Here is a 115,343-nt window from a genome sequence, read left to right on the forward strand (position 1 = left end):
TGACTGGCTAACTTGGGATATTTCGTGGCGATGCGGAGTCGGCTGATTTTTTCCGGTTCAAAGTCCTCGCAGGCTGCTAAAACGAACTCTGCCTTCCCGGTTTGCAAATCCAACACGTCATAGTGATTTTGTTCCTGTTCGGCAATCGTGTCGGATCCGACAATGCCGACATCACCAATTCCCTGGTCCAAGTACTTCACCACATCGTTGGCCTTTACTAGGATAAAACGGTAACGGTTGTCGGCCGTGTCGAAGACTAATTTACGCGCCGGATTGTCCAATTGACTCGTATCAACACCGGCCTTTTTCAGTAATGGGCGCACATCCTGTTCAACCCGTCCCTTGGCTAAAACCACAACAATCGGGTCTTGGGCCGATAAGGAAGACAAATCACGTTGCCGATCAGCTAAGACCGTTTCGACTTTTAAAGCCATGCCCATGGCCGGAACTGTTTCTTGGTCGGCTTTTGAAAGTAGTCGATCGTAGCGCCCCCCAGAGAAGAGATAGTCACCTAGACTTGGGACAAAGCCACGAATAATGGTGCCGGTGTAGTATGGTTGCGGTGAAACGGCGGCCAGGTCGACCGTCACTGCCACATCGGGATAGTGGCGGTGCGTGTAGTCTGCTAAACGCACCCAATCATCCATAATTTCCTTCACTGCCGGAATTCGTCGGAGCTTTTCCATGGCCGACTCCCCATTCTCGCCAAATGCAAGGGGCCAATCAGCTAATTCAGCTGGGAAATCAGGAATTTGCGTCTTCAGCTGTTCGAAGCGGGAAATATTTTTCTCCTCAATTGCCTGCTTCATTTCGCTGCGAATCTGGTCGTCCAAATCAAATTGCTCCAAAATCAAGTCAATTAACCGGGCATCACTCAGGACCACCTGAACATCGACAATGCCAAAGCGCTGGGCAAAGGCTAACATCGTTTCTAAGGCTTCAATTTCTGCCTCGAAGCTTTGTTCGCCAATAATTTCAATTCCGGCCTGCGTTTCCTGGTTGTAGTCACCCGATAGATTCACGATTTGGTGGAAGACATCGCCAAGGTAGTACAAGCGGGTCACGGTTGACGTTGTTTGGTTCGCCGCAAGAAAGCGGGCAATTGGTAAGGTCAAATCAGGCCGTAAAACTAATTTTTCACCCATGTGGTCAAACAAATGGAAAACTTTCTTTTCCTGGTATTGGTCAAAGACACTCTCCTGCTCGATCAGCGGTGTGCTGACGGGGATGTAGCCTTGATTGTTCAAAACATTAATAATGGTTTGCTCAATTTCCTGCTTCTCTTTCAGCGTTTCACCATATTGATCACGCGATCCCGCAGCTAACATCTTTTTGTTCATTGTTTGTACCCTTTCTGATTGGTTCAACCAACTAAAAAAACGCCCAAACAAACTCGAATCGAGTTTGTAAGGACGTTTTCACGTGTTCCCACCTACATTCCACTTTTTGCTTACGCAAAAAATGCTCAGTAACCTTCTAACAAAGGTCTGTTTGATATCGGAAACAACCGGGTTAGTTTTTGGACTAATCTGCTCGTTAGTGTGTTTTCATCTTGGTGCTGGCGCTCATCTCAATGCGTTAGCTTGAGCACTCCCTGTACAGTTGACCAATAATTACTTGTCTAACTTCTGCGTATTACTATTAAGTTATTTTCATTCTATAACTTTATTTTCCTTTGTCAACACCTTTTATCATTATTTTTTAATCTTATTCATCAAAATTCTCATGATTTTAGGTGAACGCTTGCCGCCAGTTCATCATAGGACAGGCCTAAATCAGCGACCGTATGAGCATCTGAGCCATAGATCATGGGTACTTGTAAAGCGACTGCCTGACGCAAAATTTTTGCGTCCGGATAACTTTCACCGCAAAATTCTTTACGCAAACCCGCGGCATTGACGTCTAATTCATAACCCTTTTCTAGAATACTCGTCAAAATGGCCGTAATCTTCTGTTGGTTTTCCAGGTCAAAATCAGGAAAGTCAAAATACTTTTGGAACTTACGAATCAGCGTAATGTGACCAATCCGCACCGGTGTTGACAAACCCGTGTCGAAATCAATACTCTGCTGAACCATGGTTAAGTACTTGTTAAATAAGGCCTGCGGGTCCTGTAATTCCATTGGAAAAAACCGTTTTAGCTGGTCGGGATCGTAATCAATCGGGCCAATCAAACCGCTATCATTTTCCAAGAAATGGACCGACAAGACAATTTCATCAATCCAGTCAGCATTTTCTTGCAAAAAGGCCTTCGTTTCAGCCTCGTATCCCGGTAAATAATCAACCTCAAATCCCTGATGGATGCGAATTTGATCTCCATATTTTGCTTTCACTCGAGCAACCTCTGCTTTGTAGGCTTGTAATTCACTAGCCAGCATAGCCGAGTCATCATCCTGACTTCTAGGCCCGGTATAAGTAGCTAAAAAGGCCTCTGGTAAGGGCGCATGCTCCGTTACCACATAATCGGTAAATCCAAGTTCGATTGCTCGTTCAAGATATAAATCAAGGGGTTCCTGACTCCCGTGGTGGGAAAAGCGCGTATGCGTGTGACCGTCTTTCTTCATCGTTACAAGAACTCCTTCTCATCTTTTCTTCATCAAGACTAATAAAACACCATTATGCTATCATATTTAGCGATAAATTGATACTTTCACTCAAAAACGCCCTTCAAGAAAATTACCACATCCAAACTACTTTCTGAGCACTAAAAAACCCCGAAAGTGTAGGCCTTTCGGGGCACAGTCCATACGACTGCAAGATTTTAACTTGTTGTTGTAGGATGAATTTTTTGTGACTTCGCTTCTATCCTATCCGGGACTGACCGAATTGGCCTCACGTTTCATAAAGAACGATGCCTGCAAGGATTTGGCGTTGTTTGCCAAGGAATTGTTTACGATTGCTGAGTTTTTGCCCAACATCATCTTCGTGTTCAGAGAAAACTTGTTCTTCATAGACAGTACCTCCAAGAACTTAATCCTTTTAGGAAACGGCCGGCCATTTCCCTAATTGAATTATACAACGCTTTGTCAAAATAGCAACATTAATTTTTAATTATTTTTTGACAGCTGTAATCTCCCTTTCATCGTTCCTTCATAAAATCAGTGATTGGTTCCCTACCTTCCTTCCACCTATTCAAAGGGTCAAGTTCATCACCCACCAGCCATTTTCCTCTTATCTAGCTCATTACAATTGTTATTTTATTGACTTTGCATTTCGTTGAGCAACCGTGTTAAAATCGTACCTGGATTCAAGAGAAGTACAAATTAAGGAGAAGATTACTTGTTTAAAAATCGAAAGAAAAACCCAGCATTCTTACTGGTATTGGCTCCCGTAACCTTGAATGAAGCATTAGCTAATTTTTCTGGGCACCTCAGCCCATTAGAGTATAATTTAGCCTTTAGTCTCGTCGTAGCCATGATGGCTATCGCGGCCATTGTCCTTCTGCCGTTGCACGAAGATAGTCAAAACGATGACTTGGTTCGTCCTCGCTATTTCAAATTGATGACTATTATTGGGGCCGGGATTTTTGCCTTTTCGGGCAATTTTCTTTATCAACAAGAAATCGATTGGCAAATGGCAACACAAAATAGTGTCAGCGTTTACCCAGTCTTCATCGCATTAATCTTGTTGCCGGCAGCACTAGTATACCTACTCGACTGGCATACCAATAAAAATTAAAACAAAAGACCAGCACTCAAATTTGAGTGCTGGTCTTTTTAATTTATCGAGGTGCGAGAACACCACTTTGAATGCGGCGTTGCTTCAAAAACCAGTAATCTTCAGGATTACCAACCAGCGCTGTAAACGGCACCGGTTCTCGACCCGCTAAGCGAATTTTTTCTTCTAAAAAACGCTTTAAAATCCAGGGTTCTTCAATATAGGCTGGTTCCAATGCCAAAACAGCTTGTAAGTGTTCCGGCGTTGTTTGCAATTCAGTCGCCACTCGGTCAACCGACCAATTCAGAATTGTAAAATTTTTCTGCAATTCTGCACGTGTTGCGACTTGTTCAGCTACCGTTAATGACATCGAATCCCCTCCTGATTTTTCCTAGTTTTCTTTTTTAGCAGGATCTTGCAACAAGAAGAACGCCAAAACGCCACCAACAGCAGTAATCAAAAGTGAAACAACCGTCACGCCACGCATGCCGGCAAAGAAGGCGTTGTCGGTTACAGTCTTCAATGTCGAGTGGAATGGTAAGTGCGTCATCTTAGCACTAGTGACAAAAGCTTGGCTAGCAAATGGACCGGCATCGATTAGGGCATGCCTAATGGCAGCGAGAACTTCTGTCGGAACACCCGTAAAGGTCATGTGGTTGTTCAAATAGTTATCATACTGGTTCGTTTGTGACAAACCAAGGATGACGACACCAAAGGAAATCCCCAATTGACGGAAAACGTTAATCAACCCAGACGTCATCCCGATTTCTTCGGGCTTTGCACCGGCCAAACCAGCAGTATTCAACAAGGGGTTAATTAAAGCATTGGAAATTCCCAACAATGCCATTGGCACCAACAAATCAGTATAAGCTAACTTAGTTGTCATTGCGTTTAAGAAGACCAAGAAAGACAAGGCAGACAATAACAATGAACCAGAAATCAACTTCCGCGTTGAAAACTTGCTACTCAAGTAACCCGTCACCGGTCCAAGGAAGAGCGCCCACATCGTTAATGGAATTTGACGGACACCCGTACTAAAGGCTGAATAACCCATATAGTTTTGCATCAAAGATGTCAAGAAAACGTTGTTGGAATAAATCGCGGACCCTAATGCGAAGGCAACAAAAACCGCTCCGACAAAGTTCTTATTCTTAAAGAGTGCCAGATTCATCATTGGCTTGTCAATTTTCAACTCAACAAAGATAAAAATCGCCAATAAGACAGCTGCGGCTAGCAACCACAACGCAATTTTAGGACTCGTCCAAGCTAAATGTGGGTTATCTTCCTTTTGGATTAAACCAAAGACGGCTGAAAAGATGGCAACAGCTGAAAGAAGCATACCCGCAAAGTCAATCTTTTGTCCCTGACCATAGCTCGGTGTTTCTGCTACCGTCAGCCAAACTAAGATAGCTGCAAAAATACCAATTGGCACATTGACGTAGAAAATGGCTGGCCAACCAAAGGCCTCAGACAAGATACCACCAATCAAAGGACCGGAAACGGTTGAAAGCCCCATCACAGAACCCAAAATTCCCATGGCAAAGCCACGTTCCTTCCCTTCAAAAATGGAAGCGACCAAAGCCATCGAGATGGTCATCAATCCACCACCACCAAAGGCTTGCACGGCACGGCCGATGTCCAAGACTAACAAGCTAGGTGCTAATCCGTTCACTCCGGAAGCGACCACGAAGATGATCATACATGTCAGAAACATCTTCTTACGACCGTACATATCGGCCAACTTTGACAAAACTAAAATGACGACAGCGTATGAAATGGTATAGGCACTAATGACCCATTGGACATTACTAAAAGTTGTATGAAAACTCTTGACCATCGTTGGCAGGGCAACATTGACGATGTTCACGTCCAACAAGCCCATGAAGACACCCAAAGATAAGGCTAAGAGTGCCCACCAGCGCTTCGTCGAGCGCTCGTTTGTATTATTCATACTTTATTCTCCTTTAATTCTTGCAGAGATTCATCAATCCAGGCCAGCTTAGCTAGCGCCAGGTTATCCTTTAAGGTGAGCGTTTTCAGCCCCCAGCGGTAAAAATCAGCCCGCTCGGGATGGTCCTTCGTCTCCTCTTGATAATGCACCTTCAATTCCTGGTAAACATTGCGATCCGTTAAAATGGCATTACGATAATCGGTTAAAATTTCTATTTGCTTATCTTTTGCCAGGTATGAAAAGGACCGAAACTTAAAATGATAGGAATTATCGCGATTAGCATCCTGGGCAACTGGCTCGTTGATTAATTCGATTAGTCGCTCGTGGCCTAACTCGGTAATATGAAAAATTTTCGAATTCCGGACATTCCCATCGACACTTTGAATAAAACCGGCCTTTTCCATCCGGTTTAAAACTGGGTATAAAACGCCATTTGATATCTTGCGTCTGGGTACCACTGTCGAGCCCAAAACGATGGCGAGCTTATAGCCCGACATGTCTCGTGAGCTCAACATTGATAAAATCAACAGATCGTACATCAACAGCCTCCTTTTGATGAATTTCCTTTAACAAGTCGAAATGACAGGTCGTTTCGACTTATCAACCAAAATTACTATACACCCATTTCAAAAAAAGGCAAGACTTTCAAACCAACTTAGAAAAAGCGGTTGAAAATGATATGAACCCCGAAATTTAGGGTTCATCTGCCAAACAAGGAAAAGTAGCCATAAAAATAAAAAACAACAAAAAAAGATGGTTATCACAGCGATAACCATCCTAATTTTTATGCCAAAGACCTCTTGGCAGCTAATGTTTTTAACCTTGTTTTGTTCAATAGCAAGGAACTTGTCACAACCGATAGCGAGCTAAAGGCCATGGCGAGACCGGCTAACTCCGGACTCAAGATAAGGCCGATGCCATAGAAGAGCCCCGCCGCAACCGGAATCCCCAAAACGTTATAGATAAAGGCCCAGAATAAGTTCAGCTTAATCCGATTAAAGATTTTGGCACTCAACTCAATGGCTGTCGCCACATCCTGCAAATCATTTTTAACTAAGATTATGTCCCCAGATTCGAGGGCAACATCTGTTCCAGACCCCATTGCAATCCCAACGTTGGCAGTTGAAAGTGCTGGTGCATCATTAATCCCATCACCAACAAAGGCAACAGCCCCCTCCTGCTGGAAGGCCTGAACGTGATCCGCCTTATCGTTTGGCATTACTTCCGCGATCACCTGGTCGATACCAACTTGGTCAGCAATTGCCTCTGCCACCAATTGGTTATCGCCAGTCAGCATAACGGTCTTCAATCTGCGTGCCTTCAAGTCAGCAATCGCCTTCTTTGAGCTGGCCTTTGGTGCATCTTGAATGGCAACCAAACCGATAACCTGATCCGCTTCACCAACCAAGACCACAGTTTTGGCTTCAGCCTGTAACTCTTGCATTTTCTTTTGCAAATCAGGATCAATTTGACGCTCGGCCAACAAACGGGTATTCCCAACAAAGGCCGTTTGACCGTTCACTTCACCCGTGACCCCCTGACCTTCAATTGCTGCAAAATTCTTCGCACTCTCCTGGTTATCTAAACCTAATTTTTCAGCATGGTCCAATACGGCGATTGCCAAAGGATGTTCTGAATTCTTTTCCAATTGACCAGCCAAGGTCATAATCTTTTTTTCCGGACCGATGACATCAGTCACGACTGGTTGACCAACCGTAATCGTCCCGGTCTTATCAAAGATAACTGTCTTCACCTGGTTAACAGCTTCCAACACTTCACCGTTCTTAATTAAGATACCGTGCTTCGCACTCAAGCCAGTACCAACCATCAGCGCGGTCGGTGTCGCAAGGCCCAATGCACAAGGGCAAGCGATCACTAAAATTGAAATGGCGAAGACTAACGCCGTTGACAATGCAGAGCCCAGGAAGACGTACCAAATCAAGAAGGTCGCAATTGCCAGAATCAAGACAATCGGTACAAAGATACTCGAAACCCGGTCCGTCAAATTCTGAATTGGCGCCCGACTGGTTTGAGCCTTCTTCACCATCTCGACGATTTGAGAAAGCATCGTTTCTTCACCAATCTTGTCGGCCTTAAAGACAAAGGAACCGTTGGTGTTGATGGTTGCGCCAATGACGGCATCGCCCGCCTTTTTCTCGACTGGCATACTTTCCCCAGTTACCATTGATTCATCGACCGTTGACTGACCATCAACAATGGTCCCATCCACGGCAATTTTTTGTCCAGGTAAGACTTTGATTAAGTCGCCAGTGACTACTTGGTCTAATGGAATTGTGACTTCTTGCCCGTCACGGATGACGATAGCGTCCTTCGCCTGAAGGTCTAACAACTTTTCAACGGCACTAGAAGCATTTTTACGCATCCGTTCCTCAAAAACTTGTCCCAGCAGGATAAAGGTTACGACCAAGGCCGCTCCTTCGAAGAAGACTGGCTGCCCAACAAGCATTGCATAAATACTATATAAGTAAGCCGTCATTGTCCCAATCGCAACAAGGGTATCCATGTTGGAGTGGTGCTTTTTAAAGGATGACCAGGATGACTTCAAAAATGGTGCGGCAGAAACCGCCATGACAATCGTCGTCAGCCCAAATTCTGTAATGGTGCCACCCGGCAGGTGAAAGCCCAAGGGCATCAAAACCATCTTAACGAGCATCGGCACCGAAAAAATCAAAGCAATAATAAAGCGCCGGCTGGTTGTCAATTTTTGCATGTGTTTTTATACCTCTTAACTCAATTAAATTGCCTTATTGCACAATAACCTTCCCCTTGACCATGTTCATGCCACAAGCAAATTCAAATTCGCCGGTCTGGCCAGTTGGAATAGTAAAACTGATTTCTTCGTTTAATGGCAACTTTGATTGAAAGCCAAAGTCGTGTGACTGAACAGTGTCTAAACAACCACTTTCGCTAACGCGCTTAAAAGTTAAGGTTGCTTGGTCACCCTTTTGGAAAGTTACCACGTTTGGTTGATATTGTCCGTCAACTGTTACTGTTTGTTCTACTTTTTCTGCCATGATTATCTCCTTTTTTATACGTAAACTTATTAATTTTGTCTTGATATGAAAACTTCTATTCAACGGTTACCTGGCCATGGAACATATCCATGCCACAAGCCCATTGGTATTGACCTGGTTGGTCGGTATTAATTTTCAGCGACACCTTTTGTCCCTGCGGCAACTCCTGATTAATGCCAAAATCAGCAAAAACCACGTGGTCCAAACAGCCAGAAGGATCGGTACGAGTGAAGTTTAAGGTCGCTGGTACGCCCTGCTTCAAGACGATATGTTCAGGTGAATAGCCACCATCAACTTGAATGTCGATTGTTTGCTGGTTGTCATCAAGATCGGCTGCCTGACTTTCAACCTTATGTTGACCAAAGAACCACCAAATAATAAAGGCGATTGCCGCTAGGCCAGCCACCATAACCAAAATTTTATCCATAAAATACTCCCAATTTTTGTTTTTGCGAACACCGCCTGTTAGTTCGTCAGTTTTTGTTTTAATGGTGGACCATTGCGCAAGAATCATCATCTTCATGAAGGCAATGACAAGCAACCTGGTCAGGAGCACTTGCTTCGCGTTCATCTAATATCGCCCGGATATTTTGAATATCCGTTTTGCTTAATGGTTCTTCTTTGATGAGTGCCGTTAAGAGCGTCCCCTTATAGGCATCACAAACGGAATCAAAGAACCGGTTCGCGTTATAGTCGGTTGCCTCGTTTTCAGCCACAACTGGTACGTAGGTAAAGACCTTTTCTGATTTGTCGACTGCAATCATGTCTTTATCCGTCAAACGCCGAATTAACGTTTTAATGGTTGAAGCTGACCAGTCATGCGATAACTGGGCTTCCTCAACAATTTCACGACCCGTTGCCCGTTTCTTCGTCCAAATAATCCGCATAACCGCTTGTTCGGTATCAGTGATGTTAATGATAATCCTGTCCTCCGTTCATCAAAACAAATCGTGTTTACATTTGTAAACAACACAATTAGTATAACTCGATAGTTTACATTTGTAAACAGGAAAATAAAAAAACATTCCCAAATTTGGAAATGTTTCTGATTAATCATTGGTTAATGGCTGATACAAGCCTTATTTTTCCTGCGTTAGGTTAATTAAAATCTTCGCCTGCGATTGGTCGGTTGTCAAAACATCAAAACCATCCGTGATAATATCGTCTAATTTAATCTCATTAGTAATAATCGGCGCCACATTGATTTGGCCACTTGTTACCAGGTCCACCGTCTGCTGAAAAGTTTGCCGTGAATAGGCAATCGTCGAAGTTAAATTGACCCCACTATTCGTTAACGCCATCGGATTAAATTGGATAGCATGAGCATAAATGGAAACCACGACCATATAACCACGCGCTTTTGTCGTTTTGATGGCTTGATTAAAAGTTGCTTGCACACCAGCAATTTCAAAACTAGTGTCTGCCCCCTCCGGTAGTATCTGACGGACCGCCGCCACGACATCGCTGACCTCACTTGGATTAATAATATCCGTAGCACCCATTTTAAGTGCTTTTTGCAACCGAATGGTCGATAAATCAACAACGACAATTTTGGTTGCACCGGCCGCTTTCGCAGCAGCTGTGACCATCGCGCCAATTGGACCAGCACCAAAAATCACAACGGTTTGTCCAAAGGTGAGATGGGCCTCCTTAATCGCTTGCACAGCAACCGCAGTTGGCTCAATGACCGCTGCTAATTTCAAGGAAAAATCCTTCGGTAATGGATACAAGTTTTCAACTGGGACATTGACGTAACCAGCAAAACCACCATCCGTGCTCAGTCCGATAAAGCTATAACCATCGTAGACATCGACATTATCGGGTAGCACACCCTTGGTAATCGTTGGGTTAACGGACACATGGTCGCCAATTTGGAAATCATGGACGTTTGCACCAAGCTGATCGATTTGACCAGAAAACTCGTGCCCTATTGTGATAGGTGCCTGCCCTCCAGTTAAGGGATCAGGAAACTCCGTCGGAATAAAAACCGGCCCCTCTAGATATTCATGCAGGTCGCTACCGCAAATACCAGCATAGGCCACCTTGACCCGGACTTCATTTTCTTTAGGCTCTGGTAAATCAGTTTCCTCAACCCGTACATCTTTTTTACCGTGCCAAATAGCTGCTTTCATGACCAACCTCTTTCCATTAACTAACCAGTGTTAGTTGATTATTGTGAACTTTATATCATGATACAAGTACAGTATAACACTGTTTATCAGTAAAAATACTGTTTTTATGCTGATTTTGTTTTTTATCGAACAAATAAATGTGAAAACAGTAACTAATATCTAAACATTCTCCCTCACCTTAGAACAAACAAAAAAGCTTTCATCGTTGAAAGCTTTTTCGCACGATTTATTTGCTTTTGGTTAAGTTCACCAAGATTTTTTCTTCAGATGGATTATCGATTAACGGTAATAACCCCTTCTTCAAAAAATCAGCTAAGCGAATCTCAGAAGTAATTAGCGGTTCGACCTTGAGTTGGCCATTGGTTACTAAATCAACCGTTTGTTGAAAAGTTTGGCGTGAATAAGCAATGGAAGTCGCAATCCGCACACCCGCATTCATGAGCTCACGGATATCTAAACGAATTGGCTGCGGAAAAATCGAAACCACCACAACAAAGCCACGCGGTTTCGTTACAGCAACTGCTTGGTCAAAGGTTTCCTGAACGCCCGCCACCTCAAAAGATGCATCCACTCCGTCTGGCAAAATCTGAGCAATTTTTTGTTCAACATCCACAACTTGACTCGCATTGACCGTGTCAGTCGCCCCCATTTCAAGAGCCTTTTGCAGACGAACTTCTGCTAGGTCAACAACAACAATCCGTGAAGCACCTGCGGCACGAGCGACCTCTGCTAACAAAACACCAATTGGACCAGCACCAAAAATGACCACAGTCTGGCCAAAAGCCAGGTCCGCTTCCTTGACTGCTTGAACGGCAACAGCTGCTGGTTCCATTACTGCGGCTGATTTTAACGAAAAGGTCTGTGGCAAATGATAAAGGTTTTGAACCGAAACGTTCGCATAGGGCGCTAGACCACCATCCTTACTCAATCCAATAAAGCTATAACCATCATAAACATCGACGTCGTCAGGGGATTCTCGCTTGGTAATTGCAGGATTGACCGCCACGTGATCGCCCACCTGAAAATCGTAAACATCGGGTCCAACAGCTTCAACCACTCCTGAAAATTCATGACCAAGAACAATCGGTGCCGCTTCATTTGTCAATGGATCAGGGAAAGTCGTTGGAATTAAGACTGGTCCTTCTTGGTATTCATGAAGATCACTGCCACAAATCCCAGCATAAGCCACCTTAATCGTTACTTCATCGCTGGCCAGTGGTTTAAGATTCACTTCTTCAATTCTGATATCTTTGGCTCCATGCCAAACAGCTGCCTTCATGTAAAACTCCTGTAAAAATCAACGAATTTACCGCAATATGATTGCAATAACATTCCAAAGTAATTACAGCATAACAGGAAATCGGATATTTGTCATCACTTTGATGCCGACTGTTTTCTAAATACCAATTTAGAATACTGTTCATCAAAAAAACTAACAAACGATTGCAACTCCGACCATCACCCCACTGACAGTGAATCCAGGGCATCATTCCCCATTTCATTTTTCTAGTATTGACCACCCATTTGAACAAAATAAGTCATTAATTTAGATTGAACATTTGACACCCCTCACTTCTACCCGCTTTTCTATTAATTCTCATCAAATCCTTACTTACGAGAAAAAATTTTATATGCTAAGTTGGAATTAATAAGAAAAGGAGCATTGATAAATGCCACGTAATTTTAAAGAAGAACTAATTTTCATGTTGATGATGGCCGGCCTGATGGTCTTGGGTATGTCCATTTACAATATTTACCTCGCTCAGGGACTAACGGATGGTTTCTGGCACGAAGTCATCGTCGGCTACCCTATCGCTTTAATCGTCGCCATGGTTTGCGACGGTTTCCTCGTCGGTCCCTTGGCTAAGATGCTAGCTTTCAAGCACATCGTCCCCCGCTTCAAAGCAACTGATGGCCTTCAAATTCCTCTGACCATTTCCACGCTGATGGTTTTGGGCATGGTTACTTGCATGTCTCTCTTCGGTGTTTTAATCAACGGTCACTCACTGTCCGCCTATCCAAAGGCTTGGCTTTTCAACCTGCTTTTGGCCTTACCAATGCAAATTTTAGTGGTTGGCCCAATCGCCCGCGCTGTTTTAGCAAAAGTCCAAGGAGCTGTTGCACCAGCTAAAAACTAAGCCAGACAAATTTCAACCAACACAAAAAGTATCCGCCAGTACCTCACTGATTTAAAATCAGTCAGACAAACTGGCAGATACTTTTTCTTTACACTTCAATTGCGTTAGCGCTTTAACCCTTTGGCTCAACTTGCTTTGGCAAAAAGATTGCTGGAATAAACATCACAACGGTAATGGCCATCGACCACCAAAAGGCGTGTTGATAAGCAACAATGTTAGCACCAAGGACCCGGTGTGTTGAAACATAGGCAGCAACGACAGTCGCTACCAATGCTGAACCGAAGGCGCCACCAACGTTTTGGAAAATCCGTGCGCCAATATTGGCCTGCGGAATCAATTCCTTTTCCATACCCAAGAGAATCGTCGTCATCAGTGGCATAATCACGCCACCGACCCCAAGACCACGAACAAAGAGCACGGCACTGACAATCCCCATATTCGTGCTAGCGTTAATCCAGCCAAACGGAATTGTCCCAATTAGTGCCAATGAAAGCGCAAACCAAACTACATAACGGACACCAACGCGATCGAGTAATTTCAATAAAATTGGACGAATCAACAACATCCCAATTCCTTGGGGCAGTAGCCAAAGGCCCGTTTCCAAGACAGACATCGACCGCCCCTGCTGGAAGTACAATGGCAAAATCAGCATCGGTCCATTGGTGACCATCCCAGCCAAGACCAAGTTAATCGTCGTCGCTGAATAAACCGGTGACTTAAACAAAGCAAGTGGTAAGACCGCCTGATCCTTTTTGTACCGGCCCCAAATCCAGTAGACAACAAAGGCCAACAAACCAGCAGTCACATAGAGACGGGTATCAGCATTGTTAAAGCTGGCTAAATCGCCTGCACGGGAAAGGCCATAAATAACGGCCGCCGAACCCAAGCCCAGCAAGGCAATACCGAAGGCATCGATGCGGGCTGATTTATTCAGAGCCGGAATATCCGGCACCTTCCAAAAATTCAAACCGGCTGCAATAATCATAATCGGCACATTAATCCAAAAAATCCATTGCCAATTACCATATTCAACAACAAGGGCCCCAATAATTGGACCGAAAATGGGACCAACCATAATGGGCAGCATGACCACCATCATCAGCTTTTGCAAATGTTCACGTGGCGCAATATTGACCAGCATCGTTGTGACCAACGGAATGATCAAGCCGGCCGCAAAACCTTGGACGATTCGGTACAGAATCAAAGCATTGATATCATGACTCAACGCCGCCCCCACCGAAGACAAACCAAAGAAAATCTGTGCTGCTAAAAAAACGTATTTCCCATTAAAGCGCTGCGTTAACCAGCCAGAGAATGGAACAGCAATACTCGTAGCCAAAACGTAGGCCGTAATAATCCACTGCACATTCGATAGCGTGGTATGCAAATCACGACCGATATCATTAATGGCGATATTAGTCATGGTCGTATCAAGCATGGGCGCCAAAAGGCCAAAAGCCAAAATTAGCGCAACATTGCGTATTTTTTTAATTTCCATTTTTCATTTCCACTCTGTTTAGTTTATTTGAGGAAATAAGGAACAATTTGTTCTCTATTTCAATCCGCTGATTAATATACTCGACTGCTAACTAAAAGTCAATAAGAAACATAATGTTCCTTATTTTTTGTGTTAAACTATTTTTATGGAAAAAGAAACGCAAACAAGAAAACGTGGGTTAGCCCTCGAGCAGACAATTTACGCAGTGGCACTACGTCTCTTTGATCAAAAGGGCATTGATGCAGTCACTTTTAAAAATGTTGCGCATTACGCCAAAACATCCCGCAGTGTCTTGTATCGCCGTTGGGACTCACCATCTGCCCTCTTAGTAGATGCCGTCCACCATTGGGCACACGAAAATTCTGGATTTCCAGAGGATTTGGATATGCAATCCTTTCCCGATACTGGTAGCCTGCGTGGCGACCTGATTGAAAACGCCAGGCAAATCGAAGGCCTGCATGAACGAATCAACCAATATTTAATTAAATTTACACTCTACCAAGCCGTCAACGGTGAAACTATCAATGATGACCTTTTGAAAAAAGCGGAGGAAGGTGCCATCGAGCTCGGAACTTTGTTGGCTACTAGGGCCATCAAGCGCGGTGAATTAAAGAAAGTTCCCAGCAAAGAAGTCTTAATGCTCTTGGGTAATATTCGGCGCTACTACTCTTTTATCGCTACCCAACAAGCGCCTGACCCCGAAGAATTAATTGACCAAATTGTCTTACCAGCTTGGTTAGCCAACCAGCAGTAAAATCAGCATTGGCCTGCGGGCCGTTATTCCACCATCAAACAAAAAACCTTTCAGAAAAACATTTCTGAAAGGTTTTTGTTATTAAGGAAGGTTTGAGGCCGGCGTGCGTTCAACCGAAAGGGTATTTTGAACGATAACCGAACCAACATTAGCCCTCAGATTCAATCAACTGAGATCCTAATTCAAAATTGTGTGAATAATCAACTGGTACGTCAACAACAACCGGTCCTTCTGTTGCAAAGGCTTCCGTCAAAACGGCATCAAGGTCAGCTGGCGTTTCAACCCGCAGCCCCTTAGCACCAAAGGCTTCGGCATACTTCACGATATCAATATTACCAAAGTCGACACCGGCGGTTTGGCCATCATACTTCATTTCTTCTTGGAACTTGACCATGTCGTAATGAGCATTATCGTTCCAAACGATATGCACCGTGTTCAATTGCAAACGGACAGCCGTCTCCAATTCCATTGCGGAGAAGAAGAAGCCACCATCGCCAGACACGGAAACTGATTTGGCATTCGGACGAACCATCGCAGCCGCCATTGCCCAAGGAAGGCCGACCCCAAGTGTCTGCATACCATTAGACGTCAAGAAGTGACGAGCGACGTATGACTTAAAGTGACGGGCCATCCAAATATAATGTGAGCCAATATCAGTCGAAACCGTCATGTCATCGGTCACGTGATTTTGCAAAGCCTTGATGACATTCAGTGGATGGTTCAAGTTGGCTTGTGCCGGCGTGTAAGATGGTTCATCCGACGCCTTCAAATCAGCCTTTAACTCTTGCAAAGTGCCCTGACTTCCAGCCGGCACCTGATAACCCGCCACCTTCTCCGTCAAAAGCGTCAATGATTGAGCCAAATTACCAACTAATTGGCGCGTGGGTACAAAGTTGTTGTCAATTTGAACCGGTGCGACATCCATTGCCACAATCTTCAAATCGTTTTCCTTGTTCCAATTCCGTGGCTCGTACTCGATGGCATCGTAGCCAACCGTCACAACCAGGTCAGATTGCTTGAGCAACTTGTCCCCTGTCTGGTTACGGAAGAGACCGACCCGACCGAAGTATGATTGAGCCTCCAATTCACGGGAAATCACACCAGCGCCCTGGAAGGTCTCAACGACAGGCAACGGCGTTTGCTTTAATAATGTATGCAAGGCCGCTACCGTGTCATCATCAGAACCGCGGGCACCAACAAGCAAAACAGGCAACTTGGCTACCTTAATTTGTTCAGCCAACCAGTCTAAATCAGTTAAGGCCGCTGCCCCCTGGCGTGGTTGGTTGACAACTGGCAATGCAGGGCTGGTCACTTCAACATCATCGACATCCTGTGGCAAAGAAACAAAGGCTGCTCCCCGCTTCGTTCCGTTCGCTGCCGCAAAGGCATTAGCGATAATCTCAGAAATATTGTTTGGATCTTGAATCTCAGAACTAAACCTGGTCACGCTTTGAAACAAAGCGGCCGAATTTGTCGATTGGTGCGTCAACCGATACAAGTCACGACGAGGAACCTGACCCCCGATGGCCAAAACTGAATCACTTTCGGCATTAGCAGTCATCAAACCCGTTACCAAGTTACCGACCCCAGGACCAGATGTTGCAATCACAACCCCAGTCTTGCCGGTAATTCGCGAAAAAGCCTGGGCCATAAAGGCGGCATTTTGCTCATGACGAGTCACAATCAACTTCGGTACCCGTTGTCCAGGTTGTGGGTGCTCCAGTGTCTCGAACAAACGATCAATCTTCGCTCCCGGAATTCCAAAAACGAGATCAACCCCGTGATTCACCAGGGAATCTGTGACGATGTCAGCACCATGTTTTTTCATTTTAAATTTTCCTTCTTTTTTATTAATATTACAATTTTCAGTCTATGCTTTAAAACAATAAAAGTCAATTTAGTTCAAAAATTATCAAATTTTTATTTAAATATTAAAAATAAACAGTTATCTGGACCTTTTTTTACGAATATCTTGATTATTTTTGCATCTTCATTCTAAAGAAAAAACATAATTTAGTATAAAAAGCCCCAACGCGGACTGCGCTGGGGCTGATTTTTAATTATTTTAGTGAAAGTAAAGCATTAAAAACGGCTTGTGGTAATTCAATATCGGACTGAGCCGCCTGACGCTTGTTCGCACTTTGACGACGAAGCAGCGCCTGCTTCTTCGAGATGCTCCGTGCCTGACCATTGACCGCAGCATTTTTACGCAGAGGTGGCACATCAACACGGGCAACCACCCGGCCCTCCACCAACGCCTGAACCGGCATCGGATAAAGGCGCCTTGGAATCGTCATTTTCAATTCGTGGACCAATTGTTGCGTTTGCTCGGCCACCCGTGAGCGATGGGTCACAAAGGCTAGCGCATCGACCTGAGCATAGTTAACCTGCACGTCGACCTTGACCAAATCAGCTTCCTGATAGCCAATGGCTTCCGTACTAAACGAAGCATAACCATGTGACAACGATTTTAATTGGTTGAAGAAATCGTAGGCAATTTCGGACAAAGGCATTTGATAGACCAAGCGGACGTAATCGCCCTGGTTGCCCATGTCCATAAAAATGCCACGATAATCATCCGCTAATTTCATGAGCTGGTTAACCGAATCACTTGGCGTCATGATGGTCGCCTTGACCACCGGTTCCTCAACGGCCAAAATTTGGTCAAAATCAGGAAACTTGGTCGGATTGGTCACTGTCACCGTCTGAATGTCCTGGCCCTTTTGTGCCACTTGTACCCGGTAAGAAACGTTTGGGGCAGTAACGACAACCTCGATTCCAAACTCGGTTTCAAGGCGTTCTTTAATGATTTGTAGGTGAAAAATCCCCAAGAAACCAGCCCGAAATCCTGGTCCCATCGCTTCGGATTGCTCATCTGTTAATACAAGGGAGGTATCATTCAAAGCTAATTTTTGCAAGGCCTCTTGTAAAGCATTGTAGTCGTCAACTGGATAAATGCCGGCATAAACAACCGGCTGACTCTGCTGGTAACCAGGCAAGGCCGTTTTAGTTGGTTGGTTTTGGCTCGTCAACGTATCCCCAACAGTCACCTGCTTGGGATCTTTAATCCCGGTAACGACATAGCCGACCTCACCGGCGGTCAATTCGTCAACCGGCACCCGGTTTGGCCGATAAATACCAACTTCTTTGGCCAACAGCTTTTGACCATTGGCCATCAATTGAAGTGCGGCACCCTTTTTCAGGGTGCCATCGATCACTCGGACCTGGGCAATCACCCCTTGAAAGGCATCATATTCGGAATCAAAGACGAGGGCCTTGAGGGGACTGTTTTCATTACCGACCGGCGCCGGCAATTCATGAACAATCGCCTCCAAAAGGTCCGCTATTCCCAAGCCCGTCTTGGCTGAAATATGGTAAATCTTTCGCTCGGCCAAAGCTGGGTCCAACTGTCTGATTTGCTCTTCGCTTTCATCAATTTGAGCACTCGCAGCATCAATTTTATTTAAGACCGGTAAAATCGGCAGTCCCAATTCATGGGCTAACCGCCAGTTCGCAACCGTTTGTGCTTGCACGCCCTGGGTTGCATCAACCAAAAGGATGACGCCATCGGTTGCTGATAGGCTTTTCGTGACTTCATAGTTAAAGTCAACGTGACCCGGTGTGTCAATCAGATTCAACTGGTAATCTTGACCATCCTTGGCCCGATAAGTATTTTGCACCGTCCGTGACTTGACCGTCACGCCGTGCGCTTGCTCCACCCCCATGCTGTCCAACAACTGGGGCGTCATTTCTCGGTCAGAAACCGTCTTGGTTTCCTCCATGAGTCGGTCCGATAACGTTGACTTGCCATGGTCAATGTGGGAAATAATTGCAAAATTACGAATTAATTTAAAGTTCATTGTTCAGTTTCTCCATTCGAATGCTGTGCACGTTGAATGGGGCTGAAAAGGCTTCAATCCCATTCTGTTATCAGAATGAGAAGCCAACAAGTTGAATTGTCATAGTGCTTTTCTCCTTTTACTTTGAATAATGGCTATTCATTAGCCAAACGGTAATAAACATTCATATCGTGATATGTGCCCGCCCGATATGAGTAATCCGGATGCGTTGTCAGGTAAGTAAAGCCGGCAGAACGAATCACACCGTTTGATCCAGGATTCTCAACATCGGCCAAAACAATAATTTGGTGCAGGCCCACCACCTGAAATGCATAGTCGCAAAGCGCTTTGGCTGCCGCCGTCATAATTCCCTGCTTCGTATAGGCCTTGGTCAACCAATAGCCCAGCTCTGCTCGCCGATCCATTGCTGAATAATGATGCAACTCAATCATCCCAATGATTTGACCAGCTTTTTGAATAGTAAAAATCAGCTCCTTACCCGGTTCGCTGATTTTTAATTGTGACTCAAGATAGGTCAGCGTATCTTGGACAACCTCCGTTTGATCAACAAAAGGTAAAAACTGGCCAATATGCTCGCGGTCTTGGTCCACAACCGTATAAATTTCTTCCGCCATCTCAACTCGAGCGGAAACCAACGTCACCCCAGGGTGATTTTGCAACTGAATCTTTGTCATAGTGGCCACCCCTTTCAGTTAAAGTTAAGATAGAAGGCATTTTTCTTATTGGTATTTTAACACAGTCATGCTGCCTTTGTCGGGATTGACTGGAGGAAAATCGTTGAGAGAACAAACAAACCACCAAGAACTTGAATAGCCGTAAAGCTCGTCCCCAAGAAAGCAACTGCTAAGAATGTCGCCGTTAGGGGCTCAAAAGAACTTAACATCCCGGTTGTGGCTGGCTGAAGGTCCTGAAGGCTATTAATATAAAACAAATAAGCCAACATAGTTCCAAAAATAACGATAAAAGTAATCTGCCCACCACCGACTAGCGAAATCGACTTCAATGAATGGCTGAACAAAATTGGAAAAAACGGAATCGAACCGAGCGTCATCGCCCAGCCAACGACCAGGCGACCATCAAAGTTGGCCAAGAGTTCTTTTGGCAACAGCGTGTAGGATGCCTGACTCAAGCCAGCTGCCAAACCCCAAAATAGGGCTAGCGGTGCCAGTGAGAGTCTCGTCAGGTTACCACTCGTTACTAGTAAGAAGGTTCCAACCAAGGCAACGATGACCGAAATCAAATCCAACCGCCGTGGCAAGGCATGGCTACGAACCGTGAGATACAAAATAATAAAAATTGGCCCCAAAAATTGTAAGACTGTCGCCGTTGGTGCATTGCCATAATGAATGGCCATAAAATAAGACAATTGCGATGGCAACATTCCTAAGAAGGCAAAGAGCAAAAGAAAGGTCGCCGACCGCTGATTTTTCCAAATGGAAAACAGAGATTGCTTACTTGCCAAGCCATACCATGCTAGCAATAAAAGGCCAGCCAACAACAAACGAACACCGACTAACCATAATGGCGAGATTTGACTATTAGCAAAGAGGGCTTGTGCCACCGTGCCGGACGCTCCCCAGAAAACACTACCGGTCACCGCATACAAAATTCCCCGTCCCGTTTTCTTCTCCGCCATGGCAAAACCCTTCTCTTTCTAAATTAGTAAAATTAGTTTGATTATACACGAAAAAAGGCAAATCAAACAGATTTACCTTCTTCCAAGATTAATTAAGCGTTTTTGTTAAGTGTACTTATAAGTGAACATTATTTGTAAATAGCTTTTAAATATGTTTTTATTCACCACCTCCTTTTATTGTTACCATTATTAGCAATGGCTGTGCATGGTATGCTTGCCCCAGTTAAATTGATGAAAATTTTGGTGCCAAGCATGGATTGTTTGCGAGAACAGATGCTTTTTCCAGTTTTCCCAACCCCCGTTTTGGTTAAAATTGCCCCAGCCCATCTTTGGTCCAAAGCTATCCCAACCATGGTCGCTCATACCTCCAGAAGAAAAATAAGGTGAATGGTGGCTCCAATAATGATTTCGTTGGTCTTGGGACCTGTGGCGGTTGAGTGTCGGCCACGAAACTTTATTAACTGGCCTTAATGGTCGCGGACTGGTAACCGCTGTTTGGTCCTTCTGAACTGGTGAAAATTCATTAACAACCACTGTCACCACCTGCGACTGATTCCCATACGCATCGACCGTTTTGAACCGAACCGTTTTATTTTCTCGAATTGACAAATCACCCTGGTATTTTTGCCATTGCTGACCTTGATTCAAAGAATACATAACCGTCAATTCGTTATCGCTCGGGTTGTCCGCCGGCAGATTCGCTTTTGCTGTTAGTAACAGTGGAAAGCGCTGAATAACGCCGCTACCATCTTTTGTAACGGTTGGTACTGGCAAATTTGTTTGATAATAGCGGACATTTAATTTCTTTTTAGTCTGATTACCAACAGCATCACGAATAGCTAAAATCGACCGATTATCGCCTTTAGTTAGGTGAAGAGGCACTGAAAACTTCGTCAACCTACCCGTAGTATTTTGGTTAAAAATCAGACTAAACGGCTTAGTGGCAACCATATCGCCATTAATCGTTAGTTGATAACCATCATAGTTATCGCCTGCTTGCCCGCTAAGTTGGTAGGTCTCCTGATTGGTTTTAACCTGGTAAGTCCCATCATCTAGTCGCGCCAGCGTGCTTTCGTTAAAAAGATTTAACTCCGGTAAACTGGTATCAACGTAGAACTGCAAGCCACCATCAACTAAGGTCCGCCCACCAGCATTAATTTGAATTGGAACTGCCGTCTTCGCATTGGCTTTGGCTTCAACAACAGTTGAAAAAGCCAACGTCTTTGGATCGACCGCCACCGCTAGGCGCTTTTCATGCTTTTCACCAATCAAAAGCTGGCCAACCGGTTTTCGCAAGTGCCCGCTAATCGTGAGCTTTTGTGTCTGCTGGTCATAATACCTTGTTTGCGCCGTCACCATATTGAACTCAAAATTCACGTCATGATCGAATGTGATGATTGGCTTCTTAACACCATCCAGTAATCCCTCTGCGGCAGGTTCCTTCTTGCCCGTCCCAGTCAGTGCTTTACCAACTGGACTAGGACCAACCTCGCCCACTTCCGGCTGACCTGCTGTTATTCCCTTTGCTGGAGAATTCGATTCCGACGAGGAGTTGTTTGCTGAAGCAGTAGTCCCCGAACCAGGCAGCGTAAAGGATTGACCCGTCAGGTTTCCGGCATTATCAAAAGCTAAAATTCGAACCTGGTTACTTTGGTCCGCATGGAACGCCTGGATTTGGTCAGAACTTAAGGATAACGATAGGCGTTGATGAACTTGGTGATTCTCTTGCAGTGGCTGATCAACAATCGTCAAAACACCATTAACGACGAGTCCAACTCGGCCGAAAGCGTCAATCCCGCTCAATTCATCCGTCAAATCAGCTGCCAAAATAATTCCTTTTTCCGCTTTCGCTGACTGATTTTTCATTTGGAACTGGGGATTAGCAATCACTGGGCCGTGGCCATCGACTTTAATCGGCAAGATTAAGCGTTGGCGAACAGCTTGACCACCAATTCCATCATTCAGTCGACCACTAACCGCCTCTGCGGATATCTGGTAATAATATTGACCATCCAAAGCCGACTCGTTGTGCCCTGCTTTGGGATTCCAAATATCACCACGCCAGCCTTTACCACCAGCGTCATAGGACGTAAATTGGTCCTTGCCCCGTTGATAATAGGACTTCAATATGTCTGCATCAATGCTAACCGTTCGTAGTGGCTGTTGGTTGGCCCACCGAGAATCGGTCGGATCGTGCTGATAAATTTCACCGACAACGTGGTGGGCATTGCGCCATAGATTAACCAATGGCTGCGCCTGCTTGTTAACAGCCCCCTGACTCGGTGAAATCGCAATATTTTCTGGAATAATCGTCCCTGCTTTGTTCAGGCCCAACGGCACTTTGTTGGAGTCAACAAGGGTCGACTGGCCAAAGTAGGAATCGGGATCCCAGGCTGGCCGGTCAAAAATTTGCTGATTTTGCCAATCACCATAGTAGCCAAGGTATGGCATGGATAGTTGCTGACCACCCTTTTTTAGCAGACGACCAGCAGAATCGACCGCCTTAAATTGCAGATAGCCTTCAACAAAGCCATTCTTAGCGCGCTCGGGCAAAGTCAAGCCAAAGTTCACCGCCACTCGTTGGTGGGCCGGTACCTTAATTACCGTCTTTTCACCGTTTGGCGCTTGATCGACTGTATCTGACCCTAATATTGACAAATCAGCGCCCGAAATCCGCTTATCTGTCGCTGGCTTTCCCGGTACCGAACCATCCGTCCAAACACGATGATCAGCCTGATAACGGAAATTCTGCTCTTGATCAGTCTGATTTTCTAAGAAAACCTGCAAGGATTGTTTCGATTCGCCAAAGGCACCTAGCGACAAAGATGCAACGCCTCGAGAAGTCGTTAGAGACGTCCGGCTGTCAATCGCATCTTCAACCTGTGCCAACCCCGCTCCCTGAACACGAGGTGAAACAATCGCTAATGTCTTTTCATCCACTAACGGCCGTGCGGTATTCATCAAAGCCGTCTTCATGTGCTGACTGATTTTTTCAGCCGGTACCCGACCACCCAATGACTGGGCAAACAGAGCAGCAGACCCGGCCATCACGGGCGTCGCCATCGAAGTGCCCGACTTATAGTCGTAGCGGTTACCGTTCAAGCTTGATAATAATCGACCACCAGGTGCTGTGATATCAGGCTTTAGCTGTAAATCAGGTGTTGGACCATAGGACGAAAAGGACGAAAGATGACTCAGTTTTGCCGGACCATCGGCCGGGATATCATAGGCCAGGTTGTCTGATGAAGCGACGGTCAAAACAGAAGGCGACACACCTGGCGAGTCAATCGTTCCGGTATCGTTTGTTTTGCGTGTATTGACAACGTTGAGACCAGTATTGGAGCTAGACAGGCCGGAATTTCCCGCTGCAACAACCGGGATGGTCCCCTTTTGCGCCGCCAAATTCACGGCCCGCTGTTCCGGACTATCTGGGTCAACGTCCCCACTGGTAGAACCCAGAGAAAGGTTAATTACATCGGCCTTGAGTAAAACGGCATCCTCGACAGCTGCAATGACATCGTCGCTACTGGCCCCACCGCCATTATTCGAGAAAACTTTCATATTTAACAGCTGCGCATTGGGGCAGTTCCGATGGCATAAGCCTTTTGATTAAAGCCAGCAAAATTTGGCAAGGCCGAATAACCAGCTGCTAGCCCGGCAACGTGCATGCCATGCATCGAATTTTTATTTAAATCAAAAACCGTATTGGACGTCCCATCGGCATAATTGTAAGAATATGGAATCTTAGCCGATGAGTAACGGCCATGACCAAGGTGGCTGATAGCTTCTTTTGCCTCTTTTTGGCTAATTTTCTTCTTGGCATTTTTGCCGAGCCGCATGATTTCATGATGAGTATCAATACCCGTATCAACAATCGCGATGACCGTTTTATCTCCCTTCAGACGGTGCTGATGCCATACGGTTGAAGCCTGCACAATTTGATCAGCAGCCAAATCTTGGGGTTGATAAATATTGGCGGCCGTCACACGTTTCACGCCGGCAACGGCCTGAACAGCCTGCAAATCCTTGACCTTCGCCACAATCGACATCGTATTCGTTAAATAGCCAAATTCGTGTTGAGCCTTTTTCTTAGCAATTTTTTCAACCGCTTGCCGGGCAGGACGCTGTTCAGCGAGTACCTGTCGGCTTGCAGCCCGCACTTCCTCGACTTTTTTCTCTTCCGTTGCTCGTCGAGAGCGTGAGTGTTGGCTAACTGTCGAACTCGTGGCAGTGGTGGTAGCTTGCTTAGCTGCGCCCTCCACCCTCAAGGCTGCTGGTGGTTGATCGAACTCAACCATCAAAGTTACCGGACTTTCGGCCAATGCTTTTTCTGATTTAGGCACTGGTAACCCCTTAGCTTTGAGCTGTTCCTTCACTCGCTCCTTAAAATTCTGATCGGCTTGCTGGCGAATCCGCTCATGGTCCGCTTTCATTTGTTCTTCGGGACTATTGGATTCCAAAGAAATCCCCTTCACACCGGCTGGATCTTTGTTTGCTTTTTTCGCGGCTTGCTTTGTAGGCTGATTTTCCGCTGCCACGACGGGAAGACCACTTTCAAGCATAGCAGGTGCTAACAAGAGTGCTAGTAATGCCAACCCCAATCTTTTCTTCTGATGGTACATAGGACAACCTTCCTCTCTACCCACAATGGGGGGCGTTGATTTCACTTGTCTTTTTTCCTATTTCTGCCGTCATTATAAAAAGAATCAATTTTTGACACAAATTTTTTGGTTAACGAGGACAAAATCAGACCGATTATGCCAAATCGACATCTTGAGTATTCAAGAGGCTGTTCAATAGCCAAAAAATCGCGCTGGCTCTTGCGAAAATCAAAAAAGAGTAATGAACTACCCTCAATAGCTCGTTACTCTTAGGACAAAGGGCAATCAAAAACGGCCATCCCCGAATACTCCGAGAATGGCCGTCTATATTAGAAATCACGATTGCACGTGACTACTGAACTAATGATTATCCGTTTTATTTTTACCTCCGCTTGCCTTTAGTTGACCCAATTTTAATCCAACACCAGTCAAACCAATCGAGAGACTGGCCATCGTTACAGCCAAAAATGTTAACGGCTGGTCTAAGTGTTCGACTTCCCAAGTATCGGGTAGAGCAATTTTTGCAGGGAACAAATTATCCATTAATGTTTCTGGGCTTGCAGAATTCTCAACAGGATTGCTCTGTGTCTCCCTTGGTTGAACGTTCTCTTGTTGGATTTGCTGGCTAATTTGCTCGAGAGAATCCAAGAACTGCTGATAGGCGGTCTGAACATCCTCCACCGTCCGTGCTTGTTGCAAGGCAGTCATGAACTGCTGCTCGGCTGGTTGAATTTTGTTAATCAATTGAGACTGTTCATCTGCTGGCAATTGCTTTTTTGCATTGTTGATTGCCTGATCTGCCTCTTTCTTAGCTTGCTGTTCGACCTGGTCTTGAGCCTTTGCCTGTTGCTGAACATCTTTTACCTTTTGGTTAAAATCAGTCACAGCAGCATCAATGGCCGTTTGATGATTGGCCCGCTCAACTTCATCCACTGCCTTTTGCTTGGCTTGGTCAATAGCTGGCCCAAATTGTGGACCCTGACCAGTTGGCAACGCCTGTTTGGCAGTATCGGCCGCCTGTTCAATTTGCGTTACCGCTTGGTTCTTAGCGGCTTCCTGTTCAACTTTGGCTTTCGCAGCCGTCTGCTCAGCCTCGGCCTTATCCTTCGCCACAGCCTGTTTTTGCAAGTCGTCAATTGTCTGCCTAAGCTTCGCTAAGACTTGCTGAATATCATCCGCATTCTGCGCTTGAGCAAGGTCCTTTTCAGCTGCCCGACGGACTTCATCAATGTCCTTTGCAAACTGTGATGAGTCTTGCCCAGCTGGTAACGCCTGTTTAGCACTATCGGCAGCATGGTTAATTTCTGCGAACGCTTGTTTCTTAGCTGCTTCTTGTTCAACCTGAGCTTGAGCCTTCGCCCCCAGTTGAATATCTTCCAAGTTTTGGTTCAACTTAGTCAAAGCAGCATCAATAGCCGGTTGGTCATTGGACCACTCAACTTGATCCATAGCCTCTTGCTTGGCCTGATCAATAGTTGGTTCAAATTGCGAACCTTGACCAGCTGGCAATGCCTGTTTAGCACTATCGGCAGCATGGCTAATTTCTGCGAACGCTTGCTTTTTAGCTGCGGCCAGTTCGGCCTCAGCCTTTGCTACTGCCTGCTCCTGTAGACTATCAACCGTCTGCTTAAACTTCGCTAAGGCTTGCTGAATGTCATCTGCGTTCTGAGCTTGATCAAGCTCTTTTTCAGCCGTCTGACGTACAGCATCAATAGCCGATTCAAAGGTGCCTTGCTGACCGGCTGGCAACTTTTGCTTAGCAGCTGTCGCATCGTCATCCACTGTTTGCAGGGCCACTTGTTCTTGGTTTTTCAGTGCTTGACCCGGTTGGTGAACCTCGTTAATTCCTGGCAAACCATTCTGAAGCGCTTGATCAGCTGCTCTTGGATCAGCTGCTTTTTCAACAATCGCCTTCAAAGCGTCCGACTTTTGATTGGCAGTAGTAATTTGCTGTTGCTTATCTTGGCTCGAAAGGGTTGGATCCTGATTGATTTCCTCAACAACCTGTTTTGTAGCAGTATCAATTCGCTGGTTAAGCGCGGGCAGTTGTCCATTCAAATCAGGCTTTGCCTGATGGGCAGCCTGAATATTTGCCTGACCAGTTGCCAAAGCATCAGCCACTACTGTCTCAGTCTGAGCCGCGGCAATCGCAGCCAGCGTTTGACTATAAACAGTCTGTGCAGCCTCTAACTGATTTTGCACATCCGAGTCCGACAAAGTTCGGTCAGACTGAATTGACGCCAGCGTTGCGTTCAAGAATTGCTGTAATTGCTGGCGAGCATCCGCTTGACTCGCTTGAAGAGCAATTGTTCGTAAGCTAGCCACAAACTGCTGCAAGCTAGTCACAACCTGATTTCCATCCACAGCCGAAGCAACATCGGCATTGGTCTGTTGTGTCAATTGAGTCAACTGCATCATCAAGCCTGCCTTCTCGTCATCAGTCAAATGCTGATAACCGTCAACGGTCTGAACAGTCGAATGCAAAGTTTGATACAACTTTTTGACCCAATCGGCCTTCATTTGTGCAATTGACGTCTGCTTGGCTGGACCGAAGGTCAAAGCCGTCACATCATCTTCAACCATTGTCTCGGCTGAAACAACGTCCTTGGCTGTGGTCAGTTCACTCAAGAACCAATCGCGCATATCATTAACAGCTGCTATCAGCACCTGTTGTCCTGCGACTGACATTTGCTTTTCTTGGTGAATAGAATCAACCAATGTTGCAGCAGCTGCCATTACCTGTTGGTCAAAATCAGCTAAACGATCAGCCACAGCTCGGCCAGATTGGTGAACATTCTGAACACTGGTAATCGCCTGATCACCAGCGGCCACCACTTGTGTACTATCTTGCTGATCCTGAATGGCCTGCAATCCAGCCGTGACAGCTATCTGAACAGCTGCTTTTTGTTGGGCCTTCTCCTGACCGCTCAATGAAGCGTCACGATCGATGGCCTGGTTGGCTGCCTCTGGAGCTGCGAACAACTTGGTAGTTTGACTATCCTTTGCCAAATTGGTTTGAACAGTCGTCAAATCAGTCGCCAAGGCAGCGCTTCCAGCATTAACTTCGTCAGCACTCGTTGCCTGGCTGGCGGTATCATTGGCTTTTGCGACCGCGTGCTGAACTGCTGTGGTCAACACTTGGTGCTGATCTTGTGTAATCAAACCACTTTGAAGCGCCTGATCGATTTGTTCTTGCATCTGCTGGCTAGCAGCTTGAATTTGTTTTTCAAACTTAGCTACTTGACCATCTGGCCCCACAATTGCTTGGCCGGTCTGGTGAATCGTCGGTAGTTTTTGAAGACCCCTGTCAAGGTCTTGGTAGGCTGCGCGTGGATCAACTGCATTTTCCAGTTCATTCTTCAAGTCTTTCGCCTGTTGCTGAACGGCCTTAATCTGCTGTTGTTTCTCGTCAACTGATAATGTCGGATCTTGATTGATTGCTGATACAACCTGCTGAGCAACCTCATCAACTTGCTGGTTCAGCTTTGGTAACTGCTGACCCAAATCGCCCTGCTCTTGGTGAGCGTTTTCAACAGCGGTGCGGCCATCCGCCAAAGCCTGCGCCATTGCAGCGGAGTCCTGTGCCGCCTTAACCGCCTGGATGGCTTGGTCAAGAGCAGTATTGGCTGCTTGTTGCTGATTTTGTACTTGTTGATCTGACAATGTGCGGTCAGCACTAATTGCTTGTTGAGTAACCGTTCCCGTCTGTTCCAGTTGACGAACAGCATCCTGCTGGCTAGCATCGAAGGTCAAGGTTGGCAAAGCATCCAAGAATTTTTGCAAGGCTACAGTCACAACCGTGGCCGATGCGCCTCCTTGGACCTGGTTACTGGTTTCATCGGTCAGCTCACCCAACCGGTTCATCAAATCAGCCACATCATCGTCAGTCAAATTCTCATAACCATGAATAGTCTGGTCCGTAGCCTGCAATCCTTGGTACAACCGGGATACCCAGTCAGCCTTGGCCTCAGCAACTGGTGTCTGCGCTGGTTGACCCAAAGTCAAAGCCGTCACATCGTCTTGAACCATCGTTTCGGCCGCTACAACTGTTTGAGCAGACTTCAGTTCATTGACAAACCAGTCCTGCATGCCGGTGATTGCCCGGACAATAATCTGTTGACCAACAACCGAAAGGTTTGGCTGCTGCTTTGTTTTAGCCGCCAAAGCCGTTGCAGCGGCAACAATCTGCTGGTTAAAGTCGGACAACCGGTCAGCCACGGATTGACCACCATGATGAACGCCATTAATAATTTGCACAGCCGTTTCGCTAGTGCCAGTCACCTGGGCAGCGTTTTGGCTGTCATTAATTGACTGCGACTTCTCGCAAACTCGTTTGTTGGGCAGTCTTCTCTTGCTGACTCAAAGTGCCATCAGCAACAATAGCTGCATCCGCCTGAGACTGAGCAACTTTCAACTGGCGGAAGGCAATGTCCTTAGCCAAAGCTGTTTGACTTTGAACCAAGGCAGCTCGCCAAGCCGCACTTGCCGTCTGAATTTGATCGGCATTTTCAGCCTGGTTGGTTGCGGCCTGTGCCTGAGTTGTGGCCGCTTGAAGAGCAGCTGTCAAGACATCCCTTTGCTCGGTTGTGATGAAACCATTTGTCGCCGCCTGATCAATTTGATCTTGTTCTTGCTGACTGGCAGTCGAAACCTGATTTTTCAACTGAGCCGCTTGTCCTGTTGCACCACTAATGACCAAACCTGGTTGGTGGACCCCATTTAGGCTGACCAAACCTGGTTGCAGGTCTTCATCAGCCTCGCGCAAATCAGCTGCATTGGCCATTGTCTTTTTCAGATCTGACGCCTTCTGGTTAAGCGTCTCAATCTGCTGTTGATTTTCAGTGGCAGTCAACGTTTGATCTTGATTAATCGTAGTCGTTGCTGTCTTGACGTTATCATCGACCTGCTGGTTCAGCTTTGGTAATTGTTCACTCAAAGCAGCTTGTTCTTGATGACTAGCTTCAACGTCCTCCTGGCCCGCTGTCAAGGCATTCGCTACTGCCTGCAAATCACCTGCTTGTTGCACTTGTGCACTTGCTTGGTCATAAGCGGTTTGAGCCGTCTGAATCTGATTTTGCACCTCTTGATGAGATAATGACCGGTCAGACGTAATATCCGCCTTGGTTGTTTCGAAGACCGACTGCAACCGATTAGCAGCATCCGTTTTGCTTGCTTGCAAGTTCAACTTAGTCAAATTCAGCATCAATTCTTGCAACAATTGTACCGTTTGATCTAGCGTCTGGGCTTGGCTAATTTGACTGTTGGTCGTCGTCACCAGTGACTGCATTGTTTGCAGTAAGGCTGATTTTTCAGCAACAGACAAAGCTAAATAGCCATTAATCAACTGGTCCGTTGTTTTCAACTCGTTATAAACGCAAGCAAACCATTCGGCCTTACCCTGACCAAGTGAACTAGTCGCGTTCTGGCCAAAAGCCATCGCATTCAAATCATCTTGGACCATTGCTTCGGCCTCAACAACACTCTTAGCACCCTGCAGTTCAAGCAAGTACCAATCTCGGTTATTTTGAACCGCTTCCACAAGCACTGCTTGACCGGTCGGAGAAAGACTTTTATCCTGGTTGATTTGAGCAACAACCTGTGCTGCTGCAGCTTGAATTTTAGCAGTGTAATTCGGTAGCCGTTCTTCAACCGACTGACCACCATGGTGGACCTGGTTAATGGCTGCAACTGTATCGCCGGCAACTTGGGCGACTTCGTCAACTGCCTTTGTAGCCACCAAACTTTGCTGACCGGTATTCCAACGAACATTGACAATTTCGGCCTGCTCGGCTTTTTCCTGATTGCTTAACGTTGGGTCATCATTAATCGCTTGGTCAGCATCGTTATAGGCAACTAACAGTTGATAGTTAGCGATATTAATTGCCAAGTTATATTGGACACTGGCCAAATCAGTCGTCAACTTTTGATTAGCCGTCAAAATCTGATTGGCGGTCGTTGCCGCTGTTCCAGCCGTTTGAGCAGCATTCACAACTCGTTGTAACTGTTGAGTCAAACTGGTCTGTTGATCAGCTGTAATTTAGCCCTTGGTTGCCGCAGCATCGATTGCCTGTTGCATAATCGCACTCCGGTCCGTCACTTGTGCCTTAAATTGAGCAGCTTGACCACTATCACCCGCTATTGTTTGACCGGGAACATAAATTTTTTGATTAGTCGTTGTACCAGTATCAGCCACCTGCTTGGCAGCGGTAGCATCACTGGCAACATTATGATGAGCCGCCTGAATGACTGCCACGCCATCGCTAGCGCTTTGCTGTGCGCTGGCAACCGTTGTTGTGGCTGCTAAATCAGTAGTTGTCTTGCGCAATGCTGCCAATCGATTAGCCTGCTGAGTTGTCTTATCATCAGGCAACAAGGTTACATACCCATCAATCGCCGCTTGAATCTGTTGATTAGCCGCTGCTAACTGGACTTGCCCCACTCGGTGAGCCAAGTCCAAGTCAATGGCCACTAACTTTTGGTTCAAATCAACCACTGTCTGGTTGATTTCATCAGCCGACTGCGCTGAATTAATCGCAGCCGTTGCTGCATTCTTTGCAGTGGTGACCTGGTCTGTCAAAGCCGACTGGTCACTTGGCTGTAATTGACTGGCATTTTGGTCAATCTTTTGCTGCTCGACATTGCTTGTATCTTCAATTGTCGTGTTCGCTGTTTCCTGTCGGTCAGCTACTGCCAAGCCAGCAATGTGGATGGCACTGAGCACCGTTTGACCACTGGCAACAACCGTATCGTCGACCTGGACCGTGGCAACGTCCTGTAAGGCTGCCAGCGTGTTCACCAAAGTCTGTTGAACACTCGCTACCTGGCGACTACGGTCTGCACTCGTCAATGTTGAATCAGCATTAATCCCGTCTTTGACCTGATCAGCTGTTGCTGTTACAGCCTTCTGCCAGTCATCGGCATGGCTTGAAACAGATTGACCTAGCTGGTGACTATTTTCAATCTGCTGTGTTCCAGTTGCCAAGGCGCTTGCCAACTTGGTTTGTGCCTGATCATCATTCACCTCAACAGCCGAAATAGCAGCCGTTGCTTGGTTCAAATTGGTTTGTACAGCTGCTAGCTGCTCTTGCTCGGCGCTAGCAGACAACGTTGGGTCATTTTCAATGGCTGTCGTTGTATCTGTTGCGCTTTGTTGCAGCTGATGAACTAAGTTGTACTTCATGTGCTGGTTACTAATTTGGGTCAAATTAGTATGGAAATCAGCCAATGCTTGGTTCATTTCATCGGCTGACTGCGCAGCTTGGACAGCGGTCACGAAGTTCGCCTTGTATTGGTCCATCAGGTCATCAAGATTGCTGATTTCGCCCGTACTTAGCGTATCATCGCCACTAATCACACTATTAACCGTGTTTAAGTCATTGGCCGCCGTATTTCGGACAGCCACCTGCTGGGTCAATAGCGATGGTCCCGTCTGGTAGACAGCATCAATCTTTTGCAAAGCTTGATTTGTCTTGTCCACACCTTCCTGAACACTGACAGCCCCCTGAATAGCGACTGTCTCATCAGCAAGCACCTGGTCAACCTGCGCTTTTTGCTGGTTCTTATCAGCCGTCGTTAAGGTATTATCGGCATCAATTTGTGCCAAGACCTTATTTTTCTCAAACGTTAACCGGTCAATATAGCTTGAAGTCCGCTGTTGCACCGTTGCGCCATCTTGTGGGACTCCTGCAACCGCTTTTGTACCATTGGTAACGGCACTAGCTAAACTAGCCAGGTTTTGAGCTGCCAGTAAGGCCTGTTGGTACTGAGTGAAGAGCAGCATGACCTAAATATTTTGGCTCGCCTTCTCAACGTCCGACAAGGTTTGATTATTGGCAATCACCTCGTTGGCAGCTAACTGAGCCTGATTCAAGGCATGCAGGTCGACGTCTTGTTGGGTCATAAACTTGACTTGATCAAGGCCATCCTGAAGTGCCTGTTGGCCCACCTGCAAATCATCAGCATTCTGAGACTCGTTAACACTCTGAACAGCTGCCTTTTGCAGGGCAGTCACTTGGTCTTTCAAGCTTGTTGTTTCGCTGTCGGTCAAGGAATTTTCTTGGTCAATATTAGCTGTTGCCTGGTTGACTAGCTGTGTAATCGAGTCTAGAAGGTCCTGACGTTGTTGACTTAGCGACCTTTCTGCTGGTTGGTGGATAGTGGCGATGGTTGCCAAACTTTGGTTTACACCGTTGACACCATCGGCTGCGGTTGCCGCCTTGGCTAATTGTGCTAAGGCCGCATCCTTAGCCTGGGCCAACTGGTTCAACTGTTCAGCTTTAGCGGCCGGCGTCAAGGAAACATCACCATTAATGGTAGCTATTGCCTGATTAGCGGCAGTTGTAATCGCTTGAATCAGCTGTGACCGGCGTTCATCAATGCTTTGACCTGGCACATGGTTTGCAGTAACCGTCTGGTCAAAAGTTGTTTCAACGGATTGAGCATCGGCTACTGTGGTTGCTGATAGCTCTTTGTAACACCAAAGTCACACTTATTTTCGTAACAATGTAATACTTTTTAGAATAAATAATCTCGTTCCACTTCATCTTTGAAACTAATTTTCCCTTGGGCTATCATTATTAAACAAAAAAAGGAAGTAAAGCCCCGCAGCTAAGAATCCTGCGGAATTTTACTTCCTATTTATTGATTAAGATTAATTTTATTGATTAAGATTAATTTTTAGTCAGTCAAACCAAGGCGCTTAAAGATATTATCAACCTGGCTCAAGTGATAGTGGTAATCGAAGGCATCGTCGATTTCTGCCTGTGATAAGTGGGCAGTAATCGTCTTGTCCCCTTCAACCAAGTCCTTGAATGAACGGCCTTCATCCCATGACTTGGCTGTCAAAGGTTGAACCAAGTCATAGGCCGTTTCACGAGCCATTCCCGTTTCAATCAACTTCAACAACACACGTTGGCTGTAAATCAGGCCGTGCGTCAAGTTCATGTTTGACTTCATACGTTCTGGGAAGACCGTCAACGTGTCGATGATCTTCATGAAACGGTTCAACATGTAGTCCAACAATGACGTACTGTCTGGCAAAATCATTCGTTCGGCTGATGAATGTGAGATATCACGTTCGTGCCACAAAGGAATGTTTTCGTAAGCAGTCACCATTTGGCCACGAACCACGCGGGCCAAGCCACAGATGTTTTCTGAACCGATTGGGTTACGCTTGTGTGGCATTGCGGAAGAACCCTTTTGGCCCTTAGCAAACTTTTCTTCAACTTCGTGGATTTCAGAGCGTTGCAATGAACGGATTTCCACGGCGAAACCTTCCATGCTTGAAGCAATCAAGGCCAAAGTCGCCATATAGTCGGCATGCAAGTCACGTGGCAAAACTTGTGATGAAATTTCCTGAGCGTGCAAACCTAAGCGTTCGCAAACATACTGTTCAATTTCAGGTGGAATGTTGGCAAAAGTCCCCACAGCACCAGAAATCTTACCAGCTTCAACACCACGGGCGGCCTTCTTGAAGCGCTCCAAGTTGCGTTTCATTTCAGAATAGAAACGAGCAATCTTCAAACCAAAGGTCGTTGGTTCCGCTTGGACACCGTGTGTCCGGCCGATCATGACCGTATCCTTGTACTCAATTGCCTTCTTCTTCAAAACGGCAATAAAGTTTTCCAAGTCTTCTTCCAAGATGGCATTAGCTTGTTTCAAACGAACACCGTAGGCAGTATCAACAACGTCCGTACTCGTGATTCCGAAGTGAACCCACTTCTTTTCATCACCCAATGATTCTGAAACTGTCCGAGTAAAAGCAACGATATCGTGGTGTGTGACCGCTTCAATTTCTTCGATGCGCGCAACATCAAAGGTGGCATTCTGACGAATCTTTTCAACATCCTCAGCTGGGATTTCACCCAACTTTGACCAAGCTTCATCAATGGCAATTTCAACATCCAACCAAGTTTGGTACTGGTTTTGCAGTGACCAAATATCACGCATGGCTGGTCGACTATAACGGTCTAACATTATGACTCTCCTTTTTTATCAAACGTGCAAGAGTATTATAGCAAGAATTCGGATACAAATACGAACTATTTATTAAATAAATCAGTTTTATGCAGAATCCGAACATTAAAACCGAACCAATCCCTGATTTCCCCTTGATTTTCTGAACGTTTCCCCGTATACTATCCTTTGGTCAATTGTTGGCCAATAAAGAATAAAAGAGGTAAACCATGTCTTCAATCGTGATTGCCGGCGCCCAATGGGGTGACGAAGGAAAAGGTAAAATTACAGACTTTCTGAGTCAGAAGGCCGACTTCGTTGTCCGCTATGCGGGTGGCGACAACGCTGGCCATACATTGGTCATCGATGGAAAGAAACTCCACGTGCAGTTGATTCCTTCTGGAATCTTCTTGCCACAGGTCACCAACGTGATTGGTACCGGTGTTGTGGTCAACCCAGAAACACTATTTAATGAAATTAACTATTTAAAGGAAAACGGTGTTACCGTTCATAACTTGAAGGTCTCTTCAAGAGCCCAAGTCATTATGCCTTATCATCCCCTTTTTGATGAATTGCAAGAAGGATTAAAGGAAGAAAAGATTGGAACGACGCATAAGGGAATCGGACCTGCTTACCAGGACAAGTTAGATCGCATCGGTATCCGAATTGCTGATTTGCTTGAACCAAAAGTTTTGGAAAAGCGCTTAAAGCAGGCCTTGAAGGTTAAGAACCTGTTCTTGACTAAGGTTTATGACCGCGAGCCTCTTGATTTTGATGAAATCTTCAACCAATACAAGGAATACGGCGAAAAGTTGCGTCCCTTTGTGGCCGACACTTCCTATTTAATTAACGAAGCTTTGGACAACGACAAGCGCGTTTTGTTCGAAGGCGCCCAGGGAATCATGTTGGACATCGACCATGGTACTTATCCATTCGTCACATCGTCTAACCCAATTGCTGGTGGTGCTGCTGTCGGTGCCGGAATTGGTCCAAACCGGATTGACCAAGTTGTTGGTGTTGCCAAGGTCTATTGCTCTCGTGTTGGTGAAGGTCCCTTCCCAACTGAATTGTTCGATGAAGTTGGCAATACCATCCGCGACGTCGCCCACGAATATGGCGTTGTCACGGGTCGTCCCCGCCGAATCGGTTGGTTGGACACGGTCGCTTTGCGTCATGCCAAGCGTGTTTCTGGCTTGACACAGCTTTCCTTGAACTGCTTGGATGTTTTGTCTGGCTTTGAAACCGTTAAGGTGGCCACACACTACAAGTTGGATGGCCAGGTCATCGACCACTACCCTGCTTCCGAAGCTGATTTGGAACGCTGCGAACCAGTTTATGAAGAATTGCCTGGTTGGTCAGAAGACATCACCAAGGCCAAGTCACTTGAGGACTTGCCTGAAAACGCCCGCAACTACTTGAAACGCGTGTGTGAAATCGTTGATTTGCCTTTGGCAACCTTTGCCGTTGGTCCAGACCGCGATGCTACAAACGTCTTAACTGATTTGTGGGAAAACAACTAAAGAATTACTTGGCGACAGTGTCCTGCCGGCCTGACCGGTATGGTCGGACTGCAAGCTCTGTCGCCCTTTTCTTTGCTGATATTGCTTTAATCTAGTCTTGCTAGACTAAAGCACCAGCAAAAACGGAGATTATGTTATGAAAACCTTTGATTACGACGCTATTCGTCTTTTACCTAAAAAATCAGTCTTGAAGTCTCGCCGCGAAGCCGACACTTCTGTGACTCTTGGAAACCACACCTTCAAGCTACCCGTTATGCCAGCCAACATGGCCACGGTTATCGATGAAAACTTGGCCGAATGGTTAGCTTCCAATGGCTACTTCTACGTGATGCACCGCTTCCAACCCGAAACGCGCTTTGACTTCGTTCAAAACATCCAATCTAAGGGCTTGATTGCGTCCATTAGTCTTGGGATTACGGATGGCGAATACGCCTTGATTGATCAATTCAAGGAAGCACAAATCACACCAGACTACATCACAATTGATGTTGCCCACGGTCATTCCGACTATGTCATCAAGATGGTGACTTACATTAAGGAAAACTTGCCAGATGCCTTCTTAATCGTTGGTAACTTGGGAACACCAGAAGCCATCGTTGAAATCGAAGCTGCTGGTGCCGATGCAACCAAGGTCGGAATCGGACCTGGTAAGGCCTGCATCACCAAGGACAAGACCGGCTTTGGAACCAATGGTTGGCAATTAGCCGCTATCGCCCAATGTGCCCAGGTAGCTACTAAGCCAATCATCGCCGACGGTGGTATCCGCCACAACGGCGACATTGCCAAGTCAATTCGCTTTGGCGCAACAATGGTCATGGTCGGTTCAATGTTTGCCGGTCACGACGAAACGCCTGGTGACTTGATTGAACAGGATGGCAAGACTTACAAGGCCTACTTTGGTTCTGCTTCAGCTTACCAAAAGGGTCACTCCCACAATGTGGAAGGTCGCAAGTTGTTGGTGCCTTACAAGGGCCCTATCCAAAACACTTTGACCGAAATGGAAGAAGACATCCAGTCAGCGATTTCTTATGCCGGTGGTCGTGATTTGAACAGCCTTAAGACAGTCGACTATGTTGTCCTAACTGACTATTAATCTATATATCTTCCTCGCCCTTGCCTCACTGATGCTGAGTGCACTGGCGACGAAATGATAAAAGCAAAAAAATGATTGCAGCCCCTACGGCTACAATCATTTTTATTTTATCTATATTAATTTTGCAAGAACTTTAAGATGTCTTGATTAACGGTCTGATTTTCATGAAGCTTTGAGTGTTGACCACCTGCCCCTTCAATCAGCGTTTCCTGATAAGTACTTGGCTGACGCACGAAGTACTTCAAGGCCTTGGACGAATTGTTATAAACGGTCGTATCGGAGGCGGAACCACCAGTCGAATTACCGTAGATATTCAAGACCTTCGTCGAGTGGTTTTGATAGTAAGCCGTCAGACCCGCTAAGCGGTTAAAGATTTCGGTCTTCGTTTGCGGCTCACCTTCGGCACTTAACGGTGAATTTGACTGCGGGTTAGCTAAAATCAGCCCGTTGTACGTCCCGGCAATCGAGATTTGGCGGACCACCTTCGGCAGGTCGTGACCATTATCGGCTGCATTCATCAAGTAAAAAGCAATCGCCATATTTCCCATCGAATGCCCAATCAGATTCACCGACCGAATCCCCTGCTGACTCAGCTTGGTCATAATGATTGTAACCCACTTGGCCGTTTGGTTAAAGTCTTGGTTTTTATTATTATCAAATTGAACCAAGATAATCGGATTTTTGTCACCGGGGGCAATCGTCTTATCCATGGTGACCGTGCCGTCTTTGGCAACCGTCACGTTAATTCGTCGGTTGGAATAATCATGGTCCACCAAGTACTGGCTCATCGACTTTTCAGCATTGCGGCTGGAACCATAGCCGTGAAAGAAGACCGTGGCCTCCTTTGGCCGCTGGCCATTCTGCTCGGACAAGGTTGGACTCATTTTTGCCCCAACCAGATAAAAGACCACCCCGATTGCCACTAGCGCAACCAGAATGCCCCAAAACAACTTCTTTTTAAACACTGAAACTCCTTCCAAGATTCCTCATTTGATGTCTAAAATTATACCGCTCTTACTACTGAAAAGTAAGCCTTTCAAGTTAGAAACCCCCTTTATTTCATAGCTGATTTTCTTTATAATGGCGTGGTAGATTCAATTTTCAACCGAAAAACAAATTGGAGGTTTTTAAATGACAACAAGCGCGATTAAATGGTGGCAAAAGGCCGTCGTTTATCAGATTTACCCTCGTTCGTTTCAGGATTCGAACGGCGATGGGATTGGTGATTTGAAGGGTATTCAGGAGCGTCTGAGTTACGTTTCCAAATTAGGAGCGGACGTGATTTGGCTCAACCCAATTTACCAATCACCCAACAAGGATAACGGCTATGATATTTCGGATTATCAAGCCATCAACCCAGAATTTGGGACGATGCAGGACTTCGATGATTTATTGGCCGCTGCACACGCTCGCGATATCAAAATCGTGATGGACTTGGTGGTCAACCATTCATCCGACCAGCACAAATGGTTTATCGAAAGCCGGTCAAGCAAGGATAATGACAAGCGCGACTTTTATATTTGGCGCGACCCCGTTGATGGTCATGAACCAAACAACTGGTCCTCTTTCTTCTCGGGTTCAGCCTGGAAGTTTGACGAAAAAAGTGGTCAATATTACCTCCACCTCTTCGTTGAGGGCCAACCTGATTTAAACTGGAAAAATGACGAACTCCGCGACCAAGTCTATCAAATGATGAACTGGTGGGTCGACAAGGGAATCGATGGCTTCCGGATGGATGTGATTTCGATGATTTCAAAGCCAGACGGATTGCCGGATGCACCATTGCCTGCTGGCAATACCTACGCTAATCCGGTTTCATTGACCGCTAACGGCCCTCACGTGCACGAATACTTGCGGGAAATGCGACAAAAGGTGTTGAACAATGCTGATTTGATGACCGTTGGTGAAACTTCTGGCGTCGATATTGAGCATGCCCAAAAGTATGCCGGCATCGACGGCAGCGAACTAAACATGGTCTTCCAGTTCGAGCACATGGGTCTTGATGACAACCCTAACCCAGCGCTGGGTAAGTGGGATAATCAACCGGTTTCATTGGTCAAGCTCAAGGACAACTTGAGCAAGTGGCAAACGGAACTCGAGGGCAATAGCTGGAATTCCCTTTACTGGGATAACCACGATCAACCCCGCATCGTTAGCCGCTTTGGGAACGATTCTGCTGAATACCGGGAAGTTTCAGCCAAGATGCTGGCTACACTCTTACACTTCATGCAGGGAACGCCTTACATCTTCCAGGGTGAGGAATTGGGAATGACCAATGCCTACAACCTGGGTTGGGACGACTTCGATGATATCGAAATCATCAACGGTCGCAAGTTCATCGTCGACAAGGAAAAATTAGTGGACAACGACACCATGCTCGATTACGTCCACTATAAGGGACGTGATAACGCCCGGACACCAATGCAGTGGACGGCCGGAAAAAACGCCGGCTTCACCGACGGTACACCTTGGCTGAAGTTGAATGACAACTTCGAGACCATCAATGCGACCGCTGCATTGGCCGACGATAATTCCGTCTTTTACCACTATCAAAAGCTGATTCAGCTCCGCCATGACCTTGACCTAATTACTACCGGTCACTACGAATTGATTGACCCGGCCGATGACCAGGTCTATACGTACAAGCGAATTGGGGATGACCAAGAACTCTTGATTATTAACAACTTCACCGATCAGGACCTAGAACGCGATTACCCCGTTCCGGCCGATGCCCAGTTGCTCATCAGCAATTACCAAGATGACTTGGGTCTCAAATTGCGACCATACGAAGCTAAGGCCTACTTGTATAACCGCTAAAGATTTAATAAAGGCCGTCACAACTACATGAAGCGAACAAAAAGAACCAAAGATACGACAAATTGTCGCTCTTTGGTTCTTTTGCTGTGGTCACGATTTGATAGTTAGTCGGGGAAAGCTCGCCCCCTAGCAAATCAGTTCCCCTATTTCATTGACGCTTCTAAGAGGTTGCGAACGTCTGCCACAGTCATCTTCACAAAGGCATTTTGATCCAAGTGATTAACTTGAACCGCACTCTTAGCCATGGCATCAAAGTCCTGGTCCGTCTCAATGCCAACACCAGGCAATGTCGTTGGCACGTCAAGACTGGCCAACCATTCTCGAGTCTTTACAATTGTCTGGGTGGCAACGGCATCGTCATCCCCCGTCAAGTCCCAGACATTCCGTCCTAAGGAAACAAAATAAGGCTTTGTCTCTTCTGAATAGATAAAGTCTAACCAGTGTGGCGTCAAGATGCCCAGGCCAACACCGTGAGTGATGTCATAATAGGCTGACAATTCGTGTTCGATTGGGTGCACTGACCATGAATTGACATTCCCTGTCCGTGGCAAGCCGTTCAAAGCCATGGTTGAGGCCCACATCAAATTAGCTCGAGCATCGTAGTTATCGGGTTCACGCAAGGCAACTGGCGCCCACTTAATCACAGTCCGCATAATCCCTTCAATCAAGCCATTGCGAACATCGTTTTCGTAACCCTTTTGGTCAAAGTATTGTTCCGTCAAATGACTAAAGATATCAATTGATCCGGCTGCCGTTTGCCACTTTGAAACTGAGAACGTCAAACTTGGATCCAGGAAGGAAACGGCCGGTGTATTAGGACCACCGGTTCCCAACTTTTGTTTCGTTTCTGGGTTGGAAATCACAGAACCAGTGTTCATCTCAGTTCCAGTAGCCGCCAACGTTAAAATGTCGACAACGGGCAACTGGTCAATGGCAAAGCGCTTCTTGGAATCCAAAACCAAGTCCCAAGGGTCGCCGTCATAGAACTTGGCAGAAGCGATGACCTTTGAAGCATCGATAACAGACCCACCACCAACGGCTAAGATGACATCGATATCGTTGTCTTTCACTAATTTTTGTCCCTCACGAACTGAGGCAATCTTTGGATTGGGCTCAATCCCAGACAATTCTGTCACATCCAAACCTGCCAGCGCCTTCATCACGCGTTCGTACAGACCTGATTTTTTAATTGAACCACCACCGTAGGTTACGAGCACCTTTTGACCAAATTGGGCAATTGCAGCCTGCAATTCGGTCTCCAAGCGATCTTTCCCGAAACGAATATCGGTTGTGTTCTTAAATGTAAAATTTTCCATTTTTGACAGAACTCCTTTTTAAACATACAAGCAGACCATTTGTAATTTAAATGGCCTGTTTGCTCGACTTAAACCCTCTGAAAGGTTTGTGCATCAATTTTAGAGGAACAAAACCCATCTGTCAATTTTCCATAAACCACTTGGGTTTATCACGGCAGCGACGGGCAATTGGCCAGTCGTTAACAATAGCTGATTTTAACAAAAAGCCCGCTAACACTCAGTGCTAGCGGGCTAATTTTATTAAAGGTCACCGTTTAAGAAATGATTCTTTCCCTCACCAAATGACCAGTCTTCAGCATGGTTGCTGATAAAGGAGATAATAACATCTTCCTGGCGAACGCCGGCTTTATCAGCCAAGACTGCCACCAATGACTTCGTGAATTCCTTCTTGGCCTTCACTGGACGTGGTGTTGACAATACCGTAAAGAACAAAACCTTGTCTGAACGGTCATAGTCAAGACCAACATCTTGAAAATTAATTTCATAGTCTTCGTGTTGCGTCACGATTTGGAAACGGTCGCGGTCTGGTAATGACAACGTTTCCTTGGCAACGTCAAAAGACAGTTGCATGATATTCTTAATTTCTGCGGGTTCGTACTGCCCCTTAATCAAGTCAATTTTCATTAATGGCATGCGCATTTCTCCTCATGTGGCTTTGCTAATAGACTAATCCTAGCATAAAAGCCCGGTAGGCACAATCGTGAGTGTGATGAACACTGACAAAGCGTGCTGTGACGCTGACGACGGGCGGCTTTGTCTTACTCGCGCCTAGTAGACAGCAAGCATTCTCACACAGCAAGATGCGGAGCCCTTCGTACAGTCCGCTTTACTCGCATAACTGGCAATCACAGCCAAAATCATCACTTGACTTGGTGCAGGTGGATTTGCCCTTGGAGCTTTTCATCCGTCAAGTTGCCCAACTGGTCGAGCATCTTGTTCAAGAAATCAGCAGGACCGGCAACACCCTCTGCCACCGCCAGTTCACCGGCAACGGGTAGAGCAGCGGTCGCATAGGCCAAATCAGCCAAGTCCATGCTTTGACTAGCGAAGGCGCCCAGCAAGCCGTCTAGTGCATCCCCCATGCCAACATTGGTTGCCAATTGGCTAGCCGAGTTATCAATCTGGTAGACCGTCTGGCCGTCTGAAACCAAGTCCTGAACACCAGTTGCGACCACAACGGCACCGAGCTTTTGAGCCGCCTTCTGGACAATTTCAACCGGGTCAGCCGTACCACTACCAGCATCAATACCGTGGCTTTCCCATTCCACTTCAGCCAAAGTTGCTACCTCACCAAGGTTACCGCGGACGATGCTCACCTTGACTGATTCCAAGATTTCCTTGGCCCGCTTTGACCGCAATGGCGTCGCACCAACGGCAACAGGATCAAAGACAACTGGAAGGTCCAATTCGTTGGCCGTCTTTCCACTATTAATCATCACCTTTTGTGAATTTTCGGAAGTTGAACCCAAATTCAAGGTTACGGCGTTGGCGATTTTCGTCAAATCAGCTGCATCCAGTGGGTCCTCGAGCATAATTGGAGAAGCGCCGATATAGGCAATGGCATTTGCGACCAATTGGGGGGTAACGCTATTGGCTACGTTCAAGACGATGGGCTGGTTCTGGCGAACGGCAGTTAAGATTGTTTGACTCATTTTGTTACTCCTCGTAATTTCTGAACACTTCGTTGAATATCATCGCTAGCGGTAATAGCCGAAATGACGGCAACACCCGCAATCGGCAACTCTGCTAATTCCTGGCAGTTCTCCTCATGGATACCACCAATGGCCACAACTGGCAGCGGACTCTTTGACGCAACCGCCAAGACACCTTCTGGCCCAATGGCCTCCTTGACCTTTTCCTTACTGGTCGTTGCAAAGGCCGGTCCAACACCCAAGTAGTCAACCACTGCCAAATCAGCTTCACTGGCAGCCAGCTCTTTCAAGTCGTGGACGGATAAACCAAGCAGCAAATCAGGGGCGACTTCATGGATTGCTCGCACCGATGTATCGCCTTGACCAACATGCAGGCCATCCGCCTGAATGGCCAATGCCAAAGGCAGGTCATCATCCACATACAAAGGCACATGAGCCGCTTTCGTAATACTCCTGATTTTCTGGCCCAACGCCACTTTTTCCGCTTGGTTCAACTTCGAGTGGTCCTTTTCACGGTACTGGACAGCCGTTACGCCGGCATCACAGGCCTCTTGAACCACGCGAATTACTTCGTTTGGATCGTCATTGACGTTTTGGCTTCCCACAACGAGATAAACCGTTAATGATGCAGGATCAAAATTCATTATCTTTTCCCTCTTAATCTTCTGGATTCGACCATTGGCCATGATTCAAAGGACCGTGACCATGACCGATAACTAGCGGATGCCCGATAATGGCATTCATATAACGGTGGCCCTTTTCAATTGCTTCTCGCAGAGAATCACCTTGGGCCAAAAAGGACGTAATCGCAGCCGAGAGGGTGTCCCCCGTCCCGTGCTTACTTGACGTTTCAACCTTTTGTCCTTCTAGCCAGAAGCCTTCTTCGTTTTCCAATAAGACATAATCATAAATCACTGGGCCTGCACCATGGCCACCCTTAACGATGACGTTTGGAACGCCCAATGCTTGAATCTTTTGACCAGCAGTAACCATATCATCGCGGTTACTGATTTTCATATCGGCTAATAGTTCGGCTTCGGGGAGGTTTGGTGTCACCAGTGTGGCTAATGGCAGCAAGTGATTCTTCAAGGCCGCAATGCCGGCTGGGTCGAGCAAGGTCGCCCCACCCTTGGCGACCATTACGGGGTCAACCACGAAGCTCTTTTGTTGGTAGTGACGGATGTTTTTCGCTACCTGAAGGACGCGCGCTTCGTCGAAGAGCGCACCCGTTTTGGCTGCACGGACATCAAAGTCGGCCATCACCGAGGCAAACTGTTGGTCAATCACGGCCAAATCAGTTGGATAAGCACCCTGCACACCTAGTGTGTTTTGTGCGGTTAATCCGGCCACCACGACCGTCGAATAAGTCTTGCAAGCCTGCATGGTTTTGATATCAGCTTGCATACCGGCACCACCACCAGAATCAGAACCAGCAATGGTTAATGCTGTCGGATATTGGTTTGGATCAATCATTTTGTTGCCTCCATTCCCTGCAGGAAGAATTGATTTTCATACTTTGTTGATTGGATAAAGGCAGCCAAGGCTTCCTCTTGCACCTCAGGGCTCACTTGCTCGGCCGTCTGATTAACCAAAGCTAACATTGGTCGCGTCAAGCCCTTGTCAATCCCACGGTAATAGCCCACCCATGGCATAAATGGATTATCTGGCTTAATGAGGCCATCCCGAATCAACAAATCAGCTAAGTAGGCATAGTCGTAAGGGCAGGCAGCCAAGGCAACCAAGCCGATAAACGGATCCTTTTCGACTGATTTGGTCATGTGGTTAACGTACTGATCCGTGACCGTTGAATTTGGATACTTCCCCTCTTGGATGCTCTTGTCGTCGGTTTCAGCCAAGTCCAGCAAAATCTTGTGCGCGGCATATTCGCGGTCATCGTCGGCCACTTCGGCATCGATTGTTTGTCCGGTTAATGTCTGGCAAACCTGTTCATACAGTGGCAAATAATGACCTAAATAACGGTAATCTTGTTGCACGTAGTAGAGCAGCGCCTCAGGATTAACTTCCCCAGCAATCATTGCTTGGATAAAGGGATTGGCATAAAAATCAGCCTTGTGTTCTTCCATCACTTGCATAAAGCGGTCGGAAAACGGCAGCGTCTTCGTCATTTTTTCTCCTCAATTATCAACTTTATTTTGGCAGACTATGGGGTTGCAGTCGCCATTTAGACAAAATAAAAAGCCCTCAGCCTGAGCTGAGGACTTCTGGCCTGTTGACGGTTACCGAACATGGGCAATGTCTTTAGGATTTCAATCCGTTTTTCGAAGTTTCCTGCGACCGTGCTAGCGGCATCAGGTTCAATGGGTATAATCTCAGCTCAGGGCACCCCAACTTTATTTATCACACAAGCAGTATAGCACGGAAATTAGAATCCGTGTGAAAAAACTTCGTTGTGGGTACTTGCTACCCGCTATGAAATCAGTTATATTATAAGTATACTTACAGATTAATTCTAATACCAAGGAGGTTCCCCATGAGCCCTGTCAAAACCGCTTCACTCACTCGCTACATGGATTCAACCAATCAGAAGTTTTTCAACTTATATACTGACTGGTTCCGCCAAATGAAATACCGTCTTCGTGAGCTTGACTTGACCCACCCCCAATTCCAAATTTTGGCCACCGTTCATGGCCTGAGTTTACAAAATACCGAGATTACGCAAATTATGGTGGCTAAGGCAGCGGACGTTGATGCCATGACCGCTTCGGCTATTATCACCAAACTGAGTCGTGAAGATCTTTTGGACCGCTACCCAGGTAAGAAGAACCCACGCTCAAAAGCCCTCTCCTTAACTCAGGCTGGCGAGGAAAAACTGCAACAAGCATTAGACATCGTCAATCAATTTGACCAAGACCTCTGGAGCCAATTTGATGCCACTTTGCCAGAAAGTATTGACCAGGCTCAAGCAGTCGTCAAAACCCACCACTTCTAAGATTGTCGAAGCATCGCATCACAAATTGAAAAGAGCCGAGCATACATAATTGTATCCTCGACTCTTTTTTCTTTGGCCCAAAAATCAGTGCAGTTCCACCACTTAATTGTAGTGCAAGTAATAGTGGCTCTGCCGCCTGCAAGCAAGCATGACGGTTCAAACCACTTTTGATTCACTAATTTCTGCAACGAATGCACCGTTCTAACCAAGTGATTGGTACCAATCAAAGATGGCTTTGACCTCCTCCATTGGCAAGTAGCGAGCAGTCAAAACCTTCGTACTGGTATCAGTTCGGACCACCACGGCAAGGTGGGCTCGCTGATTACGACGAGCTAGCCACCAACTCTGCTTAATGGACAACGACTGAATCTTATCCCAGGCAATGTAGGTCGTAATCGTTTCGTAGTTCTTCGCCGTTTTTAAAACGAGAACCTGGCCGTTAACCACTTGGGCAGTTGTCGCCTTCCCCTTATACCAGCCGGCACCGACAACGAAGGCCAACACAAGCAAAACCAGCAAAACAACGAGCGGCAACCGTTGAAAAACATAGATCAGGACGGCAGCGACGGGTAAGGTCCAAAAAAGGCCGTTACGGATCATTGTCAAAATCTGATAGGTTGAGCTACTGGTCTTTTTGATTGGCTTGCTTGGAAAATTAGGCAACCACTGTGACAAGTAGTGGTCAACAGCTCCTGATTTTACCATTGGAATCAAGGTCGGTACGTTTTTAGAAACCTTATCTTCGCCATTTTCGTCTGTAATTAACCGTGTCTTGACCGTCGAAAGGCCCAGTGCCTGCCGAAAAATATTTTGGCGGACCTCAACCGTTTGCATCCGGTTAATCGACAGATGCATCGTTTGTCGTTCGAAAAGTCCCCGAGCAATCGTTAAATGACCGGCATCATGGTGAACTTCAAAGCCAAAATACAAAATCACCGTTCGCAAAACATTAAAAGCAATCACGATTAAGACAAACAGAACCACCAGCAAGACGATCATCAGTGCGCCCAGACCCAGAACATGATTAGTAAATTCCTGCTCAAGCCAATGGCTGACTACCCCTTTCTGATCTAAGTGAACGAACCCACCCAAAAATATAAAGAATTGAAAGATGACTTCCGGCGTCGTCACGGCATAGGTAATCAAGGATAGAACAGAAGCCCGATAAGAATCAGCAGAAAGCCTGCTAGAATCATTTGACCGCAACGAGCTTGTTTGAGTGGCGGTTTTCGGGTCATTCTCAACATCAAACGACTGCCCCTGCGGGTCTTTCTTGTCCACTAACTCATCTTGTTCCTGTGTCGCTGGTCCTTCATTTTGCGCCTGAACTTTTGCGCGTTCAATCAAGGTGGGCAGATTAGTCGTTTCATCCTGTCGCTTTTGCTCAAGAACAAGTGCCACCCAGGTTGGTACAACGGAGAGGGAAATCTGATTTTGCTTGGCTCCCTTCCCCCCAGAATCAACGGCAATCTCCTCCAAATGGAATGGTTGTAGGAAAAACCATTGCTTTCGGTGGATATTTTGAATTTTGTGGTAAGGCAAGTGGCGCACCTGCCGTTCTAACACACCCGACCGGTAAATCAGTTCGCTCTCCGTGAGTTCATAGGTCGTCATCCAGAAGCTTAAAATGGACCAGATCAACAGTGCTAGGAAAAGCAAGACCCATTCCCACCAAGTAAAATGGAAAAAGAGCAATATGGCCAAGCCTAAAGCCACCATATTTTTCAATTGTTCGTAAAAACTCAAAATAAAAGCAAGGGGATGTAAGTGCTTAGCCTTCATGGCGAGCCTCCCTAGCCAACGTCATGACCCTGTCCTTAAATTGTTCAGCTTCGACCTCCGTTAAGGCTTCAATTTCATGACCAGATCCCCCCGTCAAAATATGCACCTGTTGTAATTTAAACAACCGTAAAATCGGTCCCTGGTCCAAATCGACGTTCTGCACCCGAGCAATTGGAATCGCAGTATGGGTCCGGAAGAAGAAGCCTTTTTTGATTTCAACATCCGTTTCGTTCACCATAAAGTGGTAAAAAGCATAACGGTAACGGACCAATAAAATGCCAACGACAAACCACAGTACAATGGCCAAAAAGAGCCCCCAGATTGCCCAAATTGGTAGATAAAACTTCAAAAAATGTTGTAGCGCCCAGTTTCCAGCGAAGTAAATGGCTAAAATCACAATGGCGCCAATGACTTCCATGATATACCAGACCTTTTTAATCGTTGCTGGTAATGCTTGCATCGTTCTCTCCCTCTCTCATAAAAAAATGGGGCTAAGAAGTAGTTTGGCTTCTTGGTCCCAAGTTATCGTTCACTCATTTAAAAAGTCTGAGCTTTTAATCACCGGCAGCTGCCAAAATGGCGGCATGCACTGCCCCACGGAAGCCGTGCTGATCTAAGGCTAAGACGCCCTTAATCGTTGTACCCCCAGGTGATGTAATCTGCCCCTTCAAGTCACCCGCGGACAAATCAGACTGTTGTGCCAATTGCGCCGTCCCGGCAACCACTGAGGCCACCATCTGACCCGCTTGCTTTCGATCCATGCCCTTGGCAACGGCCGCGTCTTCCATGGCGTCCATCAAGACGTCGATAAAGGCTGGTGAGCAACCACCGATGGTCCCGGCGATGGCTAATTGGTCTTCCCTCACAACCAAGACATCCCCAAGTGATTCCAAGACATCATGGACCACCTGATCGTTTTGGCCAGTCACGGATTCATCGGCTGCCAAAGCAATCGTCCCGGCCTGAACCGCAACCGGAATATTTGGAATAAAGGTTGTGACCGGGTTCTTTGGGGCTGCCGCCCGTAAATCAGCGTTTTGCACGCTGGCAGCTGCAGAAAGAACAATGACCTTTTCAGAAAGACCAGCTGCGACGATTTTTGCCAAAACTGCCGTCACCAGCTTAGCTGGCACCGTCAACATCATCACATCAAAGTCTGCCTTCACCAGGTCCTCATAGGTGCTCACCGCTGAAATCTGCAAAGCTTCCGCCTTTTTGGCATTTGATGAATACCCCAAGACTGTGTGTCCACCTAATTTTAGTCCTTGAACAAGGGCTGTTCCCATGTGTCCAAGACCGACAACTGCAATTTTCATAAATCCTACTCCTTTAATCACGCTTACCCTCATTTTATCACAGTTCTAACCTCGCCTTCTGACAAATCAGTCGGCCCCTACCTAGCTAATCAAAAAATGCCCCGTCCCTGTTCACACAAGGACGAGGCACAAACTGATTTTGATAGTTCAGCTTAATTTTTCTTGAACTTAAAAAAAGCGATAACGGTCAAGAGCACCATCCACAGGGCGGCTAACAAAGTTGTTACCGTCGCGGCCGGTGTGACCAGCAGGATGACGAAAATCAAGGCCAAAAAGGCAATCGTCAGGTAGTTACTAAAGGGTGCCAGGGGCAATTGGAAGCCATGGCTCTGCTGTCCCTTCGTCGCCTTGCGAAAGCGCAAGTGCGTGACCATCAAGGCCATGTAAATCAGCAAGAACGCCGCTGAAGCCATTGATGAAATCAAAGTAAAGGCATCCGTTGGGAACAAGTAATTAACCACCACGGCCAGGCCGACAATCAACGTTGATAGGTTAATGGCGGATTTGGGGATGGCATTCTTGTTCAACTTCTTAAAGCGTGACTTTTCGCCAACCAATGAATACAACATCCGACCCGTTGTAAAGAAGGCGGAGTTGATAGCGGATGCGGCTGCCGTCAAAACAACGAAGTTAATCACGGCCGCTGCCGATTGAACCCCGATACCAGAGAACACCTGGACGAATGGTGATTCACCAGCCTGGTAGTTGGTCCATGGTTGGATAATCATGATCGCCGACAAGGCACCGATATAAAAAATCAGAATTCGAATCACAATCGAATTAACGGCCCGCGGAATCGTTTCCAACGGATCCTTCGTTTCGGCTGCGGTAATCCCAACGAATTCAACACCCAGAAAGGCGAAGAAGGCCATCTGGAAGGTCGACAACAAGCCCTTACCGTGGTCAGCCACTAAACCATGTGACCACAGCGTCGAAAACTGGGTCACACCCATTGACGTCTTCACGTGTCCCAGGGCCAAAATCAGGCCGGTAATAATCATTGCGACAATGGCGACAATCTTAATCATAGCAAACCAGAATTCGGTTTCCCCGAAGATCTTAACCGCAATCGTATTAACAAAGTACAACACGATGAGAAAGGCTAATTCCCATGGCCATACCGGCCAATCAGGGAACCAATAGTGCATGTATGTTCCAATCGCCGTTAGTTCGGTCATTGCAATCACGACCCAACCAATCCAATAAGTCCAGCCTAACACGAAGCCGGCTCGTTCACCCAAGTACTGGGTCATAAAATCGATAAACACTGGTTTTGAATCATCTGATACTAACAATTCACCTAGGGCGCGCATCATCGCGAAGACAAACAGCCCCGTGATAATATAAACCAGCAAAATGGCTGGCCCGGCCTTATGAATCGAAGAACCGGCTCCCAAGAAAAGCCCGGTTCCAATCGTCCCACCCAGGGCAATCATGGCCACGTGGCGGTGAGACAGCGTGCGGGCGAAGCCCGTTTGGTCATTATTCATGAACAATACTCCTTTGCAATCTTACCCTAATAGTCTATACTTGGTGCTATAACAAGTAAAACTAAACTTTTTCAATTTAGAGTTAAAAACATTCATCAGGAAAATATCATGAAAACTTTTACTTACCAAATTTTTGCAACAGTTGCCGACCGGGGTTCCTTTCGCAAGGCTGCCGATGACTTAAACATCACGCCTTCGGCTGTTTCCCACGCCATTTCGCACCTCGAAGCGCAGTTGGGCATCCCCCTCTTAATTCGCAACCGGTCAGAGATGCAGGTTACCCGTAATGGCCAAATCCTCTTACCAATGGTAGAACGCCTGCTCAACGAAGAGCGGCAACTCCTTTCAGCCGCTGCGAAAATTCAAGGATTGCAAGGCGGGCAAATCAGAATTGGTGCCATTTCATCGGTCTGCATCGCCTGGCTCCCAACCATCATTCGGCGCTTTTCTAAAAAGTACCCACAGGTTGAAATCACCTTGATTCAGGGTTCCTTCGCCGAAATCGAACAGGCCCTATCACTGGGAAAAATTGACCTTGGCTTCTCGGCCCTACCAACCATTAGCCGTTTGGATGCACTGCCCCTCATCGATGATGAAATCAAGTGCATTACCCCGGCTGATTTCACCCCCAAAAATGGCGTTTCAATTAGCCAAGACGACCTAGAGGACCGCCACTTTATCTTGCAACGGTCCGATTACGATTCCGATACCAAGGCTGCTCTGGACGAACTCCAAGTCAAGCCCCAAGCCATCAACTACTCAATTGATGACCAGTCCATTCTGGCCATGGTCGAAGCCGGCTTAGGCTGGGGCATCCTGCCGGACTTAGCACTCACAAAACTTTCCGGCGAAGTCGAAGCCTATCCCTTCGAACATCCCTATTACCGCCACCTTGGCCTCGTGATTAACCCCTCCTCGGCTAAAGACCCCTTTGTGAAAGCCATGCAAAAAGAAATCCTTTCCTACTTGAAAAAAGGCTAAAAAAAAACGGCAAATTCGTCAAGATAACGAATTTGTCGTTTTTTAATATCAGCTTGTTGCGCTTCTCGTTAGTAACGAGAAAAGAACAAGATTACTTGCAGGGCAATCAAAATCAAAACAATCAATACCCAGCCTGATTTTGCCATTGGATAATCCCGGTAAGCCGACCGTGAGGCCCCTTCCTGGAAACCGTGTGAAGTCATGGCCATGGCTAGGTTCTTCGACCACTTAATGGCATGAACCAAAGCCTTAAAGTACAGCGTTGGCTGCCACCACCGTAACACTTCACCACGCATCATCCCCGCCGCTTGAATCGACGAGAAGGCCTGCTTAAACCGCGGCATAAAGTTTAGTGCACCCAAAATTCCGTAGGTAAAGGTCGCCGACATCTTCAGGTTTTGGCGCAGTGAGGCCAAGAGGACGTACGGTGTCATCCCCATTGTCAACCAAGCCCCAATAAAGATAAAGACGAGAACTCGACTCCCCATCACCAAACCAAAATGCAAGTTTTCTGCCGCCGTTCCCTGACCATACAGGTAAAAGGACCAGAACGAACCCAAAACCGGAATGATAGCGATGGCCACGTAGAGACCAATCTTCTTAAGGGGTTGGCGCCGGATCAGCAATAGCAAAAAGGCAACCGAAAAGAGGACAACGTTTAGCGTTACTGATTTGGTCAACGAAATTTCCAACGAGATCGCCAAGGCCAAAATCATCCGTTGTGTGGCGTTCATCATACGAGCACCTCCTCTTGGTAGGCCATCGCCGTTTGTTCATAGCGCAAGTGACGGTCAACAATGTTGACCAGGTCCCTTGTTTGGTGAGAAACAACCAAAATGGTCAATCCGAGCGCCTGTTGGCAGGTCTGAATCAGGTTCAAAACGACTGCCACCGACTGCTCATCCAAGCCCGCCAGCGGTTCATCTAAGAACAGCACTTGTGGTGCCATGATTAGCATCAACAGCAATTGCAATTTCTTCTGCTGGCCACCCGAAAGCGTGTAAACCGACCGGTCACCCAATCCCGTCAAATGCAGGTCGGACAACCACTGGTTCAAGACCTCTTTTGTCCAGAAATCAGCGTGGTGGCTCTTGGCCATCACCTGGTCAAGTTCCTCATCAACCGTGATGTTTAAGAACTGGTCGGATGCTGACTGGAACAGCAGACCGACCTGGCCAAAGTAGAGACGCGGTTTCCAGGCGTGAACTTCTTGGTCCTGGTAGGTCAAAGAACCCTCATAGCGGTGGAGTCGTGCCAGCGTCTTCAGAACGGAAGACTTGCCGACACCATTTGGACCGGTCAGCAAGGTAATCCCCTTAGCAAAGATTTGCAAGATATCCTGGTCTAAGACCAACCGTTCTCCGTTTTGAATCCGCAGGTTATCAAAGCGATAGGCAGTATCTTGTGCTTGGTCGCTGAAAGCGACCGGCTTTAAGGTTACCGTCTGCTTTTGATAATCATATTGGCTCCAATCATTTTCAGGAACCAACACCAAGGCCTTTTCTTTTAGCTGATAAAACTGGCTGATTTTATCGAAATATCCGGCCGGGTCGTGGTCGGAAACAAGAATGCCGTAGCCCTCCTGGCTCAACTGTTGGAGCAAAACCTGGAGGTCTTCTCGCGATTGGCTATCGACAGAAGCAAACGGTTCATCCAGCAACAGATAGTCGGCCCCCAGGGCCAACACTTCCGCCAAAGCAACCTTTTGCATTTCCCCACCGGACAAAGTCACAAAGGACCGGTCGATAAAATCAGTCAGACCAACCTTTTCCAATGCCCAGGCCGTCTTTTGATCAATTTCGTCCTTATCCAATTCGAGGTTTTCCAGTGCAAAAATAAATTCTTCCCGCACCGTTGGCATGGCAAACTGGTCATCGGGATTTTGAAAGAGCAAAGCCACGCGCTTGGCTCTTTCATTCGCCTTCAGTGTGGCAATCGCCGCTTGATCAATTTCAATTTCACCACTAACCTGACCACCATATTGGGGGTAAAGACCCGCTAAAGCCTTTAACAGAGTTGATTTTCCTGACCCGGAAGGCCCCATTAACAGGGTCAGGGTCTTTTTTTCAAGCGTTAAATTTAAATCATCAATGATGGCTTGGTCACGATAAGCCACCGTGAGGTTTCTGGCAGTTATTGCCATTTTTTGTCCTCCTTATTCGTGGGACAACAACTTTGACCGATCCAACAACTTGGCAATCAAGTGTACCAAGACACCTGAGAAGAAGAAGATTGATAGGTAACGAACGATGAACAAAGCGACTAACAAGCCCAACTTGTAGTGGATATAACCTGACTTAAAGAGGTCCCAACCAAAGGTAACAACTGTTCCAGTCAAAGTTGACAACCAAAGACCAGCAAACCAGTTCTTATAACCCGTCAAGGCGAAACCAAGTTCAGAACCGATTCCTTGGATAAAGCCTGACAAGAGCGTTCCAACTCCATAAGAACCACCCAAGAACATTTCACCGGCAGCCCCGAGCATTTCCCCGATAAAGCCTGCACCAACCTTCTTTAAGATGTAAGAAGCCAATGGTCCGGCCATCATCCATACACCAAGCGTGATTTCATTCGTAAAGGCTTGCAACCCAATCACGGCCAAGCCACTGTTAACGATTTGGTAAACCGGATCCATAATCCAGTAAATGACCGAGAAGATAATCCCAATCAAAGCCAGCAAAATCACGTTTTGTAGCGTCCACTTTTGTTTCATTATTCTCTCCTTTGCGTCCAGGGAAACAAGAAGGCATGAAAAAACCACTCGCCTGGGCAGAGTCCAACACGGGTGGTCATAAAAAACTTGTGTGGATCTTCCTTCGTCGGTCTTAGCCTAACAGGTTCAATGGGTTTAATTCTCAACCAAAATGGTACCCCAGATCGCTATATTCAAATTTACTACTTTATTAGCTTACACTGTCTCTGGCCTTTATGCAAGGGCTTTCAAATAAAAAAGCACTCGGTTTAGTGCCCGAGTGCTTGAAAAAGCTGATTTTTACTTGTTTGCCTTGGCAACGGCAGCCATGGCAACTGATGAAACATAGTTGACTGGTTGACCGAAGTTTGGCTGGAAGAAGAAGTCCGTCATTGACAATTGATCAATTGTCATGCCGTTTTCGATTGCCAATGAAACCACGTTGGCAGCTTGTGAAATGTCATGCTTTGACAAGAAGGCAGCACCAACAATGCGGCGAGTACCCTTTTCCCAAGTCAATGAAGCCTTAACAGGCGTTGTTGACAACATGAAATCAGGACGGTAGTCTTCTGAAATTGTCACAGAATCTGCTTCAACACCCTTACGAGCTGCTGATTGAACAGTCAAACCAGTTGAAGCGTAAGCCATTTCGTACAATTCAACAGCTGATGTTGCTTGTGTACCTTGGTAAGCCATCGTTGGTTCTGCAATGTTCTTACCAACCAAGATTCCTTGACGAACAGCATTGGTTGCCAATGGAATGTAGTCATCCTTTTGTGTTGGGTTGTAGAAGACGGTTGCTGAATCACCGGCAGCAAAGACATCCTTGACAGAAGTTTCCATGAACTTGTTAACCTTGATGGCGCCGTTTGGCAACATATCAACTTGGTCACGGAACATCGCAGTGTTTGGCAAGAAACCGATACCCAAGATGGCAATGTCAGCTTCGTAAGTACCCTTATCAGTAGTAACCTTGATACCATCAGCAGTGTCTTCAAATCCTGAAACCATCTGACCAAGCGCTAACTTAACACCATGGTCTTCATAGGCCTTTTGGAAAACAGATGAGAATTCAGGCGCTGTGTTGTTGGCCAACACGCGGTCCAAACCATCAATCAAGGTGACTTCCTTATCGTTAACTGACAATTGTTCTGCCAATTCGGCACCGATATAACCGGCACCAATAACGATAATCCGCTTGACCTTTTCAGTCACTTCCTTCAAGGCGTTGGCGTTATCCCAAGTCTTTGAATCAAAGACCTTGTCAGAATCGATTCCTGGGATACGAGGCTTGATAGCGCGTGAACCAGTAGTAATGACAATCTTATCGAAAGTTTCTTCTGACTGGGCACCAGAAACCAAGTCCTTGATGTTCAAAGTCTTTGCTTCCAAGTCTGCAGCTTCAACAAGCGTTTGCATGTGCATTGAAATGCCCTGCTTAGCCATTGAATCTGGCGTTTCATAAAACATCTTGTCAGTTGATGAAACATTGTCACCAATCCAAAGGGCGATTCCACATGACAAGAAAGAAACTGTTTGATTCTTTTCAAACACGTGTACCTCAGCGTCTGGGTGGTCTGCCTTAATCTGCTTAGCGGCAAACACGCCGGCGTGCGTCGAACCAATTACTGCAACTTTCATTAAAAGTGCCTCCTAATATATAGCTATGTGAAAATTGTAATTAAAGTTTACCAATAAAACAGCGTTCTGTCAATCACTTATCCAACAGTTTTCAAAAAAGTATCAAATAAAACAAAGGGACAAATAAAGTCGTTCTAATTTATCGAAAATTCGTTTTTCCTCTCTAAATCAGACATCTTTACCAGTTATCAAACGATTTCAGCGTTCTATTCTAAACGATTCTCCGCCTGACGCATGTGGCTTTCGTAATGGTCAATTTTGTACAGTAAATGATCGTGGGCGGCTTGGATTTGATTAATTCGTTCCTGCATCTCTTCTGCTTGTTCTAGCAATAAAGCTTTCCGCGCAGGAATTGTCCGGTCATCATCCTCCAGCACCATGCCAATATATTCACGCAATCGTTCGATGGAAACACCCGCGTGGCGCATCGTTTTGGCAAATTTCAATTGATTAATGTTGCGCTCGGTGAAATCGCGCAACTGATTTTCCTTGCGGGGCACCGGCATGATGACCCCAATTCGTTCATAATAGCGAATCGTATCATTTGACAATCCAGTCGCCTTTGCAGCTTCTTTAATATTCATTTTTGCACCTTTCGTACAACAAAAACGGCCACAACCACAAAAGCCATTCCCGTAAAGAAAGCCATTGTTGCTACTTGGCCATGGTAGTTCCCCGCCGTTGCCACAATCAAAGAAAGACCGATTGGGCCACCAATTTGATGGGCCGTATTCGTCAACCCTGAGGCAATACCAGCCAGTTCGTCAGGCGCTTGATACAGACCGGCTGACGTCACTGGCGCCAGGACCAGGCCCTGCCCAATGCCAATCACCACCATTGGCAAGGCAAAAGCCAACCAATAGCCCAAAGAAACCGCCGACACGGCCGTCCAAAACAAACCAAGGAACAGCAATCCCTCCCCGACTAGCAAGATCAACTGGTTGCCAAAACGAGCAGTCAGCCTTCCTAGGGACAACGATACCATAAATTGGACTAATGTTAAGGGGAGAAAGGCTAACCCGGATTGTAACGCCGTTAAATGATAACTGGCTTGCCAAAGCTGGGGTAAAAAGAACCAATATGGGAGCATCGCGATCATAAAGAGCATGCGGGCCACGTAGGCACCTGCACGAACTCGGTTATGAAACAAAGCCAAAGGCAACATTGGCTGTTTTTTCCGGCTTTCAAAGCCGATAAAGCAGGCTAAAACAATAACGGCCAATAAAATCAGTAGCCACTGGTTACTCGTTAAGCCATCAATCAAGGCTGCTAATCCGATGACCGACAGAATAGCACCAATATAGTCAATTTTTGTCTTTAATCCCGCTTTATTCGGAACAAAGCGAATTGTCAAACAGAACAGTAATGCCGTCAGCGGCACGTTAATCAAAAAACCGGCTTCCCAAGAAAATAAAGTTGTGAGGCCACCACCAATTAACAGCCCCAGGCTGGCACCAATCCCGGCTGTAACACCATAGTAAGCGATTGCCCGTTCACGCATTTGCCCTTGGTAATTATCCATCATCAAGGCCAAGGTGGTCGGCGCAATAATCGAAGAACCAATTCCCTGAATAGCCCGCAGTGTAATCACGAGGGCTGCGTTATCCGACAAGCCAATCAGCAATGAGCTCAGTCCAAAAATTGTGAGCCCAATTAAGAAAATCCGTTTACGTCCCAGCAAATCCGAAAGCCTGCTCGATAATAATAAAAAACCACCAAAGGTTAATGTATAGGCATTGGAAACCCACGACAAGGTGGAAGAAGAAAGGTCTAGGCTTTGACCAATCTCAGTTGCACTGGTAAAAATAATGGAATTATCCATCAAAATTAAAAAGTAAGCGAGTAAGGTGATCGGCAGGACCATCCCAAATCGTTGTTTTGTCATTCTTATCTCCTTTATCTTGGTTTCTTTTCAAAACCAAGCATTGCGTTTTCAGGTCAGTGATCATTAAACACCCTGGAGTGAACTCCAAGTCAAGAAAAAGAACAAGAAAAAAACAGCCTTTTTAAAAGACTGTTTTTCAGCATTTGTCCCCTTGCTATTCCGTTAAAAACTGCTTGAGGACCTTGTTGACATTCTGATTTTCATGCAGCTTCGAATGTTGCGCATTTTTACCAGTAAATAACTTTTCCTGGTAAGTACTTGGCTGACGGACAAAGTACTTCAATGACTTCGACGCATTATTCGTGACGGTCGAGTCCGACTCTTCTTTGCCCATGCTATTGCCGTAGATATTCAACACTTTGGTCTGATTATTCTCGTAATATTGCTCCAAACCAGCTAATGCGACCTTTTTAAAATCAGCTTCGGACTGGCTGGCAGGATCTGCCAAGTTCAAATTTGATTTTGGCCTTGGGCTATCCTTCAAAAAGTTAAAGGGACCAGCAATCGCAATTTGCCGTTTCACAACTGGCAATTGATCACTTTGCTGCACATGATTTTTCAAGTAAAAAGCGATGGCCAAATTTCCCATTGAATGGCCAATCAGGTTCACTGACTGAATCCCCTGATCATGCAAATCTTCCATAATCTTGGTGACCCACTGATTTGTCTTAGTAAAGTTAGTATTTCGATTATCGTTAAATTGCACCAAAATTAGTGGGTTCTGGTCCTCTTTCTTCACGGTACCACTAAAACTAACCTGGCCGCTTTTGCTAACCGTCGCATTAATCCTACGGTTTGAATACCCTTGCTGGATTAAATACCGACTCATCGTCTGCTCAGCATTTCGAGAGGAACCATAGCCGTGAAAGAAGACCGTTGCTTCGGTTGGCTTCGTATTAGAAATCGGCTTAGCTGGCTGGGTTAGCCAAACGGTCAGCCCGATTGCCAACATCGCCAGTATTGCTGTCGAGGCACCTGCAATCGCTATCATTTTTTTATTCTTTTTCATCGTACTCCTTTACGGCCAACCGGTTGGCCAGGGGCTTTATGTCGGCGATTTAAAATCTAAAAAACAATCAGAGACTTAATCGCTTCGCGCTGATCCATGGCTTCATAAGCCTGTTGAATATCTTTCAGCGCAAATTGCTTGGTAAAGACCTGACCAGGATTGATTTTGCCATCAAGGACCGCCTGCAATAACAATTCACGGTCATAGGTGGTAACCGCAGCAATCCCTCCGCGCAAGCCAATATTCTTCCAGAATAGGTTATTCGTGTTCATCATTAGGTCTTGAGGAATCCCCACACGGCCAACGACGGCACCTGGACGGCCAAGTTGAACAGCAGTTGCCACAGCCTGCTCTGAACCAACACATTCAAGAATAGCATCCGCACCGGCACCCGTTAGCGCCATCACCTTGTCAATCCCAGCTTGGTCACGTTCGGCCACAATATCGGTAGCACCAAACGCCTTACCCAGTTCTTGTCGGTCTTCGTGGCGCGACATCAAAATAATCCGCTTCGCACCACGCAGCTTGGCTGCAATCACCCCTGAGAGGCCCACAGCGCCATCGCCCATGACAACCACCGTGTCACCCTCTTTGACTTCAGCAGTAGCTGCAGCGTGGTAACCGGTTGCCATCACATCCGACAAGGTCATCAAGGATTTCAACTGGTCATCGCTGTAGTCTGCTGGCTGACCCGGAATCTTAACCAGCGCCCAATCGGCATTCTTAAAGCCGATGTGTTCCGCCTGGTAACCGGTTGAGCCACCTTTATCAGGATCAAGGCAATCGCCATCAAAACCTGCTAAGCAGGCCTGACAGTGGCCACAACCATGAGTAAACGGTGCAATAACAAAATCACCCGGCTGAACGTTGGAAACTTCACTACCGACCTCTTCAACGATTCCGATAGCTTCATGGCCAACCTGGCTGCCACCATCACGCTTGGAAATACCCCGGTAGAACCAAAGATCCGAACCACAAACCGATGCTCGTACCGTCTTAATCACGGCATCCTTGGGTCCTTGAATCGTTGGCTTTTCAACCTCTTGCATTTCAACTTGTCCTGGCTTTACAAAAATTGCTGCTTTCATGTTTGTTGATACTCCTTTTCGCTGATTATGAACTTGTCTGCTTTAAAAGTAAAATCAGACGTAATATGGACAAATTCGTTTTGACAAAACAATGCCATAAATATTGGCATCACCCTTTGATGAATTCATCCGTCACTGATAACTCCATCTTATGCCCTGGAGTCGACTCTAAGTCAAGAACGTTTTTCTATTTTATAGCAATAAAGAGTAAAATTATCTACCCTGCGACGTCAAACTAATCAAATGCCGATTTCTTTAACCAGACTGGTACCGCTCCTACCCCACTGAATCATCAAGCGCAAACAAAAAAGCACACTCAGCTGAGTGTGCTTAAATATGAAAAGGTCCGCTTACTTAACGGCGTCCTTCAATGCCTTACCAGGCTTGAATGCAGGAACCTTTGATGCAGGAATTTGGATTTCTTCCTTAGTTTGTGGGTTACGACCCTTACGAGCTGCACGTTCACGAACTTCAAAGTTACCAAAACCAATCAATTGAACCTTTTCGCCCTTCTTCAAAGCGTCTTCAATTGATGACAAGACAGCGGCAACTGCCTTGTCTGCGTCCTTCTTTGTTAAACCAGTCTTCATTGCGACTGAATCGATCAATTCTTGCTTGTTTGCCATTCCTTTTCTCCTCGCGAATAATTAATTTAGAATATCCGCTAACGTGACAATCGTTAGCAGCTTGGGAACGCTACCGTGGCAACTTCCATAAAGATAGGATAGCACATGTAAATTAAAATGTGTAGGCATAAAGCCCAATTTCATGCGGTAATTGCGGTTTTCCGCACATTTGCAAGTGAATCCTCACAGTACTGAAACTTTCAACGATAAAACGTTACTTTCGCTGACGAATAATCAGCTTGATAGGCGTTCCAGAGAAGTCAAACGCGGCTCGAATTTGGTTCTCTAGGAAACGCTGGTATGAAAAATGCATCAGTTCAACATCATTGACAAAGACAACAATCGTTGGTGGTTCGATTGCCACTTGAGTGGCGTAATAAACACGCAAACGGCGACCGTTATCAGATGGTGCCGGATTAGTAGCCAAAGCATCCATCAAGACATCATTCAATGTTGATGATGAAACCCGCTTCTGATGGTTGTCATTTACGGCCAAAATCAAATCAGGCAAGCGGTCTAAGCGCTGGCCTGTCTTCGCTGAAACAAAGACGATTGGTGCATAGTCCAAAAACTTAAATTCGTCGCGAATCAAGTTTTCAAAATCAGTCATGGTATGCGTGTCTTTTTCGATGGCATCCCACTTATTGACAACAATCACCAAGGCCTTCCCGGCCTCATGCGCATAACCCGCAACGTGCTTATCTTGCTCGCGAATACCGGTTTCAGCGTCCAAGACCATCAAGACCACTTGTGACTCGTCAATGGCCTTCATGGCCCGCATAACCGAGTAACGTTCCGTGTTTTCGTAAACCTTACCACGCTTGCGAATTCCGGCCGTATCGACCATCACAAACTCATCACCCTCAGGGGTAATAAAACGCGTATCAATGGCATCACGGGTCGTGCCTTCGATATTTGAGACAATCATCCGGTCTTCACCCAGGATGGCGTTAACAATTGATGATTTTCCGACGTTTGGGCGCCCAATAATTGAGAACCGAACGGCGTCATCGTCTTGTTCTGCGGCTTCATCTGGGAAATGCTTGACGATTTCATCCAAAACATCACCCAAACCAATTCCGTGTGATCCAGATACGGGATAAGGGTCGCCCATTCCTAATGAATAGAAGTCATAAATATCTGCCCGCATTTCAGGATTATCGACCTTATTGACCGCCAAAACAACCGGCTTATCAGTCCCATAAAGCAAATTAGCCACGGCTTGGTCATCGGCTGTTAGGCCTTCTCGACCAGAAACAACCATCAAAATGACGTCGGCTTCATCAATGGCTAATTCAACCTGGGCACGAATTTCCGTCAAAAATGGGGCATTTCCCATTTCCAACCCTCCGGTATCAATCATCCGGAAGTCATAATTTAGCCATTCTGCCCGTGCGTACAAACGGTCACGAGTAACCCCTGGCATATCCTCGACAATGGCGATTCGATCGCCAACAATGCGGTTAAATAGCGTGGACTTTCCAACATTTGGACGACCCACTACGGCTACAATCGGTGCTGCCATATTCCCGCTCCTTTCCAATAAAAAAAGACTGGATAACCAGCCTTTCCATTTTTAAATCTTACAACTTGTCGCCGAAGATGTCGCCCAAAGTAGCGGCACCTTCATCGTCTTGTTGGAAGGCTGCCATGTCAGCACGTGAAGCGCCACGGTTGTCATCGCGGTCTTCACGTTGGTTGGCTGGCTTTTCTTCCAAAGCCTTCATTGACAATGAGATACGTTCTTCGGCTGGCTTAACATCCAACACTTGAACCTTCACCTTGTCACCAGACTTCAAAACGTCGGCTGGGTTTTCAACACGCTTGTGTGAAATTTGTGAAACGTGAACCAATCCTTCGATACCAGGGAAGATTTCAACGAATGCACCAAAGTCCTTCACGCGCTTAACTGTTCCTTCAAGAACAGTACCGGCTGGGGCCTTTTCTGCAACTTCATCCCAAGGACCTGGCTGGGTTGCCTTGATTGAAAGTGAGATACGTCCACGATCAGTGTCCAAGGCCAAAATCTTAACGTTAACCTTTTCACCCTTTGACAAAACGTCTGATGGGTTCTTAACACGGTCATGTGAGATTTCAGAAACGTGAACCAATCCGTCCACGCCGCCCAAGTCAACGAAAGCACCGAAGTCAGTCAAACGAGCAACAGTTCCTTCAACAACTTCGCCAACAGTCAAACGGCTGAATGCTTCAGCCAACTTTTCGGCACGTTCTTGGGCTGCAACAGCCTTACGTGACAAAATCAAACGAGCCTTGGCTGGGTCGATTTCGATTACTTCTGCCTTGATGTCTTGTCCCTTGAATTGGTTCAAGTCTGAAACAAAGCGTTCTGCAACCATTGATGCAGGTACGAAACCACGGATACCAGCAACGTCAACAATCAAACCACCACGAACGGCGTTGATAACCTTTGCATCAACAACATCACCTTCGTTAAATGACAATGATTCCCAAGCCTTGCGGGCTTCCAAGCGCTTCTTTGACAACAAGTAGGCAACGCCTTCCTTGTCACTCGTTACGTTCGAAACAACAACAGTTTCGATGGTGTCACCGACCTTCAAATCGTCGGCCAAGTTGACGCTACGATCGTCAGAGTACTCACGCGCTGGCACAACTCCTTCTTCTCCGGTGTGAAGACCGATAACTGCTTGGTTATCGTTGTCGATTGCTAGCACTTCGCCAGTTACGACGTCCCCTACCTTAATTTGGTCAGCACTTTCCAGAGCTGCTAATAATTCGCTGTTAGTATCACTCATGACGTCAAACGTCCTCCTACAATTTACACTTATAAGGGTATTTTATCAGAGAGTAGCTGATTTTCCTAGTCTAATTTTAAAAAAAATTAGACTAGACCAACTACTTCGTCAAAATGTTTCGTAAAAACACGAACCGTTTTCCCTATTGCTTTCTATTTTAACAGATTTTTCTAAAATAAAAAGACCACCTTACTGGTGATCTTTGATAATTTGCTTGATTGTGGCCACGACCTGGTCAATACTTTGGCCAGTAGTGTCGACCGTTAGCGCATCTTCGGCCTTTGTCAGCGGTGAAATGGCGCGATGGGAATCCTTATAATCCCGCTCCTCAATTTCCTTTTTCAGGGTTTCCAAATCAGGGTTCATGCCTTTGGCCTGATTTTCCTTGAAACGACGCTCAGCGCGCTCATCGACTGAAGCAATCAAGAAAATTTTCACTTGAGCATCTGGCAAAACGGTTGTGCCAATATCACGGCCATCCATGATCACTGGTTGCTGATCAGTCAAAGCGCGCTGGCGGTCAACCAAATCAGCTCGAACTGCCTGATAGGAAGAAACCAAAGAAACGTTGTTCGTAATTTCAGTTGAACGAATTTCTTCCGTTACTTCTTGCCCATTCAACAAAACGTGTTGCACTGGTTCGCCCGGTAAAAAGGCGATTTCAATCTTTGGTAGCAAGGCAACAATCCCCGCCTCATCTTCGTATGCAAGTCCCGCCTGTTTGGCCGCCAAGGTAATGGCGCGATACATCGCACCAGTGTCAACGTAAACATACTTTAAATCGGTCGCTAAAATTTTAGCAATCGTTGATTTTCCAGCTGATGCTGGTCCATCAATTGCAACTTGAAAATGAGCAGGTTGAGTCATAGGGATTAAAATTTCCTCTTACTTAATTCTCAAAGCTTGTCCAGCAAACTTTGAATAGTTTTGAGCAGTAACACCAGGATTCAAAGCATAAATCTCGTCAGTGGTTGTACCATGAGTTACCGCAAAGTTATAGAGCGTTTGGTTAGCACCCAAGGTCGCTGTATTGGCAGCCGCCGCAGAAGCCGCTGCTTGGTCATCACTTGACTGGGCTGCCTGGCTTTGACTTGACTGCGCAGCAGACTCAGCTTGGCTAGCCGATGTAGCTGATTGACTAGTTGCCTGACTAGTTGAAGACTGAGCAGCGCTGGTTGCATCAGACGATTGTGAACTAGCAGAAGACATTGCCGACTGGCTAGTTTTTTTGGAACTATTAGAACTAGATGTTGTCTTCACCGTTTTTGGTGAATTTTTCATCAATCCATAAACAGGCGCCGACGCTAATAAGACTAACGACAGCAAGACCAAAATCACAACTAGACCGCCGTGACTCTTTGGCCGTGGTTCTTTTTTAGGCTGCTCCTGATTTTCATGCTGGCGATCAAAACGTTGCCGGCGTGATAATGTTGGTGCTGTTTGGTCGTTCATTTTCAAGACCTCCTATGAGTTCGTTCTTAAATCAAGTCTAACACGGAAGGTTGCTTGAAAATGATAACCTTTTCTTAAGAACGAAAGCTTTTCTTAAAGGGTGCCAAGATTGCAACAACCATCACAGAAACGATAAACCAAATCAAACCTTCCAAAAGATTGAATGGGACAACCATCCCCCACAAGTAAACTTTGATGCCAATGAACTTAGCAATATCGAAGTTTGCAAAGCGGGCGTAGAGCGGAATCGCCCAAACAATGTTGGCTAAATAAGCCACCACGGTCATCGCCACAGAGGCAATAACCGCACTAACGGATTGCCATAACCACTTTGGCCAGCGAACTTCAGCCTTGACCATGACTGCCAAAACCAACAAGAATGTCAAAGCAATCACAAGGTTAACTGGCATTCCAATATAGGTATTGGCCCCTTCGTTAAACAAAATCAGCTTCAACAAGGTCCGAATCACCAGCACCCAAACGGCCGAACCGAGCCCTAACCAGGAAAAAGCTAAGAAGGCTGGCACGATTGAAAAGTCAATTTTCAAAAAGGATGCACTGGGAATGATCGCAATTTGCGGAAAAATCGTGAGTGCAAAGGAAATTGCACTGAAAACGGCGACCAGGGTGAGTTTTTTAGTAGTGTTTCTTGTCATTTTCTACTCCTCTGGGCCTAAAAAAGGCCCTACTTCACCCGGGGTAAAATAAAGGCCAGCAAAAAAGACTGTACTTTAAACTTCTTTATACCCGACTGTACGGTCGGCTCTGGATTCAAACCAGATCAGCTGCCATTTGGCAGGTCGCGGGCTCATCAGCTATCGCTGCTTCACCGCCGGTTGGGACTTTCACCCGACCCCGAAGTTTTATATTATATTTGAAACAAGAAATAGTATAGCACAGCTCAAAAAATTTGCCAAGAAAAAAGGCATTTTTACCGTCATAAAAAGCCCTTAACATGGGTTAAGGGCTTGATATTATCAAGACAAATCGGTGTCTGCCGAAAACTTTAAAAAACGAATTTTATTTTCAGCGGTTACGCCATAACTAATCTTTCAGCAAATTTTTCTTACTTGCGGCGCAAGAACCGGTAATCACCGGCCTTCAGGCGCTTGACTTCATCATGCTTTAAGTCACGGAATTCACCCGGCTGTAAACCGATCAAGTCCAAGAAAGCGTAGCGGTCACGGCGCAACTTTTCAACCGGCAGACCAACGGCAGCCAGCATATCCTTGACTTGGTGGTTACGACCTTCATGAATCGTAATCGTGACAAAGGAAACCTTCTTATCCTTATCGGCCTTTTCGATGGCTACCTTGGCAGGAGCAGTCTTCTTGCCTTTCAGAACAATTCCTCGCTTTAACGGTGCCAATTGTTCCATGGTTGCCAATCCCTTGACCTTGGCCGTGTAGACCTTATCAACCCGACCCTTGGGGTGCATCAACTGGTTGGCCAAATCACCATCATTGGTAAGCAAGAGCGCACCGGTCGTATCGTAATCCAACCGACCAACCGGATAAACCCGGGCAGTTACATCATCTAAAATATCTAAAACCGTTTGCCGGCCCTTATCGTCATGGCTAGTAGTCACAACGCCACGGGGCTTATTTAGCAAGTAATAAACATGCTTCTCCTGCCCATCAATTGGCACACCATCGACCTTCACTTCATCTTGGCGGGTCACTTTTGTGCCCAATTGGCTCACGATTTGGCCGTTAACCTCAACTCGGCCTTCTAAAATCATGGTTTCGGCGGCCCGTCGGGAAGCAATTCCCGCTTGAGCAATCACCTTTTGTAGTCGTTGACTTTCTTCAGGCATTTTCGCCCTCCTTTTTTGTGGCAACCGGCTGTTCATCAGTCGGTGTATCGTGTTCTTCTTGCGTGGCTGTTGTGCCTTCTGCCATCAGCGACAATTGGCCCTCATCAGTTGGGCTTTCAAGAATAGTATCCCCCTGATCATCAATTTGGTCAAAGAGCGCCACCTCGGCCTGCCCTTCTTCATCAAGGGTGACATCATTAATATCTGGTAATTCCGGCAAATCAGCTAGCGATTCCAAACCGAAGTAGTCCAAAAAATCAGCGGTCGTGCCGTACAAAATCGGCCGACCAATTTCTTCTTTCCGGCCAACCGATTCGATTAACTGGTGCAACAGTAGCTTTTGAATTGTTCCAGCCGAACGAACACCACGAATCTGATCAATTTCAACACGGGTAATTGGCTGCTGGTAGGCAACAATCACCAAGGTTTCAAGTTGTGCCTGGGTCAACTTAGTGTTAACTGGTAAGTCGAAATAGGCAGAAACTAATTTACCAAATTCAGGACGAGTAACCATGACATAGCGCCCATCTGAGGTCCGCAGCATCAATGGTGAATCGATTTGAATCAGATGAGTGGCCAGTTCATCAAGCAGAGCAGGCAGTGCCCCTTTATCAAAGCCCGTTACCTTAGCCAGTTCGGGGACCGATAGGCCATCCTCACCGGCAACAAACAATAACGCTTCAATTTGACTAATCTTCTGATCCATGGTTCACCGCTTTAATTAAAATTTCATCTGTTAAGGCTGCCTGCCAAAGCGTCACTTCGCCAGCCTTAGTGATTTCAAGCAAGCCCAAAAAGGTCATCACTAACCGATCAGGTGCAAAAACATCATCAAATAGGGCTGTAAAAGGCAAAGATTCTTCTTTTGGCAGGGCTTGTAATTTCTGGCGAATGGAAACAATGCCATCCCCAATCGTATACGAATCCGATTCCACTTGGCGTACCTTGGGGGCCAAGTCTCGTTGCCGAGCAATCACGCTATCGAAAGCCAATTGTAAGTCGACCATGGTCAATCCGGGTGCCAGCGTGACCGGCTGGTCGACTTCCACTTTGTCATCCTCAATTGCCGGCCGAACAAAAGAATGCATGCCGGCCTCTTGCCGTTCATCAAAGAAGCCGGTTGCCTGTTGAAAACGTTGGTAAACCAACAATCGGGCAATCAGCTCCTCTTTTGGATCAAATTCTTCAAAGTTATCTTCAAAATCATCTTCAATCGGTGGCTTTGGTAACAAATCAGTCGACTTCAGATGAATTAACTTAGCAGCCATCACCAAATACTCCGCCGCCACGTCCAACTGCATCGCTTGCTGATCATGAATGAAACCCAAATATTGTTTCGTCACTTCAGCAATCGGTAATTGAAAGATGTCCATCTCATGCTTTTTAATCAAATGTAAAAGCAAATCGAGTGGCCCCTCGAAGTCGGTAATCTTAATTGTGAGACTTGGGTTTTGAATAATGCTTTCTCCACTTATCGATATAAGTTTGGGTGCTTAAGGTGCCCATTACCGTTTGGTCAGGATTGAGTTCCTGCAAGTCCGTCAACATTTGCGCATGAGTGGCCTTTTTAGGCGCACCAGGCGTCAAAATCAGGTGACGAACAACTAGAACGTTGTCCTTGTAACGCTCAAAACCAAGCAAACCGTTGATTGATTCTTGTTGATCGGGTTGCCAAAAGAAGAGTTCCATCTTGGGTTGCTGGTATAAATTTAAGACCAACTTCATATGGTCTAAGTTCTTATATTCTGGCAAAAGAGAAAAGAGGCCCATGACCGTCTTTTCATCGTCTGGTCTTGTCGAAATTAACATGGCTGACTCCTTTACAAAATACTCAGGCACGCGGATGAAATTGGTCATAGACCTGGCTCAACCGCTTTTTTGAAATATGCGTATAGATTTGCGTCGTTGAAATATCGGCGTGGCCCAACAACTCCTGGACAATCCGCAGGTCCGCCCCATTTTCCAGAATATGAGTAGCAAATGAGTGGCGGAGCGTATGCGGCGAGACATCCTTTTTAATGCCGGCCTGAGCCACTAATTTTTTAATCAACTGCCACACTCCCTGTCGAGATAGCGACCGGCCATGGTCATTAACAAAGAGCGTTACCGTCCTCTGCCCTTTCACTAAGGCCGGACGAGCACTTTGTAAATACCGGTTAATCCAGTAAACCGCCACTTCCCCAATCGGCACAATCCGTTCCTTATCACCTTTCCCCAGGGTTTGAATCAGCCCCAAGTCCAGGTGCAAGTCATCAAGCTTGAGATTAATTAATTCCGAAACACGCAAACCCGTGGCATACAAAACTTCAAGCAATGCTCTTGTTCTCAGGCCCAAGGGGGTTGAAACATCCGGTGTCTCTAGCAACAAATCTACCTCTTCGACCGACAAAACGGCCGGCAAGTGTTCCGCCTTCTTGGGAGGCTTAATATTTAACATTGGGTCATGTTCGATTAAACCTTCATTTTTCAAATAAGCAAAGCACTTACGCAACGAGGTGACCATTCGCGCGACCGAAGTGTTGGCTCGCTTTTCTAAGCGCAACTGATTTAAAAACGCCAGGACGACTTGGTGATCAACCTGGCGCCAAGTCTTCTGATTTTTCTTTAAAAAAGCACAGAAGTTGGTTAAATCGTGACGATAAGCGGTAATCGTGTTTTTTGAGAGCCCACGGTCGACCTGAACGTAATTCAAATAATCTTCCATCACGTCCGGTAACATTGACTAATCCTTCTGGCCGGCCTCAGTCAACTGAATGCCGCCGTCAACTTGGGTAATCAACCGTTCCTTATACAAGCGACCCAAAGCCCGCTTGAACTGTGACTTTGAAAAGCCGAACTGAGCCTTAATGGCCTCAGGATCGGACTTATCGTTAAATGGTAGGAAGTGGTCGGCCTTACGTTGCAGCTGAATCAACAAGAACGAAGCGTCTTCATCCATCAGCTTATAGGCCAGTGGCTTCAACGATAGGTTGACGATTCCACGGTCGTTAACGCCCAAGACACGGGCCTTTACAACCTCGCCCAAGCGTGGTTCTTGTTCCCGCTGTGAAGGATGAATAAAGCCAAGCTGATAATCAGCAGTCAGAACCAAAGTCCCAACCAGCTTATTGCGGTAAACCGTGGCTTCCACCTGGTCACCCTTTTTAATGCCAGCACCCAACTTGGCTTGACGAGAAACCGCTTGAATAATATCCTGTTGGGCTAATTTACCCCACAAACGGCCCTTATTATCTTCCTTGATAGCCAGCAAAAGACGGTCGCCCGTTTTTGGCCAAAGGTCCTTGATGGTTGGCAAATCATCTAATGAAACGACCAAATCCTTGTTAGGCAAGCCAATATTCACGAACACCCCTAAATCATGACGGGCATTCACAACCGTGCCCCATGCATACTGGTCCTTTTGAACAGCGGGAATCGTCTTAGTGATTTGCAAGCGGTGGCCCTCATTTTGGTAGGCAAAACCGGTTACAAAACCGCCAACCTTTAAAGGCTTTTCCAGTTCACTCTTATCAATTTCATAGGTTACCCCATCGACTTGAGCAAAAAAGTATTGACTGTTTTCATCGGTCACTGATGCCTTAATGACTTGTCCTAGCGTTGTATCCATTCTTTATCCTTTTCATGCAAGTAACCAAACAAATCGGCTACCAGTAGTAATTTTATGTATGCAACCCGCTTGATCACTGATAATCTACGGAGTTGCTTTGCTCTTGGCATTATCAGTTGGCTACACGAACCAATCTTACTTTGCCAAAGCGGCCTTCACCTGGTCAGCAACAATCTTGCCGTCCGCGCGGCCCTTAGTTTGACCTGAAACCATGCCCATGACTTTACCCATATCAGCTGGACCTGTTGCACCAGTCTTTTGGATGGCTTCTTGAACGATTTGCTTGATTTCGTCTTCTGACAATTGCGCTGGCAAATACTTGGCCAAAACATCCAATTCACCTTGGGTAGCTTCCGCTAAGTCATCACGGTTACCAGCCTTAAATTCGGCAATGGAGTCTTTACGTTGCTTGACTTCGCGTGCCAAGACGGCCAATTCTTCTTCTTCCGTCAAGTCGTGACCCAAGTTAATCTGTTCGTTCATGACCGCTGACTTGATTTGACGAACAACGGCAAGGGTTTGCTTGTCCTTGGCCTTCATCGCCTCTTTCATATCCGCTTGAACCTGTTCTAATAAGCTCATCAATTTTCTCCTTAGTGTGAGATTACTACTTATCTAATAGTCTACCACGAGACCAAATAAAAAACGCCACCAAAGCGACGTTTTTTGGCCGAATTAACGGTTCTTCTTCTTCTTGTTGCGCTTACGTGCAGCTTCAGACTTCAACTTACGTTCAACTGAAGGCTTAACATAGAATTCGCGCTTGCGGTATTCTTGGAGAGTACCGTCCTTTGAAACACCACGCTTGAAGCGGCGCAATGCGTCATCCAAAGATTCGTTCTTGCGTACAATAACCTTTGCCATGTCGATTCCCCTCCTTCCTCGCATTTTACTTCGTATTTTCAACGATATGCACTAAAGACCTATATATTATCTCAATTCTAAGCAAGAAAGTCAACAACTTTTTATGGAAAATCAGAATTGCCAGCTATGGCAAAAAAAACATATTCTTGGTCACTGTACCGCTTAGCTGATTTTGCTGACGCCCTTCTTTCGCGACCACCACATTAACAGGGCCGTTAAAAGTAGTAAAAGGAACATCAATTCGCCATAAAGGCGGATACCACTATCTAGAGCTGACTTTGGTCCAAGAACATTCAAAAAGGCGACAACTGCTGGCGCCAAGGCAGTTCCGGCGTTGCAGCCAACTAACAGAATCGAATTAGCCAGGCCAGCCATCTTTTGCGGTACACGGTTAGCAATCGTATTAAATAAGTAGGTTCCCGCCATTGGATAGGATAGGCCAACCACAATCACGGCCAACGTCAATGTGACTAAACCATGCGCAAAATAGAAGCAGACAGCGCCCACACCCATGAAAAAAAGACCAAACAAAAAAATATAGCGACGTAAAAAGTGAAAAAAAGTACCAAAAAGAAAGCCCATAACCATTGATGTCAGCGTATAAACCGTAATAATCACAGAGGCCGTCATGCTCCCGCCAAGATGGTATGCTAAAACAAAGTATGGCGTATAAACATTAACAATCGACATACCAACCGTTAGCAAACCACAATAGACGGCAGAACCAATAATTGGCAACAAATATTTTGGATGTTCCCGCTTGGAAACCTGACCAGATTCAGAATCAGCTTGAACTGATTTTTTCCGCGGCTGGTACTCGGGCACCACCCGAATAAAGCCCCAGCCAACGATGAATAACAGCGCATAGGCCAAGAAGGAAACTTGCCAAGAAACAGCTAACAAAGCACCCACACCAAGGTTGATGACCGTCAGACCAATCGGCTCAAAGGCAGATCGATTCCCCAACATTTGGGCCTGGTCATCACCTTCGTAAACGAAATCAATCAGGGTAATAGCCAATGAATTAACCAAACCGATACCAACTCCGAAAAACAGTCGTGTGATAAAAATCAACCAAAAATTGCTTAAGACACTTGGCAAAACACCCGTAACGGCCATCAATAAAATTCCTGTCGCAATTACCCGTTTGATTCCAAATCGATTGGCTAATTGACCGGAAAACAACAGCACGATTAGTGCCGGTATTTGCGGAATGGTTGCCAATAAGTTGACCATCGTTGCCGGGTAATCAGAAAAGGCTTTTTGTAAGGCTGGTAAAGCCGGCGCGATTCCTTTACCAGTCGCAATACTTAGTGATACCGCTAAAATCCAAAATCGATGATTCAGTGTTTTTGGATTCCAGCGACTTTGCGTGTTTGGCATTGAATTTCCTCCCTTTATTTTATTTTCTTAATTTCATTGTACCGCCTTTCGTGAAAAGTGACACAGGTCCCCTCATCGTAAAAAAGAAACAAATGTTGTCGCTGAATAACCTGATTTTTAGAAAAAATGACGCGAAAAAATTCTACTTATAAAGGCGAATTCAACCGTAAAAACGGACAAGCCCGTTTGTTAAAATACGCAATTAGCGGTCCATTACAGGCCAAGGAAAAAAGTGTTCCGGCCTGGACACCAACAACTGCATGCAGGTGAAAGGTTGTCGCCGTAATCAAGATGACGGGTGGCACAAAGGCCACCAACTGGGCCCAGGCAAAATGATTGTTAAAAAAGCGACTTGTTAGCAGCGTCGTTAATGAGTCGGTTGGATACATCCACAAATTAGCCCGTTGATAAAAGGAGGTGCCCAAACAAACAATGGTGATGCCGACAATCGCCAAGAAAATCCGCAGCCATAAATCTGCCGGTACCGTGAAATTTTTTGATAGTGCTGTGACAAAAAAATGAATTAACTGGCTAAAAAGCAAAACAAACAACAGCTCACCGCTGACCGTCAACCAAGAAAAACGGTCCGACAAAAGCAAATTAATACCAATCACAATCAAACCAATCGTCATTAAGATGAACGAAATGCCCACCCCGCTCCATTGCGCCAGCCCTAAGGCCGCCGCGGTCCACAAGCCATTCCCGGCAGTTGAAATAATGGACAACGCATTACCGAAGGCGACCAAGACCAGCCCGAGCAAAAAGAACAATAGTCGCGTTCGAATATGATTATTTTCCAAAAGAATCTCCTTTTTTATCCTTACAGTTGCATTTGCAACTGTATCTGTTAAAATAAAGCACAGCTTAACTGTGCAAAATTTTGTTAAGTATTTTGTTCAAATCTGTTAACTCCGTTGCGGACAAGGTTGAAAGCCGCCCTTTAATGTACTGACGCTCCAGTTTTGCCAAGACCTCGTAGCGGTCGCGCGCCTTCTGTGTCGGGTAGAGTTGCTTATAATTTTTATTTTGAGCATCCGTCACCTTATCGATATAGCCTCGGTCATCCAATTTTTTTAAGGATCGGCTCAGCGTTGTCTTATCGACTTGGATTAATTTTGCCAAATCAGACTGGGTCAGGCCCTCGTGTTCCACAATCCGAATCAAATATAAGAACAGATTATTTTCTAATTGGTACTGACTGGCGGCCTGGTTCATCTCTTTTGTCGCCCGCCGTGAAACCGACCCCATTTGACGAAACACTTCTAATTCAATCACGGACAAGCTCCCCCCTCACGTGCAACAGTTGCATATGCAACATTATTATACAGGAAAAAAGAAAGAAGACGAGACCAATGTGGCAAAAAAAGACTATGGACAACCTGACTGCCGATGAATTCTATCAAACGCTCAAACTTCGCATCGACACGTTTGTCGTCGAGCAAAATCGCATTTACCATGAACTAGACGAAAACGATCCAAAAGCCATCCATGTTTTTTACCAGGAAAGCGAAAAGCATCCCGCTCTCGCCTATGCCCGCGTTTTTGAAAATGGTGACCACATCACCTTTGGCCGCGTCGTAACCGCTCCAGAATCCCGCGGTACTGGCCTCGGCAATCAGTTAATGACTCAAATTTTGGCTGTGTGCCAGGAAAATTGGCCCGGCCAAGCCATCGAAATCGAATCGCAAGAACAGGTCGTTGGTTTTTATGAAAAATTTGGTTTTACGCCTATCGGCCAACCCTTTATCTTTGAAGGAACACCCCACGTCACGATGCGCCGTGAAGCAAAATAAAAAGGTTTTCCCTGGCACTGATTTTTAAGTGACCAAATCCCTTCAACCGCTTCAAAGACTCCAAAAAGCGCCTCGATTTTTACCAATCGAGGCGCTTTTACTTTGTTTAAATATTTTATGGTTCCGGTTCGTAGAAGCGACCACCTGTATGCTCGACCTTTGACTCAGAGTAAAAGGCGTTCGGGTCAACTTCCTTAATGGCGTGCCGCAATTCCGGCAACTCATGTTGAGTAACCACTGTTAGCAAGATTGACCGGTCACGACCGGTATAACCACCGTGAGCAGAATCGATAATCGTGACACCACGACGCATCTTGTTTTGAATCGTGTCCGTCATCTCTTCTGGCTTGTTGGTCACAATCATTTCTTGAATTTGTTGTTGGTGAGTATAGAACAAATCGATAAAGTGAGCCGAAACAACCACACCGATAATGGAATAAAGGGCGTATTGCCAACCGTAGGTCAAACCAGCACCAACCATGATCAAGGCATTAAAGGCCAGGTTGACCGAGCCAACCTTCATCCGGAATTGATGCTTCAATTCCATTCCGATAATGTCCAATCCTCCGGTACCAACACCACAGCGCAAGGCGGTTCCAACAGCCATTCCGTTAATACCACCACCAAAGATAGCGTTAATCAAAGGATCCGGCGTCAAAACAGTCTTCGTTGCAAACAGCGGCACAAAGGCTGCCGAGAGCAAAACGGCCATGGCCGTAAAGATGGCAAAGCGTTTTGACAAGGTAAACCATGCCAAAAGCAAAAGTGGCATATTCACCAAGGCAATCGCCCAGGCAACGTTAATTTTTCCGCCGGTTAACGTGTCAACCAGTTGGGCTAACCCGGTAAAACCAGACGAATAGACATGCCCAGGCAGCCAAAAGTAATTCAACGCCAGTGATAACATAATGGCATAAAAGAGCGCTCCAACAACTTGATGGAGATAGTAGTGATCGAGATTTTTTCCTATTTTCCGTATCATTGTGTTCTGCTAGGTCAACTAAGAACGGTCCGACCAATCCTTAATCCCTAACCCTTTTGACCAACTTAAAAGCCTGGTCCTTAGCCTAACGACGCAAATCCGCCGTTCGATACATATATTTTAACAAGATTAGAAAATATTTGAAGGGTAATTTTATAAAAAACAGATAATTTTAATTAAAAAATCAGTAAAAAACGGTATCAAATCAAGTCTGATACCGCTTTGTTAAGTTTTTACTTATTTTCGGCAGAAGTTGGAACTTCCAAACCAAGTTCAAGCAATTGCGCACCAGCAACCGGTGTTGGTGCTTCCGTCATTGGCTCTGTCGCCTTTGAATTCTTCGGGAAGGCAATCGCTTCACGAATGTTGTCTTGGCCAGCCAAAAGCATTGCCAAGCGGTCCAATCCAAGGGCAATTCCACCCATTGGTGGGAAACCATATTCCATTCCTTCAAGCAAGAAACCAAAGGCCTCATTGGCTGATTCCTTGGTAAAGCCAAGCGCCTTCAGCATCTTTTCTTGGATATCCGTCCGGTGAATACGGATTGAGCCAGATCCCAATTCGTAACCATTCAAGACCAAGTCATAAGACTGGGCATGAGCCTTGTGTGGGTCTTCGCCTTCATCCAAGTAGTGCAGGTCTTCTTCGTTTGGCATCGTAAATGGATGGTGGGCCGCAATCCAACGGTCAAAGTCTTCTGAGTATTCAAACAATGGCCAGTCCACAATCCAAGCAAAGCGCCAAGGATTTTCTTGGTCAACCAAGTCCAAATCAGTAGCCGTCTGGCGACGCAAGTAGTCCAATGAAGCAGCAACAACATCAGCGCGACCAGCACCGAAGAGCAAAAGGTCTCCTGATTTGGCACCACTGGCTGCCAAAATGGCTTCACCAGCTTCGTCCGCAAAGAACTTAGCAATTGGGCCGTTCAAGCCGTCGTCGGTCACCTTCATCCAGGCCAAGCCCTTGGCACCGAAGCGTTCGATGTACTGACCCAACTTGTCAATATCCTTACGAGAATAGTGTTCCGCCCCACCAGGAACGGCAATGGCCTTGACGACCCCACCGTCCTTCACGGCGTTAGCAAAGACGCCAAAGTCGGAATCCTTGACCGTTTCTGACAAGTCTTGGATTTCATAGGCGATTCGCAAGTCCGGCTTATCAGTACCGAAGCGGTCCATTGATTCTTGCCAAGTCAAACGCGTGATGTCCTCAAGCTTTAAGTCGAAGTCCACAACGTCCTTCATGATTTGCTGAACCCAACGACCAACCAATTCTTGAATTTCGGCAGCTGACATGAAAGAGGTTTCCATATCCAACTGCGTAAATTCAGGTTGACGGTCCCCACGCAAATCCTCGTCTCGGAAACAACGGGCAATTTGGAAGTAGCGGTCGAAGCCAGCCCCCATCAAGAGTTGCTTGAAGAGCTGGGGTGACTGTGGCAAGGCATAGAATGAACCAGGATAAACTCGGGAAGGAACCAAGTAATCACGGGCTCCTTCGGGCGTTGACTTGGCCAAGTATGGCGTTTCAATATTGATAAAGTCGTTTTGGTCCATAAAATGCGTGGCAGAAGCCATAATTTTTGATCGAACACGCAAGTTTTTTTGCATTTCTGGACGGCGCAAGTCCAAGTAGCGGTACTGGAGCTTCAATTCTTCCCCAGCGTTCACGCCATCTTCGATATCAAAGACCGGCGTCTTGGCTTCTGCAAGAATCTCGGCCTTGGTTACCTTAACTTCAATACCACCAGACTTAATCTTCTTGTTTTCCTGGCCATCTGCACGGGCAACCACTTCACCCTCAATAGCCAAAACATATTCGTTACGGGCACCCTGAGCCACATCAAGGGCTGCCTGATTAGCAGCGGAAAAAGTTAATTGAACAATCCCCTCGCGGTCGCGCAAATCAATAAAGACCAGGTCCCCAAAGTTACGACGCTTTTGTACCCAACCAGCCAACGTCACCGTTTGACCAATATATTGCTCATCAACTAAACCAGCATAAGTTGTTCGTTTCATTTCTTATTCCTCCTCTGCTTCCAGTGCCTTCACAATCCCTGCCAAGTCGTCTTGAACCTTGGCCAAGTCCAAATCAGCTTGGTGGCCGGTTGCCATATCCTTGATCTGAACCTGATTTGTCTTGACTTCTTCTTCACCCAAGGTAATCACAAAGCGAGCATCACGACGGTTAGCCGTCTTGAACTGTGCTTTCACTGACCGACCTGTAAAGTCCAAATCAGCAGAATAACCCAAATCACGCAACGCCGTTGCCAATTCAAGCGTCTTGGCTTGCGTATCCTCACCAATGTGCACAAGGTAGAAATCAAGCCCAGCCGGCTTCATCTCCGCTTGTCCCTGAGCCTGCAAGAGTGAAATCAATCGTTCCACACCCAAACCAAAACCGATTCCTGGTGTTTCTGGTCCGCCAAACTCCTCAACCAAACCAGAGTAACGACCACCACCAGCAATGGTTGCAGCTCCCTTCAAGTTTGGATCCGTCGTCATCACCTCAAAAATCGTATCGTTATAATAATCCAAGCCACGAACCATGGTCTGATCGATTTCATAATCAATGCCCAAGTCGTCCAAATAACCCTTAACCGCGGCAAAATGAGCTTTTGATTCTTCTGACAAGTAATCAAAAATCGTTGGCGCATCCGCAACAATCTTTTGATCGTTTTCATCCTTAGAATCTAAAATTCGCAAAGGATTCTTTTCCAATCGAGTCTGTGAATCCTTTGATAATTCATCTGCGTGTGGTTGCAAGTAAGCAACCAGTGCATCCCGGTAAGCTTGACGTGAACCTTGGTCGCCCAAAGTGTTCAAGGCAACCTTCAAATCCTTTAATCCTAATGAAGCCAAGAACTTAACGACCATCGTAATTACTTCAGCATCCAGGCTTGGTTCCTTTGAGCCAAACGCCTCAACCCCGATTTGGTGGAATTGACGGAAGCGACCGGCTTGTGGACGTTCGTAGCGGAACATTGGGCCCATATAAAAAATCTTGTATGGGCTTTCGTGTTCTGGCCCGAAGAGCTTATTTTCAACATAAGCACGAACGACACCGGCCGTTCCTTCAGGACGCAAGGCCATGTGACGGTCACCCTTGTCGTTAAAGTCGTACATTTCCTTGGTCACGACATCGGAAGTGTCACCGGCCGAACGAGCGTAGACGTCAAAGGCTTCAAACATCGGTGTTCTGATTTCCCCGTAACCATAACGGGCAAAAATCTTCCGCGCTTGTTGTTCAATTCGCTGCCATTCGCGCACGTTTTCTTCAAATAAGTCCGCGGTCCCCTTGGGCCGTTGAAAATTAGCTTTTCCCATCTCATCTATTCGACGCCAATGCGTCGCCTCCATTATCATCATTAAAATAGTTAAAAACGATTAGTAATAAAAAACGCCCCTAACAGCTTTGCCAAATCGGCAAAGTTATTAAGGGCGCTTTCGAGCACGGTACCACCTTAGTTTCGTGTATCAACACGCTTCCATCCATAACGCGGATAAACGGCTGGGTTAACAGCAACCTTCCAGGTGTCTTCTAATGAAACTATTGTCTGACTTACACCAACCGTCAGATCGCTTTTTGTCCAAGTTTCATCTTCTCCTGCTCATCGGCTAATCTATTTCTAAGTTTAGCAGTTTTTTAATAACTGTCAATACTTGAAACAAGTCGATTTGCCTTATTCTTTATCATCATGTTGACGACGGCGCTTGCCGCTGAAGAGCGTTAGCAAACCAAGTGCAACTAATGGCAATAACGTCGTATCAGTGTGGTGCTTCTGCAAACGACTAGTCATTGGTAGTACAGGCGTTTGCTTTGGCGCAGGTTGTGGTTGTGGAGTTGGCGCAGGCTCTGCCACCTTGGCAACCGGCTTCTGCCGATCACTTTCAGCTTGAGCATTTGCCATCACACCATCAATCTTTTCCTTATTCGTCTTAACGGCAACCTTCACTTCGTTTTCAGCTGCAGCTTGAGCAATGGCCTTCTTACCTTGTGCGACAATTTCATCAATTTCGCGATCAGCTTGGGCAATTTCTTCAGGCGTTAAGTTTGGCAAATGAGCAATCTTGTCCTTGGCTGCTTGGGCATAACCAGCTAACTGACTATCGGCTTCACCTTTAGTATTATCCAAAATTGAATTTTCAACATCCTTTTGGATTGTTGCCAAGCCATCGTCCAACGCCTGCTTAATGGCTTGCGTTGTCGTGGCCTGGTCAATCTTAGCCTTCGCAATCGCAGCATCCTGGTCAACCTTGGCCTTATCGGCACCCTTCTGGGCATCCACAAGGGCTGTCAAACCATCAATCGTTGCCTTTGCCTGGCCACCGGCATTATCGATAGCCGTCTTAGCTTGGGTCTTTGCTTTAGCAACCGCTTGACCACTTGCACTTGCTGCATCGGCAGCAATCTTGTCGATTGCTGCTTTACCGTTGTTCAAGCCGGTCGTTACCCCGTTAGTATCGGTTGCAGCATCAATTTGATTTTGTCCGTTCTTGACAGCGGCATCAATGTTACCGTTAGCTTTCGTCACTTGGTCCGGAGTCAAATCAGGTAACTTTTGAATAGTCGTCTTAGTTGATTGACCATATTTTGCCAAATCAGCATCAGCTGCTTCCTTTCGTGACTTCAACTGGGCAGCGTCAGCATCGGTATTCAAAGCATCAGTACCGGCCTTTTGAGAGTGACTGATATCTGCTGCGTTTGTAGCCTTAGCAATCGCTGCCTTAGCATTTTGAGCATCCGTATCGATTTGAGCTTCACGAGCGGCCTTGTCTGACAATGGCGTCAAACCATCAATGGCAGCCTTCGCCTTGGCGGCGGCATCATCGATAATCCTGTTGGCCGCAGCCTTTTCCTTTTCAACTGTTGTCTCACTGTTCGTCTGAGCAGTTGCCTTAACAGCATCCACTGCCGCTTCACCGTTCTTCAAAGCAGTCGCAACACCATTGGCATCGGTAGCTGCGTCGATTTGACCTTGACCAGCTTTTACGGCGGCATCAATCTGGGCATTGGCCTGGTTGATTTGGTCAGGAGTCAAGTCAGGCAACTTGGCGATGGCAGCTTTTGCATCTTGACCATACTTAGTTAATTCAGCATCAGCAGCTTCCTTTTGTGACTTCAATTGCGCGGCAGCCGTATCGGTATTCAACGTATCAGTTCCAGCCTTCTGGGCTTTATCAATATCAGCTGCATTCGTTGCCTTGGCAATGGCTGCTTTGGCAGCGGCCGCATCCGTATCAATCTGAGTTTCACGAGCGGCCTTGTCTGACAATGGCGTCAAACCGTCAATGGCAGCCTTGGCCTTAGCGGCGGCATCGTCGATGACGCTGTTAGCTGTAGCCTTTTCTTTGGCAACCGTTGTATCACTGTTCGTCTGAGCGGTTGCCTTAACGGCATCCACTGCGGATTCCCCGTTCTTCAAAGCAGTCGAAACACCATTAGCATCGATAGCTGCGTCAATCTTAGACTGTCCGTTCTTCACTGCCGCATCAATCTGGGCGTTCGCCTGGTTAATTTGATCAGGAGTCAAATCAGGAATCGCCACAATCTTATCCTTGGCTGCTTGACCGTACTTCGTCAATTCAGCATCTGCGGCTTCCTTTTGTGACTTCAACTGGGCGTTAGCCGTGTCGGTATTCAACGTATCAGTTCCAGCCTTTTGAGCTGTATTAATATCGGCTTTGTTCGTTGCCTTAGCAATTGCGGCCTTGGCGTTCTGAGCATCCGTATCGATTTGAGCTTCACGAGCGGCCTTATCTGACAATGGTGTCAAACCATCAATGGCAGCCTTTGCCTTAGCGGCGGCATCATCAATGACACTGTTGGCAGCAGCCTTTTCCTTTTCAACCGTTGTATCACTGTTCGTCTGAGCAGTTGCCTTAACAGCATCTACTGCAGATTCACCGTTCTTCAAAGCCTTCGCAACACCGTTAGCATCTGTAGCACTGTCAATATTCGTCTGACCAGCCTTCACGGCCGCATCAATATCAGCGTTAGCCTGCTTAATCTGATCAGGAGTCAAATCAGGCATCGCCGAAATCTTATCCTTCGCTGCTTGACCATACTTAGCCAAATCAGCATCGGCAGCTTCCTTCGTCGACTTCAACTGGGCGTTCGCCGTGTCGGTGTCCAACGTATCAGTTCCAGCCTTCTGGGCAGTATCGATATCCGCTTTGTCCGTTGCCTTGGCAATGGCTGCTTTGGCAGCGGCGGCATCCGTATCGATTTGAGCTTCACGAGTGGCCTTGTCTGACAATGGCGTCAAACCATCAATGGCAGCCTTGGCCTTAGCGGCAGCATCATCAATGACACTGTTGGCAGCAGCCTTCTCATTCTTAACAGTCGTATCGCTGTTTGTCTGAGCGGTTTCCTGGACCTTGTCGACATTTGCTTTACCATCTGCCAAAGCCTTGGCAACACCATCAGCATCTGTAGAGCCATCAATGTTAGCCTGACCAGCCTTCACAGCCGCATCAATATCAGCGTTAGCCTGCTTAATCTGGTCAGGAGTCAAATCAGGCATGGCCGTAATCTTATCCTTCGCTGCTTGACCATACTTAGCCAAATCAGCATCGGCAGCTTCCTTCGTTGACTTCAACTGGGCGTTAGCCGTGTCGGTATTCAACGCATCGGTTCCAGCATTCTGGGCCTTCGTGATATCAGCCTGATTGGTTGCATTATTGATTGCTGCCTTAGCAGTTGCAGCATCCTTTTCCACTTGAGCTTCACGATCTGCCTTGTCCGATAGAGGATTCAAGGCGTCGATAGCAGCCTTCGCCTTAGCGGCGGCATCGTCAATCACGCTGTTAGCATCGTTCTTTTCCTTGGTAACAGTCGTATCGCTGTTCGTCTGAGCGGTCTCTTGCACCTTATCGACGTTCGCCTTACCATCTGCCAAAGCCTTCGCCACACCATCCGCATCGGCAGCACCATCGATATTAGCCTGACCAGCCTTCACGGCCGCAGCAATCTCAGCATTTGCTTGATTGATTTGGTCCTTGGTCAAATCAGGCATAACAGCAATCTTGTCCTTTGCACTTTGACCATACTTCGTCAATTCAGCATCGGCAGCTTCCTTCGTTGACTTCAACTGGGCGTTAGCCGTGTCGGTATTCAGCGCATCAGTTCCAGCATTCTGGGCCTTCGTGATATCAGCCTGATTGGTTGCACTATTAATTGCTGCCTTAGCAGCCGCAGCATCCGTATCAATTTGAGCTTCACGAGCTGCCTTGTCTGACAATGGGTTCATGCCATCAATAGCAGCCTTGGCCTTAGCAGCTGCGTCGTCAATGACCTTGTTAGCCGCAGTCTTTTCATTGGCAACCGTTGTGTCACTGTTTGTCTGGGCAGTCGCCTTAACAGCATCCACCGCATCTTCACCATTCTTCAAAGCAGTCGCAACACCAGCTGCATCAGCTGCACTATCAATTTGACCTTGACCAGCCTTCACGGCCGCATCAATCTGGGAATTTGCCTGATCAATTTGGTCTTTGGTCAAATCAGGCATAACAGCAATAGCAGCTTTAGCATCTGCGCCATGCTGAGCTAATGTTGCATCGGCAGCTTCCTTCGTTGACTTCAGCTGGGCATTGGCGGTGTCGGTATTCAACGTGTCCGTTCCGGTCTTTTGAGCTGTATCAATATCGGCTGCATTCGTTGCACTATTAATTGCTGCCTTAGCAGCAGCAGCGTCCTTGTCAACTTGTGCTTCTCGGTCTGCCTTGTCCGACAGTGGATTCATGCCATCAATAGCAGCCTTGGCCTTCGCAGCGGCATCATCGATCACGCTGTTGGCAGCAGCCTTTTCCTTGGCAACAGTCGTATCGCTGTTTGTCTGAGAAGTTGTCTGCACAGCATCCACAGCTGCTTTACCATCTGCCAAAGCCTTGGCAACACCATCGGTGTCCTTGACAGCGTCAATTTGACCTTGACCAGCCTTGACAGCCGCATCAATCTCATCATTTGCTTGATTGATTTGGTCCTTGGTCAAATCAGGCATGACCGCAATCTTATCCTTCGCACTTTGGCCATACTGAGCCAAATCGGCGTCTGCCTTTTCTTGAGCTGATTTCAACTGAGCAGCCGTTGTATCAGTCGTGAGCGTTGCTGTCCCTGCATTTTGGGCTGTCGCAATGTCCGTCTTGTTCGTTGCCTTGGCAATCGCTGCTTTAGCGGCCGCAGCATCCGTATCAATCTGGTTAAGACGGTTGGCCTTGTCCGACAATGGATTCAAAGCGTTAATGGTTGCCTTTGCGGCAGTGGCGGCGGCATCAATAATACTATCAGCAGCACTCTTTTCATCATTAACTGTTGTCGTACTGTTTCCCTGAGCCTTTTCCTGCACAGCGTCAACGGCATCCTTACCCTTTTGCAAAGCCGTTGCAACACCATTAGCATCTGTAGCCACATCAATTTGACCTTGACCGGCCTTTTGGGCCTTCGTGATATCAGCCTGATTTGTTGCATTATTGATTGCCGCCTTAGCAGCTGCAGCATCCTTTTCAACTTGAGCTTCCCGATCTGTCTTGTCAGACAGTGGGTCCATGGCATCAATAGCAGCCTTCGCCTTCGCAGCGGCATCGTCAATCACGCTATTGGCAGCAGCCTTTTCATTCGTGACTGTTGTATCACTATTTTTCTGAGCAGTTGCCTGCACAGCATCCACAGCCGCTTTACCATCTCTCAAAGCATTAGCAACGCCAGTAGAATCCTTGGCAGCATTAATCTGTCCTTGACCAGCCTTCACAGCCGCATCAATCTCAGCATTTGCTTGATCGATTTGGTCCTTCGTCAAATCAGGCATGGCCACAATCTTATTTTTTGCATCTTGGCCGTATTGAGCCAAATCAGCGTCCGCCTGCTCTTGAGCTGATTTCAACTGAGCAGCTGTTGTATCAGTTGTAATCGCTGTTGTCCCAGCATTTTGCGCGGTTGTAATATCGGCTTGGTTCGTTGCCTTTTCAATCGCTGCCTTGGCATTCTGAGCATCCGTATCAATCTGGTTGAGACGATCGGTCTTATCCGACAATGGATCCAAAGCGTTAATAGTTGCCTTGGCGGCAGCAACAGCATCGTCGATGACTTTATCAGCCGCAGCCTTTTCATTGGCAACCGTTGTGTCACTGTTTGTCTGGGCACTCGCCTTCACGGCATCCACCGCTGCTTCGCCGTTTTGCAAAGCAGTCGCAACACCATTGGCATCTGTGGCCCCATCAATATTAGCTTGGCCAGCCTTCACCGCCGCGTCAATGTCGCTATCCGCCTGCTTAATCTGGTCAGGTGTCAAATCTGGCATCTTAGCGATGGCATCTTTAGCATCTTGACCGTGCTGAGCCAATGTCGCATCGGCAGCTTCCTTCGTCGACTTCAACTGTGCGTTCGCCGTATCGGTATTCAACGTATCGGTTCCAGCGTTCTGGGCCTTCGTGATATCAGTTTGGTTTGTTGCATTATTAATGGCTGTCTTTGCAGCAGCGGCATCCGTATCAATTTGAGCTTCACGAGTAGCCTTGTCCGACAGTGGGTTCATGGCATCAATGGCAGCCTTGGCCTTGGCAGCAGCGGCATCAATGGCATCACTAGCTGTCTTCTTTTCATTAGCAACCGTTGTCGCACTATTGGTTTTGGCTGTCGCGGTCACGGCATCCACTGCGGCTTCACCGTTCTGCAAAGCAGTCGCAACGCCAGCTGCATCCGCAGCACCATCAATATTAGCCTGACCAGCCTTCACAGCCGCATCAATCTGAGTGTTTGCTTGATCGATTTGGTCCTTGGTCAAATCCGGCATCTTAGCAATAGCAGCTTTAGCATCTGCGCCATGCTGAGCTAATGTTGCATCGGCAGCTTCCTTCGTTGACTTCAACTGTGCGTTCGCCGTATCGGTATTCAACGTATCGGTTCCAGCGTTCTGGGCCTTCGTGATATCAGCTTGATTCGTTGCATTATTAATCGCTGCCTTAGCAGCCGCAGCATCCTTGTCAACTTGGGCTTCACGGTCGGCCTTATCAGACAGTGGGTTCAAGGCATCAATAGCAGCCTTGGCCTTGGCGGCAGCGGCATCAATCGCATCACTAGCCGTCTTCTGTTCGTTGGCAACTGTTGTCGCACTGGTTGTCTGAGCAGTTGCCTTCACAGCATCCACCGCAGCTTCACCATTCTTCAAAGCCGTCGCAACACCATCCGAATCCGTAGCACTGTCAATATTCGTTTGACCAGCCTTCACGGCGGCGTCAATCTCAGAATTTGCTTGTGCAATCTGATCCTTAGTCAAATCAGGCATGACCGCGATTGCGCTTTCGGCATCTTGACCATACTTGGCCAATGTTGCTTTGGCAGCTTCCTTCTTTGACTGCAATTGTGCAGCGGTCGTCTCATTGGTAATAGCAGCTGTACCACTATTTTGTGCAGCCGTAATGGCGGTCTTGTTACCCGCCTTGGCAATAGCGTCCTTAGCAGCTTGAGCAGCGGCTGCAACCTTTCCTTCAGGGGTCGTCTTATCTGCTAATGGGTTCATACCCTCAATGGCAGCGTTGGCATTCTTAACAGCGGCATCGATAACGGCATTCGCAGCATCCCGTTCCTGCTGAACCGTTGTGTTACTGTCTGTTTGCGCACCTGCTTGCACGGCATCAACAGACTTTTCACCATTTATTAAAGCAGTCTCAGCACTATCAGCATCTGGGGCCACATCAATCTGTCCCTGACCAGCCGAAACGGCAGCGTCAATATCTTTATTGGCTTGATCAATCTGAGCCTGCGTCAAATCCGGCATCTTAACGATGGCGTCTTTAGCTGTTTGACCATAAGCCGCAAAAGTGGCGTCTTTAGCTTCCTTTGTCGACTTCAATTGGGCATCAGTAGCATCTTGGGCAATCGTAGCGGTACCAGCATTTTGAGCCGTAGTAATATCCGTCTTATTGTTTGCCTGAGCAATCGCTTTCTTAGCACTATCAGCATCGGTATCGACCTGAGCAAGCCGCTTTGCCCTATCCGACAATGGATTCAAACTATTGATGGTATCCTTCGCCTGCTTAACAGCGGCATCAATGGCGTCATTAGCCTGCTTGCGTTGGTCATCCGACAAATCAGGCATGGCCTTAATCGCATCCTTCGCACTTTGACCATAGGTGTCCAAATCAGCATCTGCCTTTTCCTTAGCAGACTGTAACTGGGCAGCCGTTGTATCGTTCGTGATGGTTGCCGTACCGGCATTTTGCGCTGCCGTCACATCAGCTTTAGTCGTTGCCTTGGAGATTGCGTCCTTCGCATTTTTGGCATCCGTATCAATCTGAGCTTCACGAGCAACCTTGTCTGACAACGGCGTTAAAGCATCAATCGTTGTCTTGGCTGCCTTAGCCGCAGCGTCGATAGCATTATCAGCATCGCTTTGTGCTTGCGTAACTGCCGCTTGGTTGTTATTTTCCGCGGTCTCTTGAATACCATCAATTATTTTCTCAGCAGCTGCCAAAGCAGGCGCAACATTAGCCTGACTGGTTGTCGCATCAATCGAGGTCTTTCCTTGACTAACGGCATTCGTAATATCAGTACTTGCCTTCTGACGTTGGTCGTTTGTCAAATCAGGCAACGCCGCAATTTTGGCATAAACGTTCTGACCGTAAGTGGCCAAATCAGCATCGGCTTGTTCCTGAGCTGATTTCAACTGAGCAGCTGTCACATGATTCGTAATGGCCGTTGTTCCAGCGCTCTGAGCAGCGGTAAAGCCTTGATTATTCGTTGCAGCATCAAGGGCGGCATCGGCATCCTTGACATCTTGATCAATTTGATCCAGACGTGTTGACTTATCACTTAGTGGGCTCAAAGAGTTAATAGTCTGCCGAGCAGTTGTTGCAGCTTGATTAATAGCGGCTTCTGCAGCGGCACGTTCCTGGTCCACAATCTTTTGACTATTGGCCTGAGCAGACAAACTTACTAAGTTAATGGCTGATGCGCCACTGTAAAGCGCGTTCTGCATGTCGGCCAGATTCTTCGTATTAGTAATATTTCCAGCCCAAACCGTCACCAGTGCATCAATACCGCTGTAGGCATTAGTATAGCTATCACCAGGCAAATCAGGCAAAGTGCTGATTGTTTTCTTCGTTTGATCCGCATAGGCCTGCAGACGCTTCTTGGCTTCCGTCTGCAAACTGGCAATTTCAGCTGAAAGAATATCCTGGTTAATGGCCTGTGCACCGGTTTGTTGTGCTTGGGTAACGGCAGCCAAACTCGTGGCTGCATTGATACTTGTCTTTGCATTACCGGCATCAGCCTCCAGTTGTTTTTCTTGGGCAGCCTGATCGTCAGTCGAAAGTGACAAATTAGAAAGCTTTGTCTTTGCAGCAGCTAAAGCAGCATCAATGGCTGCAGAGGCATCTGATTGTGCCTGTGCCAATACTTGCTGACTTTGGTTTTGAGCGGTTGTTGTTGCCGCATCAATTGCCTGCTCGGCAGCAATCAAAGCACTGGCCATTGCTGCGTGTTCCGAAGCACCCTGAATATTGGTATCGCCATTGGTGACGGCACTTTCGATAGCAGTCTTTGCGGTCGTTAAATTATCAGCAGACAAGCCAGACATACCGGCAAGTGCCGTTTCAGCATTTGTTGCATAGTTTTGCAAACGGCTAATCGCGTCTTCTTGACTACTCTTTTGCTGAGCATTGGCCGCATCCGCATTCAAAGCTGCAATTGCCTTTCCTTGTGCCGCCGTCACATCAGCGGTGGCACTCGTGTTTTCCAAAGCAGTCTGAGCATTGGCAATGTCTGTATCAACCTGACTTAATCGTGTTTGCCGGTCACTCAACGGACTCAAATTATTAATGGTCGTTTTAACTGCTGAAGCAACCGCATTAATGGCTGCTTCAGCAGCTGTCCGAGCGGAAACCAGGGCAGCATTACTTTGATTAATAGCAATCACGCCCGCACGGTTAACCGCAAATTCGGCCGCAACCAAAGCTCGTGTTACCCCTGCTAGGTCTGTGGCAGCATTAATGTTTGTTGTTCCGCTGTTTACAGCATTCGTAATGGAATCATTTGCTTGACCAGCTTGCGTATCCGTTAGATTAGGCAACTTCGTTAAAGCAGTCCGACCATTTTGAGCATAAGCGTTCAACTGGTTAATACTGTCTTCTTTGGCATTTTGCAAAGTAGCAGCGACTTGCTGATTGCTAATCGCAGTCAGACCATTATTCTGGTCGGCAGTTACCGCAGCAACTGTCTTTTCATTTTGAATACTATTCTTAGCGGCAGTTACAGCCGAATCAACTTGATTCTTAAAGGTTGCCTTCTCGTCAGCCTTCAAAACTGACAATTGGTCAATAGCAACCTTGGCAGCCGCTGCTGCCTTATCAAGTGCATCGCCAGCAGCAGTCTTGGCATTTGCCACCGCATTATCACTTTGCGACTGGGCCGTTGCCGTCACCTTATTAATGTTACTCTCAGCCGTTTGGAAGTTGGTGTTCACATCAGTCTCATTTTGACTGCTATTAATAGCCGTCTGACCGTTTGAAACAGCCAAATCGATATCACTATTAGCTTGGGCAATTTGGTCCTTAGTCAAATCAGGCATAGCCGCAATCTTATTTTTGGCAGTCTGACCGTCTTGGAGCAACTGCGCGTTGTCCTTTTCCTTCACGCTTTGCAAACTAGCAGCAGTTTGAATATCTGCAATTGTGTTATTAATGGCATTTGCTTGGTCACTTGCCACTGCATCAGTTGTTGTTTCTTGGTTAATCTGGTTGGTAGCAGCCGTCACTGCTGCATCAACCTGATCTTGGAAGTTCTTAATTTCACCAGACTGTAATGGTTGCAAACCACCAATGGTGGTCTTGGTAGTAGTAGCAGCCTGCGTAACCGCTGCGATGGCAGCTTCCTTGGCACTTTCTAAGGTCGCTGCATCTTGATCAGCGCTAATCTTCTGCAAACCGGCCGCTTGGTCGGTTGCAATGTCTGCCTTGTTTTTATCGGCCGCAATCTTGGCCTTCGCAGCATCCCCATCGCTCTTAATTGTCGCCAACCGAACTGCTTGGTCCTTCAATGGATTCAACTTTTGTACAGCTGCTTGCGCATTAGCAACAGCCTGATCGATTGCAGTATCAGCATCACTCTTGGCTTGGGCAACAATCGCATCACTTTCAGCTTGTGCATTAGCCTTAATTTTATCAATGCTGTTCTTAGCAGCTTGGAAGTTGCTGGCAACAGTAGTGGTATCTTGGCCACCATTAATCGAAGACTTACCAGACGAAACGGCAGCAACAATCTGGTTATCATAGCCACTGATTTGGTCATCGCTCAAATCCGGCATACCCGTCTTGTCCGCAATGGCATTCTTTGCATTTTGCGCATATTGGTCCAACTGATTGTTGTCATCTTCCTTAGTGTTTTGCAAAGTAGCGGCATCCTGGATACCGTTGATTTGACTAGTGAAACTCGTTTGATCACCGTTGACGGCACTCACCGTCGTTTCCTGATCAATTTGAGTTTTCGCAGTAGCCAAGGCATTATCAGCTTGATCCTGGTACGCTGTAATTTCCTTTGGATCCAGTGGTTTCATATTACCAATGGCCGTTTTCACATCTTGGTTAACCTTTGTAATCGCTGCAATGGCGCCTTCCTTGGCGCTTTGCAAAATCGCAGCGTTTTTGTCATTCGTAATTGCCTGCAAACCGGCCGTTTGGTCGCTTGAAATGTCTGCAGTATTCTTGTCTGCTGCAATCTTAGCTTTCGCAGCATCCCCATCGTTCTTAATTGCTGCAAGACGAGTTGCCTGGTCACTCAAAGGACTCAAACCTTGCACAACGGCTTGCGCATCTGCGACGGCCTTATCAATGGCATCATCGGCATCATTCTTAGCATTGTTAACAGTGGTGTCACTGTTGGTCTGAGCAGTAGCCGTGATACTGTCAATAATACCCTCGGCCTTTTGCAAAGCCGCTGTGGCATCCGCCACCTGCTGGGCAGCCGTAATATTACCTTGGCCAGTTTGCAAGGCGTTCGTAATCCCCGTCGTTGCTTGGCTGATTTGGTCATCCTTTAAATCAGGCAAGGCCGCAATTCGGTTTTGCGCTGCTTGAGCATAATCTGCCAAAACAGTTTGGTCCCCGTCGCGGGCGATCACTAGGACACCATTTTGTTCTTCTGACTGTGCCATAGCTGGTGTGGTCGTGGCAGCGACCTTAGCCTTGGCGCTATCACGGTCGGCATTGACCTGGTCAATGGCCTTTTGTTGGTTAGCACCCAAGTTCTTCAAGGCGCCGATAATATTGGTCTGTTGCAAGGCAGCATCATCCAAGACGGCGTCACTAGCAATCTGGGCTTCCTTGGTTTGACCAGCAGCCTGGGCAGTCGTGATGTCGTTCGTGTTGGTTGCGGCAGCAACTGCCTGCTTAGCTGCTGCTTGAGCATTCTGCACGTTGGTAATAGCAGCTGTCTTAGCAGTTACATCAATGTTGGACAATGCGTTGATCTTGTTTGTTGCAATCAACGCATCATTGTCCAAGGTTGAATTAGCCACCGTTTGACTAACGGTCACTTGACCATTAATTTGCGCTTCGGCTACTTGTTCCGTATTGGTTGAATTATTAATGTTGGTGGTAGCAGTTGCGACTTGTTGGTCAATGACTTTGTCAGCAGCCGACTTAGCATCATCTGACAATGGTGACAAGGCAGCAATCTTAGCCTTTGCGTCCGTTTCAAACTGACCCAAGGCAGTAATGGCATTGGTCTTAGCAGTGCTCATCGCCGTATCGCTTTGACCCTTGTAACCGTTCTTAACGTTATCAACGTCATTCTCACCGGCCTTCAAAGCTGCCAACACATCATCAATCAAGCTCTTAGTCCCAATGTTATTTTGACCATTGGCAACGGCACGGTTAATATCTTTAGCCGCTTGGGCCAACTGATCCGTTGACAGTCCGGGCATTTGGTTAATCTGCTTTAAAGCGCTTTGACCATAGTCGTCCAACTCAGCCTGTGACCCATCCTGAGTCAAAGTGACATTAGCCGCATTAGTCTTAGTCTGTAAGTCAGCCGCACTAGTAGCATTTGACAAATCAGTCTTTGCATTATTTCGATGAGTTTCAATCTGTTTTAAGAAAGCTGCCTGATCATCGGAAGACATGTTGGTCATACCCTGCACTTGGGTAACTTGAGCATTCGCATCGCTATCGATGACTGCCGCAGCGGCATCCCGTTGAATGTTCAACACACCAGAATTTTGGGCAGCGACCACAACGTCCTTAGACTTAGCCGTTTGAATAGTACTAAGGGCTGCTGATTGGTCGGCCTTGACCTTGTTAACCGCCGTCGCTTTATCAGCATCAGACATGTTTGGCAAAGCATTAATCTGCTTAATGGCTGCATCAGCAGCACCATTAATGGCTGCCTCGGCAGTACTTCGTGAGCCATCTAACGACTTATAAACATAGACAACCTTATCGGTTCCATTAGCCAACGTCAGGGTGGCACCGGGAGCGACTTGTTGACCATTTACTAAGACATAGCTGATTTCATAATTATCGACCGCTGGTTCCGTCGGAATTGTGACGGTTTGCCCTGTAATACCACTAATCGTGATTGGTGAAACCGGAGACAAAATCTGGCCCCCATCAGTTTGATAAGTTGGTGTAACGGTTTGGCTATTTCCTTCAACATACAACTGAACTGTCGGATTGCTTGTTCCAACAGTCGTCGTCGTTGGTTGCGCAGCCGTCGTTGAGATGTGGTATCCAGCTGGAACACCATCTTTCGTATAGTAAGAATTGGTCCAATCGATGACATTACCATAGTTCGATGAAACTGGAGCAGCGGTTCCTGCATTTTGGGCCGGCATAATCTTGCCAGTATTCTTATCAACGTACTCATATGAAGTTGTTTCAGGTTGACCGTAAACATAAACTTTGTAAGTAAAGTTTGTTCCTAAAACAGGTACAATAGCAACATTTGCCTGACCTGTATCACTGTCACCATTGTCATTTGGGGTTGATGAGTCACCACCAGATTGAGCATCCTTCTTGGCGCCAGAATATACCTGGTTTCCCAAAGCCCACATATAATTAGCGGGCATATCTGTTTGAGCCACCTCTTTACTTTTCAAGTTAATAAATTGACCAATGTAAGCACCATCAGGCAGAGTAATTTGCTTTGGGCTACCAATATTGTTGCCATTAGAATCAACATATTGCACGTAAATATTTCCAGGAGCAATGGAATTGGTCTGAATTTCACGTGATTGATTGGAAAGAATATTGGTCGACGTGGTACTACCATCTGAATTAACAAGGTAAGCATTGGCCGAATTTTTGATAATTAATTGAGAAAACTGGCCATTAAAATCGCCATTTGGATTTTTCTGAGAAGTATCATAACCGGTCCAAGAGGACAAACTCGAATTATTAATCGTAAACGCAGGTGATGCTGATCCAAAGTTATAAATGACACCATAGCCATTGTTAGCTGGTGTTCCATTCGTATTCAACATTGCTAAGTGCAACTTTTTTGGTGAAATAAACTGAATGGATGAACTACCACTTAAATCAACGACCACATCAGGATAGTATTGATTAATATCCACCTGGGCTCCGGCGTTAAAAATCATCTTAGTATTGTTGACTAAGTAAATTGAATATGGCTGTGTCGTCTTTGGAATAATTAAATCAAAGTTTTGGCCAAAGGTAAAAACGGCGTTTTGAACACCAGAATTATCAGGCATATAGATAAAACGCTGAAAACCATTTTGTGACCAGGTAACATTGTCACCAACCGTCATCCCATTCAAGTATTGATAAATGGTTGAATAGTTAGGAGATTGGGTTAAATCATAAAGTGAGGCCGAAAACGATGAACCATCGCCCATCGTGATATTATTGCCGTAACCCGCATAGTTTGAGGAGGCAATCACACCCATATAGAAAATCGAGTTTTTGTAATCATTTGCCGTTCGCTGTACCTTAACCGATGCACCATTAGCAAAATTAATGCTCGTCACGGCACGGGTCAGTTCGTTTGTAATATTAAAGGTGTTTGTACCAGAAAAGGTAATTTTTCCACCATTACCCAAATAGGCCAAACGAATAGCATTCTTATTAGCAGCATCATTACTAAGGCTAATATTATTAACAGCCATCGATGTGTACTGACCGACACCAACTCGAACCAATGACTCGTCTTGATTATCGTTATCACCCCTGTTGGAAATTCGCATTAATTAAAGTAATGTTATTAGCGCTATAGCTATCATACATCCGGAAATTATTTTGCCCTAAATCAATCGTGTGGCCGTTTCCATCGATAATGACACTACTACTAGCAGTACGCCAACCAAGACTGCCAGATGCGCCCGGCGTAATATCTTGAGTAATATTAATATAGGTTGTACTGCCATCCTGCCAAGCAGCATTCAACTGATCAAAGGTGGCAACGTCGACTTTCTTTTGTTGATAGTTTTGTGGATTGGCAACCGTGTCTGGAACGGCTACGGTCACAGAGGTCGGCGTTTTGACCGCTTGACCATTATTAACCAAGTTGTTGAAGTCAGTTCGACCGCTGTCAGCATTTGGTGTTACCGTTGAGGTATTACCAACACTAGTCGACAAATTTGCACCCAATTGCTTAGGATCGGTTGTCGAATCATCAGCACCTAACCGCGTTTCAAGCGTTTGACTGTCGGCGGTATCGCTACCACTAGTTGAACCGCTCGTCGACTGACTATTCGCAATGCTTTGACTAGTCACATTGTCATTGGTTGACTGACTAGTGTTAAAGGCAGAAGTAGACTCACTCTTCGTTGCCAACGCTACTGAGCTACCTGACTGACTCTCATTTTGACTAGTCACTGCACTAGTGCTTTGACTGGCTGAAGTCGATTGGCTAGAACTCTCAAAAAGAGACGAGTCAACTCCCAGAGTCGTTTCAGAAGCACTACTTGATTGACTTTCAGAACGTGCAACAGTCGCTACTGAACTTACACTGTTTAGAGTAGCTACACTTTGATTTGATAAAGTTGACTCACTCAGACTCTGACTAACTGTTGCTGACTGACTCGTACTAGTTGGTCGAGACGTTGAAGTCGACTGACTACTGCTAGTTGACTGACTATTGTTTCCACTAACAGAAATCGATTGGCTAGAACTTTGACTAGCTGAGGTTGATTGACTAGTACTCTGACTAGCCGAAATCGATTGACTAGTGCTCTGACTCGCTGAAGTTGATTGACTAGTACTCTGACTAGCCGAAATCGATTGACTAGTGCTCTGACTCGCTGAAGTTGATTGGCTTGTGCTCTGGCTAGCTGAGGTTGATTGACTAGCACTAACTGATTGACTTGTGCTTTGACTAGCTGAAGTAGACTGATCCGCCGTCTGACTCGTGGTATGATTAACAGATGTCTGACTCGTTGGCGTTGTGTCAGCGTGCACACTCTGCCCCTCAACTGAAGTTAACAGCCCAAAACTAGCAACCGCAATCGATGCAAAAAGCCAGTGCTTGCCGGCCTTGTACATCTTGTAGTGCTCTTTTGTATTCACGTTTATTTTATGATTTGTTAACATAGTTATCATCTACCCTCCACTTTTATTTCAAAAAAAACATATTTAAGAAATAAATGTAACTTTCATCACCTAATGTTAACTCTTTTAGAATGAATTGTAAACAGTTGAGAACTGTTCTTTTTTAATCAAAAACCGCTAATCCGTTATTAAAAAGCCGTATACAGCCTTTTTTGAAAGCTAATTAAGCTAAAATAATTCTTTTTGATTCCAAACACCTTTATGTAACATTAGGATTAATCAATACAATCCACCACCATATTAGCCATCATTTAAAAAGGAAAATCAGAACCGCCATGTCCTTCATTTTCAAAAAACTAACCCACGATTATCTTCTTATCCTAACTACCATTATTGTCTTTCTCTTGGCCATCGGCCGCCAGCTTTCCTGGCAGAGTCTCGACTTGCCAACCCTTTTCAGCCTGGCCGCCTTGCTCATCCTGGTCAGTACTTGGTCACAACTAGGACTCCTGGATTACTTTGCCCAAGCAATCATGGCACGAGCCAAAACCACCCGGCAGGCCATCGTCTTTCTTCTATTAATTGCCTTCTTTGGCTCCATGCTCGTCACCAATGACGTCACGATTTTGACCCTCGTCCCCTTGTTCTTTGTCATCACGCGCCAAGTTGACCTCCCTGTTACACGCACCGTCACCTTCATCACGCTTTATGCAAATCTCGGCTCGGCCGCATCCCCCTTTGGCAACCCACAAAACCTTTACCTCCTTTCCTATTACCACTGGCCGCTCAACAATTTTCTGCCAACAGCCACTCTTCTGCTGGCCGGCCTCATCACCTTGCCACTCGGACTGAACGGTTTAAATCAGGAACCGATAATCCGACAAGAACATCCAACACTTCCAATCAAAAAAAGAACCTTGACCTACTTAGTCCTTGGCTCCCTGGCTGTCTTATCCAGCCTATTAGGCTTGACACCCGCCTTTTTTGGGCTAATCATGGCCCTGATTTTAGCCATTACAATCGACCGCCAGTCACTGACCACAGTTGATTATGGTGTCGTCTGGCTCATCGCCAACTTTTTCTTGATTGTCGGCGCCCTCATCCGCTTACCTCAGCTCGCCACATTCTTAAAATGGGCCGGCCAATCCTTCTGGCAGACTTTTATCACGGATGCACTCACCAGCCAAGTTCTCTCAAACGTCCCAACGGCAGCACTACTTGCCCCCTTTACTTCCTTTAAAGTGGCACTTTTTCTAGGTGTTTCAGTTGGTGGTTTCGGTACATTAGTTGCTTCATTAGCGAATTTATTAGCCTACCGCCAAGTTCGCCAACGGCTCACACGCCAAGATGCCCGCCATTTTCTCACCATCTTTACTGGTTGGAACCTTCTCTTTTTACTTATCAGCATCGCCCTCGTTTGGGTTTATAGGCAAATTTAAAAAGGCTAGAAACGCACGTTTTCAAACTTAAAACGTGTGAACCTAACCTTTTTTTGTGATGACACTATTAAAAAATCAGCCTGTGGTCGAAGTAGCAAACAACTAGATTACCTAATCCTGAAAATCTGGTGCACTCTCGCCAAAGCCGCAAGTAGCTAAAGAGCCGATCCCTGCAAATATAGTGCACTCAGCTCTTAGTCGAAAGTAGCTGTGCCACTCGCTTTCGCAAATCCGGCACAATCTCTTCCTCGAACCAAGGGTTCTTTTTCAGCCAAATGTTATTTCGGGGTGACGGATGAACGATTGGTAAGTACTTGGGCCAGAAACGATCAAAGTCCTTAACCGTTGCCGTTAAGGTTGCTGATTTCGGCAAATCTAAGTAATACTTTTGAGCATACGAACCGACTAAGATCGTTAGCTGAATGTCTGGCATCGCCGCTAACAGGCGCGGGTGCCACTTCTCAGCAATCCCTTTTCGTGGTGGCTTATCGCCCGACTTCGCCTTGCCCGGATAATAGAAATCCATCGGAATCACGGCAATTTGTCCCGATTCGTAAAAGATTTGCTTGGAGACACCAAGCCAATCCCGCAGCCGATCACCGGAGGCATCATTCCACATGATGCCGGTTTCCTGAACCTTCAGCCCCGGCGCCTGACCAATAATTAAAACCTTCGCTGTGGCCGGTGCACTAAATATCGGATCCCATCCGGCCTTGGTGTAGGCTGCATTAGCGGGATCGGCCTTAATTTCATCAAAAATGGTCATCGCTCGGCCTCCTCTCAATTAATTTTGTGGGTCATTGGCCCAACGGGCCGCTGCTACCGCGCTTTCCTTAAAATAGATGCGGTTAGCCGTCCCGTAATAGACATCGGCCAACTCATTCTCAGTGAACAGGTCACTCTTCTCCAACCAGCCTGCTAAGTCCTCATAGGAGTTAAAGGTGGCAGACCATGGGGAGTCAGTTCCCCAAATAAGTCGCTTGCTGCCCAAAACCTCTTTGGCCAATGCCACCGCCCGCCGACTTTTTTCAAATGGTAGCTCAGTTTCACCCAAAATGTCTTGAATCGCTGACAAATCAGTCACAATATTTGGATGCGGTGCAAAGAGTCGCAACGTGTTTTCCAAAAAATTCAAATGCTGGACATCCGGAAATGATAGATGACAAACCACAAAGTCTAGCTGTGGGTATCGAGCTGCCAAAATGGCAATTGCCTCTGGTTGGTGACTAATTTGCTCTGCACTGCCGTAATCAACCGTCACGGTAAAGCCGGGGTAGTCAGCCAAGTAATGAAAAATCTGCCCCATTCTCGTATCTGTATCCAAACGGAACGGTGTTGTTTGGTGATAGCCATGAAGGCCGCCACCCTGGCTAATTTCTAATTTGATAGCCCGAAAGCCAAGATTCTCAACATGACGACGAACAATGGACAGGGCATTTTCAGCAAAGGGGTCCACCGCAAAGGCGCCAATAAAGCGCTCAGGATAACGCTTTACCGTCTGGTAGGTATAATAATTTTGATAGCCGTTCAAGCTCCCCTGCAGCAAAACCGCTTTTTCAATGCTATGAGCATCCATGACCTTTAAAAAGGATTCCGCAGTCAAATTAGTATCACCCCAGCCATCAGGAATCAGCTTAATCTTGGTGCCATCGTCCCAGATGGCCTCACCATTTCCTAAGGCGTTTAAGCGTCCCTTCCCATTGAAACCGGCAATTTCTTGGACTAAATGCACATGTCCATCTATTTTATTCATCAGCGGTTGTTCCGTCCCTTCAAGTTACTTTAAAACCAGTATAACGCAATTTACCAGCAAACAAATAAGAGCAAACGGAAAAACCGTTTGCTCTTATTTTTATCTGATTTACATCCAAGGAGAGTCTTTATGCTCGCCAATCCAGACGATAGTTTCGATCACCAACTAGGGCCAACTTACTTTCACGCCGCAAAAGCGCATTCGTTGCCTTGGTTTCCTTGGTTTGGAGATTGGCTTGTAACTCAAAGAGGAAGCCAATGCAGCCGGGCAAGAATGTCAACAAAATCCATGGACTATCGGAAAAGTGCCAGCAAACAACAATCGTGATTACTGAAAAGATGATTGACCGGTAGTGTGCGTGCAGTGCGTAAGCCCAGGTAATCTTACCATGGGTCTTTGGCGTTACCACAAACTTGGCTGGCCGCTTGAGCAGTAAGAAAATTGTCGTCATCACTAGGACAAAGTAGTACGAACCATAGACAATGGCTGATTGAATTTCATAAAGAACAACACTCCAAATTTTGACACCACGCATCAGCTGGAAAATCGTATCAACCAACGCCTGGCTTGCATAACAAATCATCGCCGGAATCAAGAAATCAAACTGGCTAATCATTGGCAAATGCATTACTGGGAAAACCACCCCAGTTAAGATTAGGCTCAGATACTGAAAGGCGCCAATTGGTGCTGATAATGTAAACGATAGAATATCTAATTTTTGATAAAAGCTCAAGGCCTTACTATGGAATACGCGCTTATGGTAAACCCGCAAAAATTCAAGATTGGCACCACAGAACTTCTGGGCTCGGACAACCAAAGCGGTCAGGGTCACTGGAAAGGCCTCATTCCCATAAATCTGTGAGGCAAACTTGATGTTCCACCCACGTGACAGTGCTTCAATCGAAGTACACAGGTCTTCGGCCACCATATGGGGAATCGAACCAATACTTTCAAAGCAAGCCTTAGAAATCATCACGCCGTGCCCCAATTCAAAGCAAAGAGTATCACCTTTATGAACGACCTGGACCTCACTCGCATTCCGTTTCATTGTATCGGGCTGTTGATACCAACCACTTTCGGCACTACGAACAACGTTTTGTACGGGCCAGAAGATATTTCCGGAACGGGAAAAAGTCTTCATAAAGGCATTATGGTTCTGACCACTCACGTGGTTACACTGCAAAATTCCGATATCACTGTAATAGAACATCTTCAAACACTTCTCGACGAAGTGTTCTTCCAATAGTTCATCACTATCAAGAATGACAAAGTAATCGTAAGTTCCCTTGCCAACCCCATTCAAATAGTTATTCAGGTTCCCAGCCTTGGCATGTTTATTATTAGAGTCACGGACCAATTTAACGCCAGGGTGATTCTTAACAAACTGATCCACCATCGCAATGTATTCCGGATTATTGGAATTATCGAGAATAACCGTCTCGGTATTTTCATAGTTCTGTTCCATACACTGCTGCAGTGCATACGGAATAAAGTCATTGTAAGTGGTATAAAGTAACTGGACTTTTGGCCGCCAATCATCTGGGAGTGGCATCTTCAAAACCCGTTGTTCGGCTTGCGCCTCACGTTTTTTGATATGACGATAACGGAAAGCAAAAACAAGATTACCGATACCATAAAAGAAAAATAGTCCCACAAAAATTTGGTTGACTAAGACAAGTAAGATATCCCAGCGTATCTTGCTCTCCCAAATTGGGTGATAGGAATCTTTAAAGACGTACCATTCATAAAAAATCATCAAGATTACCCAGATAATCAAGATTAAGGGATACACCGTTGGTTTTGTTCGAAAAATCAGCGAATGTCGATCAGTAGTAGTAGAATTTTGTGCCATAGCTATTCTTCTTCCTCTAAACATTTAAACATTCTTAAAAATATTCAACGACTATGCTTCTGATTATAGTCTTTATTGCGAATAATTCAATTTTGAGACAAAGGTAACAAAAAAAGGACTAGCAAAATCATTGTTAGTCCTCTCGATAATGAATGGGAATTTGTTCAAAGCTACGCTTCTCCTGATAGATAACATCAGGTTGAACATCTTGATTGACGACCGTCCCGGCAGCAATAATTGCTCTGGAACCGATTGTTACTCCCTTTAAAATGGTTACGTTCGAGCCAATCCAAACGCCGTCACCAATCGTAATCGGTGCTGTTTTAAAAGTATTTGGCTGAACACCCTCATAGTTTTTACCAAAAGCATGGTTATGATCATAGATTTTCACGTTTTCACCGATTAGCACATGGCTGCCAATCGTCACCAACTCGCGCGCATTAATCGACACATCATTATTGAAAAATACGCAATCACCAATGTTGATTTTACCGCCTGCATCAGCTCGCAAACTTAGCCGTTTCCGAAATCGTAATTTTTGACCAACAACAAGACTATGGGGATGACTGACCTTGAAAACCAAAATCTTAATTTTCATCATGAAAACTCGAAAAAGACTAAAAAATTTGTTCAGCATACTAACCCTCTCCTCCACCTTGAAACATAACAATTACTCCATCAAAGCAACTTATGAGTTACTTTTCAAATACTCTGCCTTTACCAAAAATCATTTTTACATCGCCTCCACTTGATTATCCAACTCTTCTTTCTCAATAGTTGCTTTCCGAATAAGTTCTAACAGCTGATTTTCAGGAGCAAACTTTCTAGCAAAAAAATTTTCTGACTCTAGTAATTCTTGCACCTCTTGTGGGGTGCTAATGATCTTTGGCGAGTTTCCATTAAAACTGATAAAGCGATAATTGCGATTATGGTAGGTAAAACGTTTAGTATTATTGACTAAAAAAGTTGCCTTATAAATTTCATCTGGTACCAATGCTTGCCGATAAATTGTCTGCAATTCGGATTTTTGCATTAACAATGCTTCGACAAATTCATTGGTCATACTTGCCCACTGTGAGGCATATGCTAGCTGATTTTCCAGAAGAAAGGCCTGCTGATTTTTGATATGTAGGCTCTTTTGAAACAACAAATAAGCTTTTTGTAGAATCCAAAAGAAATTACGTTTTTTACCGACACTTTCCACCAACGGATAGCGATAAGTTACTCGATCAATGGCAACTGGTGAATTAACTGCCCGAATTTCAAAAAATTGTGCATCTTGACTGTCAAAAAAATTATAAATAGTCGTCGCACTCTTAACTGCTAAATCCTGACCACTAAGCAAATGAAAATAACGATAATGACCACTATTAAATGCGTGATTCATCAAATCAAGTTCTGCGCGCATAACTGAAGGCGCCGCCCAAGTCACACTTTGCGTCGCAATAACGCTTACTTGACTGGTTTGTACCAAACTTTGTAGCTCCTGTCCCAATGATGCCGTGTAAAATTTTTGATCAAAATGAATGAAGATATCAAATAATATTGAATCAAATTGCTGAATTAATGTTCTTAAAACATCATTAACCTGATGAGCAAGAATTAAAATTGCCTGCTTTTCACCTTTTGCCATGTTTACCTCGATTAAAAAGAATCATTACCGACCTCTGCACCAAACTGTCTTTAAATTTCTTCCTGGAAAAACGAACGAATGTTAATCACCACATTTGTTCTGAGCAACCAAAGCAATAGTCCATAACTCAACATCCCGGCCAATATCTCAATTACAATTGCAAAAATTGTAGCAGGTAACCGAAGATCTAAATAGTAAACAACCGCGGTCATAGCAAAACCTGCCAGGATAAATTTATAAAATTCAAAGAAAAAGACTTTTCGAATATGCAAACGTTTCCGAATACAAAAAATTAGGTAAGAAACTACGAGACCCTCACTTAACAGGGTTGCATATACCGTTCCATAGACACCAAACTTTAAGATCAAAAGATAATTAAAAGCGATGTTACTCAAAGCGCCGATAACGGTTGACCAAATGTATTCATGAGTCATATCAGCTGGAATTAAGTACTGACTTGTAATTGCCACACTCCACGAAATAACAATAATCGCTGGGCTCTCGATAACAATTAATTTGGCCACCGCACCGTAACCAGGTCCAAAGAAAATCGGAACAAATTTTGTTGCCACAATCATCAACCCCAGTGCTAACGGAATGGCTATTCCATTAATGATCTCAAAGGCCTCTTTCATATACCGCTCAACACTACTGTTCTTTTTTTCAGCAATAAGGTGGGAAATCCGTGGTGATAAGGCGGTTGAAATGGCTGATACAACAGTCATTCCAAGGCGAACAATACTGTCCGCCGAACTAAAAAAACCAACCGCTGTTACGGTGTCCATCATCCCTAAAATTGTCTTATTAGCAACGAGGTACAACTGCATACCGATTTGCGGAATAAATAACAGTAATGCAGGTAAAAAATGTTTTTTCACATTCAAATGGCTAAAAGGAATTTCTTGAATTTCTTTTTTCAAAAATGGTATCAAAGCTGCATTTCCTGCCAATGAGGAACCACTGGTAATAATGACATAGATGAGCGTGTCAGTCGCATGCTTAACAAAAATAAAAATCAGCACAAGCGAAGCCAGCTTAATCAAAACATTCCGTGTTACACTTTTTTGAAAGTCTTCAATCCCAACAAAGTACCATGACATATCAAACATAACCGCCACCAGCGATAAAGCCTGCGCCAGCATGAGCGTACGCAAATCACCCGCAAAGGGCAAATACAACAATAGCAACAGACAGGATACTGTCGTGGTGAAAATTTTTAAAATCGTGATTTCCCAAAAAACTTGTGATCGTTTTTCAGAATCTTCTCGAACATAAGCAATTTGACGGCTACCATAGGCATCAATCCCCAAATTAGCCAGTAAAACGAAATAGGAAATAATGGAATTTGTATAAGCATACACCCCTAGTCCGTGTGGCCCCAAAACACGTGAAATATAAGGCATCGTAACCAACGGTACAATGATTAACAGTACCTGATAACTCATATTATAAATATAATTTTTGATTACTTTCATCTTCTACATCCACTCTTCATACGGATAAGCCATTAGTATCTGTTCAAATAGTGACAGATGATTTCACTATTAATCAGACAAACAAACTTTTTACTTTATAATGCTCTTAAATAAAAACACGATTGAGTTTTGTCACCATCACTAAGTATTTCATCATTCGAACTGGAGGTAATAACATTACCTTTACCAATCGCTCTTTTTTAAAAATTGTTAGAATCTCTAAAAATTGAGATCGAGCAAAGTGATACTCCTTACTCCCCCTTTGTTTTAGCTTCCGGACATCTGCAAACCGATAAGCTAAAATTAAGGACCAATGCAAACTAACTAATTTTTCGTCATAAACATTATGGCGATTCAAAAAATCAATTAAATATTGCTGATTACTGTATGAACAATCAAATTCATCTCCATGAAAGCTAGTAGTAGCAGTTCCCTCACCATAAATCATGTAGCGATAGGTGACAACATCAGTTAGCGAGACGGAGTCAATCAAGTCAAAATACTGCATATTGAAGAGAAAATCTTCTCCCATTCGTAGCTTAGAGAATCTCAATTGCTGTCTTTTTAAAATTTTGGCATCATAAACCTTATTAAAAACAGAAAATAACAGTTCACTATTATATAGTGATGAAAAATTTTTTAAAAAATCAGAATATTGATATTCAACATTTTTCCACTGGTGATGACTAATTAATTGATTTTGCTGAGCATCGATTAAATCAAATGCCATAATACCCAAATCAGCCTTTTTTATAACATTGGCTCCCTCCGCTACAAAATTGGGCATAATCTGATCATCTGGATCAACAAACATTAAATATTGGCCTTGAGCTTGGTCAATTCCCGTATTCCGGGCTGCACCAACACCTTGATTGTTTTGACGAATATACCGATAAATCAGCTTGTCATCATCGATTTGATTAATGATTTTCTGCGGATTATCCGTTGAACCATCATCAACAAACACCACTTCAAAATCACTAGCTGTTTGTTGATAAAACTGTCGAATCAAAGAATCTAAAAATCGAGCATTATTATAAATTGGTACGACTACCGTAATCATTTCTTTTCCTTTATAGACAAAGTGACACTAATTTTTTCTCAAAAAAAGACGATAAAGAATTTTGCGTACGAATACCGGTGAATATGAAGTCAATAAAGAGCCCAAAATGGAAAATAGGTATTCTTTTTTCGCAATATAGCCTGTGTGAAGTAATTTTTTCCGAAAACTAATATATTTTCGTACATACTCCGCTCCCCCTCGTCTTTCGTACATCGATTCAGGCGCACGCATAAAAACCAAATTTTGCGCAACATTTTTCGCTTTTTGACCTTGTGCCAACATTCGAACAAAAAGATCATAGTCCTCAAAATGCTGAATATCAGCATAATTACCGGCCTGAATCACTGACTCCTTTTTGTACATAACGCTTGGATGATTAAATGGGGACCTCATCTTTGAAAAGTGATCAATATCCGTTGCTGTACTGGGCACGGTTCGATGGGTTTGAATTTCATAATCATCATTAAACTCGGCTATATTACTTCCTACAATATCTAATTGGTCATCCTCACAAAAACACTGAAGTTGTTTCGCAAAACGGTCTTCGGTTGACAAATCATCTGCATCAACACGAGCAATGATTTCAAATTTAGCAGATAGAACACCCTTTGCAGCCGTGTAACCCAAACCTTGGTTTTTTTGATTACTGATATGATGCAAAATATGGGGGTATTTTTTAATTAAAAAATCTATAAATACAACCATATTCTCATGAACTGGTCCATCCTGCATGATTAAAATTTCAGCCGGCTTAACAGTATTTTTAAAAACACTTTTGACCGCCATCATAAAATGATTCAAATCATCATGAATGTAAACTGGTAAAAGTGCTGTAAAATCAGCACACGACTTGCGATACTCTTCTTCAGTAGGCCATAAGTAATTTTCGATTTCATTAACTAACACTTTAATATCAGTGCTCATTGCAGTCTATTCCTCTCACTAAAATAGATTTTTTCTATCGCCAAACTTAAATTCCTCTTAAAAAGTGATTGAGGTTATAAAAAAATCGCACGAATTTCTGGTTACTATGGCGCCTCAAGGCAACACTTAGCCATGCCTTTATACCAGTTTTATCGGCCACCCACGAAGCCTCAAATAGATGAATTGAAATGCTATTTTTTCCCGGATTGACCAGTAACTTTCCCGGATAAAAATGTATGAAATTATCAACAATTTGCTCGTGACCGTCCCACTTAATCTGACCATAATGGTCCATAAAGTATTCCGTAATCAAAATTGTATTGGCATACTCATTCATCCTTTTAACATTAAAAGTCAAATTTTTATAAAATGTATTCATCATATCCAAAATGATAACATTGCCCTTTCGACTACCAATGATTGAGCTTGCAATTATTTTTTCCCTTTCAAAAGTCAGAAAAAAATCATTTGTTAATAAAGGTTCAAATCCTTGATAGGCTACCATGTCTGTATCTAAATAAATACCACCATCTTGATAAAGTGCATATAGTCGAATGTAATCTGAAACAAAGGCATATTTTTTTTCTTTGTAGGCTTGCTCCACAAAGGAATTACAAGTGACATCGAAATTGTTCTCATTCCACTCTTTCAACTCAAAATCGGGATTATATTTTTTCCAAGTTTTAATGTTTTTAACAACGCTTGCCGGTTTTTTACCTTTACCTAGCCATACATAATGAATTATTTTTTCAATCATGGTACCTTCTCACATGAAATATGGGGTTATTTTCAACCAATCAGGGCGATAAATCAGAACAATCACAAAGTAAAGAATAAAAATGGCTCCAACCAGGACATTTAGTACTTTTCTTAATTTTTCATCCTGGAGTTTAGCAATCGCATTCGGCACTAAAACAATTTGAGCAAAGAGAAATACCATGGCAACGCGATCAAATCCGTTAAATACAAAAGAAATAGTATATACACAAATGGCCAGTAATAACATCCAGCGATTGGTGTTCACCGACTCAGTATGACTCTTATCCATTGATGCAATGATCAATAGCAATAGCGACAATGAAATGTTCATCATGAGCGCTAATTTAACACTGAGATGACCAATACTATTAGAATAATAAGAGTATGATGGTATATATTTCAAAAGGACCGTAAAAATAGTGGTAAAAGAAATCGCCACAATAATAGAACCAATTACCGCCATCACAGCCTTTTTTGTCGTAAAACGATAACGCTTTAACCACATCACCAGCAAGAATAAAATGGCTGATCGATGAAAAAGAAAGGCAATGAAAATCCATAAATATGGTACCCACCAGCGGTAACGACTATTTAACGACAATACAGCCAGCATTAAGAAACCAACCGCCATTGATTGCCTCATGGCACTCATTGATTGTGGAAAATAAGTCATAGTAAAAAAGAGCAAAAAAGAAAGCATCGGATTTAATGACTCCCTTTTTATGTAAAATGCTAAAGGCACGTACATAATGATTGCCGAAGATAGCAATAAGAAACGCGGATTATCCGTAAATCCCGCCACTAATTTCACATAATCTAGAAAGCCAATTTCAAAGCGACCTGAGAATAGATTGGATAATGAACTATCCCAATAACGACCATTTACAATGCCATTAAAAAGGTCAACATAACTGCCCGTATCGGTGCCTAACAAAAGAGGCCTCATGCCTACTAATAGTATCAGACTTAACGTAATGACGAATAAGTATGTATTTCTTAATCGGTTTTGAATCAATGAAAGGATACTGATTTCACCGATTACCAGTAAATAAATGCCCATATAATATCCTCAAAATTTTGTTGGTTCATCAGGATAAATAAATCTCTTCCCATTTGGCGACAGAACTATCAATTAGAAAACCCTTTTTTAAAAACTGCTCTTGAACATTCTGATTATCAATCCGACTTTGTGGGATTCGAATCGCTTCTACCCACGATTTAATGCTTTCTTTGTCTGGTTGTAATGAAAGAAAAGTTGCCTTCGTAATTTCTAACTGATGTGAAATAGTATCAGAAACAATGATTGGTAGACCATTTGCCTGAGCCTCAATCCCAGCCATTGGTAATCCTTCAAACAACGATGGCAAGACGAATAAGTCCATGGCAGAGTAATAATTTTTAATCTCTGGTGTACTATCTAAGATGATGACGTTATCTGTCAGACCGGCTTGTTGAATCGCTTGTCGAAAACCTTCTTTCTCAGGGCCATCACCGATAAAAAGAAAATGAAAATGAGCATTTTCAGCAATAATGTTGGCCATGACAGGAATTAAAAAGGATTGATTCTTTTGTTTTGCAAAACGACCCACGTGACCAACTAAAACATCCTCATCCTGCACTGTTAATTTTTGGCGAACTTTGCATCGAATCTCTTCATTAAAAGAAAATTTTGATTGATCAATTGCATTTGGAATAAATTTAAAGTTATTACTTAAAAATAAATTTTGACCGGCTTCATTCGACACGGCTATATTTTGATTCGAATAAAAATAAATTGGCAACGAAAAAATTCGATTTCGTGGCACCTTCCAGCGATTTTCACTCAAAACTGTAGCATGACTATGAACGATTAATTGTCTCACCCCATACTTTTTTAACAGATCAAAGGTCAGCCCAAATTCAGATAACTGATGATAATGAACCGCTTTATATGGATAGCTTTTGAAAATACTCTTCACAAGTCTTCGAGCGGCAAATACCCCTCCTTGTTCTAGAGGATAAACGTGGCCACCCATCGATTTAATCTCATCAATATATTCATTATCATTTCCTTCGTCATTTGTTCCGGCAAAATCAAATTGAATCTTTTCCCGATTGATACGACGGTAAATGTTCATAACAACCGTCATACGACCATTATTTCTTGAAAGACTTCCCGGTAATTGTAATATTCTGATCATGATGACACCAATCTTCGTCCACTAAGCGCTTCCTATTTGTTAGTACTGAACTTTAATCAACAATAGTAAAAGCTCAAAGCATTTCTTTTGCCAGTAGTTTGTCACAACGCTGCCAACGAAAGAAATACCTTGGGCTTTTAGTATCATTATTTTAAACATGAGATTTAATAACCGAATCAGTAGCATCTAAAACAGAATTCGCTATATCTTGGCTAGAACCACTTTCATTATCAGTAGGAGACATTTCTACTTGTGCAGATTCAATCTCCTGGCGAACTAATTCAACGTCTTTATAGACATTGTCTCGCTTAAAAACCGACACAATTGTTTGAAAAAATAATTTAACGTCTTGCTCAAAGGAAACCGATTGAGCATATAGTCCGTCATAAGCAGCCTTTTCTTCATCGGTAATATTATTCCGACCATTGACTTGTGCTAAGCCGGAAATGCCCGGTAAAACTTGATCACCGCCATTCTTTTTCCTAAGATTAACTACTACCAAATCAGCTTGCGATAACGGCCTAGGGCCAATAAATGCCATATCCCCTTTAATAATATTAAGTAGCTGTGGTAATTCATCAATCGAGGTCTTCCGTAAAAAATTTCCGAATGGTGTGATATAACTTTTAATATCTGTAAACTCAGCATTTGATTTATCAGGTGCATCCACAACCATTGACCGAAACTTATAAAGTTTAAAAGGTTTTGAATTCTTGCCAAAGCGTTCTTGTACGAATAATACTGGTCCTTTCGAAGTTAGCTTAATCATTAATCCAACAATTAGAAGTGGTATGAATAAAACAATTTCCATTACAATTGCCAAAGCTAAGCTAAACAATCTTTTGATAATTTTTTCATATACCATTATTTTCTCCCCTCCCTTGTGAACCAAGAATTTTTTTCAAATACTAACACCCAATACTTCTTATTTTAATCTCGCCATCCGACTGCTTGACTCGCCATGCTTTTTTTCTCGTTTTGACATTTCTTTCATCCAGAAATAAACGAACGAACCACCTCCCAATATGGCTCCAAAGACCAAGGTATAGAAAGTACTTTTTGAGGATTTCACCTGATTATCGCTTTGTGCACGATCGATTGTGGAAACGTTATCCAAGTTCATCATACTTGATAACTTATTTTGAAATTCCTTCGCAACTGCGTTGGCAATTGTTGTCGCTTGATCAGCGTCTTCTGATTTCACATTAATCGAAAAAACTTGTGATCCTGAATTCGTGGTAACGGAAATCATACTCCGAATTGCTTGTACGGAGAGGTCTGTATCAATGTTTTTTGTAACAGGCTTTAAAACGTCCGTCGAAACAATTAAGTCTTTATAAGTTGTAATTAAATTAATTTCCTGCTGTTTGTCAGCAGATGCTTTACTTTTATCATCAACCAGCAACGTGGTAGTTGATGTATAGGTAGGTTTCACGAAATAATGGGAAATGCCAAAGCCCATCACCAATCCAAGGATAGTTAGAGACGCAATCCACCAAATACGACGCTTCATAACATACCAAATTTGTTCTAATTCTTTGCTTTCACTCATATAGCTACTCTCTCTATACTTTCTAAATTTGATAGGGGGGGATTTTTAAATTCATTCTATTCGATTTCAATTATAATGAGCTTATTTATCTAAATTATGTATGTTGAAAAACATTTGGCCTTGTTAAAAGACAGTTACGTATCAAATCGTCAAATCAAAAAGTATGAAACATTATGTATCACTTAGAATAATTATTAAATTTATTTGTAGATTTCCTTTTCTATCTAGGAATCATCTTTATTTTATTTAGAATTTTATGATTATTTACGAGATTTGATTCGTTTTAATTTTGTAATTTAGTAACCTTGTCGTCATTTAACATTATTTTAATCAATTAATCTAAGTTATTAGTATAAAAAAAGAACAGCCTTTCGACTGTTCTTTATCATCACTAATTTTTATTCTCAAAGGAGCTAGCGGGATTTGAACCCGCACACCGCCATAAGACGGCTCGACGGATTTCGAGTCCGCTGCAGTACCGGATTGTGCCATAGCTCCAAAATAATAGTGACATGAAGATTGGTCCATGCCACTATGATTATTTGTTTGTTTCAGATGGTGCTTAAACGCTTACTTACGACGCTTAGCAGCCTTTTCACGCTCAGCAGTGTTCAAGATAGCCTTACGGATACGAACGTTTTCTGGCGTTACTTCAACGTATTCATCATCGTTCAAGAATTCCATTGATGCTTCCAAGTTCATCTCACGTGGAGTCTTGATTGAAGCAGTTTGGTCCTTGTTTGATGAACGAACGTTTGACTGTGGCTTCATCTTTGTAACGTTAACAGAGATGTCGTTATCACGAGCGTTCATACCAACAACCATTCCTTCATAGACGTCAACACCGGCGCCAACAAACATTTGGCCACGATCTTCAACACCCATGATGGCGTAGTTGGTTGTTTGTCCTTGGTTGATTGAAACCAAGGCACCGTTACGACGGCCTGGTTCCCAATTCTTAACCATTGGACGGTATTCAGCAAATGTGTGGTTATAGATACCATAACCGTGAGTTGCTGTCATAAATTCAGTGGCGTAACCAATCAAACCACGTGAAGGTGCCATATAAGTCAAACGAGTTTGACCGTTTCCGACAGCTTCCATGTTTTGCATTTCACCCTTACGTTGGTTCAATGAGTCGATAACAGTTGATGAATATTCATCTGGTGTATCGATTTGGATTGATTCGTAAGGTTCAGTGGTTTGACCGTCTTCCTCGCGGAAGATAACTTGTGGACGTGAAGCTTGCAATTCGAAGCCTTCACGACGCATGTTTTCAATCAAGATTGAAAGGTGCAATTCACCACGTCCTGAGACCAACCAAGCACCAGCTTGGTCAGTGTCTTCAACACGCAAAGAAACATCAGTGTGCAATTCGCGCAACAAACGATCTTCGATTTGGCGAGCAGTCACAAACTTTCCTTCACGACCAGCAAAGGGGCTGTCGTTTTGACGGAAAGTCATTTGCAACGTTGGTTCATCGATACGAAGCAATGGCAATTCATCGTGATGAGCTGGATCAACGACTGTTTCACCAACTGAGATGTCTTCCATACCAGAAACGGCAATCAAATCACCGGCCTTGGCTTCTTGGATTTCAACTTGGTCCAAAGCGATGAAACCAGAGAGCTTTGTAACACGGAAGTTTTGTGATGAGCCATCAAGCTTCAAAACATCAACGTTGTCACCAACCTTGATCGTTCCACGCTTAACACGACCGATACCAATACGGCCAACGAAGTCGTTATAGTCCAACATTGCAACTTGGAACTGCAATGGTTCGTCTGAGTTGTCAACTGGTGCAGGAATCGTTTCGAAGACCGTCTTAAAGATTGGGTCCATCGTGTGTTCTTGCTTGTCGATATCAGGATCAAATGATGATGTACCGTTCATAGCTGAAGCATAGATAACTGGGAAGTCCAAATCATCTTCATCAGCGCCCAATTCGATGAACAAGTCCAAAACTTCATCAACAACTTCTTCTGGGCGAGCACCTGGACGGTCAACCTTGTTGACGATCACGATTGGTGTCAAGTGTTGTTCAAAGGCCTTCTTCAAAACGAAACGAGTCTGAGGCATGGTACCTTCAAAGGCATCAACGACGAGCAAAACCCCGTCAACCATTCCCATGATTCGTTCAACTTCTCCACCGAAATCGGCGTGACCTGGGGTATCCAAGATGTTGATCTGCTTGTCGCCAACACGAACAGCAGTGTTCTTTGACAAGATCGTGATTCCACGTTCTTTTTCAATATCGTTGGTATCCATCACACGGTCACCCAAAGATTCTTCCTTACGGGCGTCCAATGTGTCAGACTGCTTTAACAGTTCGTTGACCAACGTCGTCTTTCCGTGATCGACGTGGGCAATAATAGCGATATTACGAATATCTTCGCGAAGATTTGCCAATTTTATGTGCTCCTTTGTCTTTGCTACTCACAAGAAAGACTAGGGCTTCTCTCCCTAGTCTTTCACTATCTTGACTGACTCGCGATACGTCTTGGTTGTAGCGATTAATACTGTGTTTGATGATAGCATATTTATCGGACTTCCGTCAAGTGATTTGACCACGTAGCCGAGCGTTTCAGCTAGAACACGACCGGCCGCTAAATCCCATGGGGACAGCTTTGAGAAATACCCCGTTGCTTGCTGCAGGAACAAGCGACTAAAGGAAATACCGGCCGATCCCAAAACCCGATAGGCCAAGGCGGCGGAGGCAAGCGTCGCGTAGGGCTTTTCCCCAGCAATCAGACGGCGGCCGGACACGATTAAAATCGATTCTGTCAGGCCAAGGTCGGCCACTGGTGCCAATTTTTGGTCGTTCATGAAAGCCCCAATTTCAGGGCCACCATGGAAGACCTGGTTTGTCATCACTTTGGCAATCCAACCTAATGTTGGCTTTCCATCAACATAGAGGGCCACCATAATGGCAAAATCAGTCTTCTCATGGACAAAATTCAACGTGCCATCAATCGGGTCGATAAACCAGACATGACCAGCCATGGTTTCAGGGCGCTGTAAGTCACCTTCTTCGGCAACGATATGGGCATCGAGGTCGATTGACCGGATATGGTCGACCAGCCACGCCTGGTTGGTGGTATCGAGGTTGGTCACGATGTTGCGAAAATCGCCCTCTTTTTGGCCAACCTGTAAATCTTGGTCCTTAGTCCCTCTGGCTTCGCGCCCCAACTCGACCAACCAGCGTCGCACCGTTTGGTCTACCTGGGATAATTGATCACTCGTCCACTCAGTCATTGACTAAAACCCGCTTGACTGGCTTGTCTGTCAGCTTCATCGTCTGATAGATTGAGCGACCAGTTTGTTGTTCAAAATCACGGTCAAAGGCCTTTTGCTCCGACTTTGATGGGATAACAGTCAAGAACCGCCGGTAAGTCGTTAAGAGGTATTCACGGTCACAGCCACCCTCATAAACCTGCAAAACGGCATCAATCAAATTTGAAACCGCAATAATATCGTCCTGATTCCAATTACCGTCAATTGGAAGCTGGTATTGCTCTGCCATAGAAAATCCTTTCAAATGCACAATGAACATATCACTTATAGTTTAACAAGCTTTCGCTCCCCTTTCCAGAAAAGCTGGCTGATTTAACAGTTCAATCCCCGTACCAATCCACGAAAAAATCAGGAAAGTCAAAGAGCAAAAGCCCGTTGCTAACTGATTTCTGCTATACTTAGAGTTGATAAATTGTAAGTAGGAGTTAACCAACATGACAATTCGTTTCACCATGGATAAAATCACGCGCGACGGTGACCCTGTTCTGCGTGACCAGGCTAAGGAAGTTCCCTTCCCGCTTAGTGCTGAGCACCAACAACTCGCCAAGGATATGATGACTTACTTAGAAGTCTCACAAGACGAGGAAGAAAATGAAAAGTACGGTCTACGCCCCGGCGTTGGCCTGGCTGCCCCACAGGTTGGAGAATCTTTGCAGATGACAGCCATCTTGATTCCCTCTGCTGACCCAGCCGAAGATGCCGAAGACAAGCCATTCTTCAAGGGTGTTGTCTTTAACCCCGTCATCGTGTCTGAAACGGTTGGACGGGCCGCATTGGAGACCGGTGAGGGTTGCCTCTCGGTTGACGAAGACGTTCCTGGCTTTGTCCCTCGGTCAAAGAAGATTACAGTTCGCTACCAAGACGAATCCGGTCAGACTCTGACAAAGACGTTGCGCAACTACCCTGCCATCGTCTTCCAACACGAAATTGACCACTTGCATGGCAAGTTGTACTACGACCACATCAACCGCCAAGATCCATGGCACGTGGACGATTCAACCAAGTACCTTTAAAAATCATAATCAAACACAAAAAGCCGACTCGTCTGAGCCGGCTTTTTTGATTGAACAGATGAAGACTAAAGACGTCTTAACTGATTTTAAATTGTCTTACTTATCGAAGATTGACTTCTTCTTAGCAACCTTAGCACCTGAAGCGGTCGCAAAGGCCTCCAAGGCAGCCTTCTGGTCCTTGTTAAGCTTTGTTGGCACAACAACGTTCACCACAACGAATTGGTCGCCATAGCCGTTACCATGCAAACGAGCAGCACCCTTGCCACCTAAGCGGAAGCGACGACCATTTTGCGTCCCTGCCGGAATCTTCAACTTCACTTCACCGTGAACCGTCTTAACGGGGATTTCAGCCCCCAAAGCCGCCGTGATAAAGTCGATGTCTTGCTGAAGGTAGATATCAGCACCGTCACGCTCAAAGCCATCCTTTGAAGCCGCAACGGAGAAGACCACGTACAGGTCACCCTGTGGACCACCATTAACACCATCTTCACCCTGGCCAGACAAGCGCATCTGCTGACCAGTTTCAACACCCGCTGGTACCTTCACCTTAACCTCGTGCTGTGAACGGTCGGCCTGTGAACGCGTATACTTAACGTTCTTTTCAGTTCCGAAAATGGCTTCCTCAAAAGTCAAATGCATCCGATACTGGAGGTCACGACCCTTACGTGGTGCATTTGGATCCTGGAACCCGCCACCAAACATTTGAGAGAAGATATCGCCCAAATCAGAAAAGTCGCCGAAACCACCCTGAGCACCGCCGAAGCCGCCTTGACCACCAAAGCCACCCTGGGCGCCAGCAGCACCAAATTGGTCATACTGCTGACGCTTCTGTGGGTCACCAAGCGTTTCAAAGGCTTCCTGAACTTCCTTATACTTGTCCTCAGCCCCCGGTTCATGGTTCAAATCAGGGTGGTACTTCTTTGAAAGTTTGCGATATGCTTTTTTAATTTCATCTTGACTAGCTGTCTTAGAAACCCCAAGACGGTCGTAAAATTCAGTGTTATTCACAAGCGGACTCCTTTGATTCAAATATGTACGGACCGAGCCGCAGCTGGTCCATTTTATCAGTTTTCACTGGCAAAGAAAAGATTACTTCTTGTCATCTGGGTTAACTTCTTCGAAGTCACCATCAACGGTGTTGTCATCCTTCTTAGCACCTTCGG

The 115,343-nt window shown here is 45.5% G+C and carries 94 protein-coding genes, 1 tRNA gene and 3 riboswitches (2 of these 98 running past the window's edge); of the genes, 11 read left to right on the forward strand and 84 right to left on the reverse strand.

Annotated elements, in window-relative coordinates; genetic code table 11:
* The 3 genes from hisG to FT12353_RS02430 all read right to left on the reverse strand — a co-directional run.
* Window positions 1-1,340, reverse strand: partial view of an ATP phosphoribosyltransferase gene (hisG, locus tag FT12353_RS02420; RefSeq protein WP_203618029.1) — the 5' portion only. The gene continues 277 nt to the left of window position 1, outside the view; the window shows 1,340 of its 1,617 coding nt (coding positions 1-1,340); the start codon lies at window positions 1,338-1,340; the stop codon falls past the left edge of the window.
* Between the two features lie 383 nt (window positions 1,341-1,723).
* On the reverse strand, window positions 1,724-2,563 hold the full coding sequence (hisJ, locus tag FT12353_RS02425) for a histidinol-phosphatase HisJ (protein ID WP_203618043.1): 840 nt from the start codon (window positions 2,561-2,563) through the stop codon (window positions 1,724-1,726).
* A 243-nt stretch (window positions 2,564-2,806) separates the two neighbouring features.
* The gene (locus FT12353_RS02430) at window positions 2,807-2,950 is read right to left on the reverse strand and encodes a hypothetical protein (protein ID WP_168778350.1); all 144 of its coding nucleotides are present in this window, start codon (window positions 2,948-2,950) and stop codon (window positions 2,807-2,809) included.
* A 328-nt stretch (window positions 2,951-3,278) separates the two neighbouring features.
* On the opposite strand from FT12353_RS02430, the gene FT12353_RS02435 reads away from it, so the two are divergent.
* The gene (locus tag FT12353_RS02435; protein WP_203618046.1) at window positions 3,279-3,677 is read left to right on the forward strand and encodes a hypothetical protein; all 399 of its coding nucleotides are present in this window, start codon (window positions 3,279-3,281) and stop codon (window positions 3,675-3,677) included.
* Between the two features lie 43 nt (window positions 3,678-3,720).
* Here FT12353_RS02435 and FT12353_RS02440 read toward each other — a convergent pair whose 3' ends face one another.
* From FT12353_RS02440 to FT12353_RS02480, 9 genes are all read right to left on the reverse strand, one after another.
* Window positions 3,721-4,026 (reverse strand): DUF2316 family protein, encoded by a 306-nt coding sequence (locus FT12353_RS02440; protein ID WP_203618048.1) that lies wholly within the window; start codon window positions 4,024-4,026, stop codon window positions 3,721-3,723.
* Between the two features lie 21 nt (window positions 4,027-4,047).
* Window positions 4,048-5,607 (reverse strand): DHA2 family efflux MFS transporter permease subunit, encoded by a 1,560-nt coding sequence (locus tag FT12353_RS02445; RefSeq protein ID WP_203618055.1) that lies wholly within the window; start codon window positions 5,605-5,607, stop codon window positions 4,048-4,050.
* Window positions 5,604-6,146: a PadR family transcriptional regulator gene (locus tag FT12353_RS02450; RefSeq protein WP_203618062.1), complete on the reverse strand. Its 543-nt coding sequence runs from the start codon at window positions 6,144-6,146 to the stop codon at window positions 5,604-5,606. Before FT12353_RS02450 ends, FT12353_RS02445 begins: the two co-directional genes overlap by 4 nt.
* A 245-nt stretch (window positions 6,147-6,391) precedes the next feature.
* The gene (locus tag FT12353_RS02455; protein WP_203618543.1) at window positions 6,392-8,329 is read right to left on the reverse strand and encodes a copper-translocating P-type ATPase; all 1,938 of its coding nucleotides are present in this window, start codon (window positions 8,327-8,329) and stop codon (window positions 6,392-6,394) included.
* A 43-nt stretch (window positions 8,330-8,372) separates the two neighbouring features.
* The gene (locus FT12353_RS02460) at window positions 8,373-8,642 is read right to left on the reverse strand and encodes a cupredoxin domain-containing protein (protein WP_203618064.1); all 270 of its coding nucleotides are present in this window, start codon (window positions 8,640-8,642) and stop codon (window positions 8,373-8,375) included.
* A 55-nt stretch (window positions 8,643-8,697) separates the two neighbouring features.
* Complete coding sequence (locus FT12353_RS02465) at window positions 8,698-9,069, reverse strand: cupredoxin domain-containing protein (RefSeq protein ID WP_203618066.1); 372 nt, start codon at window positions 9,067-9,069, stop codon at window positions 8,698-8,700.
* 58 nt (window positions 9,070-9,127) lie between these two features.
* The gene (locus FT12353_RS02470; protein WP_308438125.1) at window positions 9,128-9,565 is read right to left on the reverse strand and encodes a CopY/TcrY family copper transport repressor; all 438 of its coding nucleotides are present in this window, start codon (window positions 9,563-9,565) and stop codon (window positions 9,128-9,130) included.
* Between the two features lie 156 nt (window positions 9,566-9,721).
* Window positions 9,722-10,774 carry a 2,3-butanediol dehydrogenase gene (locus FT12353_RS02475; protein WP_203618068.1) on the reverse strand — a complete coding sequence of 351 codons (1,053 nt, stop codon included), beginning with the start codon at window positions 10,772-10,774 and terminating at the stop codon, window positions 9,722-9,724.
* Between the two features lie 226 nt (window positions 10,775-11,000).
* Window positions 11,001-12,053, reverse strand: a complete 1,053-nt coding sequence (locus FT12353_RS02480; protein WP_203618070.1) for a 2,3-butanediol dehydrogenase — start codon at window positions 12,051-12,053, stop codon at window positions 11,001-11,003.
* 391 nt (window positions 12,054-12,444) lie between these two features.
* Between FT12353_RS02480 and FT12353_RS02485 the strand changes: the two genes are divergently transcribed.
* Window positions 12,445-12,912: a DUF2798 domain-containing protein gene (locus FT12353_RS02485; protein WP_203618072.1), complete on the forward strand. Its 468-nt coding sequence runs from the start codon at window positions 12,445-12,447 to the stop codon at window positions 12,910-12,912.
* A gap of 112 nt (window positions 12,913-13,024) precedes the next feature.
* Here FT12353_RS02485 and FT12353_RS02490 read toward each other — a convergent pair whose 3' ends face one another.
* A complete protein-coding gene (locus FT12353_RS02490) occupies window positions 13,025-14,410 on the reverse strand; it encodes an MDR family MFS transporter (protein WP_203618073.1) in 1,386 nt (461 codons plus the stop codon).
* 145 nt (window positions 14,411-14,555) lie between these two features.
* Here FT12353_RS02490 and FT12353_RS02495 point away from each other — a divergent pair, with 145 nt between their 5' ends.
* Entirely contained in the window at window positions 14,556-15,164 is a 609-nt protein-coding gene (locus FT12353_RS02495) for a TetR/AcrR family transcriptional regulator (protein ID WP_203618075.1), read from the forward strand.
* 148 nt (window positions 15,165-15,312) lie between these two features.
* On the opposite strand, the gene alsS is transcribed toward FT12353_RS02495, so the two are convergent.
* The 11 genes from alsS to purB all read right to left on the reverse strand — a co-directional run bounded on the left by alsS (window position 15,313) and on the right by purB (window position 35,236).
* A complete protein-coding gene (gene alsS, locus FT12353_RS02500) occupies window positions 15,313-16,992 on the reverse strand; it encodes an acetolactate synthase AlsS (RefSeq protein WP_203618077.1) in 1,680 nt (559 codons plus the stop codon).
* A 232-nt stretch (window positions 16,993-17,224) separates the two neighbouring features.
* A complete protein-coding gene (lepA, locus tag FT12353_RS02505) occupies window positions 17,225-19,024 on the reverse strand; it encodes a translation elongation factor 4 (RefSeq protein ID WP_203618079.1) in 1,800 nt (599 codons plus the stop codon).
* Between the two features lie 134 nt (window positions 19,025-19,158).
* Window positions 19,159-19,698: a GNAT family N-acetyltransferase gene (locus FT12353_RS02510; protein WP_203618081.1), complete on the reverse strand. Its 540-nt coding sequence runs from the start codon at window positions 19,696-19,698 to the stop codon at window positions 19,159-19,161.
* Window positions 19,699-19,763: 65 nt separating this feature from the next.
* Entirely contained in the window at window positions 19,764-20,660 is an 897-nt protein-coding gene (locus tag FT12353_RS02515) for an EamA family transporter (RefSeq protein ID WP_203618083.1), read from the reverse strand.
* A 189-nt stretch (window positions 20,661-20,849) separates the two neighbouring features.
* Window positions 20,850-24,221: a S8 family serine peptidase gene (locus tag FT12353_RS02520; protein ID WP_203618085.1), complete on the reverse strand. Its 3,372-nt coding sequence runs from the start codon at window positions 24,219-24,221 to the stop codon at window positions 20,850-20,852.
* Window positions 24,222-24,223: 2 nt separating this feature from the next.
* Window positions 24,224-25,282 carry a S8 family serine peptidase gene (locus tag FT12353_RS08575; protein ID WP_203618087.1) on the reverse strand — a complete coding sequence of 353 codons (1,059 nt, stop codon included), beginning with the start codon at window positions 25,280-25,282 and terminating at the stop codon, window positions 24,224-24,226.
* A 339-nt stretch (window positions 25,283-25,621) separates the two neighbouring features.
* Window positions 25,622-29,518, reverse strand: coding sequence for a DUF1542 domain-containing protein (locus tag FT12353_RS02530; protein WP_203618095.1), 3,897 nt, complete (start codon window positions 29,516-29,518; stop codon window positions 25,622-25,624).
* A gap of 46 nt (window positions 29,519-29,564) precedes the next feature.
* A complete protein-coding gene (locus tag FT12353_RS02535; RefSeq protein ID WP_203618098.1) occupies window positions 29,565-31,274 on the reverse strand; it encodes a DUF1542 domain-containing protein in 1,710 nt (569 codons plus the stop codon).
* Window positions 31,275-31,298: 24 nt separating this feature from the next.
* On the reverse strand, window positions 31,299-33,041 hold the full coding sequence (locus tag FT12353_RS02540; RefSeq protein ID WP_203618099.1) for a hypothetical protein: 1,743 nt from the start codon (window positions 33,039-33,041) through the stop codon (window positions 31,299-31,301).
* A gap of 3 nt (window positions 33,042-33,044) precedes the next feature.
* A complete protein-coding gene (locus FT12353_RS02545; protein ID WP_203618107.1) occupies window positions 33,045-33,653 on the reverse strand; it encodes a DUF1542 domain-containing protein in 609 nt (202 codons plus the stop codon).
* 284 nt (window positions 33,654-33,937) lie between these two features.
* Complete coding sequence (gene purB, locus FT12353_RS02550) at window positions 33,938-35,236, reverse strand: adenylosuccinate lyase (protein ID WP_203618109.1); 1,299 nt, start codon at window positions 35,234-35,236, stop codon at window positions 33,938-33,940.
* 209 nt (window positions 35,237-35,445) lie between these two features.
* Here purB and FT12353_RS02555 point away from each other — a divergent pair, with 209 nt between their 5' ends.
* On the forward strand, window positions 35,446-36,735 hold the full coding sequence (locus FT12353_RS02555) for an adenylosuccinate synthase (RefSeq protein ID WP_203618111.1): 1,290 nt from the start codon (window positions 35,446-35,448) through the stop codon (window positions 36,733-36,735).
* A 136-nt stretch (window positions 36,736-36,871) separates the two neighbouring features.
* Window positions 36,872-37,828, forward strand: a complete 957-nt coding sequence (locus tag FT12353_RS02560) for a GMP reductase (protein WP_059393070.1) — start codon at window positions 36,872-36,874, stop codon at window positions 37,826-37,828.
* A 116-nt stretch (window positions 37,829-37,944) separates the two neighbouring features.
* On the opposite strand, the gene FT12353_RS02565 is transcribed toward FT12353_RS02560, so the two are convergent.
* Window positions 37,945-38,793, reverse strand: coding sequence for an alpha/beta hydrolase (locus FT12353_RS02565; protein WP_239061162.1), 849 nt, complete (start codon window positions 38,791-38,793; stop codon window positions 37,945-37,947).
* Between the two features lie 166 nt (window positions 38,794-38,959).
* Between FT12353_RS02565 and FT12353_RS02570 the strand changes: the two genes are divergently transcribed.
* Entirely contained in the window at window positions 38,960-40,645 is a 1,686-nt protein-coding gene (locus tag FT12353_RS02570) for a glycoside hydrolase family 13 protein (protein ID WP_203618112.1), read from the forward strand.
* A 143-nt stretch (window positions 40,646-40,788) separates the two neighbouring features.
* Here FT12353_RS02570 and FT12353_RS02575 read toward each other — a convergent pair whose 3' ends face one another.
* From FT12353_RS02575 to FT12353_RS02600, 6 genes are all read right to left on the reverse strand, one after another.
* Window positions 40,789-41,961 carry an iron-containing alcohol dehydrogenase gene (locus tag FT12353_RS02575; RefSeq protein WP_203618114.1) on the reverse strand — a complete coding sequence of 391 codons (1,173 nt, stop codon included), beginning with the start codon at window positions 41,959-41,961 and terminating at the stop codon, window positions 40,789-40,791.
* 240 nt (window positions 41,962-42,201) lie between these two features.
* Window positions 42,202-42,594: a tautomerase family protein gene (locus FT12353_RS02580; RefSeq protein ID WP_203618116.1), complete on the reverse strand. Its 393-nt coding sequence runs from the start codon at window positions 42,592-42,594 to the stop codon at window positions 42,202-42,204.
* A gap of 227 nt (window positions 42,595-42,821) precedes the next feature.
* Entirely contained in the window at window positions 42,822-43,613 is a 792-nt protein-coding gene (thiM, locus tag FT12353_RS02585; protein ID WP_203618118.1) for a hydroxyethylthiazole kinase, read from the reverse strand.
* A complete protein-coding gene (gene thiE / locus FT12353_RS02590) occupies window positions 43,610-44,257 on the reverse strand; it encodes a thiamine phosphate synthase (protein WP_203618125.1) in 648 nt (215 codons plus the stop codon). The genes thiM and thiE overlap by 4 nt, the downstream gene beginning before the upstream one ends.
* 13 nt (window positions 44,258-44,270) lie before the next feature.
* Window positions 44,271-45,086 carry a bifunctional hydroxymethylpyrimidine kinase/phosphomethylpyrimidine kinase gene (gene thiD / locus FT12353_RS02595; protein ID WP_203618127.1) on the reverse strand — a complete coding sequence of 272 codons (816 nt, stop codon included), beginning with the start codon at window positions 45,084-45,086 and terminating at the stop codon, window positions 44,271-44,273.
* On the reverse strand, window positions 45,083-45,739 hold the full coding sequence (locus FT12353_RS02600) for a TenA family protein (RefSeq protein WP_203618129.1): 657 nt from the start codon (window positions 45,737-45,739) through the stop codon (window positions 45,083-45,085). The genes thiD and FT12353_RS02600 overlap by 4 nt, the downstream gene beginning before the upstream one ends.
* A gap of 143 nt (window positions 45,740-45,882) precedes the next feature.
* Window positions 45,883-45,971: riboswitch (TPP riboswitch) on the reverse strand.
* A gap of 133 nt (window positions 45,972-46,104) precedes the next feature.
* On the opposite strand from FT12353_RS02600, the gene FT12353_RS02605 reads away from it, so the two are divergent.
* Window positions 46,105-46,563, forward strand: a complete 459-nt coding sequence (locus FT12353_RS02605) for a MarR family winged helix-turn-helix transcriptional regulator (protein ID WP_203618131.1) — start codon at window positions 46,105-46,107, stop codon at window positions 46,561-46,563.
* A gap of 201 nt (window positions 46,564-46,764) precedes the next feature.
* On the opposite strand, the gene FT12353_RS02610 is transcribed toward FT12353_RS02605, so the two are convergent.
* The 4 genes from FT12353_RS02610 to FT12353_RS02625 form a co-directional block, all read right to left on the reverse strand.
* Complete coding sequence (locus FT12353_RS02610; RefSeq protein WP_203618145.1) at window positions 46,765-48,345, reverse strand: PH domain-containing protein; 1,581 nt, start codon at window positions 48,343-48,345, stop codon at window positions 46,765-46,767.
* Window positions 48,335-48,805, reverse strand: a complete 471-nt coding sequence (locus tag FT12353_RS02615; RefSeq protein ID WP_168778382.1) for a PH domain-containing protein — start codon at window positions 48,803-48,805, stop codon at window positions 48,335-48,337. Before FT12353_RS02615 ends, FT12353_RS02610 begins: the two co-directional genes overlap by 11 nt.
* A 94-nt stretch (window positions 48,806-48,899) precedes the next feature.
* Window positions 48,900-49,661: a pyrroline-5-carboxylate reductase family protein gene (locus FT12353_RS02620; RefSeq protein WP_203618147.1), complete on the reverse strand. Its 762-nt coding sequence runs from the start codon at window positions 49,659-49,661 to the stop codon at window positions 48,900-48,902.
* Between the two features lie 152 nt (window positions 49,662-49,813).
* Window positions 49,814-51,151, reverse strand: coding sequence for an amino acid permease (locus FT12353_RS02625; RefSeq protein ID WP_203618149.1), 1,338 nt, complete (start codon window positions 51,149-51,151; stop codon window positions 49,814-49,816).
* 108 nt (window positions 51,152-51,259) lie between these two features.
* Here FT12353_RS02625 and FT12353_RS02630 point away from each other — a divergent pair, with 108 nt between their 5' ends.
* Window positions 51,260-52,132 (forward strand): LysR family transcriptional regulator, encoded by an 873-nt coding sequence (locus FT12353_RS02630; RefSeq protein WP_168778385.1) that lies wholly within the window; start codon window positions 51,260-51,262, stop codon window positions 52,130-52,132.
* 68 nt (window positions 52,133-52,200) lie between these two features.
* Here the strand turns inward: FT12353_RS02630 and FT12353_RS02635 are convergent, their stop codons facing one another.
* The 25 genes from FT12353_RS02635 to FT12353_RS02755 form a co-directional block, all read right to left on the reverse strand.
* Window positions 52,201-52,869 (reverse strand): energy-coupling factor transporter transmembrane component T family protein, encoded by a 669-nt coding sequence (locus tag FT12353_RS02635; protein ID WP_235271945.1) that lies wholly within the window; start codon window positions 52,867-52,869, stop codon window positions 52,201-52,203.
* Complete coding sequence (locus FT12353_RS02640) at window positions 52,866-54,275, reverse strand: ATP-binding cassette domain-containing protein (RefSeq protein WP_203618151.1); 1,410 nt, start codon at window positions 54,273-54,275, stop codon at window positions 52,866-52,868. Before FT12353_RS02640 ends, FT12353_RS02635 begins: the two co-directional genes overlap by 4 nt.
* A gap of 12 nt (window positions 54,276-54,287) precedes the next feature.
* Window positions 54,288-54,845, reverse strand: a complete 558-nt coding sequence (locus FT12353_RS02645) for an ECF transporter S component (protein ID WP_168778387.1) — start codon at window positions 54,843-54,845, stop codon at window positions 54,288-54,290.
* 81 nt (window positions 54,846-54,926) lie between these two features.
* Window positions 54,927-55,017: riboswitch (TPP riboswitch) on the reverse strand.
* A gap of 107 nt (window positions 55,018-55,124) precedes the next feature.
* Window positions 55,125-56,465 (reverse strand): FAD-dependent oxidoreductase, encoded by a 1,341-nt coding sequence (locus tag FT12353_RS02650; RefSeq protein WP_203618153.1) that lies wholly within the window; start codon window positions 56,463-56,465, stop codon window positions 55,125-55,127.
* 206 nt (window positions 56,466-56,671) lie between these two features.
* A complete protein-coding gene (locus FT12353_RS02655) occupies window positions 56,672-57,049 on the reverse strand; it encodes a MerR family transcriptional regulator (RefSeq protein ID WP_168778389.1) in 378 nt (125 codons plus the stop codon).
* Complete coding sequence (locus FT12353_RS02660; protein WP_203618155.1) at window positions 57,046-58,350, reverse strand: MFS transporter; 1,305 nt, start codon at window positions 58,348-58,350, stop codon at window positions 57,046-57,048. The genes FT12353_RS02655 and FT12353_RS02660 overlap by 4 nt, the downstream gene beginning before the upstream one ends.
* 154 nt (window positions 58,351-58,504) lie before the next feature.
* The gene (locus FT12353_RS02665; RefSeq protein WP_203618157.1) at window positions 58,505-59,359 is read right to left on the reverse strand and encodes an alpha/beta hydrolase; all 855 of its coding nucleotides are present in this window, start codon (window positions 59,357-59,359) and stop codon (window positions 58,505-58,507) included.
* A gap of 56 nt (window positions 59,360-59,415) precedes the next feature.
* Window positions 59,416-60,447, reverse strand: a complete 1,032-nt coding sequence (locus FT12353_RS02670) for a zinc-binding dehydrogenase (protein WP_203618171.1) — start codon at window positions 60,445-60,447, stop codon at window positions 59,416-59,418.
* A gap of 350 nt (window positions 60,448-60,797) precedes the next feature.
* On the reverse strand, window positions 60,798-61,073 hold the full coding sequence (gene hbs, locus FT12353_RS02675) for a non-specific DNA-binding protein Hbs (RefSeq protein ID WP_047974521.1): 276 nt from the start codon (window positions 61,071-61,073) through the stop codon (window positions 60,798-60,800).
* Between the two features lie 214 nt (window positions 61,074-61,287).
* Window positions 61,288-62,598 carry a ribosome biogenesis GTPase Der gene (gene der / locus FT12353_RS02680; protein ID WP_168778393.1) on the reverse strand — a complete coding sequence of 437 codons (1,311 nt, stop codon included), beginning with the start codon at window positions 62,596-62,598 and terminating at the stop codon, window positions 61,288-61,290.
* A gap of 58 nt (window positions 62,599-62,656) precedes the next feature.
* Complete coding sequence (gene rpsA / locus FT12353_RS02685) at window positions 62,657-63,847, reverse strand: 30S ribosomal protein S1 (protein ID WP_047974523.1); 1,191 nt, start codon at window positions 63,845-63,847, stop codon at window positions 62,657-62,659.
* Between the two features lie 189 nt (window positions 63,848-64,036).
* Window positions 64,037-64,714 (reverse strand): (d)CMP kinase, encoded by a 678-nt coding sequence (gene cmk / locus FT12353_RS02690; protein WP_203618173.1) that lies wholly within the window; start codon window positions 64,712-64,714, stop codon window positions 64,037-64,039.
* An 18-nt stretch (window positions 64,715-64,732) separates the two neighbouring features.
* Window positions 64,733-65,299, reverse strand: a complete 567-nt coding sequence (locus FT12353_RS02695; RefSeq protein WP_203618175.1) for a LysM peptidoglycan-binding domain-containing protein — start codon at window positions 65,297-65,299, stop codon at window positions 64,733-64,735.
* A 74-nt stretch (window positions 65,300-65,373) separates the two neighbouring features.
* Window positions 65,374-65,955: an ECF transporter S component gene (locus tag FT12353_RS02700; protein WP_203618185.1), complete on the reverse strand. Its 582-nt coding sequence runs from the start codon at window positions 65,953-65,955 to the stop codon at window positions 65,374-65,376.
* A gap of 74 nt (window positions 65,956-66,029) precedes the next feature.
* Window positions 66,030-66,166: riboswitch (FMN riboswitch) on the reverse strand.
* A gap of 199 nt (window positions 66,167-66,365) precedes the next feature.
* Window positions 66,366-67,115 (reverse strand): pseudouridine synthase, encoded by a 750-nt coding sequence (locus FT12353_RS02705; RefSeq protein ID WP_047974527.1) that lies wholly within the window; start codon window positions 67,113-67,115, stop codon window positions 66,366-66,368.
* Window positions 67,108-67,821, reverse strand: a complete 714-nt coding sequence (gene scpB / locus FT12353_RS02710; protein WP_168778397.1) for an SMC-Scp complex subunit ScpB — start codon at window positions 67,819-67,821, stop codon at window positions 67,108-67,110. The genes FT12353_RS02705 and scpB overlap by 8 nt, the downstream gene beginning before the upstream one ends.
* Window positions 67,805-68,596, reverse strand: a complete 792-nt coding sequence (locus tag FT12353_RS02715) for a segregation and condensation protein A (RefSeq protein WP_373299324.1) — start codon at window positions 68,594-68,596, stop codon at window positions 67,805-67,807. The genes scpB and FT12353_RS02715 overlap by 17 nt, the downstream gene beginning before the upstream one ends.
* Window positions 68,547-68,924, reverse strand: coding sequence for a riboflavin biosynthesis protein RibT (locus FT12353_RS02720; protein ID WP_203618187.1), 378 nt, complete (start codon window positions 68,922-68,924; stop codon window positions 68,547-68,549). The genes FT12353_RS02715 and FT12353_RS02720 overlap by 50 nt, the downstream gene beginning before the upstream one ends.
* Window positions 68,925-68,946: 22 nt before the next feature.
* Window positions 68,947-69,834, reverse strand: coding sequence for a site-specific tyrosine recombinase XerD (gene xerD, locus FT12353_RS02725; protein ID WP_203618189.1), 888 nt, complete (start codon window positions 69,832-69,834; stop codon window positions 68,947-68,949).
* A gap of 3 nt (window positions 69,835-69,837) precedes the next feature.
* The gene (locus FT12353_RS02730; RefSeq protein ID WP_168778400.1) at window positions 69,838-70,722 is read right to left on the reverse strand and encodes a CvfB family protein; all 885 of its coding nucleotides are present in this window, start codon (window positions 70,720-70,722) and stop codon (window positions 69,838-69,840) included.
* Between the two features lie 135 nt (window positions 70,723-70,857).
* A complete protein-coding gene (locus tag FT12353_RS02735) occupies window positions 70,858-71,304 on the reverse strand; it encodes a GatB/YqeY domain-containing protein (protein ID WP_203618191.1) in 447 nt (148 codons plus the stop codon).
* Between the two features lie 93 nt (window positions 71,305-71,397).
* Window positions 71,398-71,586: a 30S ribosomal protein S21 gene (gene rpsU, locus FT12353_RS02740; protein WP_047974532.1), complete on the reverse strand. Its 189-nt coding sequence runs from the start codon at window positions 71,584-71,586 to the stop codon at window positions 71,398-71,400.
* Between the two features lie 162 nt (window positions 71,587-71,748).
* Complete coding sequence (locus FT12353_RS02745) at window positions 71,749-72,969, reverse strand: MFS transporter (protein ID WP_203618193.1); 1,221 nt, start codon at window positions 72,967-72,969, stop codon at window positions 71,749-71,751.
* Between the two features lie 146 nt (window positions 72,970-73,115).
* On the reverse strand, window positions 73,116-73,769 hold the full coding sequence (locus FT12353_RS02750) for a DUF6198 family protein (RefSeq protein WP_203618195.1): 654 nt from the start codon (window positions 73,767-73,769) through the stop codon (window positions 73,116-73,118).
* A 64-nt stretch (window positions 73,770-73,833) separates the two neighbouring features.
* Entirely contained in the window at window positions 73,834-74,217 is a 384-nt protein-coding gene (locus FT12353_RS02755; RefSeq protein WP_203618556.1) for a MarR family winged helix-turn-helix transcriptional regulator, read from the reverse strand.
* A 104-nt stretch (window positions 74,218-74,321) separates the two neighbouring features.
* Here FT12353_RS02755 and FT12353_RS02760 point away from each other — a divergent pair, with 104 nt between their 5' ends.
* On the forward strand, window positions 74,322-74,762 hold the full coding sequence (locus tag FT12353_RS02760; RefSeq protein WP_203618204.1) for a GNAT family N-acetyltransferase: 441 nt from the start codon (window positions 74,322-74,324) through the stop codon (window positions 74,760-74,762).
* A gap of 115 nt (window positions 74,763-74,877) precedes the next feature.
* Here the strand turns inward: FT12353_RS02760 and FT12353_RS02765 are convergent, their stop codons facing one another.
* The 5 genes from FT12353_RS02765 to FT12353_RS02785 form a co-directional block, all read right to left on the reverse strand.
* Window positions 74,878-75,744 (reverse strand): YitT family protein, encoded by an 867-nt coding sequence (locus tag FT12353_RS02765; RefSeq protein WP_181013998.1) that lies wholly within the window; start codon window positions 75,742-75,744, stop codon window positions 74,878-74,880.
* A 233-nt stretch (window positions 75,745-75,977) separates the two neighbouring features.
* Window positions 75,978-77,762 (reverse strand): aspartate--tRNA ligase, encoded by a 1,785-nt coding sequence (gene aspS / locus FT12353_RS02770; RefSeq protein WP_203618206.1) that lies wholly within the window; start codon window positions 77,760-77,762, stop codon window positions 75,978-75,980.
* 3 nt (window positions 77,763-77,765) lie between these two features.
* Complete coding sequence (hisS, locus tag FT12353_RS02775; RefSeq protein ID WP_203618208.1) at window positions 77,766-79,070, reverse strand: histidine--tRNA ligase; 1,305 nt, start codon at window positions 79,068-79,070, stop codon at window positions 77,766-77,768.
* Window positions 79,071-79,426: 356 nt separating this feature from the next.
* Window positions 79,427-93,940: a DUF1542 domain-containing protein gene (locus FT12353_RS02780; RefSeq protein WP_203618215.1), complete on the reverse strand. Its 14,514-nt coding sequence runs from the start codon at window positions 93,938-93,940 to the stop codon at window positions 79,427-79,429.
* The gene (locus FT12353_RS02785; protein WP_203618217.1) at window positions 93,918-95,294 is read right to left on the reverse strand and encodes a KxYKxGKxW signal peptide domain-containing protein; all 1,377 of its coding nucleotides are present in this window, start codon (window positions 95,292-95,294) and stop codon (window positions 93,918-93,920) included. The genes FT12353_RS02780 and FT12353_RS02785 overlap by 23 nt, the downstream gene beginning before the upstream one ends.
* Window positions 95,295-95,578: 284 nt before the next feature.
* On the opposite strand from FT12353_RS02785, the gene FT12353_RS02790 reads away from it, so the two are divergent.
* The gene (locus FT12353_RS02790) at window positions 95,579-96,682 is read left to right on the forward strand and encodes an SLC13 family permease (protein ID WP_203618219.1); all 1,104 of its coding nucleotides are present in this window, start codon (window positions 95,579-95,581) and stop codon (window positions 96,680-96,682) included.
* 187 nt (window positions 96,683-96,869) lie between these two features.
* Here the strand turns inward: FT12353_RS02790 and FT12353_RS02795 are convergent, their stop codons facing one another.
* The 17 genes from FT12353_RS02795 to FT12353_RS02875 form a co-directional block, all read right to left on the reverse strand.
* Window positions 96,870-97,448, reverse strand: a complete 579-nt coding sequence (locus tag FT12353_RS02795) for a uracil-DNA glycosylase family protein (protein ID WP_203618220.1) — start codon at window positions 97,446-97,448, stop codon at window positions 96,870-96,872.
* 18 nt (window positions 97,449-97,466) lie between these two features.
* Window positions 97,467-98,435 (reverse strand): amidohydrolase family protein, encoded by a 969-nt coding sequence (locus tag FT12353_RS02800; RefSeq protein ID WP_203618222.1) that lies wholly within the window; start codon window positions 98,433-98,435, stop codon window positions 97,467-97,469.
* A 127-nt stretch (window positions 98,436-98,562) separates the two neighbouring features.
* Window positions 98,563-100,287, reverse strand: coding sequence for a glycosyltransferase family 2 protein (locus tag FT12353_RS02805; protein ID WP_203618224.1), 1,725 nt, complete (start codon window positions 100,285-100,287; stop codon window positions 98,563-98,565).
* A 133-nt stretch (window positions 100,288-100,420) separates the two neighbouring features.
* Complete coding sequence (locus FT12353_RS02810) at window positions 100,421-100,924, reverse strand: acyltransferase (protein ID WP_203618226.1); 504 nt, start codon at window positions 100,922-100,924, stop codon at window positions 100,421-100,423.
* A 96-nt stretch (window positions 100,925-101,020) separates the two neighbouring features.
* Window positions 101,021-101,920 carry a beta-1,6-N-acetylglucosaminyltransferase gene (locus tag FT12353_RS02815; protein WP_203618228.1) on the reverse strand — a complete coding sequence of 300 codons (900 nt, stop codon included), beginning with the start codon at window positions 101,918-101,920 and terminating at the stop codon, window positions 101,021-101,023.
* A gap of 50 nt (window positions 101,921-101,970) precedes the next feature.
* Window positions 101,971-103,395 carry a flippase gene (locus FT12353_RS02820; protein ID WP_203618230.1) on the reverse strand — a complete coding sequence of 475 codons (1,425 nt, stop codon included), beginning with the start codon at window positions 103,393-103,395 and terminating at the stop codon, window positions 101,971-101,973.
* 106 nt (window positions 103,396-103,501) lie between these two features.
* Window positions 103,502-104,458, reverse strand: coding sequence for a glycosyltransferase family 2 protein (locus FT12353_RS02825; RefSeq protein ID WP_203618232.1), 957 nt, complete (start codon window positions 104,456-104,458; stop codon window positions 103,502-103,504).
* Between the two features lie 27 nt (window positions 104,459-104,485).
* Window positions 104,486-105,382, reverse strand: a complete 897-nt coding sequence (locus FT12353_RS02830; protein WP_203618234.1) for a glycosyltransferase — start codon at window positions 105,380-105,382, stop codon at window positions 104,486-104,488.
* A 46-nt stretch (window positions 105,383-105,428) separates the two neighbouring features.
* The gene (locus tag FT12353_RS02835) at window positions 105,429-106,139 is read right to left on the reverse strand and encodes a glycosyltransferase family 32 protein (RefSeq protein ID WP_168778417.1); all 711 of its coding nucleotides are present in this window, start codon (window positions 106,137-106,139) and stop codon (window positions 105,429-105,431) included.
* 9 nt (window positions 106,140-106,148) lie between these two features.
* The gene (locus FT12353_RS02840; RefSeq protein WP_168778418.1) at window positions 106,149-107,201 is read right to left on the reverse strand and encodes an EpsG family protein; all 1,053 of its coding nucleotides are present in this window, start codon (window positions 107,199-107,201) and stop codon (window positions 106,149-106,151) included.
* A 28-nt stretch (window positions 107,202-107,229) separates the two neighbouring features.
* Complete coding sequence (locus FT12353_RS02845; protein ID WP_203618236.1) at window positions 107,230-108,321, reverse strand: glycosyltransferase; 1,092 nt, start codon at window positions 108,319-108,321, stop codon at window positions 107,230-107,232.
* A 151-nt stretch (window positions 108,322-108,472) separates the two neighbouring features.
* On the reverse strand, window positions 108,473-109,186 hold the full coding sequence (locus FT12353_RS02850) for a sugar transferase (RefSeq protein ID WP_203618243.1): 714 nt from the start codon (window positions 109,184-109,186) through the stop codon (window positions 108,473-108,475).
* Between the two features lie 60 nt (window positions 109,187-109,246).
* The gene (locus FT12353_RS02855) at window positions 109,247-109,873 is read right to left on the reverse strand and encodes a YveK family protein (protein WP_203618246.1); all 627 of its coding nucleotides are present in this window, start codon (window positions 109,871-109,873) and stop codon (window positions 109,247-109,249) included.
* 408 nt (window positions 109,874-110,281) lie between these two features.
* Window positions 110,282-110,371: transfer RNA gene (locus FT12353_RS02860), tRNA-Ser, on the reverse strand.
* Between the two features lie 72 nt (window positions 110,372-110,443).
* A complete protein-coding gene (gene typA / locus FT12353_RS02865) occupies window positions 110,444-112,282 on the reverse strand; it encodes a translational GTPase TypA (RefSeq protein ID WP_047974848.1) in 1,839 nt (612 codons plus the stop codon).
* A 54-nt stretch (window positions 112,283-112,336) separates the two neighbouring features.
* A complete protein-coding gene (locus FT12353_RS02870) occupies window positions 112,337-113,128 on the reverse strand; it encodes an inositol monophosphatase family protein (protein ID WP_203618248.1) in 792 nt (263 codons plus the stop codon).
* Window positions 113,121-113,396: a UPF0223 family protein gene (locus tag FT12353_RS02875; protein WP_047974852.1), complete on the reverse strand. Its 276-nt coding sequence runs from the start codon at window positions 113,394-113,396 to the stop codon at window positions 113,121-113,123. Before FT12353_RS02875 ends, FT12353_RS02870 begins: the two co-directional genes overlap by 8 nt.
* A gap of 205 nt (window positions 113,397-113,601) precedes the next feature.
* Between FT12353_RS02875 and def the strand changes: the two genes are divergently transcribed.
* Window positions 113,602-114,180: a peptide deformylase gene (gene def, locus FT12353_RS02880; protein ID WP_047974846.1), complete on the forward strand. Its 579-nt coding sequence runs from the start codon at window positions 113,602-113,604 to the stop codon at window positions 114,178-114,180.
* A 96-nt stretch (window positions 114,181-114,276) separates the two neighbouring features.
* On the opposite strand, the gene FT12353_RS02885 is transcribed toward def, so the two are convergent.
* Together FT12353_RS02885 and dnaK are read right to left on the reverse strand one after the other, a co-directional pair.
* Entirely contained in the window at window positions 114,277-115,188 is a 912-nt protein-coding gene (locus FT12353_RS02885) for a DnaJ C-terminal domain-containing protein (protein ID WP_168778426.1), read from the reverse strand.
* 81 nt (window positions 115,189-115,269) lie between these two features.
* Window positions 115,270-115,343, reverse strand: partial view of a molecular chaperone DnaK gene (dnaK, locus tag FT12353_RS02890; RefSeq protein WP_203618256.1) — the 3' portion only. Its footprint extends 1,774 nt past the window's final position; the window shows 74 of its 1,848 coding nt (coding positions 1,775-1,848); its start codon lies beyond the right edge, outside the window — the gene reads right to left on this strand; the stop codon is at window positions 115,270-115,272.

This window comes from Fructobacillus tropaeoli, assembly GCF_016860625.1.
GTDB lineage: Bacteria > Bacillota > Bacilli > Lactobacillales > Lactobacillaceae > Fructobacillus > Fructobacillus tropaeoli.

Excerpts from the sequence above, each read along its gene's own strand:
- hisJ (WP_203618043.1), bottom strand. The coding sequence starts at position 2,563 with ATGAAGAAAGACGGTCACACGCATACGCGCTTTTCCCACCACGGGAGT.
- FT12353_RS02430 (WP_168778350.1), bottom strand. The coding sequence starts at position 2,950 with ATGAAGAACAAGTTTTCTCTGAACACGAAGATGATGTTGGGCAAAAAC.
- FT12353_RS02440 (WP_203618048.1), bottom strand. The coding sequence starts at position 4,026 with ATGTCATTAACGGTAGCTGAACAAGTCGCAACACGTGCAGAATTGCAG.
- FT12353_RS02445 (WP_203618055.1), bottom strand. The coding sequence starts at position 5,607 with ATGAATAATACAAACGAGCGCTCGACGAAGCGCTGGTGGGCACTCTTA.
- FT12353_RS02450 (WP_203618062.1), bottom strand. The coding sequence starts at position 6,146 with ATGTACGATCTGTTGATTTTATCAATGTTGAGCTCACGAGACATGTCG.
- FT12353_RS02460 (WP_203618064.1), bottom strand. The coding sequence starts at position 8,642 with ATGGCAGAAAAAGTAGAACAAACAGTAACAGTTGACGGACAATATCAA.
- FT12353_RS02465 (WP_203618066.1), bottom strand. The coding sequence starts at position 9,069 with ATGGATAAAATTTTGGTTATGGTGGCTGGCCTAGCGGCAATCGCCTTT.
- FT12353_RS02475 (WP_203618068.1), bottom strand. The coding sequence starts at position 10,774 with ATGAAAGCAGCTATTTGGCACGGTAAAAAAGATGTACGGGTTGAGGAA.
- FT12353_RS02480 (WP_203618070.1), bottom strand. The coding sequence starts at position 12,053 with ATGAAGGCAGCTGTTTGGCATGGAGCCAAAGATATCAGAATTGAAGAA.
- FT12353_RS02485 (WP_203618072.1), top strand. The coding sequence starts at position 12,445 with ATGCCACGTAATTTTAAAGAAGAACTAATTTTCATGTTGATGATGGCC.
- FT12353_RS02490 (WP_203618073.1), bottom strand. The coding sequence starts at position 14,410 with ATGGAAATTAAAAAAATACGCAATGTTGCGCTAATTTTGGCTTTTGGC.
- FT12353_RS02495 (WP_203618075.1), top strand. The coding sequence starts at position 14,556 with ATGGAAAAAGAAACGCAAACAAGAAAACGTGGGTTAGCCCTCGAGCAG.
- alsS (WP_203618077.1), bottom strand. The coding sequence starts at position 16,992 with ATGAAAAAACATGGTGCTGACATCGTCACAGATTCCCTGGTGAATCAC.
- lepA (WP_203618079.1), bottom strand. The coding sequence starts at position 19,024 with ATGAACTTTAAATTAATTCGTAATTTTGCAATTATTTCCCACATTGAC.
- FT12353_RS02510 (WP_203618081.1), bottom strand. The coding sequence starts at position 19,698 with ATGACAAAGATTCAGTTGCAAAATCACCCTGGGGTGACGTTGGTTTCC.
- FT12353_RS02515 (WP_203618083.1), bottom strand. The coding sequence starts at position 20,660 with ATGGCGGAGAAGAAAACGGGACGGGGAATTTTGTATGCGGTGACCGGT.
- FT12353_RS02520 (WP_203618085.1), bottom strand. The coding sequence starts at position 24,221 with ATGAAAGTTTTCTCGAATAATGGCGGTGGGGCCAGTAGCGACGATGTC.
- FT12353_RS08575 (WP_203618087.1), bottom strand. The coding sequence starts at position 25,282 with ATGTACCATCAGAAGAAAAGATTGGGGTTGGCATTACTAGCACTCTTG.
- FT12353_RS02540 (WP_203618099.1), bottom strand. The coding sequence starts at position 33,041 with ATGCTGCTCTTCACTCAGTACCAACAGGCCTTACTGGCAGCTCAAAAC.
- purB (WP_203618109.1), bottom strand. The coding sequence starts at position 35,236 with ATGTTAGACCGTTATAGTCGACCAGCCATGCGTGATATTTGGTCACTG.
- FT12353_RS02555 (WP_203618111.1), top strand. The coding sequence starts at position 35,446 with ATGTCTTCAATCGTGATTGCCGGCGCCCAATGGGGTGACGAAGGAAAA.
- FT12353_RS02560 (WP_059393070.1), top strand. The coding sequence starts at position 36,872 with ATGAAAACCTTTGATTACGACGCTATTCGTCTTTTACCTAAAAAATCA.
- FT12353_RS02570 (WP_203618112.1), top strand. The coding sequence starts at position 38,960 with ATGACAACAAGCGCGATTAAATGGTGGCAAAAGGCCGTCGTTTATCAG.
- FT12353_RS02575 (WP_203618114.1), bottom strand. The coding sequence starts at position 41,961 with ATGGAAAATTTTACATTTAAGAACACAACCGATATTCGTTTCGGGAAA.
- FT12353_RS02580 (WP_203618116.1), bottom strand. The coding sequence starts at position 42,594 with ATGCCATTAATGAAAATTGACTTGATTAAGGGGCAGTACGAACCCGCA.
- thiM (WP_203618118.1), bottom strand. The coding sequence starts at position 43,613 with ATGAGTCAAACAATCTTAACTGCCGTTCGCCAGAACCAGCCCATCGTC.
- thiE (WP_203618125.1), bottom strand. The coding sequence starts at position 44,257 with ATGAATTTTGATCCTGCATCATTAACGGTTTATCTCGTTGTGGGAAGC.
- thiD (WP_203618127.1), bottom strand. The coding sequence starts at position 45,086 with ATGATTGATCCAAACCAATATCCGACAGCATTAACCATTGCTGGTTCT.
- FT12353_RS02600 (WP_203618129.1), bottom strand. The coding sequence starts at position 45,739 with ATGACGAAGACGCTGCCGTTTTCCGACCGCTTTATGCAAGTGATGGAA.
- FT12353_RS02605 (WP_203618131.1), top strand. The coding sequence starts at position 46,105 with ATGAGCCCTGTCAAAACCGCTTCACTCACTCGCTACATGGATTCAACC.
- FT12353_RS02610 (WP_203618145.1), bottom strand. The coding sequence starts at position 48,345 with ATGAAGGCTAAGCACTTACATCCCCTTGCTTTTATTTTGAGTTTTTAC.
- FT12353_RS02615 (WP_168778382.1), bottom strand. The coding sequence starts at position 48,805 with ATGCAAGCATTACCAGCAACGATTAAAAAGGTCTGGTATATCATGGAA.
- FT12353_RS02620 (WP_203618147.1), bottom strand. The coding sequence starts at position 49,661 with ATGAAAATTGCAGTTGTCGGTCTTGGACACATGGGAACAGCCCTTGTT.
- FT12353_RS02625 (WP_203618149.1), bottom strand. The coding sequence starts at position 51,151 with ATGAATAATGACCAAACGGGCTTCGCCCGCACGCTGTCTCACCGCCAC.
- FT12353_RS02630 (WP_168778385.1), top strand. The coding sequence starts at position 51,260 with ATGAAAACTTTTACTTACCAAATTTTTGCAACAGTTGCCGACCGGGGT.
- FT12353_RS02635 (WP_235271945.1), bottom strand. The coding sequence starts at position 52,869 with ATGATGAACGCCACACAACGGATGATTTTGGCCTTGGCGATCTCGTTG.
- FT12353_RS02640 (WP_203618151.1), bottom strand. The coding sequence starts at position 54,275 with ATGGCAATAACTGCCAGAAACCTCACGGTGGCTTATCGTGACCAAGCC.
- FT12353_RS02645 (WP_168778387.1), bottom strand. The coding sequence starts at position 54,845 with ATGAAACAAAAGTGGACGCTACAAAACGTGATTTTGCTGGCTTTGATT.
- FT12353_RS02650 (WP_203618153.1), bottom strand. The coding sequence starts at position 56,465 with ATGAAAGTTGCAGTAATTGGTTCGACGCACGCCGGCGTGTTTGCCGCT.
- FT12353_RS02655 (WP_168778389.1), bottom strand. The coding sequence starts at position 57,049 with ATGAATATTAAAGAAGCTGCAAAGGCGACTGGATTGTCAAATGATACG.
- FT12353_RS02660 (WP_203618155.1), bottom strand. The coding sequence starts at position 58,350 with ATGACAAAACAACGATTTGGGATGGTCCTGCCGATCACCTTACTCGCT.
- FT12353_RS02665 (WP_203618157.1), bottom strand. The coding sequence starts at position 59,359 with ATGAAAAAGAATAAAAAAATGATAGCGATTGCAGGTGCCTCGACAGCA.
- FT12353_RS02670 (WP_203618171.1), bottom strand. The coding sequence starts at position 60,447 with ATGAAAGCAGCAATTTTTGTAAAGCCAGGACAAGTTGAAATGCAAGAG.
- hbs (WP_047974521.1), bottom strand. The coding sequence starts at position 61,073 with ATGGCAAACAAGCAAGAATTGATCGATTCAGTCGCAATGAAGACTGGT.
- der (WP_168778393.1), bottom strand. The coding sequence starts at position 62,598 with ATGGCAGCACCGATTGTAGCCGTAGTGGGTCGTCCAAATGTTGGAAAG.
- rpsA (WP_047974523.1), bottom strand. The coding sequence starts at position 63,847 with ATGAGTGATACTAACAGCGAATTATTAGCAGCTCTGGAAAGTGCTGAC.
- cmk (WP_203618173.1), bottom strand. The coding sequence starts at position 64,714 with ATGACTCAACCTGCTCATTTTCAAGTTGCAATTGATGGACCAGCATCA.
- FT12353_RS02695 (WP_203618175.1), bottom strand. The coding sequence starts at position 65,299 with ATGAACGACCAAACAGCACCAACATTATCACGCCGGCAACGTTTTGAT.
- FT12353_RS02700 (WP_203618185.1), bottom strand. The coding sequence starts at position 65,955 with ATGACAAGAAACACTACTAAAAAACTCACCCTGGTCGCCGTTTTCAGT.
- FT12353_RS02705 (WP_047974527.1), bottom strand. The coding sequence starts at position 67,115 with ATGCCTGAAGAAAGTCAACGACTACAAAAGGTGATTGCTCAAGCGGGA.
- scpB (WP_168778397.1), bottom strand. The coding sequence starts at position 67,821 with ATGGATCAGAAGATTAGTCAAATTGAAGCGTTATTGTTTGTTGCCGGT.
- FT12353_RS02720 (WP_203618187.1), bottom strand. The coding sequence starts at position 68,924 with ATGTTAATTTCGACAAGACCAGACGATGAAAAGACGGTCATGGGCCTC.
- xerD (WP_203618189.1), bottom strand. The coding sequence starts at position 69,834 with ATGTTACCGGACGTGATGGAAGATTATTTGAATTACGTTCAGGTCGAC.
- FT12353_RS02730 (WP_168778400.1), bottom strand. The coding sequence starts at position 70,722 with ATGGATACAACGCTAGGACAAGTCATTAAGGCATCAGTGACCGATGAA.
- FT12353_RS02735 (WP_203618191.1), bottom strand. The coding sequence starts at position 71,304 with ATGAGCTTATTAGAACAGGTTCAAGCGGATATGAAAGAGGCGATGAAG.
- rpsU (WP_047974532.1), bottom strand. The coding sequence starts at position 71,586 with ATGGCAAAGGTTATTGTACGCAAGAACGAATCTTTGGATGACGCATTG.
- FT12353_RS02745 (WP_203618193.1), bottom strand. The coding sequence starts at position 72,969 with ATGCCAAACACGCAAAGTCGCTGGAATCCAAAAACACTGAATCATCGA.
- FT12353_RS02755 (WP_203618556.1), bottom strand. The coding sequence starts at position 74,217 with ATGGGGTCGGTTTCACGGCGGGCGACAAAAGAGATGAACCAGGCCGCC.
- FT12353_RS02760 (WP_203618204.1), top strand. The coding sequence starts at position 74,322 with ATGTGGCAAAAAAAGACTATGGACAACCTGACTGCCGATGAATTCTAT.
- FT12353_RS02765 (WP_181013998.1), bottom strand. The coding sequence starts at position 75,744 with ATGATACGGAAAATAGGAAAAAATCTCGATCACTACTATCTCCATCAA.
- aspS (WP_203618206.1), bottom strand. The coding sequence starts at position 77,762 with ATGAAACGAACAACTTATGCTGGTTTAGTTGATGAGCAATATATTGGT.
- hisS (WP_203618208.1), bottom strand. The coding sequence starts at position 79,070 with ATGGGAAAAGCTAATTTTCAACGGCCCAAGGGGACCGCGGACTTATTT.
- FT12353_RS02780 (WP_203618215.1), bottom strand. The coding sequence starts at position 93,940 with ATGCGAATTTCCAACAGGGGTGATAACGATAATCAAGACGAGTCATTG.
- FT12353_RS02785 (WP_203618217.1), bottom strand. The coding sequence starts at position 95,294 with ATGATAACTATGTTAACAAATCATAAAATAAACGTGAATACAAAAGAG.
- FT12353_RS02790 (WP_203618219.1), top strand. The coding sequence starts at position 95,579 with ATGTCCTTCATTTTCAAAAAACTAACCCACGATTATCTTCTTATCCTA.
- FT12353_RS02795 (WP_203618220.1), bottom strand. The coding sequence starts at position 97,448 with ATGACCATTTTTGATGAAATTAAGGCCGATCCCGCTAATGCAGCCTAC.
- FT12353_RS02800 (WP_203618222.1), bottom strand. The coding sequence starts at position 98,435 with ATGAATAAAATAGATGGACATGTGCATTTAGTCCAAGAAATTGCCGGT.
- FT12353_RS02805 (WP_203618224.1), bottom strand. The coding sequence starts at position 100,287 with ATGGCACAAAATTCTACTACTACTGATCGACATTCGCTGATTTTTCGA.
- FT12353_RS02810 (WP_203618226.1), bottom strand. The coding sequence starts at position 100,924 with ATGCTGAACAAATTTTTTAGTCTTTTTCGAGTTTTCATGATGAAAATT.
- FT12353_RS02815 (WP_203618228.1), bottom strand. The coding sequence starts at position 101,920 with ATGGCAAAAGGTGAAAAGCAGGCAATTTTAATTCTTGCTCATCAGGTT.
- FT12353_RS02820 (WP_203618230.1), bottom strand. The coding sequence starts at position 103,395 with ATGAAAGTAATCAAAAATTATATTTATAATATGAGTTATCAGGTACTG.
- FT12353_RS02825 (WP_203618232.1), bottom strand. The coding sequence starts at position 104,458 with ATGATTACGGTAGTCGTACCAATTTATAATAATGCTCGATTTTTAGAT.
- FT12353_RS02830 (WP_203618234.1), bottom strand. The coding sequence starts at position 105,382 with ATGAGCACTGATATTAAAGTGTTAGTTAATGAAATCGAAAATTACTTA.
- FT12353_RS02835 (WP_168778417.1), bottom strand. The coding sequence starts at position 106,139 with ATGATTGAAAAAATAATTCATTATGTATGGCTAGGTAAAGGTAAAAAA.
- FT12353_RS02840 (WP_168778418.1), bottom strand. The coding sequence starts at position 107,201 with ATGGGCATTTATTTACTGGTAATCGGTGAAATCAGTATCCTTTCATTG.
- FT12353_RS02845 (WP_203618236.1), bottom strand. The coding sequence starts at position 108,321 with ATGATCAGAATATTACAATTACCGGGAAGTCTTTCAAGAAATAATGGT.
- FT12353_RS02850 (WP_203618243.1), bottom strand. The coding sequence starts at position 109,186 with ATGGTATATGAAAAAATTATCAAAAGATTGTTTAGCTTAGCTTTGGCA.
- FT12353_RS02855 (WP_203618246.1), bottom strand. The coding sequence starts at position 109,873 with ATGAGTGAAAGCAAAGAATTAGAACAAATTTGGTATGTTATGAAGCGT.
- FT12353_RS02870 (WP_203618248.1), bottom strand. The coding sequence starts at position 113,128 with ATGACTGAGTGGACGAGTGATCAATTATCCCAGGTAGACCAAACGGTG.
- FT12353_RS02875 (WP_047974852.1), bottom strand. The coding sequence starts at position 113,396 with ATGGCAGAGCAATACCAGCTTCCAATTGACGGTAATTGGAATCAGGAC.
- def (WP_047974846.1), top strand. The coding sequence starts at position 113,602 with ATGACAATTCGTTTCACCATGGATAAAATCACGCGCGACGGTGACCCT.